This is a genomic window from Amycolatopsis bartoniae (genome assembly GCF_014191255.1).
In the GTDB taxonomy this organism is placed as follows: Bacteria; Actinomycetota; Actinomycetes; order Mycobacteriales; family Pseudonocardiaceae; genus Amycolatopsis_E; species Amycolatopsis_E bartoniae.
On sequence record NZ_JACHWH010000013.1, the window covers coordinates 1 to 115,343 of the forward strand.

Below are 115,343 nucleotides of genomic sequence, written 5' to 3' on the forward strand. Positions count from 1 at the left end.
AACATCCACGTTCCGTTCGTGGTCGGCGCGGTCGCGGTCGTCCTGGGCATCGTCGCGCTCTCCACCGGGCACCGTCAGCTCAGTGCCGCGGACGGGCAGATGGCCGCGGGGGACGAGAGCGTCGAGCCCACCGAAGAGGAGATCGCGGGCGAGGTGGCCGACGAATTCGGCGGCGCCCCGGGCGCGATCGACGACGAGTTGCACCACGAGCACGCCCGGCACCGGACGCACCCGGCGTCCTGACGCGGGCTCTCCGGCCACGGCGTCGTCCGGCGGGCAGAACCGGCCGGACGGCGCCGTTTCCATGCGGGGGCAGACCGGGCTCAGCCCAGGAAGGGCAGATCGCGGTCGGCCGTTGCCAGGCGCTGCCGTAGCTCGTGCTTGCGCATCTTGCCGGTGGGGGTGCGGGGCAGCTCGTCGGTGAAACGGATGTCGCGGGGGACCTTGTAACCCGCCAGCTTCGTGCGGGCGAATGCCATGAGCTCGGCACCGGACGGCGGTCCTGCGGGATCCTCGGGCTGCACGACGGCGACGACGCGTTCGCCCATCTCGTCGTCGGGCAGGCCCAGGACGGCGACGTCCGCGACCGCCGGGTGCGTGAGGAGGACGTCTTCGATCTCGCGGGGATAGATGTTGACGCCGCCCGAGATGATCAGGTGGGTTCGCCGGTCGCTCAGGAAGAGGTAGCCGTCCTCGTCGAGGTAGCCGGCGTCGCCGACGGTGGCGGCGCCGCGCGCGTCGCGGATGGCAGCGGTCTTGCCGGGGTCGCCGTGGTAGGAGAACTCGCGTGCCCCGGCGAACCAGACCGTGCCGACCTCGCCGGCAGGCAGCTCGCGACCGTCGTCGTCGGTGATGAACGGCCGTCCCAACAGCGGTCTGCCGACGGAGCCCGGTTTGCGCAGCCACTCCTCGGAGGTGATGGAGGTGGCGCCGATGGCCTCCGTGCTGGAGTAGTACTCGAACAGGATCGGCCCCCACCACTCGATCATCGCGCGCTTCACCTCGACCGGGCAAGGCGCGGCGGCGTGCACGGCATGGCGAAGGCTCGACAGGTCGTACTTCTCGCGGACCTCGGCGGGGAGCTTCAGCAGGCGGGCGAACATGGTCGGCACCCATTGGCTGTGGGTGACGCGATGCCGCTCGATCGCCGCGAGCGCGAGCTCCGCGTCGAAGCGTTCGAGAACCACCACGGTGCCGCCGCTGCGGTGCGCGCTCAGGGACCAGCCGAGCGGGGCGGCGTGGTACAGCGGCGCGGGGGACAGGTAGACGTCGCCGGCGGTGAAGCCGAGCAGCTCGCGCAGCCAGCGGCCCGCGGTCTCGGGGTACGTGCCGATCGGGCCGCCGGGCAGGGGACGCTGGATGCCCTTGGGACGGCCCGTGGTTCCCGAGGAGTAGAGCATGAAGTCGCCTTCGGACTGGTCCGGGATGGGGCCGTCCGGTTGCGATGACGCTGCGGACTCGTAGTTCTCCCAGCCCTGGCTGGGGTTTCCGAGCATGAGCCGGCCTGCGGGCGCGGGCGCGGGATCGGCCAGCGCGGTGGTGGCCAGGTCCGCGAGCGTGTCGCTCGCGATGACGAGCTGAGCGCCGCTGTCACGGACGATGTACGTCGCTTCGTCCGGCGTCAGGTGCGTATTGACGCCGACGTAGTACAGCCCGGCGCGCTGGGCGCCCCACGCCAGCTCCAGGAACTCGGCGCGGTTCTCGACGAGGATCGCCACGCGGTCGCCCTGTGTCAGGCCGCGTTCCCGGAACAGGTGCGCGGCCTGGTTGGAACGGGCTTCCAGCTCGGCGTAGGTGACGACCGTGCCGGACGGCTCGGCGATGATGGCCGCCTGCGCCGGATCGGCGCCGGCGAACGGGGTCCCGGGCGTCACTGCTCGTGCCGTCATGCCGCCACGGTATCCCTATTCTTCGACGCGGATTGCCAGCGCGGGACACAAAGCCGCGGCCTCGCGGACCTCGCCGACGCGCTCGGCCGGCGGGTTTTCCTGCAGCAGCACGACGGTTCCGTCTTCGTCGTTCTGATCGAACACACCTGCCGCGGCCAGTACACACTGGCCCGAGCCGACGCACGCGTCCTGGTCGACGGTCACCTTCACTGGCTGCCTCCTCCGTGCGGAATAATAGGACACTATATACCTGGCGGCAAGAAGACGTTGCCGGACAAGGAGGTCGATGCCCGTGAACGGGACTGAGGCCGCGCGGCTGTCGCTGCGCGGAACGGTCGGAGCGACGATGATCGCGCACGGGGTCAAGCACGCGCGCTCGCTCAAGGGGACCGCCGGCTGGTTCTCGTCGATCGGGTTCCGGAAGCCGGAGCTCCAGGCGGCCGCAAGCGCCGCGGGCGCGATCGGCGCGGGCACTGCGCTGATCGCGGGCGCGGTGACGCCACTCGCCGGCGCGGCTGTCGTGGGGACGATGGCCGTCGCTGCGCGGTCCGTCCACGTCCGCAACGGGTTCTTCGTCACCAGCGAGGGCTACGAGTACGTGCTCGACCTCGCGGCGGCGTCGGTCGCGCTCGGCGCGCTGGTCCCGGGTGTTTCAGCGTCGATCGTGGCCTCGGACGGTTCCCGCGGTGGGCCGGGATTCGTGGTGCGCTGATCACGGCCGGGCTCGGACTCGGCGCGGCCGCGGCCCAGCTCGGCGCCTTCTGGCGTGATCCGGGCAGATCCGAGCGACCAGTCCGTCACTTGCTCAGCGCTTGTACGGTGCGCGACGGGCTGGGCCGGCCGAGCTCGCCGGCGAGCCAGTTGCTCGTCTCCACGAGCTTGCCGAGGTCCACTCCGGTGTGAATGCCGAGACCGTCGAGCTGCCACAACAGATCCTCGGTGGCGAGGTTGCCGGTCGCGGACCCGGCGAAGGGACAACCGCCCAGGCCACCGGCGGAGGCGTCGACCGTGGTGATGCCGTGGCGTAGCGCGATGAGCGTGTTCGCGAGTGCCTGGCCGTAGGTGTCGTGGAAGTGCACGGCCAGCTGGTCGGTGCGGATCTCGTGGTGGCGCAGCGCGTCCAGCAGCGCGACGACCCGGCCGGGGGTGGCGACGCCGATGGTGTCGCCGAGGCTCAATTCGGTACAGCCCAGTTCCAGCAGCCGGGCGGCCACCGGCACGACCTGCTCCGGTGCGACCTCGCCCTCCCACGGGTCGCCCCAGCACATCGACACGTAACCACGCACGGCCAGGCCCGCCTCGCGCGCCCGCGCCACGACGGGGGCGAACATCTCCAGCGACTCACCGACAGTGCGGTTCAGGTTCGCCTTGGCGAAGCTCTCGGTGGCCGAGGCGAAGACGGCGATCTCGGTGACGCCGAGGTCGAGCGCCCGTTCCAGGCCGCGCAGGTTCGGAACCAGTACGGGATACCGCACCCCGTCCCGGCGATCCAGGCGGCGCAGCACCTCCTCGGCGTCGGCGAGCTGCGGAACCCACTTCGGGTGCACCGTGCTCGTGGCCTCGATGATCGTGTGCCCCGCGTCGGCGAGCCGCTCGATCAGCTCGACCTTCACCGCCGTGGGGATCGATGTCTTCTCGTTCTGCAAGCCGTCGCGCGGACCGACCTCGCAAATCGTGACATGACTGGGGAGTTCCGCTAACGGAGTCGCGCCGTAGAAGTCCACGTTTTCATTATGAGACTGCTACTGTGTGCGGGACAGTCATGTGACCGAAGTCATCGCCGAATTCTCGAAGCGCTGGAGACAATACGATGTCCTCTCGACGTGGAATCGGAAAAGGATGGAAACGGCATGGCTCAGCTGGCTGGCAGGACGCTGCTCATCTCCGGCGGCAGTCGCGGAATCGGTGAGGCCATCGCCGTGCGCGCGGCCCGTGACGGCGCGAATGTCGCCCTCATCGCCAAGACCGCCGAACCGCATCCGGTGCTGCCGGGCACGATCTATACGGCGGCGGAGGCGATCGAAGCAGCGGGCGGGACGGCGCTCCCCATCGTCGGCGACATCCGCGACGACGCCACGGTCGCGGCCGCCGTCGAACAGACGGCGAAACGCTTCGGGGGCATCGACATCGTCGTCAACAACGCCAGCGCGATCGACCTGACGCCGACCGAGTCGGTGTCGATGAAGAAGTACGACCTGATGCAGGACATCAACGCCCGCGGCAGCTTCCTGCTGACGAAGCAGGCGATCCCGTACCTGAAGGAGTCGTCGCACGGCCGCGTGCTGACGCTTTCCCCGCCGATCCGGCTGGAGCCCGAGTGGTTCGCCGAGGGCCATCTCGCCTACACGATCGCGAAGTACTCGATGAGCCTCACGACCGTGGGCCTGGCCGTCGAGTTGAAGCCGTACGGCGTCGGGGTCAATTCGCTGTGGCCGCGGACGATGATCGCGACCGCCGCCGTGCGCAATGTCGTCGGTGCGGAATTGGTCGAGCGCAGCCGGAAGCCGGAGATCATGGCCGACGCGGCGTACGCCGTTCTCACCAAACCGGCCGACGTGACCGGCAATTTCTTCGTTGACCAGGACGTGCTCGCCGCGGAAGGCGTCACCGATTTCTCGAAATACCGGATCTCGGGCGCGGAAAACGAGCTCGAAGCCGATCTGTGGATGGATCCGATGAAGTGACCGGACGCCGGCCGGGGCGGCACGACCCGGCCGGCCGCCGCCGTGTGACGCCTCACGTCACAGGGAGTCGGCGATGGTCCGGAGGATCTTCGCCGTCCCGGCCGGGTCGGTGCACATCACCTGGTGGGGTGCGCCCTCGATGTCGATGACGGTCACCGGCCAGGGCAGGTTCGCGATCATCTGGTTCTGGGCCTGCGGTGCGAGTCCACGGTCTTCGCCGAGACGGACGTACCAGATGGGAACCTGGGGCAACCGCGCGGTGCGCATCGGCGCCCGGAGCGGTACGGAGGGCTCGGGAACGGACCGGTCGAGGACGGCCTTCCCGGTCTGCCCGTCTCCATTGAACAGTGCTTGTGTCATTCCTTCGCGGTTGTCGGGCCAGAACCCGCCGTCCGCGGCGAACAGTGTCTCCGCGTGCTGCCCGGCCAGCGACTCGGCCATGCTCTGCCCGTCCGCGGGGACGATCGAGGAGATGTAGACCAGCGCGGCGACCCGGTCGGGATGGGTCACGGCGAAGTCGGTGGCCGTGATCCCGCCGAGCGAGTGCGACACGATGATCGCGCGCTCGACCCCGGCCGCGTCGAGGGCGCCGCGCAGGTCGGCGACCCACTGGTCCAGTGTGATGGAGCCGAAGTTGGCGGGGTCGCCGTCACGGCCGGCGAGGTCGACGGTGACGGCGGGGCGGTCGAGTTCGGCTCGCAGGTCGTCCCAGACGAAGGCTGCCTGGCAGCCACCGTGGACCAGTGCGAAGGGCGGATGCGTCATTGCTTCTCCCATGTTGCGGTGGAACGTGGTTTCGCCGTCTCAGACCACCTCGATCAGCACGGCTCCCGCCTGGCCGCCGCCGGCGCACATCGCCGCGACCGCCAGCCCGCCACCGGCGCCGTGCAGCTGGTGCGCCAGCGTCGTGAGCATGCGCGCACCGGACGCGGCGACCGGATGCCCGAGACTGCACCCGCTGCCCCGGGTGTTGACCAGCTCGTCGTCGATGCCGAGCTCACGGCAGGCCACGATCGGCACCACCGCGAACGCCTCGTTGATCTCCCACAACGCGATGTCCGACACCGTGCGCCCGGTGCGCTCCAGCAGTTTGCGCACGGCGAGCGGCGTCCCGAGGCCGGTGCGGGCGGGGTCGATGCCGATGGACGCCCAGCCGCGGATGTAGGCGAGCGGCCGCAAATCGTGTTCCCGCAGCACGTTCTCGTTCACGATCGTCAACGCCGCCGCCGCGTCGTTGACCCCGCTGGAGTTGCCCGCGGTGATCGAGAACCCGGCGATCTCCGGGTGCAGCGGTTTGAGTGACGCGAGCTTTTCGAGCGTGGTGGTGCGGCGGGGGTGCTCGTCGGTGTCGAAGTGCACCTGGTGCCCGTCCTTGCGGACGTCGAGCGGCACGATCTCGTCCTTGAACGCGCCCGCGTCGATCGCCGCGATGGCGTGCTGGTGGCTGCGCAGCGCCCATTCGTCCTGTTCCTCGCGGCTGACGCCCGCCAGGTGCGCGGTGTTCCACCCGACGGTGATGGACATGTCGCGGTTCGGCGCCTCCGGTGAATCCGGGTGCGACGGCGAGAGCCAGTCCTCGGCGTATTCGTCCGTGCCCGGGATCCGCCAGCGCATCCCCGGCGCGGTCGAGCTGGACTGGACTCCGCCCGCGACGACGGCGTCGTCCATGCCGGCCAGCACGGACCCGGCCCCGATCGACACGGCCGCGAGCCCGCCGGCGCAGTGCCGGTTCACGGCCTGGCCGGCCGCCCCGGTGAGCCCGAGCGAAACGGCGGTGTGCCGGGCGATGTCGCCGCCACCGTAGCCGGACTCCGCGAGCACGACGTCGTCGATCTTTTCGGCGGGCAGGCCACTTCTGTGCACGGCCTCGGACACGGCCGCCTGGGCCAGGTCGTAGGCGCTGGTATCGGTGAGCGTGCCCTTGCGGGCGGTCCCGATGGGCGTCCGCACGGCGCTGACGATCACGGCTTCCGGCATGGGTTTCCCCTTCCTCGTTCGCTAAGTAGGATACTATTTATCGACGTTCTTATCCAGGGAGGCAACGTTGTCGGACGAGGTTCTCGTCGAACGCCGTGGCGCGGTCCAGCTGATCACGATCAACCGGCCGCACGCGAAGAACGCGCTCGACGCGGCGGTGGGCAAAGGGGTCGCGGCGGCTATCGACGAGCTGGACGCCACGGACGAACTGTTCGTCGGGGTACTCACCGGCACGGGAGGCAACTTCTCGTCGGGAATGGACCTGAAAGCCTTCCTGCGTGGGGAAAAACCGTCGATCGAGGGCCGCGGGCTGTGCGGGATCACGCAGACGCCCCCACGCAAGCCGCTGATCGGTGCGGTCGAGGGGTGGGCGCTGGCGGGCGGGTTCGAGCTGCTGCTCGCGTGCGACCTCGTCGTCGCGGCACGCACGGCGCGTTTCGGCGTGCCCGAGGTGAAGCGTTCACTCGTGGCCGGTGCGGGCGCGGCGGTGCACCTGTCGCGCCGGCTGCCGCTGGCGATCGCGCTCGAACTGCTGCTGACCGGCGAGCCGATCGGAGCCGAGCGTGCCGCCGAGATCGGACTGGTCAACCGGCTCACCGACGAGGGGGGCGCGCTGGACGGCGCACTCGAACTCGCCGGAACGATCGCGGCGAACGGTCCACTGGCCGTGGCCGCCACCAAGCAGATCGCCCGGTCCAGCGGTGACTGGACGCTCGAACAGGCGTGGCAACGACAGTCGGAGATCATCGCGCCGGTGTTCGCCTCCGAGGACGCGAAGGAGGGCGCGACCGCGTTCGCCGAGAAGCGTGCTCCGGTCTGGAAGAACCGCTGACACGCCGGTCTGCCGCCCCTTCGCGGAGGGGCGGCAGCCGGGGACTACTTGGGTCCGAAGCGCTGCGCCCCGTCGAGCCGGATGACCTCGCCGTTGAGGTAGTCGTTCTCCACGATGCTCGCGACCAGGTGGGCGTACTCCGCGGGCCGCCCCATCCGCTTGGGGAACGGCACGGCCTTGCCCCATTTCTCCTGGGCCTCCTGCTCGTCCATCCTGAACGCCGGGGTGAAGAACGTGCCGGGTGCGATGGTCATCACCCGGATCCCCAGCGGCGAGAGGTCGCGCGCGGCGACCAGCCCGATGCCCACCACGCCACTCTTGGCGGCGGCGTAGTCGATCTGCCCGATCTGGCCTTCGAAGGCCGCGATGCTCGCGGTGTTCACGACCACGCCCCGCGTGCCGGACTCGTTCGGCTCGCCGGTACCCATGCGTGCCGCGGCGAGCCGGAGCACGTTGAACGTGCCCGCCAGGTACACCTCGAGTGTCCGTTTGAAACCGGCGAAGTCGGCCGGCTTGCCCTCGCGGTTCACGACCCGCTGCCGTGAGCTGGGCGCGCCGTGCGCGTTCACGGCGATCCGCAGTGGGCCCAGTTCCGACGCGGCGTCGACCGCGGCCTGGACGCTGTCCTCGTCGGTCACATCCGTCACGGCGACCGCCACCGACGGCCCCAGCTCGTCGGCCAGTGCCTTCGCCTTCTGCTCGGCCAGGTCGGCGATCACCACCCTGGCGCCCGCGCCCGCGAGCCTGCGCACCGTGGCCTCACCCAGGCCGCCGGCGCCACCCGTGACGATCGCGGCGCTTCCTGCGATCTCCATGTGTTCTCCTCCAACAGCTTTCACCGGACCGTGCGGTCACGGCACTCACCGGCGTTCGACCGGAATCCTTTTGACGGTCGCGTAGGCTTCGTCGTTCACCCGCCACGCTTCGGCGAGCGCCCGGTTTGGTCAGCTCGTTGACCAGGCCCACCTCGTGCGCCCGCACCGCGTTGATCGGGTCGCCGGTGAGGGCGGCGAAGATCGCGTGCCGGATCTTGGGCAGCCCGAAGGACGCATCCCTCGCCGCCACGACGAGATCGCACGCGAGCGCCAGTTCCATGCCACCGCCGACCGCATGCCCCTCGATGGCGGTGAGGAGCGGCTTCTTTCGCTGCCGCCGCGTGACGCTGCCGAAGCCGTGTTCGTCGGACACCGGCCGGCGCGCACCCAGATCGGCCCCGGCACAGAAGGTTCCGCCCGCGCCGGTCAGCACTCCCGTGAGGAGGCCGGTCGAGGTCATCGTCAGTCCTGATCCGGCGGCGTGAGCTGGATCGTGGCCGCGAAGTCCTTGAGGTCGGCCAATGCCGTCCGCGAGCTGCGCCACGGGGCGACGACCACGCGGTCGACCCCGGCGGCGCCCCACGCGGCGAGATGGTCCTCGGTGGACACTTCGCCGCCCACGGTGATGTGGAAAGGCTCTTCCGAACGGCCCGCGGTGGCGCGCATCAACCGGAGCGTCTCGATCCGTCCCGCGGCGCTCGCGGGGGTGTGGCCACCGCGTCCCATCCAGCCGTCACCCAGCCGTGCCGCGCGCAGCAAGGCGGCAGACGACTCGCCGCCCACCAGAACGGGCGGGCCGCCGAGCTGGACCGGTTTCGGCTCGAAGCCCACTGCCGGAAAACGCCAGAACCGGCCCTCGTGCCGGACGGTTTCCTCGCGCCACAGCCTGCGGCAGACCTCGATCGCCTCGTCGAGGCGCGCACCCCGGTCCACGGCGGAGATCCCGGCCGCGTCCCACTCCGCGGTGAGCCAGCCCGCGCCGACGCCCAGCAGTGCGCGGCCGTCGCTGACCTGGTCGAGGGTGGCCAGCGCCCGCGCGGAGGCGAACGGGTGCCGCAGGCCCAGCAGGAACACGTAGGTGCCGAGGCGGACGTGCCGGGTGAGGCCCGCGAGGTAGTGGCAGTAGCCGACCGCGTCGTACAGCGGCGTGTCCGGCTTCATCCGCCAGGATTCCCCGCCGAGCCCCTCGGCCTGCCCGGCCGGGGCGACGAGGTGGTCGGACAGCAGGACCGCGCCGAACCCCAGCTCGTCGGCGAGGCACGCGGCGTCCCGCCAGACCCCGGGGTTCAGCCGGCCGAGCGTGATGGCCAGTTCGGGTTTCACAGGCACGGGTTGAGACCTCCGGCGACGGTGAGGACCTGGCCGGAGATGTTGCGGGCGTCCGGCCCCAGCAGGAACCGCACGGCCCCGGCGATGTCCTCGGGCGAGTTCGGGCGGCCCAGCGGGTTGCGAGTCGCCCACTCGGCCGCGGTGGGGAAGCCGGGCAGGTCCGCGGCGAAGGTGACCGTGCCGCCGGGCGCGATGACGTTCGCGGTGACGTCGTACGGGCCGACCTGGGTCGCGACCGAGCGGATGAAGGAGACGAGTGCCGCCTTCGCCGCCGCGTAGTGCGCGTGATCGGGCGATCCGGCCCAGCTGGTCGAGCCGATCGCGACGATCCGGCCACGTCGCCGCGCCATCATGTCGGGCAGCACCGCCTGCACGCAGTGGAAGATCGAGTCCGCGTTGACGGCCATGGTGCGTGCCCACTCGGCGGGCGTGATCGACCAGACGGGGTTCTTCACCGGGCCCTTGATGCCGCCCGCCACGTGGACCAGGCCGGCGACCGCTGCCCACTGTTCGTGGGCGGCCGCGGTCAACGCCTGCGCGCCCTCCACGGTGCTGATGTCGGCGGTCACGGTGGCGACCCGGGCGCCCGCCTCCCGCGCGTCCTTCGCGACAGGCAGGAGCGAGCCCTCGCGGCGGTCGTTGAGCACCAGGTCGTAGCCCTCGGCGGCGAGCGTGGCGGCAACGGCGCTGCCCATCAGGCCGCCCGCTCCCGTGATCACCACGCAGGGTCGTGCATCCATCTCGGATCTCCTATCGGCCGAGCAGGGCGAGGATCGCCTGCCGGTCGGCCTTCATCGCGGCGGTGCGCGGCAACGCGTCCACCACGGCCACCTGGGCCGGGACCTTGAACGGCTCCAGCCGCTCGCGCACCCAGCCGCGCAGGTCCTCGCCCGTGACCTTGTCCTTCGTGGACAGTTCGACGGCCGCGACGGGAACCTGGCCGAGGCGCGGGTCGTCCGCGGGCACCACGGCCGCGTCCCGCACGTCCGGATGCGTGCGCAGCGCGGCGGCGACCTCGTCGGGGTCGATCTTGAAGCCGCCGCGGTTGATGGCCCCGTCCACGCGGCCCTCGATCCACAGGAATCCGTCGTCGTCCACGCGCGCGAGATCGCTGGTGCGGACCCAGCCCTTGTCCTCGCGGCCGGCGGAGCGCACCTCCAGCACGCCCTGCTCGCCGTTCGGCACGGCCTCCCCGGTCTCCGGCGAGACGACCCGGACCTCGACCCCGGGGTGCACGCGACCGACCGCGCCGCGTTTGTCCGCCCCGTGTGCCTTGTGGTCCTTCAAGGTCCAGCTGGCGATGCCCTGGAACTCCGTGGCGCCGTAGGCGCGCAGCACCGGTACCCCGAACCGCGCCTCGAACTGTTCGGCGACCTCCGCCGGCAACGGCGCCGAGCCGGCGCGTACCGCCTTCAGCGAAGAAAGCCAGTCGGCCGGGACGTCCGAGTCGAGCAGCATCTTGACCGCGGCCGGGGGCAGCCCCGTGGTGACGACCTGGTTTTCGCGGACAGCCTTCGCCCACGGCACGGGTTCGAACCTGGGGAGGACGACGAGCCGCCTGCCCTGCGCGAGCGTGGTGCACACCGTCTGCAACGCGCTGGTGTGTGCCAGCGACAACATCTGGATGGTCACGCCGGACCGCAACGCGGCCCGCACGGGAGCACCGTCCTTGCTGTGGTGGCGTTCCACGGCATCGATCGACGCGGACAGTGCGGGGTAGCTCAGCTCGATCCGCTTCGGCGGCCCCGTCGTGCCGCTGGACTTCAGGCTCACCGCGACATCGCCGGTCAGCACGGCGAACCCGGGAGCCGGGCGGCGCCGCACCCCCAGCCGAGCGGCGCCGCCGCGGCTGACCGCGATGCCGACGAGCCCCGAGGACTCGATGGACTCACGCACTCCGGGGCGCAGCAGGTCTGTCTCGGTGGCGAGGACGGCTGCCGGGCGCTTCTCGGCGATCTCCTCGGCGAGCGCCTTGTCCGGCTGCAGGTCGTGGAGCGTGAACACGACCCGGTGCTCGGCCAGCAACGCCACGAAGACCTCGATGACCTCCGGACTGTTGCGGCAGATCACCCCGATCGCGGCCTCGGGCGGGATCTCGGCGAGCAGGTCGTGCAGGGTCCCGCGCAGCCGCGCGATGTCGCCCCAGGTGTCCCAGACCCCGTCGGCGCCCACTGCCGGGGTGTCGGCGCCGAGGGTGAGCAGTTCGCCGAACCGCTGTGTGATGTCCATGTTCACCGGAGGCCCTTCGTGGCGTCGAGTGCCGTGTCGATCAGCTGGGGGACGATCCACTCGAACTCGGCCTGGTGGGCGTTCCCGCCGTCCCCGCGCACGTGTTTGGCGTAGCCGCCTTCCAGGACGACGGCGAGCTTGAACAGCGCCAATGCCTGGTAGTAGCCGAGGTTCGCGACGTCCTCGCCGGAGGCGCGCGCGTAGCGTTCGACCACCTCGTCGCGCGTGGGCATGCCCGCACGCTGGGTGACCCACGAGCGGCCGGGCGGGACCGCTGCCGGTTGCTCGCCCGCGTGCGCCCACAGCCCGACGAACCAGCCAAGGTCCAGCATCGGGTCGCCGATCGTCGCCTGCTCCCAGTCGACCACCGCGGTCACCCCGCCGTTCTCGGCCAGCACGTTGGCGAAGGTGAAGTCACCGTGCATCAGCCCGGTCCGGTAGCGCGCCGGGCGGTGCTCTTCGAGCCAGCGGGCCAGCTCGTCCACGCCCGGCAGCGGCCGGATCCGGTACTGCTCCAGCTGACTGGTCCACCGGCCGACCTGGCGCTCCAGAAACCCGTCCGGGCGGCCGAAACCGCCGAGCCCGGCGGCTTCCCAGTCCACCGCGCCGATCGCGGCGAGCGTGTCGACCGTGCGAAGCGCCAGCTCACGCACCTCGGCCTCGGGCAGGGCGGGGGAGTCCCAGCGCAGGTTGAAGCCCGGCACGAGCTCCATGATCAGGAACGGCCCGCCCAGCGGGGACGACTCGTCACCGTGCAGCAGCGGCCGGGGGTGGGGGACCGCTGTGCCGGCGAGAGCGCGCAGCAGCCGCCACTCGCGTCCGACGTCGTGCGCGCTCTTGGACACCTTGCGCCGCGGCGGAATGCGCAGCACGAGCGGGCCGCGGTCGGTGTCGAGGCGGTACATGCGGTTGGACGCGCCGACGGAAATGGGGGTGATGGCCGTCAGCTCCACCGGCCCGTCCGGGTGTCCGGAAAGGACGGTTGCCAGATTGGCGGGATCGGTGGCGGGGTCGACCCGTTCGTCAACGCTCACCGAAATCCCAGCCCTCTCCGTTCTCGTACGAACGCAGGATGCGGGTGGCGACGCGCTGGACGTGCACTTCGTCCGGGCCGTCGACGACGCGGCCGAAGCGCGCCTCGCGGTACATCGCCTCCAGTGGCAGCAGGTTCGACATGCCCTCGGCGCCCCAGACCTGCATCGCGCGGTCGATCACGTTGTGCACGGTCTGTGCACAATGGACCTTCACCGAGCTGAGCTCGACCCGCGCCTGGTCTCCGGAGTCCAGCTTCGCCGCCGCGTCGAGCACGAGGAGCCTGCTGGCCTTGAGCTCCTGGTAGGAGTCGAAGACGAACTTCTGCACGAGCTGCTTGCGCGCCAGTGGTTCGCCCTTGAGCGTGCGGCTGTTGGCGCGCTCGCAGAGGTAGTCGAACGCGCGCTGCGCCGAGCCGAGCCAGCGCATGCAGTGGAAGATCCGGCCGGGGCCGAGGCGCTGCTGCGCGAGCTTGAACCCGTCACCGCGGCCGCCGATGATGTTCGCGGCGGGCACGCGCGCGTTGTCGAACTCGATCTCGAAGTGGCCGGACATCACGCCGCGCATGCCCATCACCTCGATGTCGCGCACGAGGTCGTAGCCGGGCGTGTCCCGCTCGACGAGGATCATGCTGAACGCCTCGTGCGCCGGGGCGTCGGGCTCGGTGCGGGCCATCACGATCGTCGCGGCGGAGCGGTCGGCGGCGCTGATGAACCACTTGCGCCCGGTGAGCACCCACTCGTCGTTCTCAAGGCGGGCGGTGGTGGTGAACTGGGTCGGGTCGGAGCTGGAGACGCCGGGTTCGGTCATCGCGAACGCGAGCCGCAGATCTCCCGCCACCGAAGGAAGAACCCACCGTTCGCGCTGCTCGTCGGTGGCCACCGGGTCGAGCATCAGCACGGTCTGCAGCGTCGTGGTGCCGAAGACCTGCGTCGCGGGCTCGGAGCGGCCGATGACCTCGTTGACGTACGCGTAGTCCAGCATGGACAGTCCGCCACCGCCGAGATGCCGGGGGTGGCCGAGCGCCCACAGCCCGTCGGACTTGGCCTTCTCCTCGAGCTCGCGCAGGACGTCGCGGCCCTGCTCGCCGCCGCCGAGCAGCGTCTGCTCGGCCGGGTACACGTGCGTTTCCAGGAAGTCGAGCACGCGCCGGCGTATCGGGCGCACCGATTCCGGGACTTCGAAGCTCATCGTCGATCCTTTCGCAGCCGGAGAGCCCGGTCAGACCTGCCACCGCGGAGGACGCCGCTCCGCGAACGCCCTCGGGCCCTCCTGGGCGTCGGGATGGTGGTCGGCGTGCGCGCGCAACAGGACGAAGCCGCGGCGCAGCGCCTCGTGGTGGGGGAGTGACAGCGACTCCAGAACCGCCTGCCTGCTGATCGCGATCGCCTCGGGGCTGCCCTCGGCGACCATCGCGGCCAGCTCGGCCGCGCGCTTGCGCAGGTCCGCCGCGGGGACGACCTCGGTGACCAGCCCGATCGCCTCGGCGCGCTCGGCCGTGATCCGCTCGCCCTTGCCGACCAGCACCATGCGCATGAGATGACCCAGCGGCACCGTGCGGGACAGCCCGATCGGCTCCAGCGCCGACACCTGGCCGACGTTGACGTGCGGGTCGAGGAACGTCGCCGAGTCCGCGGCGATCGCGAAGTCGCAGTCACTGACGAAATGCAGCCCCGCGCCCGCGCACACGCCGTTGACAGCGCAGATCGTCGGTTTGCGGATGCCGGCCTGGACCGGGGTGAAGTTGTTCTCGCGGTCGTAGTCGCTCGTGCGGTTGCGCGAGGTGTCGGCGACGGTCGAGACGTCGGCGCCCGAGCAGAACGCGCGGTCGCCGGCACCGGTCACCACGGCGACGCGCAGCTGCGGGTCCGCGTCGTAGGCGAGCCAGACCTGGTGCAGTTCCTGTTGCATGAGCGGCGAGAGCGCGTTCAACCGGTCGGGCCGGTTCAGCTCGACCGTCGCGACCGGACCGTCCACGGTGACGTCAAGGGTCTCCCACGGCCCCGTCACCGGGTGTTCGCCGGTCGTCATCACGCCTCGATCCGGCGCGGCTTGAACGAGGACCGCGGGAACGTGCCCGCCTCGACCGTCGACGCCGAGACTGGCACCCCGAGAACGCCGCTGACCGTGCTCTCGATCGTCTTCGCGTCCCGCTCGGATTCCACGCGCAGTTGCAGCGTGTCCGTTTCGCCGGGAGTCACCCGGAACTCCGGCGCGCCGAGCTCCTCCAGCGCCAGCTGCACGTCGATCGGCAGGATCTGCTTGCCGGCCACCACGGCCGCGTCCGCGCCGCGGCCCCAGAACGTGTAGCGCGGACCGGTCTCCCCGCAGGGGCACGGCTCCGTGCTGACGCTGACGATGTCTTCGAGGTCGTAGCGCAGCGCGAAGGCATCGAGTCCGAACGCCGACACGACAAGGTGCCCACGCTCGCCCGGCGCGACCTCGCGGCCGGTTTCCGGGTCGCACACCTGCACCACGTGGTGGCTCGGCGACACGTGCAGCCCGGTGTGGAACCGGCAGTCGCTGCTGGTGAAGCCGGGCAGCTCCGACGCGCCGCTGAGGTTGTGCAGCCGGACGCCGTACGCGTTCTCGATCCGCTTGCGCGGCACCTCGAACTGGCAGGAGGCCTCGCTCAGCAGCAGGATCGCGCCGTCCATGATCTCGGCCAGGTCGTAGCCCAGGTTCACCGCGACGCGGTCGTAGGTCTGCAGCTGCGAGCCGGTCAGCATGTACCCGGTGGGCTTGAGCAGCCGCCACAGCTCGATGTGGTCGGCGGCCACGTCGTCGGTGAACGGTGGGCCCGCGGGGATCTCGGTGATGTCCAGGTCGTAGTAGTCCCGTCCGCCCAGCACGGCCGACGGGTACAGGCCCGCGGGCCAGCTGTGCGCGAACCGGCCACCGGGGCGCAGTCCGATGCGCCACAGGTAGCGCAGCCGGGTCGCGAGCATCTCGTCGAGATCGTGCTTGGTGAAGAACGTGTAGAACGGCTTGCCGGTGGTGCCGGTGGACCGGCCGAGCCGGATCGCGTCCTCGAGCCCGACCGTGCGGTGCGTGCCCCACGGCGGGTTCGCCGCCTCGTCGGCGCGGAAGTCGTTCTTCGTCACGCGCGGGATGTCGTCGAGCGAAGGCACCTTTCCGGCACTCAGACCGGCCGACTCGTAACGCTGCTTGTAGAACTCGATCGGCTGCTGCCAGACCCGCTCCCACTCACGCGCGAGCCCTTCTTCGGCCAGCTTGGCCAGCTGCGGTTCGGGCACCGTCTGCGCGGCCTCGTCCCACAGTTCGCGCTCGGTCGTCGCCGTCGACGTCATGAATTTCCTTCCGTTTCGTGCTTCAGGCACCGCGTTGGATGTCCCGCCAGGGCAGCTTGTTGTCGGAGAACGGATCCTTGGGCAGGCCCAGTGTTCGTTCCGCGAGGTTGTTGCGGTGCACTTCGGAGGTCCCGCCCCCGATCGTGTCACCGCGGCTGCGCAGGTAGCCGAACACGATCCGCTCGGCCTCCGCGTCGCCGGGCTCCTGCGCCAGCCCCCGCTCGCCCAGCAGCCGCAGGAATGCCTGCTGCAGCCGCTGGTTGTGCTCCGAGGACATGATCTTGATGAGGCCGGGGTCGGTCGCCCGCCCGCCGAGAGCGCGGTTCCGCTTGTTCGTCACGCGGAGCACGGTGTTCTCGACGACCAGCTGCGCCACGGTGTCCGCGACGAGCGGGTCGTCGATCGGCCGGCGCCCGTCCTGCTCGCGGCAGGCCAGCTCCAGCAGTCGTTCGACCGACGAGCCGCTCGTGCGCTCGCGGACCCCGGAGCCGGCGCCCGACAGCATGCGGCGTTCGTGCGCGAGGACGGTGCGCGCGACCGGCCAGCCCTGACCGGGCTCGCCGATCCGGTTCTCGTCGGAGACCAGCGCCGCGTCGAGGAAGACCTCGTTGAACTCGGCCTCGCCATTGATCTTCCGCAGCGGCCGGACGAGCACGCCCTCCTGGTCCATCGGCAGCGCGAACGCCGTGATGCCCTGGTGTTTGGGGACGTCCGGATCGGTGCGCGCGAGGAGGATGCCCATCTGCGCCTCGTGGGCGAAGCTGCTCCAGATCTTCTGCCCGGTCACCCGCCAGCCGTTGGCCACGGGAACGGCGCGCGTGGACAGTCCCGCGAGGTCGGAACCGGCGCCGGGCTCGCTGAACAGCTGGCACCACGTGTCGGTGTTGTCGGCGATGCGAGGCAGCAGCCTGCGGCACTGCTCCGGGGTGCCCCACTCCATCAGCGTCGGCGCGGCGAGCGCGATCCCGACGACGTTAAGGACGGTGAGCCGGCAGGCGGCCAGTTCGGCCTGCACGACGCGCGCGAGCGTGTCGCCCACACCGAGGCCGCCGTACTCCACCGGCCAGGAAGGCACGACGAGTCCGGAGCGCCCGAGTACCGGATACCACTCCCGGTACTGCTCGGGCGTCCGGATCTCGTGCAGCCGGTTGAGGTCGCCGTCTCGTGCGGCCCGGAGCCATTCGCCGGGGACGTGCCGCTCGACCCAGTCCCGGACGGCGTCGAGCAACCGCGCTTCGTCACCGTCTTGTGCGGCGGCCGTCAGTTCGGGATCGGGCGGCACGGCGTCGGGGCTCGGATCTGGTTCGTGCATCACATCGCCCATTATTAGGATCCTAATTAGGTGCTGTCAACGACGCGTGGTCAGCCCAACACGGCGGACACGTCGATCGCCTGACCGCCGAACTGCGGGTTGTACGCGCCGTCGCGGTACTCCCACGAGTAGTTCGAGGTGGCGAACACCCGCGGGTAGGAACCGCCGCGCTGCTTGGTGAAGTCGAACTTCTGCGGGAAGCCCTCGACGCTCACGTCGGAGGCGGACTGCATCGCCTTCAGCAGGCTGGCGGCGTCGTAGGCGTTCGCCTTCGCCGCGACCTGCTTGACCACCTGGACACCGGACCACGCGAGCAGGGACTGGTCGCTCTTCGTCCCGTTCGGGCTGTACTTCGCCATGTCGGCGAGGAAGGCCGGCGTGATCTTCTCGTCCGGGATCGGAACGCTGCCCGAGACATGGACCCCGTTGGCCGCCGCACCGAGGGACTTCGCGAGCGCGTCGGGGAAGGCGGCCACGGGGGTGTAGACCGGCATGTCCGGCCTGCTGCTCTGCCGCAGCGCGCCGACCACCTTGGCGACCGCCGCGGGCTGCTCCGCCACGAGCAGGCAGTCGGCGCCGGACGAGGCGGCCTGCGACACCGGCGCCGAGAAGTCGGTCGACGTGCCCACCTGCTTGATCACCTGCTGCACGGGCGCGCCCCCGGCGGCGGCACCCGCTGTCATCGCCTTCGTGGTCTCCTCGGTGGCGGCCGCGGTGTCACGCAGCAGCACCGTGGACTTGCAGCCGGACTTGCCCGCGATCATCCCGGCGCCGCCGTAGTCGAGCGGGTTGCCGCCGGAGATGGGGAAGGAGATCTTGCTGGTGAAGTCCGGCTGGGTCAACGGAGTGCCGCCGATGGCCGGAATGTTCGCCGCTTCGAGGAGCGGGACGTACGACGCGGCGTAGAGCGAGACCGGGTTGATGACAGCGGTGTAACCCTCCTGCGCCGCCTTGCGGCCGCAGGTGCCCGCCACGTTCGGGTCACCCTGATCGTTGCAGGTGTCGACCTGGATCTTGTGGCCGTTGACGCCACCGGTGGCGTTGATGGACTGCGCCGCGGCCTGCGCGCCGTCCGCGATCTCGGGGAAGGAGAAGGCGGTGGCCTGCAGCTGGCTGATGACGAGCAGCTTGATGGTCCCGTCCCCGGAACCACCACCCGAGCCACTGGAACCGGGTCCGTTGTTGCTGCACGCGACCGTCCCGAACAGCACGGCCGCACCCACGAGCGCGGCCGATCGGCGAAGCTTCATGTTCACTCCCTTGGGAACTGAAGAGATGGGGATCGCCCGCGCAGACGCGGGCCGGGAAAGATGGGCTATACGGTATCCCAGAAGCGAGCAGGAGCAAGAGTTTCCTGCCGCCGGTGCTCGGTCTTGAGGTCGGATAGGTGCCGTATTAGGATCCTATAGACCAGGACAGTGATGTCCCGGGTGGATGCACGACGCAGATCGGAGCACGCTGACGTGTCGAGCCCAATCGTGGCCGGGGAATGGGACTACGTGGTCGTCGGGGCCGGTTCGGCGGGCTGCGTGCTCGCCGAGCGGCTGTCGGAGTCGCCGGGGAACCGCGTGCTGGTGCTCGAGGCAGGCGGACGTGACCTGAACCCGATGGTGCATCTGCCCGTCGGCCTCTACCGGTTGCCGCGTTCGGTGGACTGGAACTACTTCGGCGAGCCCGACGAGTCGCTCGACGGGCGGGTCGACCGGTGGTTGGCCGGGAAGATCGTCGGCGGCGGCAGTTCCGTCAACGGCATGGTCTGGGTGCGCGGCGATCCGGCCGACTTCGACGAGTGGGCGCGGCTCGGTGCCACCGGCTGGGACTATTCGTCGGTGCTGCCGTACTTCCGGCGGTCGGAGACGTATGCCGGCGGCGGCGACGCCTACCGGGGCGACCGGGGGCCGCAGCACGTCGCGCAGGTCGCCGTCGAGCATCGGCTCAATGACGCGTTCCTGACCGCGGCGACGCAAGCGGGTTTGCCGTTCAACACCGACTACAACGGCGCCGCGCAGCACGGTGCCTCCCGGACGCAGCTGTCGCAGCGCCGCGGGCTGCGAGCGAGCACCGCGCGCGGCTATCTGGCGCAGGCGTGGCGGCGGTCCAACTGCACGGTGCGGACGCACGCCACCGTGACCCGCGTGCTGTTCGAGGGCACGCGCGCCGTCGGGGTCGAGGTGCTGCAAAAGGGACGCCGGGTCGAGGTGCGCGCGGCGCGTGAGGTGATCCTCAGCGCGGGGGCGATCGCGTCGCCGAAGCTGCTGATGCTGTCGGGCGTCGGCCCGGCCGCCCGGTTGCGGGCGCACGGGATCGACGTCGTGGCCGACGTGCCGGGTGTGGGGGAGAACCTCAGCGAGCACGCCTGCCTGCCGATCACGTTCGACGTCAACATCCCCAGTCTCGTACAGGAAGCCACGCCCTGGGGTTTCGTCCGGCACGGCGCGCGGTTCGTCGCCACCGGCCGTGGCGCGGCCACGGCTTCCGCGGCGCAGGCGCTCGTGTTCGGCACCTACGACGGGCGCCCGGGCCGCACCGATGTGGAGATCATGTTCGCCCCGTTCAGCATGGCCAAGCCCTCGGCGGGCGCGAAGGGACACGACATGCACGCGATGAAGCTCGCTGGCACCCCGATGGCCCGCGCGCTTGTGTGTCCCGTCCACCCGCACGGACGCGGCCGGATCTCCTTGCGCTCGGCGAGTTTCTCGGACCCGCCGGTGATCTCGCGTCCGCTCCTGGGTGACGCGCGGGACGCGAAGCAGCTGGTCGAAGCGGTGCGGTTCGCGCGGGAAATCGTCGACGCACCGGCATTCCGCAAGCATGTGAACGTGGAGGTGCTACCGGGGCCGGACGCGAAGTCCGATGAAGACATCCTCGCCGTGGCGCGGCGAACCGTGTACGGCGGGCAGCACGCGTCGGGCACGTGCCGGATGGGCAGCGACGACGAAGCGGTGGTCTCCCCCGAGTTGGCGGTGCGCGGGGTGAGTGGCCTGCGAGTCGCGGACGCTTCGGTGATGCCGAGCCTCACGAGCGGCAACACGAACGCGCCCGTGATCATGATCGGCGAGCGCGCGGCGGACTTCGCGTTGAATGCGAGCGTGGGGGCGTGAGCGAGGAACTGGTTCGCTACCAGCGAGAAGGGCAGACGGGGCTGCTGGTCCTCGACGCACCGCACCGCAACGCGCTGACGCCGGAGTTCGCCGACGCCGTGGTGCGGCAGCTGCGATGCGCCGAGGCGGATCCGGACTTGACGGCCGTGGTGCTGATTTCCGCCGGGCCCGCCTTCTGCAGTGGCGCGGACCTCGGGATGCTCAAGTCGGTGGGCGCGGACCCGCTGGCGGAGGACAACTTCGACGGGATCGGCCGGATCTACGGCATGTTCGAGCGCCTGCGTGACGCACGCCTGCCGACGATAGCGGCGATCAACGGAGGGGTCGCGGGCGCCGGGCTGAACCTGGCGCTGGCATGTGACCTGCGCATCGCCGCCGATGACGTGCGGCTGATCGGTTTCGGCCGGGCCGGGGTGCATCCGGGTGGCGGCCACCTCGCGATGGTGACCCGGAAGCTGGTGCCCGCCACCGATGCGGCGCTGGCGTTGTTCGGCCAGGAGATCCGGGCGGACCGCGCCGTGTCGAGCGGGTTCGCGTGGGACGTCGTGGCCGCGGAGGAGCTGCGGAAGCGGGCGCTGGAGATCGCCGGGGCGGCCGGTACCGATGGCGCGCTGGCGCGCATGCTGGTGCGGACGTACCGCGCCGTGGAGGAGACGCAGCCGAACCCGCGCGCCGCGGTGCTGATGGAGCGCGCGGCGCAGGTGTGGAGCATGCAACGCCGCGTGCGGTGACGATCGGGGCAGTCGAGGTACGGACGGAGGAAGGGCCGGCAACCGCGACGCGGTTGCCGGCCCTTCCTCCGTCACATCACGCCGCTGCCGGATCGTTGATCGTGTGGTACTCGAGGAACTCGTCGATGCCTTCGGCACCGAACTCCCGGCCAATGCCGCTGCCCTTGACCCCGCCGAAGGGCGCCGCCGGGTTGTTCACGTAGCCGTTGATGGTGAACGTGCCGGACTCCACCCGCGCCGCGACGTACTCGGCACGGGCGCGGTCCGGCGTGAACACCGCCCCGTGCAGCCCGTACTTCGAGTCGTTCGCGATGGCGATCGCGTCGTCGTCCGTGCCGTCGTAGGGGAGCACCGACAGGACCGGGCCGAAGATCTCCTCCTGTGCGATCCGCATGTCGTTGCGCACGTCCGCGAACACCGTCGGCTCGACGAAATAGCCCTTCGGCAGGTGCGCGGGACGGCCGCCGCCGTGCACGAGCCGCGCTCCCTCGGACTTCCCGATCCCGATGTAAGCCTCGACCCGGTTCCGCTGGGCGGCCGTCGCGAGCGGGCCGATCTGGGTGGCCTGGTCCAGCGGGTCGCCGACGACCATGTTCTTCGCCGCCTGCGCCATCGCCTCCACGACCTCGTCGTACCGCGACCGGTGCACCACGAGCCGCGTCAGCGCCGTGCACGCCTGGCCCGTGTTGTAGAACGATCCGGCCACCAGCGCGGGCACGAGCGTCTCGATGTCGACGTCGTCGAGTGCGATCGCGGCCGACTTCCCGCCCAGCTCCAGGCTGACCCGCTTCAGCTGCTCACCGCACACCGCGGCGATCTTGCGGCCCGAGTCGGTGCTGCCGGTGAAGCTGACCTTGTTGACGCCCGGGTGCGCCACGAGGTGCGCGCCCGCCTCCCGCCCGGCGGGAACCACGCTCAGCACGCCCTCGGGGAGATCCGCCTCGGCGGCGGCCTCCGCGAGCACGTAGCCGCTGAGCGGGGTGTTGTCCGCAGGCTTGGCGATGACGGAACACCCGGCCAGCAGCGCGGGCGCGACCTTGACCGCGGACAGGAAGAACGGCCCGTTCCACGGGGAGATCGCCGCGGCGACCCCGACCCCTTCCCGCCGCACCAGCGCCGGCCCGGCAGGCCCGGTCCGGCGCTCCTCGAACACGATCCGGTCCAGTGCGTCCACAAAGGACCGGATGAGGCCGATGGCACCCCGCTGGCTTCGGGCGGACAGCGCCATCGGCTGCCCCATTTCGAGCGTCACGCGACGGGCGATGTCGTCCGCGCGGGAGTCGAGAACTTCGGCGAGCCGCAGCACTTTCCTGCCGCGTTCGGCGGGGTAGAGGTCGCGCCAGGTGCGGCGATCCCAGGCCGCCCGCGCCGAGCTGACCGCCGCGTCGATGTCGGCCTCGGTCGCCTCCGGGATGACGGCGACCGCTTCCTCGGTGGCCGGCGAGATGATCTCGACCGTGCCGTCGCCCGCCGGCGCGACCCAGTGCCCGCCGATGAAGAACTCGTCGTACTCGTATTCGTACACGTCAGCGCTCGGGGTGCACTTCGTAGATCGAGCCGTCCGGCTCGTGGTACTCGCCCGTCGCGTAGCTCTTGCGCAGGCTGCCGATGTACATCTTGTCGCCGACGAACGTGAAGCTGGTCGAACCGCCCTGCAGGCCCTCCGCGAAGACCTCGGTGTTGCCGTCGAGGTCCGTCGCCAGGATCTTGGCGTCGTAGGGCAGCGCCTCGTCCTGGATCTTGGTGGTGTGCATGGCGTTGGTGGTGCCCTCGTCCGCGGAGAACAGGTAGCCGCCGTACCTGCCGAAGCTCTCCGGCGCGATCGCGGTGTTCGTGCCGTAGGTGACACCCTCGATGGGCGTCGGGTCGAACTCGCCGGCCCGCGTGAGGCGGAAGTACTCCAGCTGGAACCGCTTCGCCGCGCGCTCGGTGTAGCTGGTGCCGCGCGGGCCGGCCACGATGAGCTCGCCGGCGTGCTTGCCCCAGTGCGGGGGAGCGTAGAACACCAGCAGCGGCATGATGGTCTGTTCGAGCGTCGGCGGGCCGAGGGTGATGAACGGTTCCACGTCCCCGTCGGCCGAGATCCGGTACACGGTGCAGTTCATCATCGACTGCGCGAAGAAGTAGCCCTCGTGCTCGCTGCCCTTCTCGCCGAAGCAGCCGGGCATCATCGCGCCCGGGATGCCGTCACCGATGGTGCCGGTGTGGGGCAGCTTCGCGAAGACCTCGACCTGCGTGCTGCCCGGTGCCAGCCGGTAGAGGAAGTGCTGGTGGTGCGCACCCGCGCGGCCGGGCTTGCTCTGTCCGGCGATGAACACGTGCCCGCCCCACTTGCCGAAGTGGTCGGGGGCGAGCTTCGGGCGCAGGAACGAGCCCGCGCCACCCTCGCCGGGGGCGATGATGGTGCGCAGCGTGTCGTCGTGCCGCAGCTCGTAGAGCGCGCCGTGCCCGGCGTCCGGGTCCCAGCCCGGCTCCCGCTGCCCGCCGATGTCGCTGACGATCAGGCCGTCCTCGGTGGGCCAGCACAGCTGCGGGTCGTACAGCGGGCCGCCGGCCGGGATGACCTCGCGGGCGGTGTAGCCCTCGGGCACGGTCATCCGGAACTCGCACTGTGCTCGCAGCCACGAGTAGTCCTGGCCGTCGCGGGTGTCGGTGGTCAAACTACTTACCTCCCATTGTCAGTGGCACCGCAGGTGCAGGTGCGCGGGTGAAGTGAACGGCGACGGTCGAACTCCGCGAAGACGCCGGGCCTCGCCAAGGGGTTCGAGGCGTCGTTCCGTGTCTCCATGGATGGCCTTCCGACGGCTTCCGAGGAAGAACTGACAAGTAGGATACTATAAATGCGCAGCCAGAACCAGGAAACCGACCGGGGGTGCGGCAGGGGTCTTGCCGCGGCGCACTTGATGAGTTAAACAGGGTCCTATAAGTCCTCACTCAACGATGCGAGCCGTCCGCGGCTGGAGGCAGGAGGATCATGTCCGAGCTCCCGAAGATCATCTCCGTTGACGACCACGTGGTGGAGCCGCCGACGCTGTGGCAGGAACGGCTGCCCGCGAAACACCGCGCCGAGGGTCCCCACGTCGAGCGCCGCAAAGGGCAGGTCGCGGTCGAGAACGGCAAGACGGTGTTCCGGGAAGGAGCCGACGGTCCGCACAGCGGCTGGTCCGATGTCTGGGTGTACCAGGACATGGCGTGGCCGCTGCACGCCGGCTACGCCCAATACGGCGTCGCCAAGGAGTCGCGCGAACCGGTGGTCTACGACGAGATCCACCCCGGCTGCTGGAACCAGGACGCGCGGCTGGCCGCGATGGACTCGAACCACAACGAAGCCTCGCTGTGCTTCCCGACCGTGCCGCGTTTCTGCGGGCAGACGTTCCTCGAACGTGAGGACAAGGAGCTCGCGCTGCTGTGCGTGCGGGCCTACAACGACTGGACGATCGACGAGTGGTGCGGCGGCGCGGGCAAGGGCCGGCTCATCCCGGTCACGCTGATCCCGTTGTGGGACGTCCAGCTCGCGGCCGAGGAGGTCCGCCGCTGCGCGGACAAGGGCGCGCACGCGATCGCGTTCTCCGAGGCGCCGCACGCGCTCGGGCTGCCCAGTGTCCACTCGGACTACTGGGAGCCGTTGTGGCAGGCGTGCAACGAGACCGAGACGACGGTCAACATGCACATCGGCTCGTCCTCGCGGATGCCCTCGACCTCGGCGGACGCGCCGCAGATGGTCGGCGTCACGCTCAACACCCAGAACTCGATCCACGCCGTGACGGACTGGATCTGGTCGGGGGTGTTCGTGCGGCACCCGAAGCTGAAGATCGCGCTGAGCGAGGGCCAGGTCGGGTGGATGCCGTTCTACTACGAGCGGATGGACAGCATCTGGAAGCGCGCGCACCTCTACGACGCCACGCTCAAGGAGCGCATGCCGGAGCCCCCGAGCAGCTACGGCCGCGGACACGTGTACGGCTGCATCTTCGATGATGTGACCGGCCTGCGGCAGCGTGAGTACATCGGGATGAACCAGATCATGCTCGAGATCGATTTCCCGCACTCCGACAGCACTTACCCGCACACGCGGAAGGTGGTCGAGGACCTCTGCCACGAGGCGGGCCTGACCGACGACGAGGCCCGGCTGCTCGTCCGCGGCAGCGCGATCGAGTGCTTCGGCTTGGAGCGGTTCGGGATCGCCTCCTGACGGACCGATCCCCGCCGCGTCAATGTTCTGCATGCCCGGCTTGGCCGCGGAGGACGTGCTGACCGGCATCAACAGCCGTCCGAGTCCAGGCACTCGGACCAGCACACCTTGCCAGGGAGTCGATGATGACCACTAACACGCTCACAGCGCAGCTACCCGGACTGCGGGACAGAGACACCTTCTTCGCCGGGGGCCGGTGGGTGGAAGCCCACGGCGACACGATCTTCCCGGTCGTGAACCCGGCGACGGAGGAAGAGGTCGCGCGGGTGCGCGAGGTGTCGGGGGCGGACGTCGACTTCGCCGTCGGCACGGCCCGCAGCGCCTTCGACGAGGGCCCGTGGCCCACGTGGAGCGGCGAGCGCCGGGCCGAGGCGATCGACGCGCTGGCCGACGGCCTCGAGCGGAGGCTGCCGGAGATCTCCGCGCTGGCGACGATCGAGGTCGGGGTGCCGTCCGCGTTCGGCAACGGCCAGGGCCGGGCAGTCGCGTTGCTGCGGTACTACGCCGGGCAGGCGCGCTCGTTCCCGTTCCGCACCGACCGGGTGCGGCCGGACGGCGGGACGACCCGGGTGCTGCGTGAGCCCGCTGGTGTGGTGGCGGCGATCGCGCCCTGGAACGGGCCGTTGTCCGTCGCCGCGCTGAAGCTCGGCCCGGCGCTCGCCAGCGGGTGCACGGCCGCGCTGAAGCTCGGCCCGGCGCTCGCCAGCGGGTGCACGGCCGTGCTGAAGCCGGCTCCCGAGACCCCGTTGACCACGTACGTGCTGGCCGAGGTCGTCCAGGAGCTCGTCGAGGCGGGGACCCTGCCCGAGGGTGTGGTGAGCGTGCTCGCCGCCGGTCGTGAGATCGGTGCGACCCTGGTGGCGCACCCCGGCGTCGACAAGATCACCTTCACCGGGAGCACGGCGGCCGGGAAGCGTGTCATGGCCATCGGCGCGGAGCGCATCGCCCGGGTGACCCTGGAGCTCGGCGGTAAGTCCGCGGCCATCATCGCGGACGACGCTCCGCTGGCGGATGTGCTGCCCAGCCTGGTTCCCGGTGGTTGCGGAAACACCGGCCAGATGTGTTTCGCCCTGACCCGGGTCCTGGTTTCCGAGGCCCGGCACGACGAGTTCGTCGACGCGATGGGCGCCGCGCTGTCCGCGCTGAAGGTCGGCGACCCCACCGACCCGGCGACCACCATCGGCCCGCTCGCGTTGGAGCGGCAGCGGGACCGGGTCGAAAGCTACCTCGCGCTCGCGCGCGAGGAGGGCGCCACGGTCGCGGTCGGCGGCGGGCGGCCGGCGGGCCTGCCCAAGGGGTTCTACTTCGAGCCGACGCTCCTCACGAACGTCCGCAGCGACATGCGGATCGCGCAGGAGGAGATCTTCGGCCCGGTGATCAGCGTGCTGACCTACCGGGATCTCGACGACGCCGTCGCGATCGCCAACGACTCCATCTACGGCCTCTCGGGCTCGGTGTACACCGCCGATGTCGAGCGTGGGTACGAGATCGCGAGGCGGGTCCGGACCGGCACGATTTCGGTCAACGGAGCCGTATTCGACACCACGGTGCCGTTCGGCGGGTACAAGCAGTCGGGCACCGGCCGCGAGGGCGGCCCCGAGGGCATGGAGCCGTTCCTGGAGTATAAATCGGTGCACATGCCGGCTTGACGGGTGAAGGGCCCCGGGGTCTCGGCCCCGGGGCCCTTTCGTCAGCGTCCGGCCAGCGCCAGTGCGCCCTCGAAAGCGTCCACGCCGAACGGCATGATCGAGACCACCGGCAGCGTGACCCCGGCTTCGCGGTACTGCCGCAGCCCTTCGCGGCACTGCTCGGGTGTTCCGTGTACGACCAGCCCGTCGACCAGCTCGTCGGGCACCGCCGCGGCGGCCTCGTCGCGACGGCCGTCGTGCCACGCCCGCCAGACCGGTTCGAGCTGGTCCGCATGACCGAGCCAGCGCTGGAACTCCGCATAGCCCGGCACGCTGAGGTAGCGCGCTATCAACGGTTTCACGGACGTGCGAACCAGTTCGGCGTCCGGGTTGGGACACACCATGATCCGGTCCACGACCGTCCCGGAGCCACCGGCGTCACGGTAGGTCTGGACCACCTGCCGGACATCGGCGGGGGACACCCAGTTGGTCATCACCCCGTCCGCGTGCCGGGCCGCGAGGCGGATCATGCCCTCGCGCAGTGCGGCCAGCACGACCGGCGGCGCCGCGGCGGGCTTGCGACCCAGCCTGATGCCCCGCACTTGCAGGGTTTCGCCGTCCAGGTCGGTGCGCTCGCCGGCCAGCGCGGACCGCAGCACCCGCAGGACGTCACGCGCCCGCTGGTACGGCTTCACGTACGGCACCGAGTTCCAGCGCTCCACGAACACCGCGGACGAGACACCGACGCCGATGGTGGCGCGGCCGGGCGCCGCCTCCGCCAGTGCGGCGGCGGTCTGCGCGAGCAGCCCCGGGCCGCGCGTGAACACCGACGCCACACCCGTGCCGACGTTGAGCCGGGGCTCCCAGGCGGCGGCGAGGACGAGGGGGGTGAACGCGTCGGTGCCGGCGCTCTCGATGCTCCACACGTCGGTGTAGCCGGCGTCGGCCAGAGCGCGGTAGAGGCCGCGGTGGGCTTCGAGCGGGGCGTCGAACGGCACCGTCACGCCGAGACGCTGAGCGGGCGAGGAAAGTTCGGACTCCATTGACACGCGGGTATAGTATCCTAATTAGGGCTCCGAGGTCGAGGCACGGTGAGGCGGGGAATGAATCCCTACGTCGAGACAGACGAACAGAAGCTCCTTCGCAGCACGGTTCACGAGGCGTTGGCCGACGCGAATCCGATAGCCGAGGCACGCGCGCACGCGGACGACGCGGACGGGTTCGACCGCGCCTGCTGGCGCGCGCTCGCCGCCGACATGGAGCTGGCGGGCCTGCTCGTGCCCGCGGCGCACGGCGGGGTGGACGCGAGCATGCGCGAGGTCGGCATCGTGCTCGAGGAGATGGGCCGGTTCGTCTACCCCGGCCCGTTCCTCGCCGCCGCGGTGCTCGCCCCGCTGGTGCTGCGCGCGGCCGACCAGGACGTCGCGAAGCACCTCGAAGCCGTTGCCGCGGGGGAGATCTACACCGTCACGGGACTCCACCGCGGTGCCGAACCACGGTTGTGGCCGGACACCGTCACGGCGGAGCAGACCGCGGACGGCTGGGTCCTCGACGGGCGGGCCACCGGCGTACTGCACGGCGAAGCCGCGAGTGTGCTGCTGGTGGTCGCCCGCGCGGAGGCGGGGCTGGGAGTCTGGGCCGTGAACGCCGAGACCACCGGGCACCGCGCCCGGCGGCTGGGCACGCTCGACCTCACGCGCCGGCAGTCGGAGCACGCCTTCGAGCGCGCGACCGCGGAACTGGTCCTCAGCCCTGGTACCGGTACCGGAGCGCTGTCCGAGGCGGCCGTGCTCGCGGCGGTCGCCCTGAGCGCCGAGCAGGTGGGATCGAGCAAGCAGCTGCTGGAGAACACGTTGGAGCACCTGCGTTCCCGGTACCAGTTCGGCCGGCCCATCGGCTCATTCCAAGCGCTGAAACACCGGTGTGCCGACATGGCTGTCGCACTGGAGGGCGCGATCGCCGTCTCCGCCGAAGCCATCGACGCGGCGGTGTCCACTATGGACGGCGAGTCCGACGTGGAGCTGGTCCGCGCGGCCGCGGTCGCCGGAGCGCATTGCTCTCAGGCGTTCCTCGGCATCGCGTCGTCCGCGTTGCAGCTGCACGGCGGCACCGGGATGGCGTGGGAGCACGACTCGCACCTGTACTTCCGGCGCGCCACGGCTTCCGAGGCGCTGTTCGGGACCCCGCAGGACCATCGCCGGTCCCTGCTCGCCGCCGTGACGGCCGCCCGGTGACGAGCGGGCCGCTGAGCGCCGTGCGGGTGCTCGAGTTCGCGGGCAAGGGCCCGGTGCCGTTCGCGGCGATGGTGCTGGCGGGTCTCGGCGCGGACGTGCTGCGGATCGACCGGCTGCCCCGGCCCCGCCGGCACGCCGACTACCGCCCCGAGACCGACCTGCTGCAGCTCGGGCGCCCGTCGGTGGCGCTGGACCTGCGCTCCGCCGACGGGCTCGCACTCGCGAAAGACCTGCTGCGGCGGGCGGACGTCCTGGTGGAGGGTTACCGGCCCGGGGTGATGGAACGCCTCGGGCTCGGGCCCGCCGAGGTCGCCGGCCTGAATCCCGGGCTCGTGTACGGGCGCGCCACCGGCTGGGGCCAGAGCGGCCCGCTGGCGGCCGCCGCCGGGCACGACATCAACTACCTCGCGCTGTCCGGCGTGCTGCACCTGCTCGGCCGCGCGGGGGAGCCGCCGACGCCCCCGGCGAACCTGCTGGCCGACTTCGGTGGCGGGGGGATGCTGCTCGCGATGGGCGTGCTCGCGGGGCTGGCCGGCCGCTCGGCGTCCGGCCGCGGCACGGTGGTCGACGCGGCCATGCTCGACGGCGCGACGCAGCTGGCGACGCTGCTGTTCGGGCTGCGCGCGGGCGGGATGTGGTCGGACGAGCGCGGCACCAACCTGCTCGACACGGGCGCGCCGTACTACGACGTCTACCGCACCGCGGACGACGGGTGGATCGCTGTGGGCGCCGTCGAGCCGGTGTTCTTCGAGCGCCTCGTCACGACACTGGGGCTGCGGGACGACCCGGCCTGCGCGTCGCCCGCCGACCGCGCGACGTGGCCCGCGATGCGTGCGCGGTTCACCGAGGTCTTCGGGATGCGGACGCGCGACGAGTGGGTGAAAGTCTTCGCGGGTGTGGACGCCTGCGTGACCCCGGTGCTGACCCCGGAGGAAGCGGCGGCGCATCCGCACAACCAGGCGCGGGGACTGTACCGGGAGAACGCCGGAGTCCTGCATCCCGCCGTGGCCCCCCGGTTCGCGCACCTGGGCGAGGACACCGCCGAAGCCGAAGTGTCCGCGGTGTCCGCAGTGGACATTCTGGCGGCCTTGCGTGCCTGGGGTGTGCCGGATTCCAGGCTTGACGAGCTTCAGGCGTCGGGCTCCGTGGAACCCGGCGCCTGAAGCCTTCTCGTCAGTCGTGCGGCCGGTACGGCGGCAGCTGCACCGGGCCGCTCTTGCGCGACGGCAGCAGGATCGTCGCCGAGCCACGGATGTTCTCCTGCCCGCGCTGGTTCGTGCCGGTCAGCGACAGCTCCACCAGCGGGCCGAGGACGTCGTCGACGCGGTGCTCGGTGATCGCCGCCGTGATCCACGTCGTGTCCCCGACGTAGTTGAACCTCCGGAACTCGCCGCGCACCCGGTACACCCAGCCGTCGTCGCCCGCGAAGTTCGTGCAGTAGTGCACCAGCCACATCCAGCGGACGGGGCCGATGTCGTATGACGCCGGCACCCCGATGCTGCGCGCCGTGTCGTCCTCCCAGTGGATCCGCATGATCGCGTCCCACGAGCCGAAGTCGTTGCGGCTGTAGAAACCACGCAGCCGCTTGCGGTTCTCCCGCGCCATGCGCAGCGGCGGGCAGCCGTAGCCGTACCAGCCCGCACCCATGAAGAAGTTGATGAGATCGGTGACCGTGAACGGGCCCTTCACCATCTTCGGCAACGCCTCGTCCGGGCGCACGTCCTCGTGGAACAGCGTGTCGCTGCCACGGATGAACTCGTTGTCGTACGCGGCGTCGATCTCCTCGATCTGCTCGTCGGTGTAGTGCGCCCGCTCGTCCTTGGCGTACTTGTGCTCCTTCGTCACCGGCTTGCGCTCGGCGTGCACGTACCACGGCCGCCGCACCGCGTACGTGTCCCCGGCCTCGTCCCACCAACGGTGCTCGTTGGTGACGATGACCGAGCGGCCCGCGAACTCCGAGACCTTGTCCTCTACCCGCGCCACCGTGCCCGACTTCGACAACGTGACCCCGGGCGTCACCGGCTTGTAGAACCAGCCCTCGTGCCCGGCGTTGAACAGGTGCACGCCCCGCAGTGCGCGCCGCGTCTCCGCCAGCTCCTCCGGCACCTCGGGGGAGCGGTCGACACCCATCGTCCATTCGAAACCCGGGGGTGCCACCAGCCCGCCCCAGCGGGACTTGGCGGCGTGGGCCGGATCGGAGTAGAGCGGGTTGATGTCGCCGTAGCCGTGGGCGAACTGCCGGATGCTGTCAGCGGTGGCCTCGCTGTTCCACGGCCACGTCACGTATCCGGTGCGCAGCGTCGGGTTCGGGTACCCGATACGCCGGCGCATCATCTCCACGGACTCGTCGGTGATCTTCCCGTGGATGAGGCTGTCTGTCACTGGCACTCCGTTCTACAGTCCGGTGAGGTCGAGCGCCGTCACCGAATGGCTGCCCTTCGCGACGCTCACGTCGGGCACGAGCAGTGCGGGTTCGCCGTCGAGGAACGGCGGGTAGCACACGTTCACGTCCGCCGGGTTCGCGACCGTTTCCGCGCCCTCGAACGTCAGGATCTCATGCCCGGTGGCGGAGATGACGTGGATCTGGCCCAGCGTCGGGCTCGTCGCGATGACCGTGCCGCGCCGGGTGACGCCGATCCCGTCGAGCACCCGGAGCTCGCCGCCGAGCTGGTTGTGCAGCGGCGCCGGAAGCCGGCCCGCGGCGAAGTCCTCGTCCAGGATGCGGAAGACGGCACCGCCTTCGGGATCCTTGGCGTAGCAGCTGACGACGTGGATCGTACCGTCTGCTTTGGACGAAGCGACGCCGTTGATCCAGTTCTCCGGCAGCTCGACCCGCTGTACGGCGTCGGCCGCGCCCGGCCTGCCGTTCGCGAGGTCGTCGAGACTGCTGTTCGGGATCCTGTACACCGCCGGCGGTGTCGGGAACGGCAGCGCGCCCTTCGGGTTCCCGTTGGGAATGTCCGAAACGTAGAGGTTCCCGTCCGGGTCGAATGCGAGCCCGTTGGGCTGGTTGACCGGATTGAACTTCTCCGCCAGCGCCGACCCCGCCCACAGCGGAATCGGGGGCAGCTTCTCGCCGGTCGACGGGTCGTAGGTCAGCGCCTGCTGGCGCACCTGCGCCGGGTCGGTGACGAGCGTGGCGCCGTCCGCCGTGACCGGCTCCCCGCCCGAAGCGGCGAACACCGTGCCGGCTGGGAAGATCTCCGTGGCCACCGGCAGCACGTCGAGGCCCAGGTTCGCGGTGCACCCGGTGACCAGGTGCAGCTCGTCGAGGTGCAGACCCTTCTCGTCCAGACGCAGCCTGCTGGCGAACGCCTCGCCCTGGCGGTAGACCCCGCCGCGGCCGTCCCGGTACGCCGGCAGGCCGAACGTGATGGCGGCGTTGGAGACGACGACCGTTTCGCCGTCCGGGAGCAGGTCCGCGCTCTCCGGGTTGGTCAGTCCGGCGACCCTGCCGAGGACCGCGACTTCACGGTGCTGCATGACTTTCCTTTCAGCCGGTTACCCGCCGACCATACCCCCGCGGCCATGTACAGGATACTATTAGTGGACGAGGTATTCGCCGGATCGTGTCCGAGGAAGGGGCGTCACCAGTGCCAGCTGACGAAATCCGCCGCAATTCAGGGTGTCCCGTGAACCTGCCCGCGGAGCTCGTCCGCGACTACGACCACGTGTCGGGGCCGGAGATCATGGACTTCCCGCCCGCCGCCGCCGACAGGATGCGCGACGCCGGGCCCGCCTTCTGGAGCACGGCGCACGGTGGTTTCTGGGTCGTCACCCGGTTCGAGGACGCACGTGCCGCCTTCCAGGACCCCGAGCTCTTTCCGCAGTGGGGCCGGGGGATGCCGGAGAACCCGTTCAGCCGCACGTACATCCCGCTGAACCTGAACCCGCCGGAGCACCACGCGTACCGCAAGGCGCTGGTCCCGCTGCTGTCGCCGCGCCGGGTGCGCGCGCTCGAAGAAGTCGTACGCGAGACCGCGCGCCGCCAGCTCGCGAAGATCGGCCCGAAGGGTGAATGCGAGTTCGTCGAGGATTTCGCCATGACGTTGCCCGCGGCCATGTTCTGCGGCCTGCTCGGGCTCCCGCTCGACGAGTTTTCGGTCTTCGCCGACATGGCCTTCGACCTGATCTACGCGCCCGCGAAGGTCGGGCGCGAGGAGGGCATGGAGGCGGCGAAGGCGCACCGCGCCCGCGCCAACAAGAAGATCGAAGACTTCATGCGCGACCTGCTGGCCCGCCGCAAGGAGGAGCCCGGCGACGACATGATCAGCTTCCTGCTCGGGCAGCAGGTCCACGACCGGCCACTGACCGACGAGGAGGTGTTCAACATCTCGACGCTGATGTTCTTCGCGGGCACCGACTCCACGGGCTCGGCTATCGCCTACTCGTTCGCGTTCCTCGCTCAGCACCCGGAGCACCGGCAGCAGCTCCTCGACGACCCGTCGATCGCGCCGCGGGCGGCCGACGAACTGTTGCGCTACCACGGTTTCCACCACATCACCCGCCAGGTCTCCCGCGACACCGAGTTCGCCGGCGTGCCCATGCGCAAGGGTGACGTGGTGCTCCTGCCCACCGGCGGCGCGAACCGCGACCCGGAGCAGTTCGAGGACCCGAACACGGTCGACTTCTCGCGCAAGGCTTCGCACCATCTGACGTTCGGTGCGGGCCCGCACCGGTGTGTCGGCGCGCCGCTCGCGACGCTGGAGCTGAAGGTCGCGCTGGAGGAGGTGCACAAGGTGATCACCGACTACCGCATCGGTGACGCGGGGATCGAGTACGTCAGCGGGCAGAGCAAGACGATCCCGCAGCGGCTGCCGATGGTCTACACCCCGGTGAGCAGCTCCGTGGACGCGGCTCGGTGACCCAGCTGCTCGCGGGCGTCCGCGTCGTCGAGGTCGCGGTGCTGCTCAACGGTTCCACCGCCTCCATGCACCTCGCCGACCTCGGCGCGGACGTGATCAAGGTGGAGAGCCCGGCGCCCGGGGACTACCTGCGGTTCGGGCACACCGGACATCTGCACGCGCAGGTGAACAAGGGCAAGCGCAGCGTAGTGCTCGACCTCAAGAGCGAGGCGGGCCGCGAGGCGCTCGGCCGGCTGGTGAGCACGGCGGACGTCTTCGTCACCAATGTGCTCGGCCCGTCGCTGGCGAGCCTCGGCATCACCTACGAACAGCTGCGCGCCCACCGCGAAGACCTGGTGTACTGCCAGGTCACGGGGTTCGGCGGCACCGGCCCGTACGCGCCGGTCCCCGCGCACGGGCAGATGATGGACGCGGTCGCGGGGACGATACCCACCGAGACCGGCCCCGACGGGCTGGCCCGGATGGCGCGTCCGCCGGCCGTGCGCAGCGGGAGCCTGTCGGTGGCCGGCGAGGCCACCTCGATGTCGGCGGTGTTCGCGGCGTTCCACATCTGCGCCGCGCTGGCGCATCGCGCGCGGACGGGGCGCGGGTGCGTCATCGACGTGTCCGCCGCGGACGCGGCGTTCGCGAGCGCGTGGACCTCCGTCGTGTCGCGGCTGAACCTGCCCGAGGAACGGCAGTGGTGGCTGCGTCCGGATGCCGGCGAGCACGGCGCGCGGTACCAGGTGTACCTGGCGGCCGACGGGCGTTATCTCATGTTCTGCCCGGAGGAGCGCAAGTTCTGGGAGCGGTTCTGCCTGTTGGCCGACCGCCCGGACCTGCTGGAGCGCACCAGCGGGTACGAGCTGCGCGCGGAGATCCAGCGGATCATCGGCGCGCGCGGCAGCGCGGAGTGGATGAAGCTCGCCATCGAGCACCGGCTGCCGCTGGCCCCGGTGAACGACGGGGTGGCGGAGGTCGCCGCCGACCCGCAGGTCCGCTCCCGCGGCGTTCTGCAGACGTTTCCCGGCCCGGACGGCCGCGACTACACCGGGGTGCGCCAGCCCGCGCTGATCGACGGGCAGGCGTGCGAGCCGCCTTCGCCCGCACCGGCGCTGGGCGAGCACACCCGGGAAGTGCTCGCGGAGCTCGGCTACGACGAGGCCCGGCAAAGCGTTTTCGCGATGCGCGCCGAGCCGGCCGACGGGTACATCATCGCCGACGCCCAGGGCGCCGACGAGGGTTCGGGATCCTGATCTGCGAGCGGAGGTTTGCCCGATGGAACAAAGGAGTCCGGTTCCCGGCGGCGATGAGCCGGCGAACCGGCGGCCGGCGCGGAACGTGAATTACAATCGCCGGATGCCAAGCCGAAACGCCGCGACCGTGACCACCCGAGAATCGGGTCCCGACGACTCCAAGAAGCTCGCCGAACGCGTCGCGGCGGCGATCGAGCACAAGATCGCCGACATGGGCTGGCCGGTGGGCCAGTGGATCGGCTCCGAACCGGAGCTGCTGGCCGAGTTCGGAGTCAGCCGGGTCGTCTTCCGCCAGGCCGTGAGCCTGCTGGAGCACCACTCGATCGCGGAGATGCGGCGCGGCCCGCTCGGCGGTCTCACGGTGACGGCGCCCGACGGAGTGTCGGTCGTGCGTAGCGCGGCGCTCAACCTTCGCTACAACGACGCGACGCCGCAGGACGTGTTCGAGGCGCGTGTCGCGCTCGAACTGAAGTGCGTCGAGCTGGCGGCCGAGCGCATCGACGAGGACGGCATCGCGAAGCTGCGGGCGTCGCTGGCGAGCGAGGCCGAACACCAGCGCAGCGACAAGCCCTTGGGCAGCCATGACATCCACCGCACCATCGCGGAGCTGACCGGCAACCCGGCCATGCGGCTGTTCATCGACGTCCTCACCCAGCTGTCGGTGTCCGACCGGCCGGAGAACCTGAACCAGCAGCAGCAGCGAGGCCGTACCGTGGTGCACGCGCACGAGCGCATCGTGGACGCGATCATTTCCGGAGACGTCGCGGTGGCCCGGCACCGGATGCTCGCCCACCTGAGGGCCATCGCGAAGTTCATCGACGCCGGCGAAAAAGCCCATGCGAAGAAGAAGGCCGCGGTGGCCGGACCGAAACGGGCGCCGCGCGCGAAGGCGAAGTAGCCGCAGAGATCCGAGCACCGCGGGTTCTCTGCTGTACGAAGGTTTTCAGCCCGCGGCCAGCATCTCCGCCGCGGACAGCTCGCGGTGCCAGGCCGCGCTGCCGAGCAGTGCCTCGTCCAGCTGTGCGCGCTTGAACACCAGATGGCACACGTGCTCCCACGTGTACCCGATGCCGCCGTGCACCTGGATCGCGTCCCCGGCGACGCTGAGGTAGCCCTCCAGTGTGTACGCGGTGGTGAGCGCGGCGGTGCGCGGATCCTGCTCGCCGACGGCCGTCGCGGCGTGCTCCGCTGCCGCCGACATCGCCTCGACGAGCACGAACATGTCGGCCAGCTTGTGCTTGACCGCCTGGAAGGAGCCGATCGGACGGCCGAACTGGACACGCTGCTTCGCGTACTCGACAGCCGTTTCGTGGATCATCCGCGCACCGCCCGCGGCATCGGCGGCCAATGCGGCCCCCGCACGCCGGTACAGCTCCTCGATGGTCGCCGCCGCTTCGGCCCCCTCGGCCAGGATCGCGTCCGCGCCGACGGTCACGCCGTCCAGGCCGATCCTGCTCAGGCGGCGCGTGCGGTCGTGGACGAGCGTGGCTTCGCGCCGCAGCGAGCCGGGGCCGGCCACCACCAGCAGCGGGCCGTCCGGCCCGTCCGCGGCGACGACGACCACGTCGGCGAACTCCGTGTCGAGCACGTAACCGGCCGATCCCGACAGTTCGAAACCTTGACTGGACCGCGCGGCCCGGACACCGGGTGCGCCCGCGCGGCCGTCCTCACCGGTCAGCGCCACCGTGCCGATCCGGCCTGCGGCGAGCTGCGGCAACCAGCGCGTGGACAGCGGATGACCGGCGTGCGCGGCGAAGGCCGAGGCCGCGAGCACCGCGCTCGACAGGAAGGGCACCGCCGCGAGCGCGGCCCCGAGCTCCTCGCCGACCGCCCGGACCGCGGCCGGCCCGGCGTCGAGCCCGCCGTGCTCCTCGGGTACCACGAGCGCCGCCACCCCGACGTCGGTGGCCAGCGTGTGCCACAGTTCGAGGTCGGCGCCGGGCCCGTTCTCGGTGACGCGGCGGACGGACTCGATGCCGCCACGTCGTTCGAGGACGCTCCGCACGCTGGCGCGCAGATCCGCGAGGTCCTGGTCGGTAGGTGTGGTCACCGTGGCTCCTTCGGCAGGCCGAGCACGCGCTCGCCGATGATGTTCCGCTGGATTTCGCTGGTCCCGGCCGAGATGGTCCAGGTCCACGACCTGATGTGGTCGAGCATCCAGTCACCGGAGGTGTACGACAGGTCGTTCTTGCGCCGCGGGTCGAGCTGCGCGGACAGGCCTTGGCTGCGGACGCCGAACGCGGTGAGCTGCTGCAGCAGCTGACTGAAGAAGAGCTTGAGGATGGACCCGCGCGCGCCGGGGTCGCGTCCCTCGGCCACGGCACCGAGCACGCGGTCGTTGAGCGCGCCGAAGGCCTCGATCGCGCCGGCGAGCTCGGCCAGCCGCTGCCGGAAGGCGGAGTCCTCGGCCAGCGGCCGCCCGTCGGGGGCCGGTGTCGTCTTCGACTCGCGGACGAGCTGGGCGAGCAGCTCGGTGAGGCCGGCGTGCACTTCGATCATCTGCGCGTAGCGCTCGGTGGTGAGCGTGGTCTGCGCGATGCGCCAGCCGTTGTTCTCCTCGCCGACGAGCATGCTGGCGGGGATCCGGACGTCGTTGAGGAAGACCTCGGCGAACTCGTGCGCACCGGTGGCCTGCCGGATCGGCCGGACGGTGATGCCGGGGCTGCGCATGTCCATGATGAACAGCGAGATGCCCTTGTGCTTGGGCGCGTCCGGATCCGTGCGGGCGAGCAGCAGGCACCAGCGTGCGTGCAAACCCATGCTGGACCAGATCTTCTGGCCGTTGACGACGTAGTAGTCGCCTTCACGCCGGGCCTTCGTACGCAGCGAGGCGAGGTCGGAACCCGCCTCGGGCTCGGAAAACCCTTGGCACCACACGTCTCCTTCGAGGATACCGGCCAGCAGTCGTTGCTGCTCCGGCGTCCCGTGCTGCATCAGCGTCGCCGCCGCGTGCCCCAGGGAGATCGCGAGATACCGCGGGCGGGGCGCGCCGGCGCGGCTCAGCTCCTGCTGGATGATCAACTGCTCGGCGACCCCCGCGCCTTCGCCGCCGAAGCGGGCAGGCCAGTGCGGCACGAGCAGGCCGCCCGAGTGCAGTTTCCTCGCCCAGTCGCGGTAGAAGGCCAGCACCTGCGACTCGTCGGCGTACGGGAGCTTCTCCGCCCAGCCGGACGGGGTGTGCTCCGCCAGCCAGGAACGCACCCGTTCACGGTAGGCGGCCACGCTCTCGCTCATGTCCCGCTTCCTCGACCCACGCTGGCCTCCGTTCGTGCTGGCCGTTCCCGGCACCGACTGTATAGTATCCTAATCAGTGTCCCGCGGGAACGGAGTGCGATGTCCGCCAAGACCAGGGTCCTGATCACGGGGTGTGCCACGGGGATCGGCCGGGCCGCGGCGATCGAGCTGACGAGGCGCGGGTACGAGGTCGTGGCCACGGCCCGGAATCCGGCGGTGCTGGCCGATCTCGCGGTCGCGGAGCGGCATCGGCTGGACGTCACGAGTGACGAGCAGGTCGCGGATCTCGTCAACCGCACCGCACCTGTCGACGTGCTGATCAACAACGCCGGGGTCGGTGTGCACGGTCCCTTGGAGGCGATCCCGCTCACCGAGATCGAGCGCGTGTTCGCCACCAACCTGTTCGGTGCGCTGCGGGTGACCAAGGCACTGCTGCCGGGGTTCCGCGAGCGCGGTGGTGCCACGATCGTCAACATCAGCTCGCCCGCCGGGCGTGCCACCCGTCCGCTGACGGGCACGTACGGCGGGTCGAAGGCCGCGCTCGAGCTGATGTCCGAGTCGCTGTCGTTCGAGTTGGAGCCGACCGGGGCGCGGGTGATCCTGGTGGAGCCCGGCGCGGTTTCCAGCGCGTTCGGGGCGAGCCGCGGCCGGTACACGCTGGACGTCGAGCCGTACCGGACCATCGTGGCCCAGTGGGCGGGCGTGCTCGCGAATTCACGGCGGAACTCGGCCAGTACGCCCGAAGAGGTGGCCGCCGTCGTGGCCGACGTGCTGGAGACGGAAAAACGGCCGTTCAGCAGGCATCCCGTCGGCGCGGAGGCGGCCGCGCTGCTGCGGCAGCGCGCGGAGTGCGACGACGACGCCTATCGCGAGCGGGTGTGGGGGAAGCTTCGCGGCGGGTCTTGACACCCGCCGCAAGTAGGATCCTAATAGTGCAATCCCGGGTGCGAACGCATCCGCTGGGTGAGTGGGGAATGGCGGACCATGGTTGCTTCGCAGATCTTGTCGCTGGGTGACGTCGCACGGGAACACCGGCGCAGCAGGCCGGAACTCCCGGCGGTCGTCGACGGTGACGTCCGGCTGAGCTATCGCGAGCTGGATACGCGGGCCAACCGCGTCGCCTCGGCGCTGCGGGCCCGCGGCGTGGAGCGGGGCTCACGGGTCGTGTGGTTCGGGCAGAACTCCTTCAAGCTCCTCGAACTGATCGTGGCGGCGTCGAAGGCGGGCGCGGTCGTCGTTCCGCTCAACTGGCGGGAGCATCCGGCGTCGCTCGCCGGTGCGCTGGCCGACGCGGACCCGCGGATGGTGTTCTGGCAGGACGAGGAGATCGGCGAGACGGTCGGGAAGGTCCGTGCCTCCGCCGCGGAAGGCGCGACGTGGATCCAGGCGGACGCCGCGGAGTACGACGAGTTCGTCGCCTCCGGGACCGACACCGACGACGAAGAGCCAGTGCGCCACGACGAGCCCGTCCTCGGTATCTACACCGCGACGAAGGACAACGGGCTCACCGCCGCGCTGCTGAGCCACCTCGGGATCTTCGTGGAGTCGCTCGCGGTCGGGCGCGCCAACGAGATCTCGGACGCCACGGTGTTCCTCAACTCCGGCCCGATGTTCCACATGGGCACCCTCGTCTCGACCCTCGCGACCTTCCACCACGGCGGGACCAACGTGTTCCTCCGGCGCGTGGAGCCGCTCGCGTTGTGCGAGCTGATCGAGCAGGAACGCTGCGACCGTGCTTTTCTCACCCCGCCGACCGTCGCGGCCATGCGTGAAATCGTGGCGGAGAGGCAGTTCGACCTCAGCAGCCTGTGGCCGGGCCTCGAACCCGGGCAATGGCACAGTGTCACGCCGAGTCTCAACCCCACCACGGGGCGCAGCGGTTCCTACGGCCAGTCCGAGATCGCGGGCCTGGGTACGTTCGCCGGGCTCGGCCGCGCGCCCGGCTCGCCGTTCGGCCGTCCACTCCCGACGGTGCAGGTGCGCATCCTCGATCCCGAGGGCCGCGAATGTGAGCCCGGTCAGGTGGGGGAGCTGGTCTTCCGCGGCCCGACCGTCACCGTCGGCTTCCTGGGCCGCCCGGACCTCGACGAGAAGCGGTTTCGTAACGGCTGGCTGCACAGCGGCGACCTCGGCCTGCGCGAGATCGACGGCTCGATCCGCTTCGTCGCCCCGATGGGACGGCTGATCAAGTCGGCGTCGGAGAACATCCACCCCGCGGACGTCGAACGCTGCCTGGCCGGACACCCCGCGGTGAAAGAGGTTTGCGTCATCGGTGTCCCGGACACGCACTGGGGCCAGGTCGTGAAGGCGCTCGTCGTCCCCGTGGACGGGGCCACGCCGACGCTGGAGGAGCTGGCCGGTTTCGCGCGGGAACGCATCGCCTCGTTCAAGAAGCCCCGCCTGCTCCAGATCGTCGACGCGATCCCGCGCGGGCCCGGCGGGCAGGTCGACCGCGCCGCGGCCGATGAGCTCGGCGGCGGGGGCGGCTATCCCGGTGAGCACTCCGGGAGCGCGGGCCACGTCGCGGTGCGCCAGTAGAAACCCTTTGTCCCACGAGCAGGAGCACGCCAATGAAGACGAATGCTGCCGTATTGTGGAAGATCGGTGACAAGTGGTCCGTCGAGGAGGTCGACGTCGCCCCGCCGGGGCCGGGTGAGCTCACCCTCCAGGTGCACGCGGCGGGCCTGTGCCACAGCGACGACCACAACGTCACCGGTGACATGGCCGCGCCGATGCCCGTCGTCGGCGGGCACGAAGGCACCGGAGAGGTCGTCGAGGTCGGCCCTGGGGTCGACCGGTACAAGCCGGGTGACCGGGTGCTCACCTTCCCGATGCCCGCTTGCGGTCGCTGCCGGTTCTGCTCGCAGGGCCGCAGCTGGCTGTGCGACCTGAGCGCGCGCACGATGTCCGCGACGTCCAGGGGCGACCGGTACCCGTTCAGCAAGAACGGCCAGGGGATCGGCGCCTTCACCCAGCTCGGGGTGTTCAGCGAGTACACCACCGTCAGCGAGGCGCAGGTGTTCCCGTTGCCCGACGACATCGCCTACGAACCGGCGGCGCTCGTCGGCTGCGGGGTGAGCACCGGGTACGGCGCCGCGGTCCGCGCGGGCGGCGTCCGGCCCGGCGACACGGTGGTGGTCATCGGTGCCGGCGGTGTCGGCATGGCGGCGGTGCAGGGCGCGGTGGTCGCGGGCGCGTCGTCCGTGCTGGCCGTCGACCCGGTCATGTTCAAACGCGCCGAGGCCGTGCGGTTCGGCGCCACCCACACCTCGGCGGGCCTCGCCGAGGCGGCCGAGACGCTGCGGGAGCTGACGTGGGGCCGGATGGCCGACGTGGCCATCGTGACCGTGGGCGTGATGCACGGCGAGTGGCTCGACGAGATGGCCGGCCTGATCTCGAAGGGCGGCAAGATCGTCATGACCTCGGTCACGCCCGTCGCGGAGACCACCTCCTCCTTCTCCCTCACCCCGTTCGCGATGTCCGGCAAATCGCTGATCGGCAACCTGGCCGGGTTCACCAACCCGCTCGCCGACTTCGAGGAGCTGTGGCGGCTGCACCGCGCGGGCCGGTTCGAGCTGGCCGGGATGGTCACGAACACCTACCGGCTCGACCAGATCAACGAGGGTTACGCGGACATGCACGCGGGCAACAACGTGCGTGGCGTGGTCGTGTTCGGCTGAGGGGCAGGTCGTGACCACTCTCCTGCAGTTCGTGATCCTCGGCCTGTGCACCGGTGCCCTGTACGCGCTCTCCGCGCTGGGCATGGTGATCGTGTACCGGGGTTCCCAGGTGATCAATTTCGCGCACGCCGCCATCGGGGTCGCGGGTGCCTATGGTTTCTACGAGCTCCACGACGTGCGGCACCTGCCGTTCTTCGCCGCGTTCGTGCCCGCGATCCTGCTCTGCGCGGTTCTGGGTGTGCTCGTGCAGTTCGGCATCATGCGGCCCCTGCAGAACAGCTCACCGCTGGTGCAGATCCTCGGCACGCTCGGCGTGCTCGCGGTGATCCAGGGCGCGCTCGCGTTGCGGTACAAGCAGCAGACCATCGCGGTGACCTCCTCGTTGCCGCGTGACCCGGTGACGTTGGGCGGCATCAGCGTGGGCGCGGACCGCCTGCTGATCCTGCTCGTCGTGGTGGTCGTCGCCGTCCTGCTCGCGTGGCTCTACGCGAGGACACCGTTCGGGCGGGCGACCTCCGCGGTGGCCGAGGACCGCACCAGCGCCGCGTACCTCGGGTACTCGCCCAACGCGATCGCCGGGGCCAACTGGGCCGTCGGCTCGATGCTCGCCGGCACGGCCGCGATCCTGCTCGCGCCCATCACCGGCCTGCAGACGAATCAGCTCACGCTGCTGCTTGTGCCCGCGCTCGCCGCCGCGGTCGTGGGCCGGCTGCGGTCCTTCCCGATCACGGTGGGCGCGGGGCTGCTGATCGGCGCGGTGCAGGCGGTGCTGGGCCGTTACGCCAACGCCGTCGACTGGGGTTCGGCCGTCCCGTTCGTGCTCGTGCTCGTCGTGCTGCTGTTGCGCGGCAGCCGGATCCCCGGGCGCGGGCACGTCGAGCTGCGGCTGCCGGCGGTCGGCACCGGGCGGATCAGGCCGGTCACGGTGATCGTGCTGGCCGTGCTCGCGATCGTGGTGCTGCAGGTGCTGCCGGTCGGCTGGGTCGACGGCGCCATCACCACGGTCGCGACCGGCGTGATGATCCTGTCCGTCGTGGTGGTGACCGGATACGGCGGGCAGGTGTCGCTGGCCCAGGTCGTGCTCGGCGGTATCGGCGCCTGGGTCGCGGGACGCCTGGTGGCGGCCATGGGACTCGGGTTCGGCCCGGCGCTGGTGCTCGGAGTGCTCGCGGCGCTTCCCGTCGGGATCATCGTCGGCCTCCCGGCGCTGAGAACGCGTGGCGCCAACCTGGCGGTGATCACGCTCGCGTTCGGGGTCGCCGTTGAGGCGCTGCTGTTCAACTCGGCGCCGCTCACCGGTGGGGACGTCGGCACGCAGGTCGGGTTCATCTCGCTGTTCGGGATCAAGCTCGACACGATCTTCAACCCGCGCAACTACGCCACGTTCTGCGTGGTGGCCTTCGCGGTGTGCGGGCTCGCGGTCGCGAACCTCCGGCGAGGCAAGGCCGGACGACGGCTGCTCGCGGTACGCGCCAACGAACGCGCGGCCGCGGCGGCGGGCGTCAACACCACGGCGGCGAAGCTCTATGCCTTCTCGGTCGGCGCGATGATCGCCTCCCTGGGCGGAATCCTGCTGGCGTTCCGCGACTCGTCGATCGTCTACTACAACATCCAGGCCTTCCACTCGGTCGACGTGCTCGGCTACGCCGTCTTCGGTGGTGTCGGCTACGTGGCCGGCCCGCTCGTCGGCGGGATCCTGCAGCCGGGCGGGTTCGGCACCAACATCGGGAACCTGTTCTCCCCGGCGGTGCAGGACTATCTGCCGATCATCGGCGGGGCGCTGCTCATCCTGACGCTGCTGACGCAGCAGAACGGCGTCGTCCACCTGGAGGCCCGTCGTTGGGGCCGCTGGCTCGACGCGGCCGGCTCCTGGCTGCGCCGGCGCCGCACGCGCCCGGTCGTGCTGCCCGACGAAGACCCGTCCGTCCCGCGAGTACAGCCGAAAACCCTTCGCACGGAGGAGCTTTCGGTGACGTTCGGCAGCACGACCGTCCTCAACGGACTTTCCATGGAAGTCGCACCCGGGCAGGTCGTCGGGCTGATCGGGCCGAACGGCGCCGGCAAGACCACGGCCATCGACGCGATCACCGGGTTCGTCCAGCCGTCCGCGGGGCGGGTCCTGCTCGGCGAAGACGACCTGACCCGGCAGCCGCCGCGGCGCCGCGCGGAGGCCGGGCTGGCGCGGTCCTTCCAGCAGCTGGAGCTGTTCGAGGACATGACGTTGTTCGAGAACCTGCTGGTGGTCAGCGAAAGCCGGTCCTGGTCGTCCTACGTCAAGGATCTCTTCTGGCCGGGCACGCCGAAGCTGAGCCCGGCGGCCGCGGCGGCGGTGCGGATGTTCGGGCTGTCCGAGGATCTGCACCGCAAACCGACCGAGCTGTCCTACGGCCGCCGCCGGCTGGCCGCCATCGCACGGGCCATCGCGGCGGAACCGTCGGTGATCCTGCTCGACGAGCCCGCCGCGGGGCTGAGCCAGCACGAGAGCGCGGAGCTCGAGCACCTGCTGCGCTATCTCGCCGACGAGCGCGGCATGGGCGTGCTGCTGATCGAGCACGACGTGGACCTGGTGATGGCCAGCTGCGACACGGTCACCGCGATCGTGTTCGGCACCGAGATCGTCTCCGGCACGCCCGAAGAGGTGCGACGCGACGCCACCCTCATCGAGGCCTACCTCGGCCGGCCCGTCGGCGTCGACGTCGAAATGGAGGACCGATGAGCGCGCTGCTCGAGGCCAGAAGCCTGTCGGCCGGGTACCACGGGACCGCCGTGGTACACGAGCTGGACCTCCGGGTGGAGCCCGGCGAGGTGGTACTTCTGCTGGGCGCCAACGGCGCGGGCAAGACCACGACCATGCACACCCTGGCGGGCGGCCTGCCGTCGCTGGGCGGCGAAATCCTGATCGAGGGCGAACCGGTGCGCGGCCCGGCGCACCGGCGGTGCCGCAAGCAGGTCGGGTTCGTCACCGAGGAACGGATGATCTTCGGCTCGATGTCGGTCGAGGACAACCTGAAGCTCGGCCGCGGTGGTCTCGGGCCGGCACTGGAGCTGATGCCGGAGCTCGAGAAGTTCCTGCGCCGCAAGGCCGGGCTCCTGTCCGGCGGTGAGCAGCAGATGCTGGCGCTGGGCCGTGCGCTGGCGGCGGGCCCACGGGTGCTGCTGGCCGACGAGTTGTCCTTCGGCCTGGCGCCGCTGATCGTGCAGCGTCTGCTCGAGGTCGTCCGCAAGGCGGCCGACGACGGTCTCGGTGCGCTGCTGGTGGAGCAGCACGTCCGGCAGGCCATGACGATCGCCGACCGGATCTACGTCCTGCGCCGCGGCCGCGTGATCCTGCAGGGCACGGCGGACGAGATGCGGGGAAGGCTCTCGGAGATCGAGGACAGCTACCTGTCCGGCGCCGCCGCCTGACCGTGCCCGGCCGGTGTCACTTCCGGCCGGGCACCGTCACGTCAGCTCGTCAGTTGCTCTTCGCGCTCGTGCTGTCGCGTGTGGACGAACCCGCGGTAACCGTTCGCGGCGACGTCCGCGCAGACCTGGCCGTAGACGTTGAGGCCGCCGACGTAGGGCATGAAGATTCTCGGCTTGCCCGGGATGTTGGCGCCCATGTACCACGAGGCGGCCTGCGGGTAGAGCGTGCTGTGCGCGACCTCGTTGACGTGCCCGACCCACTGGTCCTCGGCAGCCCGGTCGGGCTCGGTCGCGGCGATCCCGTCCGCGCGCAGCTTCGCCACGTACCCCGCGATCCACTCGACGTGCTGCTCGATCGCACACACCATGTTGGACAGTACCGAGGGGCTGCCCGGACCGGTGACGATGAACAGGTTCGGAAAGCCCGCACTCGCGATGCCGAGGTACGTGCGCGGCCCGTCCCGCCACTTGTCACGCAGTTTCAGTCCGTCCTTGCCCCGGATGTCGATCCGGTTGAGCGGGCCGGTCATGGCGTCGTAGCCGGTGGCGAAGACGATCACGTCCACCACCGTGTGGTCCCCGCCCACGGTCACGCCGTCGCGGGTGATCCGCTCGATCGGCCGGTCCTTCACGCTCACCAGCGTCACGTTGTCCCTGTTGAACGTGGCATAGTAGTCGGTGTCGACGCAGATCCGTTTGGTGCCGATGGGATAGTCGGTCGGTTCGAGCAGCGCCGCCACTTCGGGGTCCTCGACGATTTCGTGGATGCGTTCCCGGACGAACTCGGCGGCGATGTCGTTGGCCGTCCGGTCGGTGAGGCAGTCCGCGAAGGTCCCCATGTACCCGGGACCGCCCTTCGCCCAGCGTTCCTCGAGCGCGCGCCGCTGCTGTTCGGTGGTGAGGTCGGCGGCCTTGCCGGCGGGCGGGGCCTGCAGCGAGCCACCGGCGGTCTGCCGCTGCTGCGCCCGGATCTCGGGGTACCGCGCCTTGACATCGGCGATCTCCTCCTCGCTGAGGGGCCGGTTGCGGGCGGGGAGCGAGAAGTTCGGCGTCCGCTGGAACACCGTGAGGTGCGCTGCCTGTTTGGCGATCTCGGGGATGGCCTGGATGCCGGACGAGCCGGTGCCGATGACGGCGACCCGCTTGCCGGTGAAGTCCACGCCTTCGTGCGGCCAGTGGCCGGTGTGGTAGACCTCGCCGGCGAACTCCTCCAGGCCGGGGAACTCCGGCACCTGTGCCGCTGAGAGGCAGCCGACGGCGCTGACGACCCAGCGGGCGGAGACGGTTTCACCGTCGTCGAGCCCGACCTCCCAGCGGGAGCCGGCCTCCTGCCACGTCGCGGAAACGACCCGGGTGCGGAACCGGATGTCGCGGCGCAGGTCGTGGCGCTGCGCGACGTACTGGGCGTAGGCGAGGATTTCCGGCTGTGTCGCGAACCGTTCGCTCCACGTCCACGACTGGTCGAGCTCGGGGTCGAACGAGTAGGAGTAGTAGATGCTCTCGGCGTCGCAGCGCGCGCCGGGGTAGCGGTTCCAGTACCAGGTGCCGCCGACGTCGTCCCCGGTCTCGTACACCACGACGGACAGCCCGAGGTCGTCCCGTAGCTTCTTGAGCGCGTACAGACCCGCGAACCCCGCGCCGATGACGACGGCGTCGTAAGTGTTGCTCATTCAGTCACCTCCGCGATCCCGTCGACAGCGAAGTCCATTCCGTCCTTCGCGCCGGGCAGGATGTTGACCACCGAAAAGAACCCGTGCATCTGCCCCTCGAAAAGCTTGCTGCGCACCGGAACCCCTGCCGCCACCAGCGGGCTGGCGTCGGTCTCGCCGCGCCGCTCGACCGGGATGTAGTGGTCCCATAACCAGATCATGGTTTCCCGGGTGAGCATCGTCTGGTTCTCCGGCGCGAGGTACGACGCGGTGTCGAAGTTCGCGTCGGTCACCGGGTAGGCGAGCAGCTGCAGCGCGATCCGCGGCCCGGACCGGGCCTTCGCGCGCTGAGCCAGGACGGCGGCGAGGTTGCCGCCCGCGCTGTCGCCCGCGAGGATCAGCGGAACTTCCGCCCCCGCGAGCTTTTCACGGTTCTGGTCGGCCCACGCGGTGGCAAGCCACGCGTCCTCGACCGCGGTGGGGTAAGGATTCTCGGGCGCCTTGCGGTAGTCCACCAACACCACCGTGCACCCGGTGCGGGCCGCCAGCTGCCGGCCGAGCGTGTCGAACCCGTCGATGTTCCCGGTGACCCAGCCGCCGTCATGGAAGTACACGATGACCCCCTTCGCGGTTGCTCCGGGCTTGAGGATCCTGATCCGGAACTTGCCGCCGTCGCCCTCCAGGTACTCGTCCGCCACGGTGTGCATCTGTGGACCGGGGCCGATGAGTTCGGTGAGCCTTTCGCCCCGTTGTCGTGCTCCGGGCGGTTCCATCTCGTGGAGCGGTTTTCCGCCCGCCTCCGCCATCTGCTGCAGGAACACGGTTGTCGCGTGATCCAGGGCCATGACTGGGTTCCTTCCGGTCGACCGCGGACCTCGTCGTCGCGGTTACCCAAAGGTTGCGGTGTGCCCGGGAGCGAGGTCACTGGTCAAATGGCGCGTTCCGGTAGCCAAATGGACTGTGCGGCGGGAGCAGCTGGTGGGTCTCCCGCAGCCGCCGCAGGGTGAGGGCCATGAACAGGCGGGTGCGGCCGTAGCTGTCCGAGAGGCTGAACCCGAGTCCCCGTTCGGCCTGCGCCACCCGGTGCGCGACCGAGTTGTGATGGGCGCGCAGAGTACGGGCCGCTTGCCGGATCGAGCCGGCGGACACGACGACGTCGAGCGTCTCCAGCATCGGGAGGCCGCCGGACTGCAGGACCGCGTCCAGCGCATGGAGATCGGAGATCCGGGCCAGGTGGTCCGGAGTCAGCGCTTCGGCGAGCACCTCGTAGCCGTGCACCATCTCCGTCCGCACCACCGCGCCCTCCTCCGCGCGGTAAGGGCCACTGTCGTGGGTGCTGGGCTGGCTGAACCGGAACGCGGCTTCAGCCTCCCGGCAGGCACGCGGGGCGTCGGCGGTGGGGTGGACGCCGCTGATGCCCGCCTGGACGCCACGCGGTACGTCGATACGGTCGATGTCGTCGAGCCCCTGGCACAGCAGCAGAAGCGTGCGTGGCTTTTCCCAGCAGGTCGTGCGCGCGCCCTGGGCTTCGAGTCCCTCGGTGAAGGCGCGCAACGCTTCTTTCGGCCCTGCGGCGACGACCACCCGGACACGCGTGGAGGGACCGAGGGCGAGATGGCGGAGCGCGGCGTCGCGCACCATCGGGCGCACGTCCGGGTCGACGAGCAAGGCAACCGCGGTGGAGCTGGTGAGGCGGGGGCCGAACGGGCGTTCGGCGTCGAGTCGCAGCCGTACGGTGAGCGCGAGCCGGTCGAGGATCGCGTGGTCCTCGTCGGTGAGGTCACGTCCGATCGCGACGAGCACGTTGTGCCGGTCGAGGACGAGCGCGGTTTCTTGGGGCCAGGTCGTACTCAGCCGGTCCCCGGTGGCCACCGTCACGGTGGCCCCGGCGTCCGCCGGCCGCACTCCGATGGTGCGGCCGGTCCAGCGGGCGGTCTCGCGCACGATCGTTCCCACATCGGCGTGGGAGGTCAGCAGGTCGTCGAAGAACCGGATGACCCGATCGGGGTAGGACGGCGCGGCGTCGCGATCGGCCATCGGAAGATCCTAGCGAAAGTCTCCGCGTGCACGCCGTGCGCGCCGTGCCGGACCGATGGGGTCCGGGTCGGAACCGCCAGGCGACCACCGAGAGTAATAGGATCCTGTAAGAGATCCTTACGAGAAGGGAGTCCGGCGATGAAGGCGTACCGCCTGTATGGCGACCACGACGGCCGGCTGGTGGACGTGCCGGTTCCGTCACCGAAGGCCGGTGAGGTGCTGGTCAAGGTCGCCGCCACCGGGGTGTGCGGTTCGGACGTGCACAGCCTGGAGAACGCGGGACGTTACGGGTATCCGCTGCCGCACACCCTCGGTCACGAGACGACCGGCTGGGTCGAGACGCTGGGAGACGGGGTGTCCGGATTCGAGCCGGGGCAGCCGGTTGCGCTGTACTCGTTGCTGTCGTGCGGGAAGTGCGGCAATTGTGCGCGCGGCTACGCGAACTTGTGCCGGACGGGATTCGCGGCTCCGCTGGGCGGCGCTGTGGACGGGGGCATGGCGGAGTACGTCGTGGCACCCGCCGCAACCTCGTGCCGTTGGGCGATCTCGACCCGGTGGTCGCGGCCCCGCTCACCGACGCGGGAAAGACGAGTCACAACGCCGTAAGCGTGGCCAAGGACCGGCTGGGTGAGGGGTCGGTCTGCGTGGTCGTGGGTATCGGCGGCATCGGGCACGTCGCGCTGCAGGTTCTTCGCGCCATCACCCGGGCGCGTGTCATCGCGGTGGACACGGACCCGGACCGGCTCGGCTACGCTCGCGAGCTCGGCGCAGGGGAGACGGTGCAGTCGGGTCCGGGCGCCCGTGAGCGGATCGCCGAGCTGTGCGACGGGATGGGAGCGGACGTGGTGTTCGACTTCGTCGGTCTGTCCCAGACGGTGGAGCTGGCGTGCGGAGTCGTCGCGGCCGGCGGCAAGATCGTCATGGTCGGACTGGGAGATGGCGTGGTGCCGGTCAAACTGGGCGGCGTGCTACCGCAGCAGGTCGAGGTGGTGGTGCCGCTCGCGGGCGGGAAACCGAACCTGGAAGCCGTGCTCGAACTCGCGCGCAAGGGCGAGGTCACGGCGAAGGTCACCACGTTCCCGCTCGCGGAAGTGGCCGACGTGGTGCGCCGGGTCCACGAGGGGAAGGTGCTCGGCCGCGCTGTACTGGTTCCCTGACCGGGCTGGCGTCCCACAAAAATAGGATACTGTAAACGTCGTGGTGCGTGAAACGGCGAATTCGGTGGTGAGCAAGCGGATTCTGCTGACCGGCTGCGGATCCGGGATGGGACGGCCGCGGCGGTGGAGTTCATCGGCCGGGGACACGAAGTCATCGTGGGACCGTCGCGGCCGACCTCGCCCGGGTTCGCGAAGCCGTCGGGCCCGTCGATGTGCTGGTGAGCAACGCCGGTATCGGCCTGCTGCGCCCGGTCGAGCCGGCCGACGCCGATTCCGTCCGGCGCGCCTTCGAGGTCAATGTCCTGGCGCACTGACGATGAGCCAGGCGTTCCTGCCCGCCATACGGGAGCGGGGGAGCGGGCGCATCCTCGCGGTCTCCTCGGTCGCGGGGCGACGGGTGGGACCGACGACCGGGATCTATGCCGCGATCAAGCACGCGCTCGAGGCGGTACTGGAAGCACTCCGCTACGAGGTGCGCCTGTTCGGTGTGGACGTGGTCGTCGTGGAACCGGGCCGGGTCGACACCGAGTCCGGCAAACACCGGCTCGCGGGTTCCGTCCCCGTCGGGAAGCCCTACGAGGACCTCGTACGGCGAGCGGGGCGCTCCACCGGGGACGCGACCGCCCAGCCGGTGACCGAGGTCGCGGCCGTGATAGCGGACGCCGTCGACGCCGATACCCCACCGTTCCGGTGGGCCACCTCCGCCGAAGCGTCCGCGATGATCGATCAGCGGCGCACGCTGTCCGACGAGAAGTACGAGGAGCTGGTGATGCGGGGCCTGCGCACGACGGAGGAGGCGACCGCGTGACGCACTTTCGCCGCCTGTTCGAGCCGTTCCACGACGACCTTGTCATCCCCGCACTCCGGGAGCGGGCCCAGGTCGTCCAGGCCGAGGGGGCACGCTGCTTCGCCCGGCTCGCGCACGGCGGCGGATCACAGCACTGGCCGGTGATGGCGCCTCCGCTCGGGCCGTCGAACGTTCCCGACCCCTACGACGGGCACGTTCCGCACCAGCTCACCGACGAGCAGATCGAGGGGCTCATCGTCGCCTTCGCCCACGGACAAGGGGGAGGCAGCGTCGAGAACCGTGCCCGGTTCCTGCGCGAGATCCTCGCCGCGGCGCGCGAGCTGGTGGGCGATGAGTCCGTGAGGACGGCGGGAACATCGACGACCGCACGGACCGCGGCCGCCGCCTCGGCGTTGTAGGCGGGCTGGCGGTACCGGGGACTGACGTACGCACCGTTGAACCCGTCCGCGAGACCCGAGTAACTGCCACCGCTGACGCTGATGTAGGCCTCCTGGGAGGCCACCAGCCCGGCCACTTCCACGGCATCCTCGACGCTCAGCCCGCGCCCGTGATGAGGCGCTCGGGTCCTCGTACGCCGAGGACGAGTGGCGGGAGCGGCTGGCGACGCCGTTCGTGACCGCCCACCGTCTGTCCGATGTGGTCGCCGTCGTCGGCGCCGGATGATCTCCGAGAGCAACGGAACGGCCCTGCGCGACCTCGTTCCTTCCGATCACCCTAACAAGGCTCGAACGACTCCATGATGTGCGAAACCCGCTCCTCGATTCGCTGTCGCGAGCCAGGGTTGGTGAACACGTAGAAGCTGTTGTTCTGGATCGCGTGAAAGACCTTTTCTGCGACCACGTCAGGAGAGAGGTGCGTCGTGGGAGTCCCGATCGCCCGAGCGCCCCAGTCCGCCTGATCGCCGTCGGCGCCTGTCTGGGCCTGCTGGCTGGCCACGATGTTCGTCTCGACCGGGCCCGGACAGACCATTGTCACACTGATGGAGGACTGCCGAGCGGCGAGCTGCAGCCGCAAGGCCTCCGTCAGCGCCACAACGGCATGCTTGCTCGCGTTGTACTGCGGAACGACAGGGCTGACTGTGAAGCCTCCCATCGACGCGGTGTTCACGATGTGCGCCCTGCGGCCTGCGGCGAGCAAACGGGGTACGAATGCGCGAATCCCGTGCACAACGCCGAGGAAATTGACCGACAGGACTCGCGTCCACTCCGCGAGGGGAATCTCCCAGAGCGGATCGCCCATCGGGCCGAGAGTTCCTGCGTTGTTGCACACGACATCGACCTGACCGAACTCCGACCAGACAAAGTCGGCGAGCGAGACGACGGCGTCTTCGTCAGCCACATTGGTCACCTTGATCGTGCAACGATCCGCCCCGATCAGGTCCTGGGTCTCGCGAAGACCCTTCTCCTGGATGTCCGCGATCACGACATGCATGCCCGCCGTGGCGAACCGCTTGGCAAGACTGCGGCCGATACCACTGCCGGCACCGGTTATCACCGCGACCTTGAAGTCTGAATCGGCATACATCGTTGTTCTCCTCTGCTTCGCGGAACCGGAGTTCGTTGCGGCAAGGCGCCGCGATCGCCGTGGGGCGCGCGGCTGCAGCTCTCTTCCGTTGCTCATAATGAGGATAGCGTGATCGGTGTTCGCGATTTGATCCGGAACTCTTTCTGTTTCACTTCCCAACAATACGTCGGCGCGATCCGGACCTCGCAGTCATTCGACAGAGCAAGCAGCAACGAAATGCCTTTACCTTGTGACCCGCAGCCTCGATCCCGCCGGGACCGGGGCAGTACTGGTCGAGAACGCCGAAACACCGTTCGCAGTGCGGGCCCAGCCACGCCATCGGTCGGAACACGTGGACCTTCGAGCCGGTCTTACCGCGAGCGACCGGGCTGGGCCCGGTCATGGCCCCCAGCCTTGGTCCACTCGGCGAGCCGGCGGTGCGCGATGCTACCGTTGGTTGATCATGCCGATGCTCCTGCGAGATCCACGGGAGACTTGGTCTGAAGGCGTGATCGGTATCAGCTGATCTCGATCTCGGCCCCTGCCTGGCGGGCCCGTACGTTCGCTGGTGGCGACGATCGCCTTCCTGTCGATCTTCATGATCGCGCTGTGTGCCAATCCGTTGTGCGACGTGATCCGTGCCCCAGCCGCCGGGTCAGCAGTACTTTGTGGACACGAGCAGACCTCCACGATCGGATGATGTGGTTTCGTTCGTCGAAGCCGTCAGACGCCGATGCGCTGAGCCAGCGCTTCGCGGTGGGCGAAGGCGTCGCCGAGGAAGACCTCGGACGAGCGGGCGCGCTTGTAGTACAGGTGCGCCGGCACCTCCCAGGTGAAGCCCATGCCGCCGTGGAACTGGATGTTCTGGTGGGCGGCGGTGACGAACGCTTCGCTGCAGTACGCCTTGGCCAGCGACGCGGCGACGGGCAGTTCGTCGTTGTCCTGCGCCGCGGCGTCGAGCGCGTAGTACGCTGCCGACCTGGCCGATTCGACCTCGATCAGGACGTCGGCGGCCATGTGCTTGAGCGCCTGGAACGCGCCGATCACCTGTCCGAACTGGACCCGGGTCTTCAGGTACTCGACTGACATGTCCAGCGCGGCTTGCGCACCGCCGGTCTGCTCGGCCGCCAGTGCGACCGCGGCGAAGTCCAGCACTCGCCGGAGCACGGGGCCGCCACCGCCCTCGGCTCCGATCAGCCGCGCGGGCGTGGTGTCGAACTCGACGACGGCGAGCTTTCGCGTTTCGTCGAGCGTGATCGACGGCCGCCTGCTCACCCCGGCGGCCGCCGGGTCGACGGCGAACAACGAGATGCCGCTGGCGGTGCGGGCGGGCACGATGATGAGGTTGGCGGTGAGGCCGTCGAGCACGAAGTGCTTGGCGCCGCTGAGTGTCCAGCCGTCGGGGGTGTGGGTGGCCGGCACCGTGATGCCACTTTCGTCCCAGCGTCCGTCCTCTTCGGTCAGTGCGACGGTGGCGATCAGGCTGCCGTCGGCGATCGCGGGCAGGTACTGCTGCTTCGCTTCCTCGTCGCCTGACTCGAGCAGGGTGGTCGCCGCGAGCACGACGGTGGAGAAGAACGGCGCGCACAGCAGGGCCCGGCCCATCTCCTCGAGCACGATGCCGAGCTCTGTCCAGCCGGCCCCTTGGCCGCCGTACTGCTCGGGGATCGCCAGGCCCTGCAAGCCGACCTCGCGGGCCATCTGTGTCCACACGGCCGGGTCGTAGCCCTCGTCGGTGGCCATCAGGCGACGCACTTCGGATTCGGGCGACTTGTCGCGCAAGTAGTCCCGGACGAGCTCACGCAGTTGCTGCTGGTCTTCGGTGAACGATCCGAACACGGTGGTCCTCCTATTTTCCGTCCGGGCGGGCGGTGCCGCCCTTGCGCACGTCGCGGAACGGCACGCCCCGGTCGGGTTCGTACCCCTTGGGCAGGCCGAGGATGCGCTCGCTGATGATGTTGCGCTGGATCTGGTCGGTGCCGCCGCCGATGGAGTTGATGAACGACCACATCATCTGGTGGTCGACCTCGTAGGCGGCCTTGTCGGCGGGGTCGTACAGCATTCCGCGCGCGCCGATGAGCCGGAACTTCAGCGCCCACGATTCGTGCAGGATGCGCGACTTCGCCAGCTTGCCCAGCGAAGCCAGCGAGGATCCGCCGCCGGCTTCGATCTCCTTCTTCGCCCGGACCGCGTTCCAGTCGTTCACCAGCCGCCACGAGTGGATGCGCATGATGTCCTGCCGGACCGCTTCGTCGCCGAGCTTCCCGGCGGCGCGGGCCGCTTCGATCAGGTCCTCGGACGCGGTGAAGATCGGCGCCCGGCCGTCTTCCGCGCGCCCGCGAGCGCCGAGGTCGAAGCCCATCGTGCGGCGTTCTTCCTTCAGCGCGGTCTGCAGGACGCGCCAGCCGTCGTCCAGTTTGCCGATGAGGGTGCCGGCGGGGATGCGGACGTCGGTGAGGAAGACCTCGTTGAAGTCCGATTCGCCGGTCATCTGCTTGATGGGGCGTACCTCGATGCCGGGGAGGTCCATCGGGATGATGAAGAAGCTGATCCCGGCGTGCTTGGGCACGTCCCAGTTCGTCCGGGCGAGCAGCAGCGCGAACTGGGCCTCGTGGCCGCCGGTGGTCCAGATCTTCTGCCCGTTGACGACGAACTCGTCGCCGTCACGCTCGGCGCGGGTCTGCAACCCGGCCAGATCCGAGCCGTTGCCCGGCTCGCTGTAGAGCAGGCATCCGCGGGTCAGCTCGCCGGACAGCAATTTCGGCAGAATGTCGCGTTTGAGCTCGGCCGAGCCGAATTCGACGATCGTGTTGCCGGCGAGCGCGGTGAAGCCGCGGGTCTCGACCGCCGCCCCCGGTGCCCCGACGGCGGCGAACTCCGCGGCCACCGTCTTCGCGTCCGCGCGGGACAGCCCGCGCCCGAACGCGTCCCGCGGCCAGCTCGGGGCGGCCCAGCCGGCTTCGACCACACGGCGCCGCCAGTCGGCGTCATCGGTGCCGTGCCAGTTGTCGGCCAGCCAGGCACGCACCTCTTCGGCGAGCCCGCCGGCTGTCCGCTCCTGTTCGGTGGTCATAGCGTGGTCCTCTCGATCGCGGTGAAGTACGGAATGGTTTCGTCGCCGGCTTCGGCGAATGCGACCTGGACGCGCAGTCCGAGGAGGTCGGCGTCCGGGTCGACGCCGTCGAGGGCCGTCCACCACCACGGGCCTTCGTCGAGCTCGACGATGCCGACGGGGTGCCGGCTGGTGGTGCCGTCGGCCTGGCGCCGGTGCACGACCGACCAGCTGACGACGGTGCCGGTACCGGCGGCGGGCACGTGCTGGTAGCGATCGGGATCGATGGTGGCGTCGAACTGCGGCGCGAGTAGCGCGCCCGTCTGTGTGTCGCGCACGAGCAGGAACTGTTCCCGCGCGGTCCCGTCGAGGAAAGCCGCGGTCGCCGCGTCGCGGCGCACCGGAATTCCGAGCATGGTCTCCCCCTCAGTCGTCGGTGCCGAGGATCAGCGTCGAGTGGTAGTCGAGAACCCCGCCATTGCCCGAGACGAGCACGCGATCGTGCCGCTCGACCTGGCGGTCACCACCTTGGCCGCGGGCTTGGACGACGCCTTCGTGCACTGGCGTCATGCCCCACATGTAGAAGGCGCTCAGCTCGCCGCCGCCGGTGTTGACCTTCAGCTTGCCGCCGGGGCCGAGCATCCCCGGTTCGGACAGCGCCGGGCCGCCTTCGCCCTTGGGCACGAAGCCGTAGTCCTCCAACGTGAGCAGGGCGGTGAAGGTGTAGCAGTCGTAGACCTCGACGACGTCGATCTCGTCGAGCGTGACTCCGGCCATCTTGAGTGCCCGCGGGCCGGCCGAGGCGGCTCCGCTGACGAGGCCGAAGTCGTCGTTGCGGAGCCCGGCGTTCCCCGGGTGTGCCTGCGCCCAGCCCAGTACCCGCACCGGAGGCTGCCGCAGTGCGCGAGCGCGGTCGAGCGAGGTGACGATGACGGCGACCCCGCCGTTGCTGACGAGGCAGCAGTCGTACAGGTGGAACGGTTCCGCGATGTAGCGGCTGGCGTGGTACTCCTCCAGCGTCAGCGGGGTTCCGTAGAACTGCGCGATCGGGTTGAGCTGCGCCCACTCCCGCTGCGCCACCGCGATGTGCCCGAAGTGGTCCTGCGTCGTGCCGTACTTCTTCATGTGGCGGCGGGCCGCCAGCGCGTACATGGTGTTGGCCGAGGAGATCCCGTTCGCGGCCGTGATCCCGCGCCAGCCCGTGGGCACCGACCTGGCCGCGTAGGACTCCGACACCCGGGTCTTGTCCTTGAGCGGGTCGTCGGCCCACACGACGGCGATGGTGTCGGCCATGCCGGACTGTACGGCCATCGACGCGTACTGGATCATCTGCGCGGCCGTCGAACCGTAGCCCTGCATGTAGGTCAGCAGCTTGAGATCGGTGAGGCCGAGGTCACCTTGCAGGTGGATCCCCATCGAATCGGTGACGCCACCGGACATGAGCAGCCCGTCGACGTCGGTCAGCTCCAGCCCCGCGTCGTGGACGGCGAGGCGGACCGCCTCGGCGGCGAACTGTGGCGCGGTCCGGCCGTAGACCTTGCCTTGGGCGGTGATGCCCAGACCGGCGATCGCCGGCTCCCTGAACGACATGGTGGTCCCTCTACTTTCCCTGCCACCGCGGCGCGCGTTTTTCGGCGAAGGCCCGCATGCCCTCCTGGGCGTCGGCGCTGGTGATGACGTTCTTGCCTTCGGCTTGCGAGCGCTCCCAGTCCGGCTGCTCGGCCACGACGGCGCCGTCGGTGATGCCGCGGGCGATGCGCTTGCTCGCCTGCACCGCCACCGGGGCGTTGGCCATGATCCGGCCGGCCAGCTCGAAGGCCGCGTCCAGCAGCTGCCCGGCCGGCACCACCCGGTTGACCAAGCCCAGCTCCAAGGCTCGTCGCGCGGAGATCGGCTCACCGGTCAGGATCGCTTCCATCGCGACCTTGGCCGGGATCTGCCGGCCCAGGCGGAACGCCCCGCCGGCGCCGGCGTAGATGCCGCGCTTCACCTCGGGAAGGCCGAAGGACGCGGTGTCCACGGCGACCGCGAGGTCGCTGGCCAGCACGATCTCCGTGCCACCGCCGAGGGCGAAACCGTTGACGGCGGCGATGACCGGCTTGGAGATCGCGTGCCGCACGAACCCGGCGAAGCCCCATCGTTCGACGCGAGGATCGTCGAGGTGGATGCCGGCCGCGGCTTCCTTGAGGTCCTGCCCCGCGCAGAAAGACTTCTCGCCAGCGCCGGTGACGATCACGACCCACACGTCGGTCTGGTCTTCCGCGTAGTCCAGTGCTTCGCCGATCCCGAGGGCGACCTGCGTGTTGACGGCGTTGCGGGCGTCCGGGCGGTTGATCGTCACGAGCAGGACGTGCCCGTGCAGCTCGACCCGGACGGCGTCGCCGCCGGCGGTCGGCACGGCGGTCGCCGTCACGGGATCGGTCATGGCTTCCTCACTTCGTTGTGCTTCACGCGCTCTGCCATCCACGTTCGCACCATTCGGGCAGCGCGTAAACGATCAGCCCGCTCACGACCACGTGAGCCGTTGGGAAACGCACCGGTGTCGTGATCTGTGATGTACAGCAACACAGCTGCCGCGCCAACATCGGTTGCAGGACAGCTCATCCCGACCATTCAGATGTCCTCATGGGACACCGGGTGTCCGCATCGCGTCCACCGACAAGGAGGTTGGTCTTGACCGACAACACCCCCAGCTACGACCCGCCGCTGCTCGGGGTCCAGGTGGTCGATCTCGTGTCCGGTCCCATGCAGGCCGTCGGCCGGCACCTCCTGGACCTCGGCGCCTCCGTGCACCGAGTGCGGCTGAGCGGCGTGACCAGCGACGCCGGCTTCGGACCCGTCGTCGACGGTGTGGCGCTCGGCAGCGTGCTCGCCACCCGCGGCGCCACGGAGTCGGCGCTCACTCCGGACTCGCAGAGCTGGCAGGACCTGCTCGCGGGCGCCGACCTGCTCATCGAGAACACGGCGCCGGGAAGTGCGGCGGAAAGCAGGCTCGACGTCGAGGCGATCCGCCGGGCGCACCCGTCCCTGGTGATCCTGTCGATCAGCGACTTCGGCCGTGGCAACGCGTTCAGCACCTGGCAGGCCACCTCACCGGTCTTCCACGCACTGACCAGCGAACTGTCGCGCTCCGGCCTGCCCGGCCGGCCGCCGCTCATCCCGCCCGCCGAGCTGCCTTACGACGTCGCGGCGGCTCAGGCCGTGTTCCAGCTGCTGAGCCTCTACCTCGACCGGCTGCGCACCGGAGCCGGAAACCGGATCGACTTCTCCGTCCTCGACGGCGCGATGCAGACGCTCGATCCCGCCTACGGCATGGCCGGCAGCGCCGCGGCCGGCGTCCCGCCCAGCCAGGCGCCCCGCGGCCGGACCGACGAGCGGTACAGGTACCCCATCATCCCGTGCAAAGACGGGTTCGCCCGCATCTGCATACTGGCCAAGCGCCAGTGGCGCGGCATGTTCGAATGGCTGGGCAGGCCCGAGGAATTCGCCGACGCGAAGTACGACAACCTCATGGTCCGGTTCAGTTCGCCGACGCTGCTGCCCGCGATCGCCCGCCTCTTCGCCGACAAGACCCGTGCCGAACTCGAACAGCAAGGCCAGGAACACGGCGTTCCCACCGCCGCCGTCCTGACGCTGGACGAAGCGCTGCAAACCGAACAGATCAAGGCACGGGCGTTCCTGCGCGACGTCGAACTCGCCCCGGGCGTCACCAGGCCGGTCCCAGCCGGTGTCGTCGAGATCGACGGCGCCCGTGCGTGGGCCGACAACGTCCCCGCCGCCCCTGCACCGAGCCGCACGGTGGAGCGCACCGGCGGTCGCCCCAGCGGCCTTCCGCTCTCGGGACTGCGGATCCTCGACCTCGGGGTCATCGTGGTCGGCGGCGACACCGGCCGCCTCTTCGGCGATCTCGGCGCCGATGTCATCAAGGTCGAGAACTCCGCCTTTCCGGACGGCGCCCGCGCCGCGCAAGGCGCGACCGGAATGGCGGCCGGCTTCGCCTCCGGGCACCGCAACAAGCGCAGTATCGGAATCAACCTGCGCGATCCCGAAGGCCACCGGCTCGTGCGCGAGCTCGCCCGGTCCGCCGACATCGTCCTGACGAACTTCAAGCCGGGAGTGATCAACTCTCTCGGCCTCGACTACGCCTCGCTCCAGGACGTCAACCCCGGCCTCGTCGTCGTCGACAGCTCGGCGTTCGGCCCGACCGGCCCCTGGGCCAGGCGTCTCGGCTACGGCCCGCTCGTCCGGGCCGCCGCCGGCTGCACCGACCAGTGGGTCTACCCGGGCGAACCGGGCAGCTTCAGTGATGCCGTCACCGTCTACCCGGACCACGTCTGCGCCCGGGTCGGCGCCTTCGCCGCGCTCGCCCTGCTCATCCGGCGCCGGCGGACCGGACGCGGTGGCTCGGTCAGCGTCGCTCAGTCCGAGGTGATGCTCAGCCACTTCGCCACGAAGATCGCCGCCGGTGCACGCGCGGACCGGCCCGAGCACGACGCGCCATGGGGCCTGTTCCCCGCCGCGGGCGACGACGAATGGGTGGCGGTGACCATCCGTGGCAACGCGGACTGGAACGCACTGTGTTCGGTGATCGACCGGCCCGACCTGTCGGCCGACCCGTCGCTCGCCGACGCCGCCGGCCGGGACGCCCAACGTGACCGCGTCGACGGAGCGGTCGCGGCGTGGACCGCGCTGCACTCTCCTGCCGATGCGATGGCCGCCCTGCAGGCCGCCGGCGTCCCGGCCGGCGCGATGCTGCGTGGAATCGACCTGCCTGAGTGGGACTACTACCGCGCACGCCGGTCCTTCCGCGACGAGCCCCACCCGCTCAGCCCGGAGCCCTATGTGCTGGAAAACGTGCAGATCCACGCCGACGGAATCACCGATCCGCCACTGCGGCCCGCGCCCCTGCTCGGTGAGCAGACCTACGAGATCGCCCGGGAACTGCTGGACCTCGACACCACCCAGGTCGACGATTTCGTACGGCGGGGAGTGCTCGAAGCCAACACCGCGCGGGTCGAGCCGGCGTCGGGCGGCGTCACGGCCGACGCGGGCTGAACCGGCCTATGATCGGTGACAGTGAGTCACCGAGGACACGTGGGACGGCCAGATGGAGATCGACTTCACCCGCCTGAAGTACTTCCTGGCGGTCGCGGACGAACTGCACTTCAAGCGCGCCGCCGAGCGGCTGCACATCACGCCACCGCCGCTGAGCAAGCAGATCAAGCTGCTCGAACGCGAGCTCGGCGGCGCGCTGTTCGAACGCGACTACCACGAGGTCCGCCTGACGCCCCTCGGCGAAGCACTGGTCGAACCGGTCCGGCGGATCCTCGAACAGGTAGCCGAACTGAAGGTCACCGCCGACACCGTCATCAAGCAGGTCGCACCGCTGCGCGTCGGCGCCACCGCTTACGCCCCGTCGGACCTGGTCAACGCGTTCGAAGACGCCGTGGCGGGCCTGACTTCGACTCCGACCGTCTTCAGCATCCCCGGTTCCGCGGCCGAGGTGGCCGCCCACCTCGTCGCGGGGCACCTCGACCTGGGCTTGATCCACCTGCCGCCGACCGACGAACGCATCGACTACCGCGTCATCGCCAGGTACCGCAGCGGCATCGCGGTGCGCAGCGACGACCCGCTGGCCGAAAAGGACCTCATCGTCCTCGACGACCTGCGCGACCGGGAGGTCGCCGTCGACTTCGCCGGCGCCAACCCGTTCATCCTGGCCCAGCTGACCCGCCGGCTCACCGCCCGCGGGATCACCAAGCTCGTCCAAGCCAGCCCGACCGGAAGGGGCAGCGAGATCGAGGTCGCCGCGCAGGTCCGTTCGCGCCACCTGGTCGTGCTGATCAGCTACGCGCCGACTTCCTTCCTCGGCCGGGTGTTCTCGCCGCCGGAGTTCACGCTCATCCCGATCGACGAAGACAGCTGGGAGCCCGGCGAGCTGGCCATCGCGTGGGCACGCGAGCGACGCAGGCAGCACGTCGCTCTCGAGCCGGCCATCGAGGAGCTGGCGGCGGCCTTCCACACACCGTGACCGGCCACCTTTCCCGGGCGGCGGCGTAGCCGTTTCAGTTCGAAAATCCGCCGCCGTTCGCCGCGCCGGTGATGCGGCGGAGGCGAGCTACCTGGAAGGCGTGGAGTCGGGTGCTCAGCCTCGCGGTTCAGACCGGCTGGCGGCCCGCTTGTTCGGACCGGCACTCGAAGCCCTCGTAGTTCTTCTGCGCCACCTCGTCGATCTCCGTCTGGTAGAGGGCGTTGCCGCCGAGGTAGGGCATGAAGACTCGCGGTTTGCCGGGGATGTTCGCGCCCATGTACCACGAGTCCGTTTGCGGCCAGAGGGTCTCGTTGGCCGTGTCGGTGCAGTGCTGGGTCCAGCGAGCCTGGGCCTCCAGGTCGGCCTCGATGCGGTCGACGTGCTGCTCCTGGAGATGTTCGAGCAGTGTGGTCAGCCAGTTGACGTGCTGCTCGATGGAGTTGATGACGTTGCTGAGGACCGAGGGGCTGCCCGGGCCGGTCAGCATGAACAGGTTGGGGAAACCATGTGCGGCGATCCCGAGGTACGTCTGGGGTCCAGACGCCCATGCGTCTTGCAGCTTGCGTCCCTCGACGCCTTCGATGTTGAGGCCGAAGAGCGGACCGGTCATCGCGTCGAAGCCGGTCGCGAAGACGATGACGTCCGCCTCGATCAGCTTGCCGCTGGCCGACACGACGCCTTCCGGGGTGATGCGGTCGATGGGATCGGCGCGGATGTCCTCCAGGGTCACGTTGGGCCGGTTGAACGTCTCGTAGTACCCCGTGTCGACGATCTGGCGCTTGGTGCCGATGGGGTAGCGCGGCATGAGCTTCTCGGCCGTCTCCGGGTCCTTGACGATGGACCGGATCTTGCGCCGGACGAACTCCGCCGCTTCCTCGTTGGCCGCCGGATCGGTCATCGTGTCGAGGTAACCGAAGGGGAAGGCGCCGGCGGCGCTCTGCCAGAGCTGCTCGAAGAAGGCTTCGCGCTCCTCGGGGCTGTCGTCGAAGGTCTTCTTGGTGCCGAAGATCTCCCACAGCCGGCGGGTCTTCGCGGTGTCGCCGAGCTGCGCCGTCATCTGCTGCATGCGCTCGAGCGAGGCGTCGACGACCTCGGGGGTGAGTGGTACGTTCCAGGCCGGGATGGTGAACTGCGGGGTTCGCTGCAGGACCGTGAGGTGAGCGGCGGTCTGCGCGATCACCGGTGCGGCCTGCACCCCGGAGGACCCCGTCCCGATCTGGACGACCCGCTTGCCGCTGAAGTCGACCTCGCGCTCCCGCGGCCACCGGCCGGTGTGGAACCAGTCGCCGCGGAAGGTGTTCAGGCCGGGGATGTCGGGGACCTGCGAGTCGGACAGGCAGCCCACCGCGGAGATCAGGAAGCGGGCGCGGACCCGGTGGCCCCGGTCGGTCTCGACGACCCACTGCCGGGCCGGCTCGTCCCAGGCCGCGCGGGTGACCGCCGTGTCGAACCGGATGTCGCGGCGCAGGTCGTAGCGCTCGGCGACGTGGCGGGCGTAGTCGAGGATGGCGGGCTGGCGGGAGAACCGCTCGGGCCAGCGGTACTGGTAGTCGCTCCGCAGCTCCGGGTCGAAGGCGTAGTTGTAGACGAGGCTCTCGGCGTCGCACCGGGCGCCGGGGTAGGTGTTCCAGTACCACGTCCCGCCGACGTCGGACCCCCGCTCGAAGACCACGGTGGACAGACCGAGCTGGCGCACTCGGTGGAGCATGTACATGCCGGCGAACCCGGCTCCGACGACGATCGTGTCGTACTCGTCGGCGATCGCGCCGGTGTCCGGCGTCGAGGTCTCAGCGGAGGCCATGTCGAGTTCTCCCCCTCATTCCGCGGTGTGCCGCAGGACGAACTGCCCGATCCGGTCGACGCCCTGCTGGGCCTCGGGGTAGAGCGGGAAGAGCTGGTAGCAGTGGAACAGCCCCGGTTCGGGCTGGTACTCGACGACGCCACCGGCCGCCTTGACCTTGTCGACCAGGCGCTCGGCGTCGGAGAGCAGGACTTCGGCGGTGCCGACCTGGACCAGCAGCGGCGGCAGTCCCGACAGGTCGGCATTGAGCGGGCTGATGAGTGGATCGGCCGGGTCGTGGTCGCCGGTGTAGAGGCCGGCCCACAGTCGCAGGGTGTCCACGTCGAGGATCGGCTCCTCGTCCACCTTGCTGGTGATCGTCTTCCCGGACAGGGTCAGGTCGGTCCACGGCGACAGGGCGACCCCGGCCGCCGGCAGGGGCACGCCGCGGTCGCGCAGGGCCACCAGCGTGGCGACCGTGAGGCCGCCACCGGCCGAGTCGCCGGCGATGGTGATCCGGGCCGGGACGAATCCCTCGTCGAGGAGGAACCGGTACGCGCCGACCGCGTCGTCCACGGCGGCCGGGTGGGGAGCCTCCGGCGCCATGCGGTAGTCGAGCACCACGACCCGGGCCTTCGCCGCGCGGGCGATCCGGGCGGCCAGCTCGCGGTGGGACAGGACGCTGCCCACCACGTAGCCACCACCGTGCAGGTACAGCACCGCACGGTCGGGCTCGGACTCAGGCACCTCCACCCACAGCGCAGGCACTCCGGCCACGGTCACCGACTCGGTTTTCGCATCCGCGGGCAGAGGGGCCATCGAGGAGATCATCTGACCGGACTGCTCGCGCTGTTCCTGGTAGCTCAGCCCGGCTGTGTCGGCAGGCGGCTGGGTGCGGAACTGCTCGATGACGGCGAGCGCCTCGGGACTGGGCATCTGTACTCCTCCACGTTGAGGGTGCCGATCGCAAGCGGGGTTCCCCGGCAAGTCAAGAATTGTCAGAGCGTCAGTGTGCTGACGGAGTGTCTAAATATGACGCTAAGACGTGTCGAGGGGCGCGTCAAGGCCCTGTTCGGTCCGGATCCGAGCCTCGGCAAGCGGGCGAAACGTCGGATACCGCGACGTCGGCGGTCGCAGTCGCGTGACCGGCCGCCCTTGTTGTTGCCGGTGCACGACGGTTGGGTCGGTTACGCGAGGCGGCCGGCCGCGATGTGCCGGCTTGCCTTTTGGTCGTGAGGACCCACTGTCACCGGGCGGCGTCGCCGGCGAGGACCGCGTGCCAGTGTTCGGCGAGCTTCCTGATCGCCCGCTCCCGGTCGACTTCGAGGCCGCGGATGATCCAGAGGTACAGGAAGCGCTGGAGCTCGGCGACGAACAAGATGAGTTCGAGTTCGAGGTCGTCGTCCCACTTGAGCACGGAGCCGACCACCTCGAGCCGCTGCCAGCGCGCGATGGTGCTTTTGACGGTCTGGACGACATCCTCGCGGAACTCGGGTTCGACGGCCTCCGCCTGGTGCATCGTGCCCAACAGCTGCTTGTGCTGTTCGTAGAGTTCGACGTAAGCGCTCAGCCAGCTCTCAAGGGCATCGAAGGTCGCCTGGTCGAGCTCCTCGAACCGCTTCCACAGCTCCTCGAGGCCATCGTCGAACTCCCGCAGGCAGTCGCGGAGGATCTTCGCTTTTCCCGTGTAGTAGAGGTAGAACGTCGCTCTGCTGGTGCCGGCTCCGGCGCTGATGTCGTCGACGGTCACGTCCGCGTAGTGCTTCGACGCGAAGACCTCGGTGGCGGCGGCGACGAGACGGCTGCGGGTGAGCTCGCGCTTGGCGTCGCGCAGCGACGGCTGACCCGGCGTGTTCGTCGGCCGACTCGGCGTGCTCATGCGTACGTGCTCCTCCGCGGCCCTGCGTCGATGACTGCACCCCACAGTCTGTCAGGTGGCCTGCGTGGACGAGCGGGCGTGGCAATCCCGTCACCGGTCGCGGCGAGGTCGCGGGTGCCGCGCGTGCGCCATGACCGCGCAGGGCAACGGCGCCTGCGCCGCGGTGTACGCGGTGAAGGCGGTCCGCGGAATGCTCTGGCGCGCGCGTTCTGCGGGCCCGCACCGGTCGGTTAGGGACGGCTCGCGGGTGGTGGCGGCGTGATGTGGAGGAGCGCGTTGCTGGCGCGCTGGCCAGATCGGGAACAAGCACACCTATTGCCGGGTGAGTGCCGCACCGATGTTGTGATGTGTCCCGTGTTCACTGAATGAGGGTGGCATGAAGATCTCCGAGGCCGTAGCCGAAGTGGCGTTCGACCCAGGTGAGTGTGCCGCAGCCAGTGGGTGGAGATGCCCTGGTTGGCGCGGCGGTGGCCGACGGTCGGCGGGGTTCGGCCACGCGGCGCGCCGGGCCGGGCGATCCGCAGCAGCCGTGCTCCGTATTCCGGTGTCGGGATGAGTTCGAAGACGTGACAGGACGGAAGATGTCGCACGGCCTGTCGATCGGTTCGAGCGCGTGCTCGGGAGCCGCGACGTCGATGTGGACCAGCGGGAAGGGGTGTCACAACCCGCGGTTCGGTGATCGGTTCGTCGTGTACCGGGCTGGGAGGGCTCGACCTCGGAGTCGCCGCTGTCTCGGCGGCGGCTCGCCTGGTACTCCGAGGTGGATCCCGGAGGTGCCGTCGAGCCGGTCGAGGTGCTCACCGCCGGGCGCCCTGCCAGGACGTGGGCCGGAGGCCGACGTATCCTCCTCCGGGTGTGCGCAGCGCCGCGTTCGGGCATTCCTGACCGCTCCGAAATGGACGAGGTCCGGCTGGTCGAGTTCTTCGACGAGCTGATCGAGCGCGGCGCCGGGCCGGCGGAGATCCTGGAGGCTGCGGCCGGGTTCGCCGGCTGCACGATCGGTTTGCGCACCACCGACGGCGTCTTCGACCACGTGTGCGAGGCGGATGAACGGGGTGGCCGGCACCGCCTGTCCCGGGAGCTCAGCACCGGGGACGAGGTGTGGCTGGCGCGACCGGGAGGGACGACCCCGCTGGACGAGCTACTGCTCAGGCGGCTGTCGGTCGCGTGTGCCGTGGCCTTGCGTCACCTGCGGTCATGTTTGCCGAAGGTCGCTGACCCCGCGCTGGTCGAACTCGTCGTGGGGGACACCGCGGGAGAGCCGGAACGGGCCCGTGCTCTCGCCCTGCTGGGCTACTCGGCCGTGACGCCGTTGCGGGTGGTGGCGATCGTGGGCGAGGCCGACGACGTGCGGCAGGTGATCCGGGACCTGGGGGACGTGCACGCCACCACGCTCGGATCGGTCCACGTGGTGGTGACGGCCCAGGAGATCCCCGAGGACCTCGCCGTCCCGGTGGGCACGCGGATTTCCATCGGGCCCCGGCTGCCCGGCATGCGCGCACCGCGTTCGTGGCGGGCGGCCAGGACCTGTTTGCGCTTCGCCGTACCCAGTACCCATCGGTCCCCGCCGTACTCGAAGGAAGAAGCCGCTGTCGTCGACGCGACGAGCGTGGGCTGTTTCGCCCTGCTGGCGGAGCACCTGACGGCCGATGCCATCGCCGAGACCACGGAGGTCGAGGTACTGGACCGGCTGGCCGCCGAGCCCGGCGGGCCCGAGATGCTGCGCACCCTGGAGGCCGTGGCGGCGACCGAGTCGCTGCGCCGCGCCGCCGCCTCGCTCCACATGCACCACAATTCGGTGGGTGCGCGCGTCGCGCGGGCGGAGCAATTGCTCGGCTTCGAGATCACGCAGCCGTACGGGCGCGTGCGCATGATGTTCGCGCTGATCCTGAGGCGCCTGCGCGACTCGGATCACCCGTGACGCTCGCCGAATGGCGGGAATCGGCGGGAAACCTCGCGCCAGGTGACCGGTGACTGCGGTCACAAACGTACCCATCCTGGAACGAGCGCTGGTCAGCGGTGGCGATCGCCGTGGCGCTCCGCAGGAATGAGGACGACAGGCATGGCGCTGGACGAGGCGACGACGATGTTCCTTGCTCAGATGGCCGGAAGCGGCAGGAAACCGATCCACGAAATGGAACCCGGCGAAGCGCGTGAGTCGGGGCCGATGATGATCCAGCTCTACGGGCCCGGACCCGACATGGCACGGGTCGTGAACGAGCGGCTGAACACCACCGACGGCAACGACTTCGCGGTGCGCGTGCTCGTTCCTTCCGCGGCCCCGGCCGGTCTCGTCGTCTACTACCACGGCGGCGGCTGGGTACTCGGCGACATCGACCAGTTCGACACACTTGGGCGGCAGCTCGCCGCGCGGACGGGCTGCGCCGTGGTGCTGGTGGACTATCGCAAGGCCCCGGAACACCCGTATCCGGCCGCCGTGGAAGACGCGTGGCAGGCGCTGAACTGGGCGCACGAGCAGATGACCGGCATCGCCGGCGCGACCGTGCCGCTGATCGTCGCCGGTGACTCGGCGGGCGGCAACCTCGCGGCGGTCATGGCGCACCGGGCGCGGGACCGCTCGGGCCCGGACCTGGCCCTCCAGGTGCTGGTCTACCCCGTCACCGCGGCCGACTTCGACACGGCCTCGTATCTCGCGCCCGAGAACCAGCTGATGCTCAGCCGCGACAGCATGATCTGGTTCTGGAACCATTACGCGGCGCCCGGGCGTCGCGGTGAGACAGAGGCGAGCCCGTTGCGGGCACCCGATTTCACCGGCTTGCCGCCCGCCGTGGTGCTCGTGGCGGAGCATGATCCGTTGCGGGACGAGGGGGAGGCCTACGCCGCCGCGCTCGAAGCGGCCGGTGTCCCGGTGCGCAAGCGCCTGTTCGACGCGCAGATGCACGGCTTCTTCTCGATGGTGAACGTCTTGCCGGGGAGCGCCGCCGCGATGGACTACGTGGCGGGCGAAATCACCGCGGTGACCGGTGCCGGGGTGATGCGCTGATGGACACCACCACGACCGACTACGACGTGTGCGTCATCGGCGCCGGTTTCGCCGGGATGTACATGCTGAAGAAGCTGCGAGAACTCGGGCTCCGCACACACGTGTTCGAGCGGGGCGACGACGTGGGGGGAACCTGGTACTGGAACCGGTACCCCGGTGCCCGCTGCGACGTCGAAAGCCTGTTCTACTGCTATTCCTTCGACGACGAGCTGCAGCAGGAGTGGACCTGGTCCGAGCGTTACCCGGCGCAGCCGGAAATCCTCGCCTACTGCAGGCACGTCGCCGATCGGTACGACCTGCGCCGCGACATCTCGTTCGGCACGCCCGTCGAGTCGGTCGTCTACGACGAGGTGGCCGGGCTCTGGAACCTTCGCACCGGCGCGGGGCAGCGGGTACGCGCCCGCTGGGTGATCACCGCTGTGGGATGCCTGTCGGCTTCGCAAGTGCCGCGGTTCCCGGGACTGGACGACTTCCGCGGCCAGTGGTTCCACACGGGACAGTGGCCGCACGAGCCGGTCGACTTCGTCGGACAGCGTGTCGCGGTGATCGGTACCGGTTCCTCGGGCATCCAGGCGATCCCGGCGATCGCGCGGACGGCGCGGCAGCTCACCGTCTTTCAGCGCACGCCCAACTTCAGCGTCCCCGCGCACAACGGTCCGCTCGACCCCGGCACACAGGAGCGGGTGAAGGCGGAGTACGCGAAACTGCGGGCCGAGGCGCGGGTCTCGCCCGGCGGCACGATCGCCCACCCCACCGGGAAGAAGGCCCTCGACCTCGGTGAGGACGAGCGTCGTGCGGAGCTGGACCGCCGCTGGGCGGACGGTGGCTCCGCGTTCCTGTCGGCGTTCGCGGACACGATGGTGGACGAGGCGGCGAACCGGATCTCCGCCGACTACGTTCGCGACCAGATCCGGCGGATCGTGAAGGACCCGGCCACGGCGGAGCTGCTGTGTCCGCGGGACCATCCGATCGGCAGCAAGCGGATCTGCGTCGACACGGGGTACTACGAGACGTACAACCGCGACAACGTCCGGCTGGTCGACGTCCGGGCGAACCCTATCGAGCGGATCACCGAACACGGGGTGCGCGTCGGAGGTGTCGATCACGAGGTGGACGCCATCGTGTTCGCCACCGGGTACGACGCGATGACCGGGCCGCTGACCCGGTTGAACATCCGTGGCGTGGGCGGGCAGTCTCTCGCGGACTCCTGGTCCGAAGGCCCCCGGACGTACCTCGGGCTCGCGGTGCCGGGATTTCCCAACCTCTTCACGATCACGGGACCGGGCAGTCCCTCGGTGCTCAGCAACATGGTCGTTTCGATCGAGCAGCACGTCGAGTGGATCGCCGGCCACCTCGACCACCTGCGGCGCAACGACCTTCGCCGATCGGAGGCCGACCCGGAGGCCGCCAGGCAGTGGACGGAGCACGTCGACGAGGTGGCCAGGCACACCCTGTACCCGCAGGCCGCCTCGTGGTACATGGGCGCCAACGTGCCCGGCAAGCCACGTGTCTTCATGCCTTATGTCGGCGGTGTCGGGGCTTATCGCGAGATCTGCGATGGGGTAGCGGCCGAGGGGTACAAGGGGTTCCAGCTGTCCCGCTGAACAACGCACGGCGAACCCGGCGGAGTCCGCTCCGCCGGGTTCGCCGCATCACCGGCAGGGTGATCCGGTCACGAGTTCGTCCCCGGATCCGGTGAGCCCGGCCGGTTCGGCCAGCGGGTTCTCGCGGCCACCGGCCAGCTGCCGGGCGATCTCGGCGGCCGGTCGGAGGACGGCGCAACGGGCTGTCCCGGGTTCTCCGGGCGTCGTGCCAGGCGCTGCCGCCGAGCCGGCGGGCAATTTTGCCGGTGCGGATGCCGGCGGCGCGAACTCCGGGTGAGCACCATCGTGGTGATCCCGGTGCGCCCGGTCGACGACGTGCGGTGGGGGAATGCCGAGTGCGGTGGCGATCGGGGAGACGCGGTGGAAGAAGGCGACGTCGAGCCACCTCGGCGCCGAAGGCGCCACCGGGCCTGACCGGGGACACGGCGCGGCCCGCCCGGGTCAGGAGCGGCCTGCGGCCGAAACCTCCTCGCGGCGGGCGAGGGCGATGATCGAAGCGAGGGTCGGCAGCCAGCGGCGCCGGGCGTCGGGCGGCACCACCCAGCGGCTCCGCGCGCGGAGCACGCCGGACGCGGGAACCGGGACCCAGGCCGGACAGCCCAGGACTTCCACCCCGGACAGCATTCCCTCCCAGCCGGGCACGTAGCCGTTGGCGTCGGCCAGGAAAACCCAGCTCGGCGCGGAGTCGAGCTCCAGCACCGGTCCGGTTTCCCCGAATCCGCGGAGCACGGCCGCCAGTGGCGGACCGAGCCGGGCCGGCACCGCGGCTCCCACGATGCCGCCGCCCAGCCGCAGCCAGACCTGGTCTCCGCGTGGTTCCACGTGCCGGCCCAGGCGTGCCCGGTAGTCCGCAATGGACCAGGACGGCGCCCCGGCGGAGGCAGTGTTCGGCCGCCGCCGGGGCGCCGTCCGGTCGTCTTTCATGGCACCCGCCTTCCCGGGTCAGGATGTCCGGCGCGGCGTGAACACCAGGGGCAGCACTCTCGGCTGGACCTTGCTCTGGCCGCCGACGTACTCGATGTCCCGGCCTTCGGGCAGCCGGTAGTCCGGGATAGTCGCGTTGAACTCCTCCAGCGCCACCTTCAGCTGCAGCCGGGCCAGCGGGGCCCCGAGGCAGCGGTGGACGCCCGTGCCGAACGTGAGGTTGCTGCCGGCGTCGCGGTCGAAGTCGACCTCGCCCGGGTTCGGGAAGGCCTCCGGGTCGTGGTTGGCCCCGCCGGTGTGCACCAGGATCCGGTCGCCGGTCTTCAGCTGTACGCCCGCGATCTCGACGTCGTGCGCGACGTCCCGGACGTTGTGGTGGAAGCCGTGGACGCGGATCAGTTCCTCGGCGGCGGTGGGGATCGACGACGGATCGTCGATCAGGCGCTGCCGGTGGCCGGGGTGCTTGGCGAGGAACGCCATCGAGTAGGCGATCATCGAACCGGTGGAGTCGGTCCCGGCGAAGAACAGCAGCGAGGCGATGCTCAGGATCTCGTCGTCGGTGAGCGGGCGGCCCTCCATCTCGGCCTCGACGAGGAAGCTGATGATGTCGTCACCGGTCTGCTCGCGCCGCTGCGCGATCACCTCCGTGATGATGCTTTCGATCTTCTCGACGACCTTCCGGCGGAACTCCAGCCCGGCCTCGCGGCCCTGCGTGCGCCGGATGTGCTCGGCACCGAAGACCAGGTCGTTGGACAGCTTGTTGAACCCGGGGAAGTTCTCCTTCGGCAGGCCCAGCAGCACGCAGTAGGTCGCCGCGGGCAGCGGGAGGGCGAAGTCGCTCATGAACTCGCACTCACCCTGCGGCGCGATCTCGGCCAGCCGCTCGTGGGCGGTCTCCCGGATGATCGGCTCCAGGGCCTTCAGCCGCCTTGGCGAGAACATGGTCATCAGCACCTTGCGGTACTTGTGGTGGTCGGGCGGGTTCAGCCGGAGCGGGATGTGGGTGCGGCCCGTCCAGTTGGGGGTGATCGTGCCCCACTGCGGGAAGGACTCGTAGTCCTGCATGGCCTGCTTGATGTCGGCGTAGCGCGTGAACACCCAGAAGCCGCCCCCGAAGGGCGTGTAGAAGACGCGCTTGTCCCGGAACGCGTCCAGCGCCGCCGGGGGGAACGCCATGACCTCGGGCCCGTTCTGCGGATCGTAGTCCACGACAAGGCCGGGTGGGACGTGCGCGGGAATGGACGTGGTCTCGGACGTCGCCTGCGAAGTCGTCACTGGTGTTGCTCCCTTTCTCGGCTGTGAGTCCGCCGGACGCTGCGTTGGCGGTGCGCAGCGGCAGCACCAGTGCAGCAAGAATAAGGATACTGATACAAGAGCCGAAATTCCAGTGTTGCCCCACGGGTCATCACGCTGAGAGGGAGCCCTCTTCCCCTCCGGTAGCTATAAAGGATACTCTTTAGGAGCGAGTATTCGACATTGCGAGGTTGCCTGTGACAACGACGAAGTCCGAGTCCTTCGGCCGGATCACCGACGAGGCCATCGAGAGGTTCCGGAGCAAGCTCGACGTGCCCTACGGGCGGCCGAAGCCCCCGCACAACCTGGAGGCGCACGCCGACACCATCAGGCACTTCGCCTGGGCCTACGGCGACGACAACCCCTTGTACAACGACCCGTCCTACGGCGATGCCACGCGGTGGGGCGGCATGATCGCGCCCCCGCTCTACCTGCTCACCATGGGCGAGGACGAGGTGGGACCGCTACCCGCCGACGTGCGAGCGCGCTCCAAGGGCGCGCTGGCCGGTGTCCACCTCTTCAACTCCGGCACGGAGATCCAGTTCTACCGGCCGATCCGGCCCGGCGACCGGATCGCCGAGACGGTCCGCCTGGTCGACGTCCAGGAGAAGGTGTCACGGTTCGGTGGCGGCAAGAGCGTCATCAGCTACAACGAGCACACCTACCAGAACCGGGAGACCCGCGAGGTCTACGCGGTCCGGCTGAGCTGGTACGTCCACACCGAGCGCGAGTCCTCGCGCAAGGCCAACCGGGAAGGCACGATCCAGCCGCCGTCCTACGACGCCGAGCAGATCGAGGAGATCACGGCGAAGGTGCTGGCGGAGAAGCCCCGCGGCGCCGATCCCCGGTGGTGGGAGGACGTCGCCGTGGGCGATGTCGTCGGTCCGCTGCACAAGGGGCCGCTGACGCTCAGCGACGTCGTCTGCTTCCACATCGGCCTCGGCACGGGCGGCGACTACGGCTGGGGCCCCCTGCGCCTGGCGGCCAAGCGCCGCCAGGAGATGCCGGGCTTCTACACGCGCAATGCCTATGGTGCCTGGGACGTGGTGCAGCGGGTCCACTGGGACGAGGAGTGGGCCCGCTCCATCGGTGCCCAGCGGCCCTACGACTACGGTCAGACCCGGCAGATGTGGCTGGCCCACCTGCTGACCGACTGGATGGGGGACGACGGCTGGCTGTCGAGCCTGCGGCTGGAGCTGCGCCGGTTCAACTACATCGGTGATCTCTCCACCGTCCAGGGGACGGTCGTCGAGAAGCCGCGGCCCGGCGTAGTGCGGATCGCGCTGTCGATCGTCAACCAGGACGAGGTAGAGACCACCAAGGGGGAGGCCACGGTGTTCCTGCCGACACGCGAGCAGCCCCAGCCGGAACTGCCCGTACCGCCGGCGGTGCCCGAGAGCGTCGCGCGTGCCCAGCGCGAGCGTGGCCGCGCGGCTGACCGCAAGCGTCCGTGACCTCGGCCCCGCCGCCCGTCCAGCTGGGCATCACGCTGGGCCGGCTGAACCCGGCGGCCTGGGAAGGGGCGGCCGTCCTCGCCGACCGGCTCGGCTTCGAGTCGGTCTGGATGTCGGACCACCTCGCGATCCCGTACCGGCTCGACGGACAGCTGGCGGGTGCCCGGGCGGAGGACAAGCTCGCCCCGGGAACTCCGCTCTTCGACCCGCCGAGCTACCTGTCCTTCCTCGCCGGCCGGACCAGCCGGGTCAAGCTGGGGACGCTCGTCTACCTGCTCGGGCTTCGGCACCCGTTCGTGAGCGCGCGCGGATTCGCCACCCTCGACACGGTGTCGCGCGGCCGTGCGCTCGCCGGTGTCGGCGCGGGATGGCTGCGCAGCGAATTCGAGGTCGCGGGCATCGATCCCGCCGCCCGCGGCCGCCTGCTCGACGAGGCGATCGGCGTGGTCCGCCGGTTGTGGACCGACGAGGCCGTCGCGTCCGACGGTCCCTTCTTCCCCTTCGAGGCGGTGGGCTTCGAGCCCAAGCCGGCGCGGCCGATACCGATCCTCGTCGGCGGCGAGTCGCGCCGAGCGCTCGCGCGTGCCGCCGAGCACGGGGACGGCTGGCTGGGGATGAGCCACGATCCGGCGTCGGCCAAATCCCGGGTCGAGGAACTCCGGGAGTTGCGAGCGCGTGGCCGGCGGGCCGGCGAGCCGTTCACGATCACGGTGCTTGCCCGGGATCCCGGCCCCGGGGATCTGGACGCCTACGCCCTGGCCGGGGTCGACCGGGTGATCGTGGCGCCCTGGCGCTCGTCGCGGACCGCCGAGGAGGATCTGCGGGCCTACGCCGCGCACGTGGCTCTCGGTGCCTGATGCGGCCAAGATTCAACTAGGGATACTCTTCAGCGGATATTTCGCGGACCGGAGGTGACGCCGTGGAAACGCCCGAATGGTTCCGGGACGCGCTCGCGACCCCGTGCTCGACGTACGAGGTGGAATCCGGCGGTGTCCGCATCGCGGTGCGCGCCTGGGGGCCCGAGGATGCGGCCGGGGTCGTCCTCGTCCATGGCGGGGCGGCGCATTCGCGGTGGTGGGACCACATCGCGCCGATGCTGGGTGTGGAGTACCGCATCATCGCGGTCGACCTGTCCGGGCACGGTGACAGCGGCCGGCGCCCCGCCTACGAACTCTCGTGCTGGGCGCGTGAGGTCGTGGACGCGGTGGAGGCCGCGCGGATGGCGCCACGTCCGGTCGTCGTCGGCCACAGCATGGGTGGCTGGGTCGCGCTGACGGTCGGCGCCGAGCACGACGGGGCGGTCGGCGGAGTCGTCGTGATCGATTCGCCGGTGCGCGAGCGCAGCCCCGAGGAGGTCGCGGCGGCGAGCAGACGGGCCTTCGGTCCGCTGCGGACCTATGCGGACCGGGAGCACGCGCTGGCCCGGTTCCACACCGTGCCGGAGCAGGAGGGCAACCTGCCCTTCGTGATGCGGCACGTCGCGGCCCACTCGCTCCGGGACACCGGCGAGGGCTGGACCTGGAAGTTCGATCCCGCGATCTTCGCCCAGCCGCGCCCCCGCCCGGAGATGCTGGGCAAGGTCGCGTCTCGGGTCGCGCTGCTGCGCGCCGAGCGTGGCCTGGTCACGCCCGCGATCGGGGCCCAGATGTACGAGCTGCTCGGGCGCGCGGCCCCGGTGATCGAGCTGCCGCTCGCCGGTCACCACCCGATGCTCGACCAGCCCCTCTCGCTGATCACGGCGATCCGCACGTTGCTCGCCGACTGGGAGCACTCGGCGCCCCGTCCCCGGTGCTTCTGACCCGCACGGGGGGCCGGGGTCACGGCTGGTGAGGATCTGGTGGTGTCCCTTGCCACCGAGTGGCAAATAGAGGACACTCATTCCGGAAACAGAGTGGTTTCACGGGAGGAGCAACGGTGCTGGCGATGACGAAGAGTCGCGACGCCTGCCGGCGGTGGCCCCGAACGGAAGTGCCGCGATGATCCGGTTCATCGCGTGGCGGCTGGCCGGGATGGTGCCGATCATCCTGCTCGTCACGCTCGTGTCGTTCCTGCTGCTCGAGCTGGTCCCCGGCGACCCGGCCCGGGTCATCGCCGGTGATTTCGCGACGCCGGACCAGATCGAGGCCACCAGGGTCGCGCTCGGGCTGGACCGCAACGTGGTCGTGCGGTACTTCGCTTACCTCGGCGACATAGTGACCGGCTCGTTCGGGAACTCCGTCGTGCTCCAGCCCGGCCGTGGTGCGATGGAGCTGATCCTGCAGGCGCTGCCGGTGACGCTCTCGCTCACGGTCGTCGCGCTGGTGATCGCGGTGGTCATCGCCGTGCCGCTGGGCGTGGCCGCCGCTCTGCGCCGCGGCACCTGGGTGGACCACGTGCTGACCGGGCTCACCTCGCTGTCGCTGGCGCTGCCGCCCTTCGTCATCGGGCCGCTGCTCGTGACGATCCTGGCCGTCGCGTACAAGTTGTTCCCCGCGGTCGGCTACCAGCCCCTGTCCCAGGGATTCACCGTGTGGCTGAGCTACCTGTTCCTGCCGGCGCTGGCGATCGCCGTCAACCCGATCGCCGAGATCGCCCGGCAGATCCGCGGATCGCTCATCGACGTGCTGGACCAGAGCTACATCCGCACCGCGAACGCCAAGGGGCTCAGCACGACCCGGGTCATCGGCAAGCACGCGATCAAGAACGCGGCCATCCCGGCGGTGACCGTGCTCGGCCTGCAGGTCACCCGCGTCATCGGCGGCACCGTCGTGGTCGAGATCGTCTTCGCGATGCCAGGGATCGGCGCGCTCGCGGTGAACTCCGTGCTCGCCAGCGATTTCCCCGTGGTGCAGGCGCTCGTGCTGTTCAGCGCCCTCGCCGTGCTCGCCACCAACCTCCTGGTCGACCTGACCTACGGGTACTTCGACCCGCGGCTACGAAAGGGCTGACCGCGATGACCGCCACGATCGACCCGGCGCGGGCCACGGAGGCCCCGCCGCCCCGCAGGCGCCGGCGGTTCCGCACCGCCCGGATGCTGCTCTCCGAACGCCGTACCCGGGTGGTGCTGGTGCTGCTCGTCGTGCTGGTACTGGCCGCGGTCCTCGGGCCGCTGCTGACCCCGTACGGGGAGAATCAGCAGGATCTGATGAACCGGCTCCAGACGCCCGGCGGAGGTCATCTGCTGGGAACCGACAGCCTGGGCCGCGACATCCTGACGTTGCTGTTCGCGGGCACCCGGCTGAGTCTGCTCGCCGGGTTGCTCGCGGTGGGCACCGCCGTCGTGCTGGGAGTGCCGGCCGGATTGCTCGCCGGCTACCGGGGCGGCGCGTTCGGCGCGATCAGCAACACGGTCTCGGACACGTTGCTCAGCCTGCCTCCGCTGATCCTCGCCCTGGCCATCGTGGGCGCCTACGGCGGCGGTGTCGTCCCGGCGATGCTGGCGGTCGGCGTCACGCTGGCGCCGCGGTTCTACCGCGTCACCCGCGGTGTCGCCGCTTCGGTGTCCAAGGACAGCTTCGTCGAGGCCGCGCGGTCCATCGGGTGCACCACGCCGCGGATCCTCGGCCGGCACGTCTTCGCCAACGCGGTGGCGCCGATCCTGGTCCAGGTGACGTTCTCGATCGGCCTGGCGATCATCGCGGAGGCCAGCCTGAGCTTCCTGGGACTGGGTGCCCAGCCCCCCGCGGTCAGCCTCGGCACGATGGCGCGGGACGCCTTCACCCACATCCGGGAGCTCGCGTTCCCGATCTTCCCGCCGTGCATCGTCATCGCGGTGATCGTGTTCCTGTTCTCGTCCCTCGGCGACGGTCTGCGGGACGCCATCGTCTCGGGAGGCCGGCGGTCATGACCGTGATCCAGGAGCCGGCCGCCGGCACCACGACGGCGCTGCTGGCCGTCCGCGACCTCTCGGTCGGCGTCCGCAGGGGGCGCACCCTGGTCCCGATCCTCGACTCCGTCAGCTTCACCGTGCGCGCCGGCGAGATGGTCGGCCTGGTCGGCGAGTCCGGCTCGGGCAAGACCGTGAGCTCGCTGGCCGCGATGGGCCTCCTGCCGCGTTCCCTCGAAGTGTCGGGCGGGGCCATCGAGTTCGAGGGGCGGGACCTGCTGGCGATGGATCGCAAGCAGATCCGGGGACTGCGGGGCGCCGAGCTTTCGATGATCTTCCAGGACGCCCTGCGCTGCCTCAACCCCGCCTTCACGATCGGCGACCAGATCGCCGAACCGCTGCGGGTGCACCGCGGCATGAGCCGGTCACAGGCACACGCCCGCGCCGTCGAGTTGCTCGAACTCGTCGAGATCCCGCGGGCGCGCGAGCGCGCGAGCGCGTACCCCCACCAGCTCAGCGGCGGGATGTGCCAGCGCGTGATGATCGCCATCGCGCTCGCGTGCTCACCGAAGCTGCTGATCGCCGACGAGCCCACCACCGCGCTGGACGTCACCGTTCAGAAGCAGGTGCTCAGGCTGCTGGACCGGATCCAGCGGGAGATGAACCTCGGCGTCCTGTTCATCACCCACGACCTCGGTGTCGTCACCGAGATCTGCCACCGCACCGCGGTGATGTACGCGGGGCAGATCGTCGAGGAGGGTCCCACCGAGGAGCTCTTCCGCCGGCCGCGCCACCCCTACACGCACGGGTTGATCTCCTCGATCCCGCGGAGGGGTGAGGAGGCCCGCAGGTTCGGCTCGATCCCCGGCACGGTCCCCAGGGCCGGGCATTGGCCCACCGGGTGCCATTTCTCCAGCCGGTGCCCGCATGCCCAGGAGGGCCGTTGCGACACGGCCCCGGTCCCGCTGGACGTGGCCGGACCCGCGGGGCCCGACGATCCCGTTCCCCACCGGGTCCGCTGTGTCCGGGCCGGGGAGCTCAGCCTGGAGGGAGTCGCATGAGTGAGACCGTGCTGACCGCCACCGACCTCACGAAGACCTACACGAGCGGCCGGTTCGGACGGCGGCAGACCGTGCACGCCGTGCGCGGGGTCGACTTCACGGTCGGCAAGGGGGAGACCGTCGCAGTCGTCGGGGAGTCCGGTGCGGGCAAGTCGACTGTCGGCCGGCTCGTCCTCCGGCTGATCGAGCCGGACGGGGGCACCGTCGTGTTCGAGGACATCGACGTGCGCGGGCTGTCCCGGCGGGACCTGCGCCGGGTGCGCCCGCGGATGCAGATGGTCTTCCAGGATCCGTTCTCCTCGCTCGACCCGACGATGACGATCGCCGATTCCATTGTGGAACCCTTGCTCGTGCACGGCGGCACCACCGCGGCGCAGCGCCAGGCCCGGGCGGCGGAACTCCTCGTCCGGGTCGGCCTGGACCCCGAGTTCGGCGAGCGCCTCCCGCGCGAGCTCTCCGGCGGACAGCTCCAGCGGGTGGCCATCGCCCGCGCGATCTCCACGAACCCGTCACTGATCGTGTGTGACGAGCCGGTCGCCGCGCTCGACCTGTCCATCCGGGGCCAGATCCTCAACCTGCTCGTCGGCCTGCAGGCGGAGACGGGCGTGTCCTACCTGTTCATCTCGCACGATCTGTCGGTGGTCGAGCACTTCGCCCACCGGGTGGCGGTCATGTACGCCGGTCAGGTCGTCGAGAGCGGCCCGACGCACGAGGTGTTCGACTCGCCCCGGCACCCGTACACCCAGGCGCTGCTCGCGGCGGTGCCGCGTCCGGACTTCGGACCACGGGACGGCGAGGCCGACAGCCTGGTCAAGGGCGAGCGGCTCCAGGAGGCGCAGATCGGGAGCGGCTGCGCCTACCGCAACCGCTGTCCGGTGGCGATGGCCGTGTGCGAGACGTCCAATCCGGCTCTCGCCACGGGTGACCACCGGGTGGCTTGCCATTTCGCCAGTGAGGAGGCGCCGGGTCCGGGACACGGCGTTCTCCCGCCATCGGACCAGCGGAGGGCCGGATGACCGGGGCAATCGAGGAGTATTCGTGCGACCTGCTGGTCGCCGGGGCGGGGATCGCGGGCCTGACCGCCGCCGGAGCCGCCGCCGCCAAGGGTATGCGCGTCGTCGTGGTGGAGAAGGCCGACCACGTCGGCGGCTCCGCGGTGCTGTCCGGCGGCTTCGTGTGGCGGCCCGAGTCCTACGAGGTCCTGCGTGCCGGCAACCCGGACGGGGATCCGGAACTGGGCCGGGTGCTGGTCGACGGCCATGCCGACGCCATCGCCTGGATCGCCTCGCTCGGTGTCGAGATGTCCGAGGAACGGCGGTCGTCCAACATGGGCGGGATCGGGCACCTGGTCGACATCCTCGGCTACGTCAACGCCGCCCGCCGGCTCGTGGAGAAGGTGGGCGGGGCCGTGCTGCTCGAAGCGGAGGTCGAGCGGCTGGTGATCGAGGACGGCGCGGTCACCGGAGGGGTCGTCGTCGACCGGGACGGCCGGACTCGCGTCCGTGCGCCGTGGACGGTGCTCGCCACGGGCGGTTTCCAGGGTGATCCCGAACTGCGCCGGCAGTTCATCGGAGAGCAGGCGGCGCAGATGCTGGTGCGCTCCAACCCGTGCAGTGACGGCGCCGGGTTGCGGCTGGGCCGGTCGGCGGGCGGTGCGCTCTCCGCGGGCATGTCGGGTTTCTACGGGCACGTCATGGCCTACCCGTTGTCGAAACCGTTGGTGCCGGGCGATTTCCTGCGGCTGGCGCAGTCCTTCTACAGCGTGTGGGGGATCATGCTGGGACCCGACGGCCGGCGGTTCACCGACGAGTCGCTCGGCCACTACCGCAATTCCCAGGCGCTCGTGCGGTTACCGGGTGCCCGGGCGGTGATCGTGGCGGACGAGGTGACGCGCCGGACCAACGCCACCACGACGCCGCTCAAGGGCGTCGAGGCGACCGACCTGCCGCGCGAGGCGGAGCGGGAGGGCGCCCACGTCGTCTACGCGGACACGATCGGCGAGCTGGCCGGGAAGATCGCGGCGTGGGGGTACGACGCCGCGGGCGTCGTCCGGTCGGTGGCGGAGTTCAACGCCGGGCTGGCCGGCGATCCGGAGGCGCTCACCCCGGCCCGGCGGACGAACCGGCGCCCCATCGCCGAACCCCCGTTCTTCGCGAGCGAATGTCAGCCGGCGATCACCTTCACCCACGGCGGCGTGCGCATCGACACCGAAGCACGGGTACTCGGCGAGAACGGAGAGCCGGTCCCGGGTCTGCTCGCGGCCGGCGCCGACGGCGCCGGCGTCTACGACGGGGGCTACGCCGGCGGCCTGTCCCTCGGTGCCGTGTTCGGGCTCAGGGCGGCGGCGACCGCCGCCTCGTCGCCCGGCTGACCGGCAGTGCGTCCACGGCGAAGGGCTCGGAGCCGCCCGGCTCCGAGCCCTTCGCCGTCCGGGGTCAGCTCTCCTGGGTGAGCCAGGGGTCGCGCGGCATGCCCAGTACCCGTTCGGCGATGACGTTGTGCTGGATCTCGCTGGTCCCGCCGGCGATCGTCGACGCCCGCGAGCGCAGGTAGCCGAACACCCACTTGCCGCGGTCGGGGGCGAGGGCGGAGCCGCGGTCGAGCAGGCCGGCCGCTCCCGAGAGGTCCATCGCGAGCTCGTGGAGCTGCTTCTCCTGCTCCTGCCCGAACGCCTTCATGATCGCGCCTTCCGGCCCGGGCTCGCCCGAGGACTGGACGCTGGCGATGTTGCGCAGGCCGTGCAACCGGATGAGCTCGCTGGCGATCCACTTGCGCGCCAGCGCGCTGCGCACCTCGGGACGGTCGGCGGGGCGCCTGCCGAGCGGGCCGGTGCGGCGGGCGAGGTCGACGACCTTGTCCAGGGTCCGGCGGAACCCGATCTGCGAGGCCAGGAACTGCGTGTAGCGCTCGTGGTTGAGGGTGGTGCGGGTGACGCCCCAGCCACCGTGCAACGGCCCCACGACGTGGGTGAGGGGGATCCGCACGGAGTCGAGGAAGACGTCGTTGATGTCGTGCTCGCGGCAGATCCGCTCGATCGGCCGCACGGTCACCCCGGGCGCGTCCATCGGGATGAGGACGAACGACAGGCCCTCGTGCTTGGGCGCGTCCGGGTCGGTGCGCACGAGCGCGAACATCCACTGCGCGTAGTGGCCCCCGGTGTTCCACGTCTTCTGGCCTTCGATGACCATTTCGTCGCCCTCGATGCGGCCCCGGGTGCGCAGCCCGGCCAGGTCGGAACCGGCGCCGGGCTCGGAGAAGCCTTCGCACCAGATCTCCTCGCCGACGAGCATCGGCCGCAGGAAGCGCTCTCGCTGCCAGTCGGTGCCGTGCCGGATGATCGTCGGCCCGCACAGGTTGAGGCCGATGTGCCCGAGCGGGCGCGGCACGCCGCGCCGGGCGAGCTCGGCGTGGTAGGCGATCTGCTGGTCCATGGTCGCGCCACGGCCGCCGAACTCGGCGGGCCAGTGGATCGCGATCCAGCGGTCCTCCGCCATGCGGCGTTGGAGGTCGCGGATGAACTCGCGGCGGGGCTCCGCGCCCTTCGGCATCCGGAACGCGGGGGTGCCCCAGCCCTCGGGGAGGTTGGCGTCGAGCCATGCGGACAGCTCCGCGCGGAACTCGCCGGTGCTCTGGGCGGATGTGCTGGTCACCTCGGTCATCGGGTCGCTCCTCCGGGGATGGGCTCGTCGAGCAGCGCCGCCGCGATCACGTCGAGGTGTTCGGCCGTGTCGCCGTACAGGAGCTGTCCGGATTTGGCGCGGCGCAGATAGAGGTGGATGTCGTGCTCGAAGGTGCAGCCGATGCCGCCGTGGATCTGCAGCGCGTCGGCCGCGACCTGGGTGGCGCTTTCCGACGCGACGGCCTTCGCCATCGCCACGTAGAGTCCGGCATCTTCACCGCCGGAGAGCTGCCAGGCGGCCCCGTAGCAGGCCGACCGCGCGTTCTCGACCAGGACGAGCATGTCGGCCAGCTTGTGCTTGATGGCCTGGAAGGCGCCGATGGGGTGACCGAACTGCCGGCGGGTCAGGGCGTACTCGGCGGCGATCCGCAGCGCTCGTTCCGCGACCCCCGTGGACTCGGCGGCCACGAGCAGGGTGGCCAGTGCGCTCGCCGCGGAGATCGCTTCGTCCGCGTCGTGCACCAGCACCGGGACGGCGGGAGTGCGGGAGAAGCCGACCTGCGCCAGGCCCGCGGTCGGGTCGATCGCGGGCAACGGCGTCGTGGTGACCCCTGGTGCGTCGAGTTCGACCGCGAGCACGGCCGGGGTGCCGTTCGTCGTGTGCGCGACGACCAGCAGGGTCTGCGCCCAGGCGCCGCCGGGAACGATCGCGACCTCCCCGTCGACCGTCCAGCCCTCGTCCCCGGCGGCCGCCTTCACGTCGACCCCGCCGCCGGTGGCGGCCGGAAGGGCTGCCACGGTGATCCGGCCTTCGATGACCTGCTCCAGCAGATGGGCCGCGGCGGGTTCGGTACCGCGGGACAGCAGCGAGGTGGCCGCGGCGACGCCGGTGAACGGGACGGGCGCGACGGCCCGGCCGAGTTCCTCCGCGACCAGCATCTGCTCGATCGCGGTGGAGGTCAGCTCGTACTGGGGGAGGTCGAGGCCGAGTGCGCCGAGGCCGACGTCGTTCAGTGCCGCCCACAGCGCTCGCGCCTGCGCCGGTGCCTCCTCCGTGAAGGCGCTGCGCGGTGCGGCCCGTGCCGCGAGCAGGCGACGCACGCTCTGCTGCAGCCCGACCTGCTCCGCGGTGAGTTGGAATTCCATCTTCCCTCCACATAGAGGATACTAAATAGGTGAGATGCCGACTATCGTAGAGCCAAGTACCGGGTAAAGGCGAGAGGATGACGGAGATGAACACGGCCGGAGTGGCACAAAATGATACTCTTTTCGCCGTGACGGAGGGAGTGGCGGAGCGGCCCGTAGCCGTGGTGACCGCGGCGGGCGGGCCGATGGGGGCGGCGATCGCGCGGCGCCTCGCAGCCACCCACGCGCTGGTCCTCAACGACCGGTCGGCCGACCGGCTCGCCACCACGGCGGAGGCGTTGTGCGCCGACGGCGCCACCGTCGTCACCGTCGCCGGCGACGTGTCGGAGCGGGCCACCGCGGTCGCTCTCCGCGAGAACGCCGTTGCCCGGTGGGGCAGGCTCGACGCTCTGGTGAACGTGGCCGGCGGGGTCAAGGGCCCGTTGAACCAGCCCATCCTGGACATCACCGACGACCAGTGGTCCCGCACCCTCGACATCAACCTGACGTCGGCGTTCCGGTGCCTGCAGGAGGCCGCGCGCGTCATGGTGGGCGCCGGTGGCGGCCGGATCGTCAACATCGGCTCCACGTCATGGGCGGGCTCGCCCGACCGCGCCCATTACGCGGCGGCGAAGGCCGGACTGGTGGCGCTGACCCGGTCGGCGGCCACGCAACTGGGGCCGCACGGGATCACGGTGAACGTGATCGTGCTCGGCGCCACGACGACGACCGTGGTGGACCGGCCGGACGGGACCTGGGTGCAGGACTGGGCGGCGCACAACCCCCTCGGGCGGCCCAACACGGTGGACGACGTCGCCGACGCGGTGGAGTTCCTGCTCGGGGCGGGCAGCCGGAACATCAGCGGCCAGGCGCTCACCGTGGCCGGCGGCCTCAACCCGTCGTTGTGACCGCGGCACACCTGGGATCCTCGGATAGGAGTACACAATGGACTTGATCGGCCCTTGGGAGACCCTCGACGTCGAGGCCGGCAAGGGAGGTGTCGTCGTCGTCCGGCTGAACCGCCCGGAGCGCATGAACGCCATCTCGCCGGTCATGCTGGAGGAGCTGGCCCGGTTCTGGCCCGCCTTCGACGCCGACCCGGACGCGCGGGTCGCGGTGGTCACCGGGGCGGGGGAGCGGGCATTCTGCTCCGGGGCCGACGTGGGCACGGTCGCTGACCGCTCCCGGGCGCGGACCGGGATCTTCGAGCGGGAGAACCGCTTCACACCGCTGCAGAACAAGGTCCGCAAGCCGTCGATCTGCGCGGTCAACGGTGTGTGCGCGGGCGGTGGGCTGCACTTCGTCGCGGACACCGACTTCACGATCGCCGCCGATTCCGCCACGTTCCTGGACCCCCACGTGTCGGTGGGCCAGGTCAGCGCGATCGAAACGATCGTGCTCTCGCGCCGCGTCCCGCACCAGGCCGTGATGCGGATGATGCTGCTCGGGCGGGCGGAGCGGATCGACGCCCGGCGCGCCCTCGAGATGGGCCTGGTGACGGAGGTCGTCCCGGCCGCACAGCTCCAGGAGCGCGCGCTGGAGCTGGCGCGGGCGATCGCGGCGGGGTCGCCCGCGGCGATCGCGGCGAGCCGGCAGGTGGTGTGGGACGCGCTGGATCGTCCGCTGCACGACGCGCTACGGATCGCCTGGCCGGTCCTGCGGGCCCACGGCGATCATCACCCGGACGCCCAGGAGGGGCCGAAGGCCTTCTTCGAGAAGCGGCCGCCGGAGTGGGCCTGATCGGGGCGCGGCGCCCGGCGGCGACTGTCCTCGGTGGACGGTGAGCTACCGGGCGCCCTTGCGGGCCACGAATGCCCGGGCCCCCTCCCGGAACTCGGGGCTCGCTTTGACCGCGGCGTAGGCCTCCTGCGTGAGCGCCCAGGCGTCGTCCTCCGCCAGGCCCGCCGACTCGTCGATGACCCGTTTGCTCTGGCGGACCGACTCCGGGGCGTTGGCCGCGATCCGTTCGGCGATCGCCACCGCGGTCTCCAGTGCCTTGCCGGGTCCCGTCAGCTCGTTCACCAGCCCCAGCTGGTGGGCCCGCTCCGCGTCGATCGGCTCGCCGGTCAGCGCCAGCTGCATCGCGACCTTCCGGCCGAGCACGGAGGCGCTGCGGTAGAGCCCGCCCTCCGCGGCGAGCACCGCGCGGCGCACCTCGGGCAGACCGAACCGGGCGTCCCGGGCCGCCACCACGATGTCGCACGCCAGGACCAGTTCCATTCCGCCGCCCAGCGCGTTGCCTTCCGCCGCGGCGATGAGGGGTTTGGTCCGGCGGCGCCGCGTGAGGCCGGCGAAGCCGTTGTCGTCCACCACCCGTTCACCGGCCAGGCGTGCCCGGAGATCCGCTCCCGAGCAGAACGTGCCACCGGCGCCGGTCAGTACTCCGGCGCGGAGTTCGGGCGCGGACTCCAGGCGCTCGACCGCGGCGCGCACGCCCACCAGGACCGCGTGGTCGACCGCGTTGTGGACATGGGGACGGTCGATCGTGATGACCAGAACCGGGCCGATGGCGCGCGTTGTCGTCGGTGACACAAACTAAGTATACTCATTTTTTCGCTGTCGAAGCCAAGGAGGTCCAGCTCATGCGGAGTCGTCGCGTGCTCATCACCGGATGTTCGAGCGGGGTGGGGCGCGCGAGCGCGATCCACCTCGCGGCCCGCGGCCACGAGGTGATCGCCACCGCGCTCAAGATCGAGTCGATCGCCGACCTCGACGTCGCGCTCGCCCTCGAACTCGACGTCACGGACCCGGACTCGGTCGCCGCCGCCGCAGAGAAGGCCGGCCCGGTCGACGTCCTCGTCAACAACGCCGGACGGGGCCTGCGCGCGCCGGTCGAGCTCGTGGGCGACGAGGCGCTCCGCACCCTGTGGGAGACCAACGTGCTCGGCCCCGTGCGGACGGTGCGGGCGTTCCTCCCCGCGATGCGGGAGCGGGGCGCGGGGCGCATCGTCAACGTCTCGTCGGTGGCCGGGCGGCGCGCCATGCCGCTGACGGGGCACTACGCGGCGAGCAAGCACGCGCTGGAGGCGCTGAGCGAGTCGTTGCGGTTCGAGGTGCGCGATTTCGGGATCGACGTCGTACTGGTGGAACCCGGCGCGGTGAAGTCCGATTTCAGCGCGAAGCGGCTGGCCGCCGACATCGCTCCCGGGCCCTACGCCGAGGTGGCCGCGCGGGCCACGGCCCAGGCCGCGGCCAACGCTCCCGCGCAGACCTCCGAGGAGGTCGCCGAGGTCGTGGCGCGCGCGGTCGAGGCGGAGCGCGTCCCGCTGCGGATGCCGACGTCGGAGGCGGTCGCCGGGATGATCCGCGAACGGACCGGGCGGACGGACGACGACTTCGAGGAGTGGGTCACCCGCGGGTGACCCGGGGGCCGGCCCGGCCGGATACCGGACCGGCCCACCCGGTCAGCTCCCGGCGGGTTCGACGACGAAGATCGAACCGTCCGGCTCGTGGTACTCGCCGGTGGAGTAACTCTTCCGCGAGGAGGCGGCGACCAGGCGGTTCCCGGCGAACACCAGCGTCGTGCTGCCGCCCTGGATGCCGTCGACGAACACGTGCTCACTGCCGTCCGGCGCGATGCGGAGGATGCGCGCATCGTAGGGCAGCGGCTTGGCGTTGAGCTCGTTGATCGACGCGTGCAGCAGGTTGGTCGACCCTTCGTCGACGGTGAACATGTGCCCGGCGTACGGGCCGAACCCCTCGGGGGCGATCGGCCCCGCACGCCACTGCATGCCGGTGACCGGGTGCACCGAGCGGTCGCTGTCGTCGATCCGCCAGTACTGGAGGTCGGTCTTGGCTTCGCCGTGTTCGAGGTAGGTCGTCGCGCGCGTCGCGATGATCACCTCGCCCGCGACGTCCCGCCACTGCGAGTGGTCGGGCGCGACGAAGGTCAGGAACGGCATCATGGGCCGCTCCACCAACGGCGGGGCCATCACCAGGTACGGCTCGGCGTTGCCGTCGGGGTCGATGCGGTACACGACGCAGTTGACCAGCGACTGGCAGAACAGGTAGCCCTCGTGCGGGCTCCCCTTCGGGCCGAAGGTCCCGGTCATTCCCGCGCCGGGAACGCCGCCGCCGACCGGTCCGTGGTGTGGCAGGTCCGCGAACGCGTGCGGGATCCCGTCGGCGGGGTCCATGCGATAGAGCCGGTGTCCCTTGTGTGCCCCGACGCGCCCGGACTCGGCCTGGGCGATGAAGAACAGGTGCCCGCCCCAGCCGCCGAACCACGGCGGCGCCTGCTCCGGCCGCAGCGGCGCGGTCACGCCGTGCATCCCGGGGGGCGAGATCGTCTCGAGACGGTCGTCGGCGGTGAACCGGTAGATGGCACCGTGGCCGGCGGTCGGGTCGAACCCGCGTTCGGGCTGTCCGCCGATGTCGCTCAGGACGACCGCGCCGTCCTCGGTGGCGAAGCGCAGCTGGGGGTCGTACAGCCATTCCCCGACCCCGATGGCCTCGCGGACGCGGTAGCGCTCGTCGTGGACCTCGGCGCGGAACTCGCAGTCGGCACGCAGCTGGGAAAAGTCCTCGGTGACCGATGTGGTGCTCAACGTGTGCCCTTCCTTTCGCCTGGTGGCCGGTCAGCTCGCGACCCGGCGCGGCTTGAACGTCGAGCGCGGGAGGCTGCCCACGGGCACCGACTCGGCCTTCACCGGTACTCCGAGGTCCTCGCGGAGGATCCCTTCGACCCGTCGCGCCGACTGCTCGTCCTCGGTCTCCACCTTGAGCCGGACTTCGCCGCCCTGCCCGGGGCGCAACTGGAACTCGGGCGAGCCGTGGGGGAACAGCGCCAGCTGGATGTCGATCGGCAGCACCATTTTCCCGTCGACCTCGGCGCGGTCCGCGCCGCGGCCGAGGAACGTGTACCGCTGGCCGGTTTCACCGCACGGGCAGGGCTCGTCGGTGGCGGCGACGATGTCCTCCACGTCGTAGCGGAGGTAGAACGCGTCGAGGTCGTAGGAGTTGATCACCAGGTGGCCGCGCTCGCCCGTCGGTACCTCCTTGCCGGTCACCGGGTCGACGACCTGGATCCAGTGATGCCCCATCGGGACGTGCATCCCGGTGTGGAAGCGGCAGTCGTTGATCGAGTAGCCCGGGATCTCCGAGGCTCCGGTGATGTTGTGCAGCCGGACGCCGTAGGTCTGTTCGAACTGCCGTCGCGGCTCTTCGAACTGGTAGAGCGCCTCGACGATCAGCAGCGACGCCTCGTTGAACAGCTTGCGCAGGTCCAGCCCGTGCTCCGCGGCGGCGTTTTCGTAGATCTGCACCTGGGAGCCGGTCAGCATGAAACCGGTCGGCGAGAGCAGCTGCCACAGATCGAGATGCATCTCGATGTCCTTGTCGGTGCTGGGCAGGCCGCAGGGGATCTCCATGATCCCGAGCTTGAGGAAGTCGCGTCCGGCCAGCACACCCGTGGAGTAGAGCCCGGTCGGCCAGCTGTGCGCGAACCTCCCGCCGGGGCGCATGCCGACGCGCCACAGGTACTGGAGCCGCACGTCGATGGCGACGGCCATGTCCCGTTCGGTCCACAGCACCAGCCACGGCTTGCCGGTGGTTCCGGTGGACGTCCCGACGCGCCGGGCCTGTTCCAGCTGCACCGACCGGTGCGTGCCGAACGGCGGGTTGGCCTGCACGTCCGCCCGCAGGTCGTTCTTGGTGGTGCGGGGGATTTCGTCCAGGGGTGGCAGTTGGCCCGGTTCCAGACCGGCCTCGCGGTAGCGGTTGCTGTAGTAGGGATTGCTCCAGACCCGGTCCCATTCACCCTGCAGTCCGGCGAACGCGCGCCGGCGGTTCTCTTCTGGAGCCAGCGTCTGCGCCTCGGCGTCGTACAGCTCGCGGTCCCCGTTCGGTTCGGTCACCCGTGGTCCTCCTCGACTGTGGCTTGACCCGTTGTTCATTTTGAGGATACTAATTAGCGGTCGGGATTGAAAGCAATGCTCATCGGGAGGAGTGCGGTAATGGGGCCGTTCGGAGACGCGTCGACGATCACACTGGGAGACGTGCTCCGGGAACACCGCCGCAGTCGAGGAGGGCTGACGGCGGCGGTCGATCACGCCGTGCGCCTGTCCTATGCGGAGTTCGACCACCGTGTCAACAAGCTCGCCAACGCCCTCGCCGCGCACGGTGCCGGCCAGGGCGAGCGTGTCCTGTGGCTGGGACAGAACTCGTTCCGGCTGCTGGAGCTGCTCGGCGCCTGCGCCAAGCTGGGCGCCGCGGTGATCCCGGTCAACTGGCGGCAGTCCGCCGACGAGCTCGCTTTCGTCATCGACGACGTCGCCGCGCGGGTGGTCGTCTGGCAGGACGCGGAGATCGGCGCGACCGTCCAGGCGGCCCGGGAGCAGGCCGCGAGTGCGGACAGCTCGCTGTGGGTGCGCCACGACGCCACCGGACCGGGCAGCTACGAAGAGCTCCTGGAGTCCGGGGACGCGGCCGACCCGGAGGTCGACGTGGATCCCGCGAGCCCCGTGCTCGGCATCTACACCGCGGCGTTCGAGGGACGCCCGCACGCCGCGATGCTCTCGCACTGGTCCGCGCTGATCGAGGGCCTGGTCGTCGGGCGCATCGCGGAACTGAGCGATGCCACGGTGTTCCTCAACTCGGGACCCATGTTCCACCTGGGCACGCTCATGACCACGCTGGCGACGCTCGTGCACGGCGGGACGAACGTCGTCGTCGCCCGGGTCGACCCCGAGGAGATGTGCGCGGTCATCGAAGCCGAACGGTGCAACCGGGCCTTCGTCATGGCGCCCACCCTCGAGGCCATCCGCGAGATCAACGCCGGCGGCCGCTTCGACCTCACCAGCCTCTGGCCCGACCCGGACCCCGCCACCTGGACGATGTGCACGCCCAGCGCCAACCCGGCCACCGGGCGAGCAGGCGGCTACGGGCAGTCCGAGGTGTCCGGCCTCATCACCAGCTACGGGCTCGGCCGCAAGACCGACTCCATCTACGGCAGGCCCGCGCCGTTGAGCCAGGTGCGCATCGTGGACGACACCGGCGCGGACGTGCCCGACGGGGAGACCGGCGAGATCATCTGCCGCGGCCCGGTCGTCATGACCGGTTACCTGCACCGCGACGAACTCAACGCGCAGCGCAGGCGCGATGGCTGGCACTACACCGGGGACCTGGGCAAGCGCGCCCCGGACGGGTCGATCCAGTTCGTCGGGCCAAAGCTGCGGATGATCAAGTCCGCCTCGGAGAACATCTACCCGTTCGAGGTCGAACGCTGCCTCACCGCGCATCCCGGTGTCGCCGCGGCGTGCGTCATCGGCGTGCCGGACGAGCGCTGGACCCAGTCGGTCAAGGCCGTGGTCGTGCGAGCCGAGGGCAGCACCGTCACCGCCGAGGAGCTCGTCGAGCACTGCCGGTCGTCGATCGCCTCGTACAAGAAGCCCCGGGAGGTCGTGTTCGTCGGCTCGTTGCCGAAACAGGCCAACGGGCAGGTGGACCGCGACCGCGTCGACGCCGAGCACGGGGGCGGTGGCTATCCGGGACAGGTGTCCAGTGGCAGGCGGGACGTGCCACTGCGCGCCGGCGCCCGGTGAACCGCATCAACGAGAGGAGCGAGGCGTGTCGGAGCTGACCGAGGTCGAGGTACTGGGCAGGATCGACGGGTTCACCAACCCGGAGAGCGCGGAGATGCTGCCCGACGGGGAAACGATCGTCGTCTCGAACGCGGCGATCACACTCGTGCCGTCCTTCCGCGGCGGCAAGGGACTGACCTACCGGCAGGGCGAGTCCTACGTCAGCACGGTCCGGTTCACCGGCGACGGTCTGGAACCGGTCGCCGAACGGCTGATCGAGGGACTGACCGGAACCCTCGGCACGGACGTGCTGCGGCAGGGGACCGCCACCTATCCCGCCGGCACCGTGTTCGCCGCCTCCGGCGGCAAGCCGATCACGGCGGACGGTGAGACAGTCCTGCCCGACGGACCGGACGTCCGGCCGCAGGTACTGGCCTACAACCCGCTGACGGGGGAGAAACTCCCGCCGCTGCCGCTGTGGCAGGGCTCGGTCGTCGCCGGCGCGTTCAACGCGTTCGAGCAGCCGAACGGCCTCGCCGTGGGCCTCAACGGCGACGTCTACGTGTCCGACATCCCCAACACCAACCCCGCCGGCGCGCTGCCGCCACCGGTGGACGCCGCGGTCTACCGCATCCCGCACTCCTCGCTCGACGCGATCGCCGCCGGCGACCCGGCCGCGGCGGGCACGATCCAGCGGGTGGTCATGATGCCGGGCTGGGTCAACGGCGTGACCGTGGCGCCTGCCGACGGTTCGGTGTGGGCGGTGAGCTGCGAGGCGCAGTGCCCGGTCGGCGGCGGTGCGTACCAGCTGCTGCCCGAGAACTTCGTCTCCGGTGAGCAGCCCGCACCCCGCTTCCGCGATCTCGGTGGTCCGCCCGGCGGCTTCCTCGACGGCATTTCGGTGACCCGGCGCGGCGCGGTCGTCGTCAGCAACCCCGCCCTCGCCGAGATCTACGTGCTGCGCCCGGACGGCACCCGGACCCAGCTGGAGTTCGAGGGCGCGGACGGGATCGGCAGCCCCGCCGACATCAACGTCTGCTACCCCAAGGCGCTCGACGGCGAGCCCGCGCTGCTCGTGCCCGACGTCAGTGCCCGCGGCGGCACCCACACCCTGACCCTGCTCGATCTGAGCGGGTACTGAGAGATCCGGAGACCTTCGCGTGTTCACCATCCCCGAGAGCGTCCGGCCGATCCGGGACCGGGTGTCCCGGTTCATCGACGACCACCTGATCCCCGTCGAGCTGGAGCTCGGCCACGGCGGCCCGCCCGCCCGGACCCTGCTGAAGGAGATCGAGGAGAAGGCCAAGGCCGAGGGCCTCTACGCCATCGGCCACCCCGCGCACCTCGGCGGCGGCGGCCTGTCCATGCTGGACTACGCCTACGTCAACGAGGTGATCGGCCGGTGCGAACCGGCCCAGCAGGCGCTGGGCACGGTCTCGCTCCAGACCGTCGTCATGCTCGACCCCGTGGCGACCGAGGAGCAGCGCGAGCGCTGGGTGCGGCCGGCCACCATGGGTGAACTGCGGATCGCCTTCGCGGTCACCGAGCCGGGGGTGGCGAGCGCGGACCCGACGGGGCTGCGGACCACGGCGCGGCTCGAGGGCGACGAGTGGGTGCTCAACGGGCGCAAGTGGTTCATCAGTGCCGCCGACCGGGCCGCGGTGACCATCGTGATGGCCAAGACCGATCCGGACGCGCCGCCGCACCGGCAGTTCAGCATGATCCTCGTGCCCACCGGCACCCCCGGGTACACGGTGGGCGAGGAGCTGCAGGTGATGGGCCTGCGCTCGGTGTTGTCCGGGCACTACGAGGTCGAACTGGACAACGTCCGGGTCCCGAAGGAGAACCTCATCGGCGGGCGCGGCGACGGCTTCGTGCTGGCGCAGCAGCGCCTCGGCCCGGGTCGCATCTACCACTGCATGCGCTGGCTGGGCGTCGCGCAGCGGGCGTTCGACTACCTGTGCGCACGCGCGAACGAGCGCCTGCTCGGCGGAGCGCCGCTCGGGGACAAACAGTTCGTGCAGGAGTGGATCTTCGACTCCTACCACCAGATCGCCGCCAACCGCTACCTGGTGCTCGACGCGGCCGCCAAGGTCGATCGCGGTGAGCAGGCCCGCGTCGAACTGTCCGCCATCAAGGTGTCCTGCGCGAAGATGGTCAACGAGGTCCTGGACCGGGCGATGCAGGTCCACGGCGCCGAGGGGCTGACCGACCGGCTGCCGCTGGAACTGATGTTCCGCGAGGCGCGCTACGGACGGATCGTCGACGGGCCGGACGAGGCGCACAAGCAGCGCGTCGCCCGCACGATCCTGCGTTCGTACCGCGAGGGCGACGGCTGGGACTTCGGCGCGCGGGGTGAATGACGTGGTGTCGGTGCGGCGCGCGATCGGCCTGACCATTCCCATCGCGGGTGGTGGTCTCGCCGGCCTGCCGGACGTCGTCGCGACCGCGGCGGAGGCGGGGATCACCGAGGTCTGGTCCTCGGAGTCCAACGGCGCGGACGCCTTCACGCCGCTCGCCGTCGCCGCCACGGCCGGCCGGCGGGTGCGGCTGGGCACCGGGGTCGCGGGATATCTGACCCGCGGTCCCGCGCTGCTCGCGCAGTCCGCCGCGGCGCTGGCCGAGCTCGCACCCGGCCGGACCGCGATCGGGATCGGATCCTCGTCGTATCCGATGGTGCAGGGGTGGAACGGAATCCCGTTCGACCGGCGCGTGGCGCGGGCTCGCGACACCGTGACGTTCCTGCGGCAGGCCTTCGCGGGCGGCACCGTGCGGGGCCCGTTCGAGACCATCACCACCCGCGGCTTCCGGCTGGCCCGGGTCCCCGGAGAACCGCCACCCGTGCTGGTGGCGGCGCTCGGGCCGCGCATGGTCGAGCTGGGCCTCGAACACGCCGACGGCGTCGTGGTCAACTGGCTGTCACCATCCGATGTGGATGGTCTGCTCGGCGGACGGCGGGACCGCGAGGTCGTGTGCCGCATCATGGTCTGCCCGGCCACCGACCCGCAGCGGTTGCGGGACGGCCTGCGACCGCTGTTCGCCGGATACCTGAGCGTGCCGACGTACGCGGCCTTCCAGCGCCGGCTCGGCCGGGGCGAGCTGCTCGAACCGATGTGGCGCGCCTGGGCGGCCGGCGACCGTGCGGAAGCGGCGCGGTGCGTGCCCGACGAGGTGATCGACGACCTCGTCGTGCACGGCGAGGTCGCGGCCTGCCGGGACCGGCTGCGGTCCTATCTGGACGCCGGGGTGACCTCGGCAGTACTGGCGATCGTCGGGCCCGATGGTGGTCCGGCGGCGCCGCCGTGGCCGGAGCTCCGGGAGATGGTGGCCGGCCTGGCCGCGCCGGCGCGCGAGAACGTGGGGAGCAGCAGGTGAGTGGTCACACCACCGTCGGATCCGGGCAGCGCGAGGTCGGCCGGGACGAACTTCCCGTCCCGGCGCTGGAGGGGCACCTGTCGAAGGTGCTCGGCCGGCCGTTCCGGGTGGACGCCGCCACGCGGCTGACCGCCGGCGCCTCCAACAAGATGTACGTCCTGCGGGACACCGGCGGCGAGGAGGTCATCCTGCGCGTCCCGCCGCGGGTGAAGACGTCGAAGTCCGCACACGACATCGGGCGCGAATACCGCGTGCTGCGTGCGCTGGACGGCACCGGTGTCCCCCATCCGGCCGTCTACGACCTGTGCACGGACACCAGCCTGCTCGGCGTGCCGTTCCTGGTCGTGCAACGGGTGCGCGGGTTCCACCTGGAGCTGCCGCTGGACCCGCCCTACCCGCTGGACCCCGCCACCCTGCACACGCTGGTCATGTCCTATGTGGACACGCTCGCCGCGATCGGCGAGGTCGACTGGCGGGCCGCCGGGCTGGCGGACTTCGGCAGGCCGGACGGTTTCCTGTCCCGCCAGGTCGACCGGTGGCTGTCCCAGCTGGAGGGTTACCGCAACCGGCCACTGCCGCATCTGGAGCTGGTCACGTCGTGGTTGCGCGCCAACCAGCCGGCGGACCAGGCACCCGGCCTGTTGCACGGGGACTACCAGTTCCTCAACGTGCTGTTCGCACCCGAGCCGGGCGGCGGGGTGGCCGCGGTGGTCGACTGGGAACAGGCCACCATCGGCGACCCCCTCATCGACCTCGGCTGGGTGCTCGGGCTCTGGGCCGAGGCGGGGGAGCGCTCCGCGGTGTCCGGGGACGCCCCGTGGATCACCCAGGAGCCGGGCATGCCGGCCAGAGCCGAGATCCTCGACCGGTACGCGCGCACCTCCAGCCGTGATCTCGGCGCCGTCGGCTACTACCAGGTGCTGGCCCTGTTCAAGCTCGCCTGCATCCTCGAAGGCTCGTACGCCAAGGCTCTGCGGTCCGAAAGCGACATCACCCGCCACCTGGAGTTCGGGGAGATGGTGCCCAGGTTGCTCGCCGACGCCGCCGCCATCGCGCGGGGCGAACGCCGCTAGCCGCCTCGACGGCATCTCACACACGTAGCAGCAGAGGAGTGGTGGCCGACGATGGCTATCGACGTGAACAAGGCGGTCGGCGCGAGCGCCGGCAGCGCGAAGACCACGTGGTCGGAGCGCGACGTGGTGCTCTATCAGCTCGGTCTGGGCGCGGGCGCGGACCCGTTGTCCGAACGCGAGCTGGCGTATGTGCTCGAAGACCGGTTGCGGGTTCTGCCCAGCTACGCGGTGATTCCCGGCTCCGAGGGGGTTCGCGGGCTGACGGACGTGCCGGGCCTGGAGTTCGACCACACGAAGATGCTGCACGGCGAGCACGAGATCGAGCTGTTCGAGCCGTTGCCCACGGCCACGACGGTGTCCACCGAGGGCCGGGTCGCCGCGATCTACGACAAGGGCAGCGCCGCGCTGACCGTCCTGGAGGCCACGTCCACCGCGGAGGACGGCCGGCCGCTGTTCGTCAACCGGTTCTCGTTGTTCATGCGCGGAGCCGGTGGTTTCGGCGGGCCCAAGAGCCCGCCCGCCGAGGGCGGGCCGTTGCCGCGGCGGGCGCCGGACGTGGTGGTGCCGGTGCCGACCCTGCCGCAGCAGGCGTTGCTGTACCGGCTCAACGGGGACGTCAACCCCGTGCACAGTGATCCGCTGGTCGCGGCGAAGGCGGGCTTCGACCGGCCCATCCTGCACGGCCTGTGCACCTTCGGGATCGTCTGCAAGGCCGCGGTCGACGGGGTACTGGGCGGCGACACCGCACGGGTGCGCCGCTTCCGGGCCCGGTTCGCCGGGGTCGTCTTCCCCGGCGAGACGATCACCGTCCGCTGCTGGCGAGAGGGGACGGTCGTGCGGGTTCTCGCCCGGGTCGACGACCGCGACGCCGACGCACTGACCAACGGCATCCTCGAGGTGACCGGGGAGGAGACGGCATGACCGCGAAAGCACCGGGCGAGGACGCCGAGCTCGCGGCCTACCGGGCCCGCGTGCGGGCGTGGCTGGCCGAGCACACGCCCGAGGACTGGGCGGAGAAGCTGCCCTACGCCGACGAGACCGAGGTGCTCGAGTTCTACCGGACCTGGGCTCGCGAACTGCACTCCGCCGGCCTGCTCGTGCCGCAGTGGCCGGAGCGGTTCGGCGGTTCCGGGGCCGGGCTCGCCCAGCAGGTGGTCCTGCAGCAGGAGATGAGCCGGGCCGGGGCGCCGCGCCCGCGGTACCTCGCGATCTCGCTCGGGCACGCCGCGGCGACCCTGATGGAGCACGGCAGCCCGGAACAGCAGAAGCTCCTGGACGGCATCCTCGAAGGCGATGTGTGGTGCCAGGGGTTCTCCGAGCCGGGTGCGGGATCCGACCTGGCCTCGCTGCGCACCCGCGCGGTGCGCGAAGGCGACTACTACGTCGTGAACGGACAGAAGATCTGGTCGAGCATGGGCCTCTACGCCCGCTGGGGCCTCCTGCTCGCCCGGACCGACCCGGACGCGCCGAAGCACCGGGGGATCAGCCTGTTCATCCTCGACATGCGGGCACCCGGCGTCGAGGTCCGCCCGATCCGGCAGGCCACCGGCGCGCACGAGTTCGCCGAGGTGTTCCTCACCGACGTGCGGATCCCGGCCTCGATGCTGGTCGGCAAGGAGAACGAGGGCTGGCGGCTGGCCCAGACCACCTTGGCCACCGAGCGCTACGCGCAGATGGTCGAGCTGCACGCCGGGCTCGAGGAACTGCTCGCCCTGCTGGTCCGGCAGGCGCGCACGCTGCGCGCCGCCGACGGCGGGCCGCTGGTGGAGGACCCGGAGTTCCGGCAGCGCCTCGCCGCCTTCGCCGGTGAGGTCGAGGTGCTGGGCCTGATCAACGACCGGGTGCTCGGCGACATCAGCGCGGGCCGCGACCCCGGCGCGCGGGGGTCGATCCTCAAGCTCTACTTCAGCCGGCTGCTCCAGCGGCTCACGGCGTTCGGAGTGCGCAGCAACGGTCTGGCGGCACACGTCGACCCGCGGCGCAAGAACGACCTCAGCTACACCTCCGGCGACTGGATGCTCGACCACATCCGCTCGTGGACGTGGACGATCGCCGCCGGCAGCAACGAGATCCAGCGCAACATCATCGGCGAGCGCGTGCTCGGCCTGCCCCGGGAGCCACGATGACCACCACCCGTGAGGAACTGTCCGACCTGCGCGCGAGCCTGCGCGCGATGCTGGAACGGCGCTGCGCGTCGGAACGGGTCCGGGAGGTCGCCGAGTCGGCCCCCGGGGTCGACCTCGATCTGTGGGCACTGCTGGCGCGGGACATGGGGGTCCCGGCGATGACGGTGCCCGAGGAGTCCGGCGGTATCGGTGCGGGACCCGAGGCCGTCGCGGTCGTGGCCGAGGAACTGGGCAGGGCGCTCGCGCCGGTCCCGTTCTTCTCCAGCGCCGTGCTCGCGACCACCGCCTTCACCCGGGCGGGCGGTCCCCGGGCCGCCGAGTGGCTGCCCAGGCTCGCGGAGGGGGCCATCGGCACGGTCGCCGTGACGGGCGCCGACGGTGTTCCCGGCGTCGACCGGCTGGACGTGCGGGCGACGGTGTCGGGTGAGCGGATCGTGCTCGACGGCACGGCCGGTTTCGTTCCCGATGCGGAGGTCGCGGAGGTGCTCGTGGTCGCCGCGCGGAGCGAGCACGGGCCGGTCGTCGCGGCCGTCGAGCCGGGCGCTGTCGTGGTGGAGCCGGTGGTGGTGCACGATCGGACGCGCCGGCTGAGCACCGTGCGGCTGACCGAGGTCTCCGTGCCCCGCGCGGATGTGCTGGCCGAGGGTGACTCCGCGGTGGCGTTGCTGGCGGCGGTGTACCGGCACGGCGCGGCAGCGCTGGCCGCCGACGCGGCAGGCGGCGCGCGCCGGCTGCACGAGATGGCGGTCCAGTACGCCAAGGACCGGGTGCAGTTCGACCGTCCCATCGGCTCGTTCCAGGCCGTGAAGCACAAGCTCGCGGACATGTACGTGCTCGTCGAGGGTGCCGCCGCCGCGGCCGGGGGCGCGGCGGAAGCGGCCGCCGGGGACGACGAGCGCGCGCTGGCGCTCACCGCGTCGTTCGCGGTCGAGGCCTACACCGAGGTCGCCGGGGACGCGATCCAGGTGCACGGTGGCATCGGCTACACGTGGGAGCACGACTGTCACCTGTTCTTCAAACGTGCTCAGCTGGACGAGGCACTGTTCGGCAGTGCCGCCTGGCTGCGGGCCAGGGCGGCGGAAGCGCTGACGGCGGTCTGAATCCGGGACGGCGAAAGGGAGGGCGGCCGGTTCGGTCGCCCTCCCTTTCGTTTCTCGTTCAGTGGCTTCGCAGGCGGCGCTGCATGCTCCACACCTGGGGAGCCCGCTCGAGCAGGACCGCGGCCCGTGGGGTGGGACGGGTCTCGCCGACCGCGCGGTAGGTCCGGGTCACCGCCCTGGTGAGCTCTCCGTCGGTGCCGGCAGCGGCGGCGAGCGCCAGGGCGGCCGGCAGCAGCTCGTCGCGGGGGACGACCTGCCAGGCGAAACCCGCGGCCAGAGCTTGTTCGGCGCGCATCTCCTGGTTGAACAACGCGATCGCCGCGCCCGCTCCGGTGTGCAGGTGCCGGGCGAGCATCGCGAGGTGGCCGCCGCCGGGGTGCACGCCGGCGCGGCCGAACCCGATCAGTCTCAGGTCGTCGGACACGATGCGCAGGTCACAGGCGAGCGGCAGGTTCAGCCCGGCCCCCACCAGGGTGCCGTTGACGGCGGCCAGGGTCGGGATCCTGGCCTCGCGCAGCCGCTCGAAGAGCCCGTAGATCCGGCCGATACCGGCGAAGTTCTCGTCCGCGAGAGGGTCGGCGCCCACGCGCGTGAGCATGTCGAGGTCGGCGCCACTGCAGAAACTGGGCCCTGCCGAGGCCAGCACGAGGGAGGTCACCTCGGGGTCGGCCTCGGCCTGCTCCAGGCCGCCGACGATCGCGTCGGCGAACTCGGGGGTGAGGGCGTTGCGGTGGGGCGCGTCCAGCAGGACGAGCCCGCTGGTCCCCTCGCGGCGGTATTCGACTCCGGTGTCGGTCATGGTCCCGCCTCTCTCACTCACCGAGCCAGTCGTCGAGCACCGCGGCGGTGTCGGCGCCGACCTCGGAGCACGGCCGGGCACTCTGCCCCGGCCGCGTGCCGCTGTCCATCCAGCGGATCGGGGACAGGACGTTGGGCACGGTGCCCCGCCAGTTCCGCTCGATCAAGCCACGGGCCTCGGTGTGCGCGGCTCCCGCCAGGTCGTCCGGTGTCTGGACGATGCCGCCGGGCACGTCCCAGTCGATGAAGCGCTGCAGCCACTCGTCGGCCGTCGCCGACCGGAAGATCTTGTCGAGCTCGTCCCGCAGCGTCAGGTCCCCGTAGTCCACGGCGTTCCCCCCGGCGGCCGACCAGCGTTCCAGCAGGTCCTCGCGGCCGAGTCCGCGGCAGAACTGCTCGAAGAACTTCTGCTCGATCGCGCACAGGACGACGTCCCGGTCGTCCGACGAGCGGTAGATCGCGTACAGGGACCATTCGCCCATCTCGTTGGGCCGCGGCGCGTTGCGGGCGGCGCGGTAGGCGATCGCGGCGCGGCTCATCTCGGCCGCGGCATCCCAGCAGGAGATGTCGATCCAGGCGCCGCGCCCGGTCGTCCGCGCGGCGAACAGGGCGGCGATGGTGGCGGTGGCGGCCGCGTTGGCGCCGCCCTCGCCGCTGATGCTGGAGACCGGTCCGCCGTCGGCGAAATGGGTGCGGTCCGGGTCGCGCCGTACGATGGCCGTCCCGGCGAGGGCGTCCATGCTGTAGCCGTGCGAGGGCAGCGTCGCCAGTGGGCCGGTCTGGCCGAAGCCCGAGATCGAGCAGATGACGAGTTCGGGACGGCGGCGGCGCATCTCCGCGAAGTCGACGCCCATCTCCAGGAACCGTCCGGGCTGGGACACCTCGACGATCGCGTCGGCCTTGTCGGCCAGGCGGAAGAAGGTCTCGCGGTCTTCGGTGCGGCGGAGGTCGAGGGCGACGCTGCGCTTGCCCCGGTTGAGGGTCAGGTGGTGGAAGGACTGGTCGCCGTCCATCGGGGGGATGCGGCGCAGGTAGTCGCCGCTGCCCGGCATCTCGACCTTCACGACCTCGGCGCCGAGGTCCGCGAGCACGCGGGTGGCGAGGTCGCCGGGGATCAGCTTGGCCAGGTCCAGCACGCGTACGCCGGCAAGGGGGAGATAGGCGCGGGAATCGTCGTCAACCACGAGATGAGTATACTATAAATCGCATCGTGCGTGTCGAGAGAGGAGGTCGCCGTGGACGTGTCCGCCCGGATCGGCGAAGTGATGGCCCTGGATCCCGCGGTCCCCGTCGTGCAGTACGAAGGACGGTGGAGCACGTGGGGCGAGGTGCGCGCCATCGCCCAGGCGCTCGAGGAACGCCTCGCCGGCGTGCCGCGGTCCACGCCGATCGCGCTGATCACCCGCAACCGGCCCGGCGTCGTCGCCGCGATCCTGGGTCTGCTGGCCGCACGGCGGCACTGCCTCACGATCAACGGCATGCACCCGGACACCGCTGTGCTGGACGAGCTGGACCACCTGCGGCCGGCGACAGTGATCGCCTGTGCGGAGGACTGGGAGCGCGCGGGCCTCACCGAGCGCGTCGCCCAGATCGGCGCCACCGGACTGCGGATCGGCGACGATCTGTCCGGTGTGGACGAAGTCGTGGCCCGTCCGGCGGGCTCGCCGCCGCCCGCGGCAGGCGAACCCGGCGTGGCGATCAGCCTGCAGACGAGCGGCACCACCGGTCCGCCCAAGCGCATCGCGATGACCTACGCCAATATCGACGCCTCGGTCACCGGCGTGCTCAAGCACTACGGTTCGCCCGATCAAGAGCCGCCGGCCGCGTTGCGCCCGGGGGTGGCGGTCCAGATGCTCCCGCTGGGCCACACCAGCGCTCTGCTCGCGCTGTGCGTGATGGCCGTCGAGGGCAGGCGGATGGTGCTGCTGGACCGTTTCGAGCCCTGGGCGTGGGCGACCGCCGTGCGCGACCACAAGATCGCGGTGTCGGGGATGCCGCCCGCGGCCATCCGGATGGTGCTCGACGCCAAGATCCCGGCGGACTGGCTCACCTCCCTGCGTGCGGTGCGGGCCGGTACCGCCCCGCTGGACCAGGCGCTCGCCGACGAGTTCACCCGCACCTACGACATCCCGGTCATCCAGGCCTACGGGGCCACCGAATTCCAGGGCGTGGCCAGCTGGACGCTGCGCGACTACAAGAAATTCGGTTCCGCCAAGCGGGGCAGCGTCGGGCGGGCGCACCCGGGCGTGGACCTGCGCGTCGTGTCGCCCGAGGACGGCACGCCCCTGCCCGTCGACACCACCGGCGTGCTGGAGGTGCGCTCGAAGCAGAGCGCCGGTGCCCGCACCGACGACTGGATCCGGACCAGCGACCTCGCCCGCATCGACGCGGACGGCTTCCTGTTCATCGAGGGGCGCACCGACGACGTCATCAACCGCGGCGGTTTCAAGGTCGACGCGTCCGAGGTCGCGGGCGTGCTCACCGCCCACCCCGGGGTCGGGTCGGCCGTCGTGGTCGGGGCGCCGGACCGCCGCCTCGGCGCCGTACCGGTCGCCCTGGTCACGCCGTCGGGCGAGGCCGAACTCCCGTCCGAGGACGAACTGCGCGACTGGGTCCGCACCCGGCTGGAGGCCTACAAGGTCCCGGTGCGCGTGACCGCGGTGCCCGAGTTGCCGCGCAACGCCACCATGAAGGTCGGGGTGCGCGAAGTCCTGGAGCTCGTCGGCTGGGGAGGCGAGCGGGAGTGACGCCGACGGAAACCGGCCCGCGCCAAGCCTTCCTCTCGACGTGGGCGGCGGAGCGGCCGGACCGGCCGGCCGTCGTCATGACCGGGACCGGCGAGACCCTGACCTACCGGCAGCTGGACGAGCGGTCCAACCGCTTCGCCCATGCGCTGCGTGCCGCGGGCGCCACCCGCGGCACGCACATCGCCTACTTGCTGGAGAACTCGCCCCGCGTCTTCGAAGTGGTCTGGGGCGCGTATCGCGCCGGCTGTTACTACACGCCCGTCAACACGCGCTTCACCGCCGACGAGGTCGCGTATGTCGTCCGGGACTCGGGTGCCGTGGTGCTGGTCGCCTCGGCGCGGTTCCGCGACGTCGCGGAAAAGGTCGCCGAGCGTGTGCCGGGGCTGCGGCTGTGCCTGGCCACCGGCGGCGTCATCGGCGGGTACGAGTCGTACGACGAGGTGCTGCGCCGGTTTCCGGCCACCCCGGTGGCCGACGAGTCACCCGGCTGCCGGATGCTCTACTCCTCGGGCACCACCGGACAGCCCAAGGGCGTCAAACGGCCACTGCCGTCCGGTTCGCTCGACGCCACCGACCCGTGGCTGACCACCCAGGCGCGGCTCTACGGATGGACCGGTGACACCCGCTATCTGTGTCCCGCGCCGCTCTACCACGGCGCCGGCCTGTGGTGGACGACCGCGATGCACCGGCTCGGCGCCACGGCGTACGTGATGGAAAAGTTCGATGCGACAGCGTTCCTGGAGACCGTCCAGCGGCACCGGATCACCTGCACGCAGCTCGTACCGACGATGTTCGTGCGGCTCCTGCGCCTGCCGGAGGAGGTTCGCGCCGCCTTCGACGTGTCCAGCCTGACCTCCGCGATTCACGCGGCCGCGCCCTGCCCCGTCGAGGTGAAGCAGGCGATGATCGACTGGTGGGGACCGATCGTGTACGAGTACTTCGCCGCCACCGAGGGCAACGGGAGCACGTCCATCACGACCGGGGAATGGCTGCGCCACAAGGGTTCGGTCGGGAAAGCCGTCGTGGGGATCCCGCACATCGTGGGCCCGGACGGAACCGAGCTACCCCCCGGCGAGGTCGGGCTGGTCTATTTCGAGTCCACCACCGGTGAGGTGTTCGAGTACCACAACGACCCGGACAAGACCCGGGCTTCCCGGCTGGACACCTGGTCGACCACGGGAGACATGGGATACCTCGACGCCGGGGGTTACCTGTACCTCACCGACCGAAGCTCGCACATGATCATCTCGGGCGGGGTCAACATCTACCCGCAGGAGGCGGAGAACGTTCTCGCCACCCACGACGCGGTGGACGACGTCGCCGTGATCGGCGTACCCGACCCGGAGTTCGGCGAGCAGGTCAAGGCCGTTGTGGTGCCCCGGCCCGGGGTGGCGGCCGGGCCGGAGCTGGAGGTCGCGCTCGTGGCCTGGTGCCGGGACCGGCTGGCCCACTACAAATGCCCGAAGTCGGTCGACTTCGTCGACGCGCTTCCCCGCGGGGACAACGGCAAACTCTACAAACTCCAGCTTCGCAAGGCCTACTGGGAGGGCCGCTCCTCCGTGATCCGCTGAGCACTGGCCCCTCGTAGTCCTGTGCTGCATCGCCAGTCGTCCTCGGGCGGACCCCGAGGACGACTGGGCACCGGTTGCCGGGCGGCGCCGGGGCTCCGCGTCTCTTGACAGAGTCCTGGATCACAGTGAAGAGTATCCTTAATTAGTCGTAACCCCGAGGAGCGGCAATGGAGCAGCAGCGGGACGACAGCGGCCTCGGTCCGGTCGGCACCGACCCGGACCGTTTGAAGGTGCTCGACATCGGGACATTGGTCGGCGGTCCGTTCGCCGCGGCGATCCTCGGTGACCTCGGCGCCGAGGTGATCAAGGTCGAGCCCCCGGGCCGGGGTGATTTCATCCGTTCGATCGGGCACGGCAAGCCCGGCAACTCCTGGCACTGGCAGGTGCACGGGCGCAACAAGCGTTCGATCACGCTCGACCTGCGGCGCCCGGAGGGGCAGGCGGTGCTGCGCCGGCTGGTCGGCTGGGCGGACGTCCTGGTCGAGAACATGCGCCCGGGCACCATGTCGGGCTGGGGGCTCGGCTACCCGGACCTGTCCGCGATCAACCCCCGTCTGGTGTACCTCAGCGTGTCCGGGTGGGGTCAGAGCGGGCCCTACTCCGAACAGCCCTCCTACGAGTTCGCGGCCGCGGCATTCGCCGGGCTGACCTACGTCACCGGCTTCCCGGACCGTCCGCCGGTGCTCCCTGGTGTCGCGATCATGGACCACACCTCGGCGATGTTCGGCGTCATCGGCGTGCTGGAAGCGATCCGCCGTCGTGAGGCCGCCGGCCCGCACGGCCGCGGGGCACACATCGACGTCGCCCTCTACGAGCCGGCGATCCGCATGGCCAACGAGCTCATCGCCTCCTACAGCGTCACCGGGCGGCCGCACGAGCGCGAGGGCAGCATCCCGTCGGGCAGCGCGGATCCGCACATCTCCTACGGATACGTGTACGAGACCGCCGACCGACGCTACATCGCCTGTTTCTCGTCCACCCGAGCGCAGTTCGAGCGCCTGGTGACGCTGATCGGACGGCCCGATTTCGCGACCGACTCCCGGCTCGCGACCGAGAAACAGCGGCTCTACACGGGTTTCCCGATCGTGGACGAGGTGCTGCGTGCGTGGATCCGGGAGCGGAAGCTGGACGAGGTGCTGGCGGCGCTGCGGAAGGCCGAGGTGGCGTGCGCGGCGGTCAACGGGCCGGCGGAGATCATCGCCGACGAGCACGTCGTCGCCCGCGGCAACCTCGTCGAGCTCGACGACGGCGAGGGCGGGAAGACGGTGGTGCAGGCCCCCATCCCGCGGTTCGACGGCGAGGTGCCGCCGGTGCGGTGGCCGGCGCAGAAGCTCGGCGCCTCCAACGACGCCGTCTACCGCGGCCTGCTCGGCATGTCCGACGCGGAGATCGAGACCCTGCGTGATGCGGGAGTGATCTGAGGCGCGGCCGATTGCCGCACCACGTGTCCATGAGGAGTGCGCACCGCTCACGCCGTCGATGAGGGCGCGGCGCGCTCCCTCATGCCCACCGGTCGCCTCCACGGGCGAGTCAGGAGGACGAGGAATGAGAGCCTACCGTCCGCGGCGGCACGGCGGACGACCTGACGAGCCACCTCGTGCGCGCCTCGGAGCCCCCTGCTCTCGACGACCACGAGGTGCTGTCCCTCCAGGTCGCGGTGCTGTTCGGAGGCGTGGGCACCACGGCCGAGGCGATCGCCAGCTCGCTGCTCCGCCTGCAGCACGATGCCGCCCTCCGCGCTCGTCTCGCCGAGGGATCGCCTCGGCGCGGATGGTGGCCCGGGACACCGGGCCCGGCGGCCAGCGGCCGCACGGAGGACAGCGGATCCTGCTGCTGCTGGGTTCGGCGAACCGGGATGCCCAGCGGTTCGAGCAGCCCGGCACCGTCCTGCCCGACCGGGAGCGGCGACGGCACGGGGCAAGTGGCTTGCCCGGCTCGAACCCACCACGACGTCGCGCGCCTCCGTCCGGCGGTTCCCGGACTACCGGATCGACGAGACCGCGGCGGTTCCCTGTGCCGTGCAGTCGATCCACGCCGGGTGGCTCGGCATGCCCGCCGTTGTCGAAGCGAGTTGACCAGCCCGGACAGTACGCGGTGCTGCGGCGTCTCCGACGCGCGTCAGCGCCTGGACAAGGGAGTCGAGGGTATGAGCAAACAATGGCTACTGGTCGCCGGACTGTGTTTCGCGACCGTGGTGTGCGACGGATACGACCTGGCGGTCTATGGCGCGACCGTGCCCAGCCTGCTCGATTACAAGCCGTGGGGCATGGACGCGGCGACGGCGGGCGCCATCGGTAGTGGCGCGGTCGCCGGGATGTTGATCGGGGCGCTGCTGGCCGGGGTGGTCACCGACCTGATCGGGCGGCGGCGGATGCTGCTGTTCAGCGCGTCGTTGTTCTCGGTGTGCATGGGTCTGTGCGCGATCGCGCCGGGGCCGGCCGTGTTCGGTGTGTGCCGCGCGTTGTGCGGTCTCGGGCTCGGCGGCGTGATGCCGATCGCGGTCGCGCTCACCATCGAGTTCGCTCCGCACACCAGGCGCAACTTCGCGGTGGCGGTGATGAACACCGGCTACGGCGTCGGCATGATCCTGGGCGCGGTGGTGTCGATCGCGCTGGTGCAGTCGGCCGGGTTCCGGGTGATCTACGCGATCGGCGTCATTCCGCTGGTCGTGCTGGCACCCGTGGCGTGGCGCTGGCTGCCCGAGTCGCCGGCCTACCTGGCGGCGAAGGGCCGGACGGAGGAAGCCGGTGCGATCGCGCGGCGGTTCGGCATACCCGTGCCGCAGGCGCCCGAGGCGGCCCGGCGAGCGCGTTTGTCGGCTCTGTTGCGCCGCCCGCAGTTGCGGCCACTGGTGGTGTTCGCCATGGCGGGCTTGCTGGCGCAGATCCTTGCCTACGGGCTCAACACCTGGCTGCCCGAGATCATGCGGCATGCCGGCTACCCCCTCGGGTCCGCGTTGGCCATGTTGCTGACCATGTCGGCGGGAGCGGTCGTCGGCGACCTGGTACTGGGCAGGCTGGCCGACCGCTTCGGCGGCCAGCGTGTCCTGGTCGTCGGTTTCGGCATCGCGGTGTTGTCGTTGCTGCTGCTTTCGGTCGATCCCCCGGTCTGGTTGCTCTACGCCGGTCTGGTGCTGGCGGGGATCGGAACCCAGGGCACCATCAGCCTGCTCAACAGCCACTCGGCCACCCGGTTCGACCCCAGCGTCCGTGGTTCCGCGCTCGGCGCGATGATGGGGGTGGCCAAGGTCGGCGGTGTGGTGGCACCCCTGATCGGCGGCTGGATCGTCGGTGCCGGCCTGGACATGGCTTGGAGCTTCTACGTCTTCGTGCTCCCCGCGGCGGTCGGTGTCGTCGTCGTGATGCTCGACCGGGCGCGGCAGCGGGTCCCGGCCAGGGTTCTCGCACCGCAACCGGTGGAGAAGAACTGAGGTCCGGACGGCGCCACCGCTCCGCACAGCGTGATCAGCCGGTGCGGAGCGGTGGCTCGTTCCGGGTGACCGCCGACCCGTGACAGAGCCTCGGACCGGCCGTTACCGGGCGCTGGTCAGCACGTGATCGGCGGCCTTCTCACCGATCATGATCGTCGCGGCGTTGGTGTTGCCGCTGGGCAGCGTGGGCATGACCGAGGCATCCGCGACCCGCAGCCCGTCGACGCCGGTGACCTTGAGCCCGGGGTCGACGACAGCCTCGGGGCCGGACCCCATTCGGCAGGTTCCGGCGGCGTGCTGCCCGCCGTAGCTGGTCCGCTTGATCACCTCGGCGAGCTCCTCGTCGCTCTGCGCAGAAGGGCCGGGGGAGACCTCCGCGCGGAGGTACTTGCGGAACGCCGGCGCCGCCGTGACCCTCCGCATGAAGCGGAAGACCTCGACCATCGCCTGCAGGTCGCGCGGATCGCCGTACATCGGGCGGTCGATGCGGGGCGGTGCCAGGGGATCGGCGGACCGCAACGTGATGCTGCCGCGGCCGTGCGGGTGCACCGGGCAGAGCAGGGCGCGACCCACCGCGTTCTTCGCCAGCTGCATGGCGTGGACGTCGTGCCCGTCGCCCTTCTTCCGTTTGGCCTTGCCGTGCTCGAAGCCGAACGGCGCGAACATGACCTCGAAGTCGGTGCGGGTGCTCTCCGGGGAGAAGGTGCCGAACAGCATCGCCTGGGCCGCCGTGGCGGTCGCGCCGCCCTGCCCGCGCAGCACGAAGTCCAGCCCGTGCCGGACGAACCCCCACGCGTGCAGTTCCTGGTTGAGGCTGGGGACGTTGACCTCGAACGACATCGGCGCGCAGGCGTGCTCCTGGAGGTTGCGGCCCACGCCGGGCACGTCCGCGAGCACCGGGACGCCGTGCTCGCGCAGGTGGTCCGCCGGCCCGATCCCGGAGAGCATCAGCAGGCGCGGGCTGGCGATCGCGCCGGCGCTGAGCACGACCTCGCCGGCGCAACGGACCTGCGTCACGGTGTTCCCGCGGCGGACTTCCACGCCCGCCGCGCGTCCGCCTTCGACGAGCACGCGCAGCACCTGCGCGTGCGTCCAGACCGTGCAGTTGCGGCGCCGCCGGGCGCGGGCGAGGTGGCCCCGCGCGGTGCTCCACCGGAGGCCGCGCCGCTGGGACACCTGTGTCCGCGCCGCGCCGATCTGGCGTTCGCCGTTGTAGTCCGGGTTGAACGGCAGACCTGCCTGGGTCGCGGCCATCAGGAAGGCGTCGTTGAGCGGGTGCCGCACGCCGACCGGCGCCACGTGCTGCGGACCGGTGCCGCCGCGGAAGCGGTCACTGCCACCGCGGTAGGTCTCGGCTCGCCGGAAGTAGGGCAGCACGTCGGCGTATCCCCACCCCGTGGCGCCGAGTTTCTCCCACTCGTCGAAATCCGCCGGGTCACCGCGGACCCAGATCATCCCGTTGACGGAGCTGCTGCCGCCGAGCACCTTGCCCGCGGCCCACTTGTCGGTACGGCCGCCGAGCGAGGCGTCGGGCTCGGCGCTGTAGTTCCAGTCCAGACCGCGGGGCATGCGGTAGAGGCCGACCGGCAGCTGCACCATCGGGTGCAGGTCGGACCCGCCCGCCTCCAGCACCAGTACCCGGTTGCCCGGTGACTCCGACAACCGGTCCGCGAGTACGCAGCCCGCCGAACCGGCACCGACGACGATGTAATCCCATTCCTGGTGGACTGTCACGATTTCTCCGATCGCGATGCGGGGAGCGGCTCAGGAGGAGGCGCGCGGGTCGTTGATCGTCCGGTACTCGAGGAACTCCCCGAGCCCTTCCGGTCCGAACTCGCGGCCGAGTCCGCTGGCCTTGAGCCCGCCGAAGGGCGCGGCGGTGTTGGTCAGGTAGCCGTTGATCGTGAAGGTGCCGCTCTCGACACGCCGGGCGACCGCGAGCGCGCGCTCCGGGTCGGCGGTGAACACCGCGCCGTGCAGGCCGTAGTCCGAGTCGTTGGCGATGGCGACGGCCGCTTCGTCGCCACCGTCGAACGGGATCACCGACAGGACGGGCCCGAAGATCTCCTCCTGCGCGACGCGCATGGAGTTGTCCACGCCGGTGAAGACGGTCGGCTCGACGTACCACCCGCGGGGCAGGTCGGCCGGCCGTCCGCCGCCGCACGCGACCGTGGCGCCTTCGGCGCGCCCGGCCTCGATGTAGCTCTCCACCCGCGCGCGCTGCGTGGCCGAGGCCATCGGGCCGATCTGGGTCTTCGGATCGGCCGGATCGCCGACGACGAGCCCCTTGACCCCGTCGATGAGCGCGTCCACCACCTCGTCATGGCGGGACCTGTGCACGACCAGCCGGGTCAGCGCGTTGCACGCCTGACCGCTGTTGTAGAACGACCCGGCGAGCAGTGCCGGCACCAGCACGTCCACCTCGACGTCGTCGAGGGCGAGTGCCGCAGACTTGCCCCCGAGCTCGAGGCTCACCCGCTTGAGGTGCTCGCCGCAGGTGGCGGCGATCCGGCGGCCCGCGGCCGTGCTGCCCGTGAACGTCACCTTGTCGATCCCCGGGTGGGCGACGAGGTGCTGCCCGGCGTCGCGGTCGGCGGGCAGGATGCTCACGACCCCGTCGGGAATGCCGGCCCGCTGGAGCAGCTCGCCGAGCACGAACCCGGTCAGCGGGGTCTCCACGGCCGGTTTGGCCACGACCGAACACCCGGTCAGCAGCGCCGGGACGACCTTGACCAGGGACAGGAACAGCGGCCCGTTCCACGGCGAGATCGCGGCCACCACACCGACCGGCTCCCGCAGGATCCACGCCGGCCCGCGCGGACCCGGCCTGCGCTCTTCGAGCGTCAGCTTCTCGTAGGCGTCGGCGAACGAGCGGACGAGGCCGATGGCCCCGGCCTGGCTGCCCTTCGACATCGTGATCGGGGAGCCCATTTCGCTCGTGACGCGCTGGGCCAGGTCGTCGGCGTGCTCCGCGAGCAGGTCGGCCAGCCGGCGGACCGCCGAGATCCGCTCGTCCGGTGGGGCGTCGCGCCACGCCCGCCGCCGCCACGACTCCCGCGCGGCGTCGACGGCTCGGTCCACGTCGGCGGCGGTGACGCGGGGGATCCGCGCGACGACCTCCTCGGTCGTGGGGGAGACGACCTCGACCTTCTCGGGGCTCGCGGGTTCGGTCCAGCGGCCGCCGATCAGGATCCGGTCGTAGTCATATCCAGGCACTGCGCTTCCTCGATTCTTCGCCGGTCTGCCCGGCCGGGAGACGGTTCGGCCGGGGCTCAGACGTCCCACTCGACGGGGATCGTCGACGGGTTGCGGAAGGTGGAGCCCTCGATGGTCAGCGGGCCGCGGCCGGCCGGGAGACGCACTCCCGGGAGCCGGTCCAGCACCGCGTTCATCGCGAGCGTGATCTCCGTCCGGGCCACGTGCATGCCGATGCAGAGGTGGGCGCCGAAGCCGAAGGCGAGGTGGCCGCGAGGCTTGCGGCGGATGTCGAAGCGGTGTGGGTCCTCGTAGCGCGCCGGATCCCGGTTCGCGGCGGCGATGCACAGGTTGATGCCCGAGCCCGCCGGGATGTGCACGCCGTCGATTTCGACGTCGGCCTTGGTGAGGCGGTAGTTGAACTGGGTGGGAGACTCCCAGCGCAGAGCCTCTTCGACCGCCTGGGGCAGCAGGGTGCGGTTGTGACGCAGCAGGTCGAGCTGCTCCGGGTCGTTGAGCAGGCCGACCAGGAGCGAGCCGAGACCACGGGTGGTCGTTTCCCCGCCCGCCACGAGCAGCACGCGCAGGAACGCCAGGATCTCGTCGTCGGTGAGCGGGTGCTCGCCGTCGACCCGGGCGTCGATCAGCACGTCGACGGTGGTGTTCCCGGGTTCGCGCCGGCGCCGGTCGATCACCTCGCCGAACAGTCCGGCCAGACGTCGCGAGGCGGCGCCGGCGATGTCGGGGCGGGTCTTGACGAGCTGGAGCCCCACGGCGAGCCGGGTGAACTCCCCGAGCAGCCCGGTGTCGAGGCCGATGATCTCGTGCACGACCCGGATGGGCAGCCAGAGTGCGAACTCCCGCATCAGGTCCGCTGAACCACGTTGGGCGAACTGGGCGAAGACCTCCTGGACCACCGGGTCGACGATCTCGTCCCGCCAGCGGGTGAACTGCTTCTTGGTGAAGGCCTCGGTCAGCAGCCGGCGCAGCCGGGTGTGCTCGGGCGGGTCGAACGTGATGAGGCTGTTCCCCTGGACGCGCCCGACGGTTTCCTGCAGCACGGTCGAGCTGAAGATCTCCGGGTGGCGGTAGGCCTGCGCGCAGGCGTCGTGGCTGAGGAAGGTGAAGACCTTCCTGTCGCTGTCGCCCGCCGCGTTCGCCATCGAGTACGGCAGCTGGAATACGTCGGTGAGCACGTCACCCCGGTAGACCGAGCCCTGCCCGCGTAGTTCGTCATAGATCGGGTGCGGGTCGTGGAGCGAGTCGTCGGACGTCTTCAGCGCCTTCTCGTACTCCGCGTCGAGGTCGTGGTCGCGGTACGTGGCCCACGGGGCGGGGCCCGGCGCGGCGGTTGCTGCGGACACTTCACTCTCCCTTGAGTGACGTCGGTCGAAGCACCTTACAAAAGTATCCTCTTTTTCACCAGGACTGTGCTTGGCGCAGGACGTGACGAACGCGCCCCGGCTCGCGATGGAGGCCGTGCGCAGCCGCCGTCCCGGCGCCACAGGGAGGGATCACCGTGCGCGTCGGTAACCGTTGTGCGCGGGCAGATGGTGGCCGGCCGGACGCCGTGGTCACGGACCACGGCGTCCGGCGGTAGCCCGCACCTGTCACACGCTCACGCCGCGACCTTCATCAGCGTGCGGACGTCGGCCGGGTTGAGGACGTCACTCATCGGCATCTTGTCGGTTCCGACGACGTCGGCGGCGGCGATGTAGGTGTTGGGCACCCCGCAGATGACGACGTGCACCGGCTGCGCGACGAGGTCGCGGGAGACCGCCTCGAGCGCCTCCGTCCGTTGTGGACTTCCCAGCGGTGGCTGCCCGGCGGCCGCGAGCAGGCCGGCCAGCTGCGGCGAAGCCCCTCCGGGCGCGTCCGGGCCGGCGTAGTTGAGCTGGAGCTGCAGTAGCGGGTCCACCTCGGCGTTGACCTGCTGCAGCAGCGCGGCGAAGTGGCCGGACCGGAACTCCGGCCTGGCCGAGCGGCCGTCGATGGAGTTGATCCGCATCGTCACGCCGATCTCGGCGAGCTGCGGCTGCAGCGCTGCCGCGAGCGTGGCGGCCGCGGTCCCGTTGGCCACCACGGTGGGCAGGACGAGCCCCGGTGCCCGTGCCGCGATGGTCGCCCGGGCCTGCGCGACGTCGGGGCCGCCCGCCGGTGCGTTGTCGAGGTGGCCGGGGCCGGCGGCGAGCGGCTGGACGGACGGCGGGCACATCCCGCCCAGCAAGGAGTTGTTCAGCAGGTTCCGGTCGATGGCCGCGCTCAGTGCCTGGCGGACCTGCGGGTCGTCGAGCGGCTTGACGCGGGTGTCGAGGTTCAGGGCGAACACCGACCGGGTCGGCACCTGGGTGACCCGGTAGGCGGGGTCGCTCTGGAACTGCTTGATCTCCGCGGCGGCGTCGAGGTTGACGAAGGCCCAGTCGATCTCACCCGACCGCAGGGCGTTGAGCCGGGTCGACGTCGTCGGAATCGCGACGACGTCGAAACCGGCGGCCCGCGGGCCGCGGTCCCAGTAGCCGTCGTAGCGGGTGAAGGACACGCGGTCCTGGCCTGCCCGGTCGAGCCGGTACGGACCGGAGCCGACGGGCTCGGTGCCCAGCCGGCCGAACGCCGACGGCGCCGCGATCGAGAGCGCGACACTGGTGAGCTCGGCGGGCAGCGCGGGGTCGGGGGCGGCGAGGTCGAGGACCACCGCGGTGCCCTCGGCGCGGACCGCGGTCACGCCCGCGAGGCGAGACGAGGCGACCGCCTTGCCGCTGGTGCGTGCTCGTTCCAGGTTCGCCACCACCGCCGCGGCGTCGATCGGCGAACCGTCCTGGAAGGTCGCGCCCGGGCGGATGTCCAGGCGGACCGAGCGGCCGTCAGCGGAGACGGTGTAGCCCGTCGCGAGCTGGGGGACGATCTCGCCGTTCGCGCCGACCGTCAGCAGACGGTCGTAGAGCAGCGAGAAGTACATGTTGTCCGCGACCTCGTTCACGGTGGCGATCGGGTCCCATTGGCTGGCCGGCACGCTCATGGCGACGGTGACGCGCGCGGCCGGGTCGCCGTCGCGTGCCGTCCCGGTGCCGCTCTCGGTAGCGGGCACGCAGGCGGCGAGCACCGCGACCAGCAGGCCGGCGAGTGCGGCCCGCGCGAGCCCGGAATACCGGGCGGACGTCGTTGTCACGAAATCGGTCCTCCTTTACTGACGCCCCTCATGGCGCTAATTTAGGGTACTCATCTTGGAGTCCAGGAGGAAGCCCGATGCCACCAGAGGACACTGGAGTCCCGGCGCAGCTCGACGGCCTGCGTGTGCTGGACCTGTCGAACTACACGCCCGGTCCGTTCGCGACGCAGATCCTGGCCGATCTCGGCGCGACGGTGCTCAAGGTGGAGCGGCCTCCGCATGGCGATCTGGAACGGCTGTCGGTGCCGGAGTACTTCCGGGCCTACAACCGGGGCAAGCACTCGATCGCACTCGACCTGCGCGACCCCGGCGACCGCGCCGAGCTGCACAAACTCGCCGCGGAGGCAGACGTGGTCGTGGAAGGGTTCCGGCCCGGCGTCGCCGAGCGGATCGGCGCCGGGTTCGCGGAACTGGGCCGGCTGAACCCCCGGCTGGTCTACGTCTCGCTCCCCGGTGTTCCGGCCGCGTCCCCGTTCGCGCACGACCGGGCCCACGACTCGGAGTTCCAGTCGCGCGTCGGAGCGCTGGCGGTGCTGGCGGGCGAGGGCGGGCCCACCTACGACGTGCCCTACCCGGTGTCGGACTACGCGGCCGGGATGTACGCCACGATCGGCATCCTCGCGGCGCTCGCCCGGCCGGCGGGAGCGCCCGTCCGGATCGAAGCCCCGTGCTTTTCCGCGGCGCTGGCGTGGATGTACCCCATGCTGTGCCGGCTCGTGCACCCGGTCGGCACGCCGTCGCGAGGACGGATGCCGGGGGTCGGCGTCTTCGTCACCTCCGACGGCCGCCACCTCACGATGTCGACCATCGAGGACCGGGGCTGGGTGGAACTGTGCCGCGCGATCGGGCGCCCCGACGTGGCCGACGATCCCGGGTTGGCCACGCTGGCCCAGCGCAAGGAGCGGTTCGGCGAGCTCGACGACATGTTGCGGTCCGCGATCGCGGCGCGTCCGCTGGCCCACTGGGAGACCGTGCTCCGGGACCACGAGGTGTCGGTCGGGCCGGTGCGGACGCCGCACGAGGCGCTAGAGGACGAACTGGTCCGGTCGCTGGGGATGCTGCACGAAGGCGAGGAACCCGGATCCGCGCCGGCGCTCGGGTTGCCGCTGAACGGTCTGCGGTCCGTGGTCCACCGCCACGTGCCCGCCATCGACGAAGACGGCGACGCCGTGCGGGCGGACGGCTGGACGGCGCTCGGCCGCGGATAGCCGGGACCCTTCACGGCATGTAGGAACCGCCGTTGACGTGCACGGTGCTCCCGGTCGTGTAGGCGGCTGACGGGAGGCACAGCGTGGCCACGGCGACCGCGATTTCCCCGACCCGGCCGAACCGCGGCACGACCGACCCCAGCCGGCGCGTCTGCGCGGCCTGGTCCTCGGGATCGGGCCACTTGGCCTCGACCGCGGGTGTGGCGGTCAGGCCCGGGGCGACGCAGTTGACGGTCACCCCGCGCTGCCCGACCTCGGCGGCGACGGACCGGGTGAACCCGGTGATGCCCGCCTTGGCCGCCGCGTACGGCGTCAGTCCCGGCCCGGGGTCCCAGGCCGCCGAGGAGGTGATGTTGACGATCCGGCCCCAGCCCGCCGCGAGCATCGACGGCAGTACCGCGCGGGTCACGTGCATCGTGCCGTAGAGGTGGGTCCGCACGACGAGGTCCCAGTCCGCGTCGGTGAGGCCGGTGACCGGGCCGCGGGGGCCCGGCACGCCGGCGGCGTTGACGGCGATGTCGAGGCGGCCGTACCGGT

At 70.7% G+C, this 115,343-nt stretch carries 98 protein-coding genes and 2 pseudogenes (1 of these 100 running past the window's edge); 51 read left to right on the plus strand and 49 right to left on the minus strand.

Translation table 11 applies throughout. From position 1 onward, the window contains the following. A pseudogene (locus tag FHX82_RS33315) lies at positions 1–243 on the plus strand (hypothetical protein); the annotation flags it as partial. Between the two features lie 80 nt (positions 244–323). Here FHX82_RS33315 and FHX82_RS33320 read toward each other — a convergent pair. Next, positions 324–1,889, minus strand: a complete 1,566-nt coding sequence (locus tag FHX82_RS33320; RefSeq protein WP_145936334.1) for an acyl-CoA synthetase — start codon at positions 1,887–1,889, stop codon at positions 324–326. A gap of 15 nt (positions 1,890–1,904) precedes the next feature. Next, positions 1,905–2,099 (minus strand): ferredoxin, encoded by a 195-nt coding sequence (locus FHX82_RS37475; RefSeq protein WP_145936333.1) that lies wholly within the window; start codon positions 2,097–2,099, stop codon positions 1,905–1,907. A gap of 82 nt (positions 2,100–2,181) precedes the next feature. On the opposite strand from FHX82_RS37475, the gene FHX82_RS37480 reads away from it, so the two are divergent. Further along, on the plus strand, positions 2,182–2,601 hold the full coding sequence (locus tag FHX82_RS37480) for a DoxX family protein (protein WP_229880277.1): 420 nt from the start codon (positions 2,182–2,184) through the stop codon (positions 2,599–2,601). Positions 2,602–2,686: 85 nt separating this feature from the next. Here FHX82_RS37480 and FHX82_RS33335 read toward each other — a convergent pair whose 3' ends face one another. Then, on the minus strand, positions 2,687–3,613 hold the full coding sequence (locus FHX82_RS33335) for a hydroxymethylglutaryl-CoA lyase (protein WP_145936332.1): 927 nt from the start codon (positions 3,611–3,613) through the stop codon (positions 2,687–2,689). Positions 3,614–3,739: 126 nt separating this feature from the next. Between FHX82_RS33335 and FHX82_RS33340 the strand changes: the two genes are divergently transcribed. Continuing rightward, positions 3,740–4,573, plus strand: coding sequence for an SDR family oxidoreductase (locus FHX82_RS33340; protein ID WP_145936373.1), 834 nt, complete (start codon positions 3,740–3,742; stop codon positions 4,571–4,573). A gap of 57 nt (positions 4,574–4,630) precedes the next feature. Here FHX82_RS33340 and FHX82_RS33345 read toward each other — a convergent pair whose 3' ends face one another. Together FHX82_RS33345 and FHX82_RS33350 are read right to left on the minus strand one after the other, a co-directional pair. Continuing rightward, positions 4,631–5,338, minus strand: a complete 708-nt coding sequence (locus tag FHX82_RS33345) for an alpha/beta fold hydrolase (RefSeq protein WP_183176990.1) — start codon at positions 5,336–5,338, stop codon at positions 4,631–4,633. Between the two features lie 39 nt (positions 5,339–5,377). Further along, entirely contained in the window at positions 5,378–6,550 is a 1,173-nt protein-coding gene (locus tag FHX82_RS33350) for a thiolase family protein (protein ID WP_145936330.1), read from the minus strand. A gap of 67 nt (positions 6,551–6,617) precedes the next feature. Here FHX82_RS33350 and FHX82_RS33355 point away from each other — a divergent pair, with 67 nt between their 5' ends. Beyond that, positions 6,618–7,382, plus strand: a complete 765-nt coding sequence (locus FHX82_RS33355; protein WP_145936329.1) for a crotonase/enoyl-CoA hydratase family protein — start codon at positions 6,618–6,620, stop codon at positions 7,380–7,382. A gap of 44 nt (positions 7,383–7,426) precedes the next feature. Here FHX82_RS33355 and FHX82_RS33360 read toward each other — a convergent pair whose 3' ends face one another. Genes FHX82_RS33360 through FHX82_RS33410 form a run of 11 tightly spaced genes read right to left on the minus strand, consistent with a single transcriptional unit; the run spans position 7,427 to position 18,660 of the window. Continuing rightward, a complete protein-coding gene (locus FHX82_RS33360) occupies positions 7,427–8,197 on the minus strand; it encodes an SDR family NAD(P)-dependent oxidoreductase (protein ID WP_145936328.1) in 771 nt (256 codons plus the stop codon). Further along, on the minus strand, positions 8,142–8,657 hold the full coding sequence (locus FHX82_RS33365; RefSeq protein ID WP_145936327.1) for an enoyl-CoA hydratase-related protein: 516 nt from the start codon (positions 8,655–8,657) through the stop codon (positions 8,142–8,144). Before FHX82_RS33365 ends, FHX82_RS33360 begins: the two co-directional genes overlap by 56 nt. A gap of 2 nt (positions 8,658–8,659) precedes the next feature. Beyond that, positions 8,660–9,526, minus strand: coding sequence for a TIGR03619 family F420-dependent LLM class oxidoreductase (locus FHX82_RS33370; RefSeq protein ID WP_221216891.1), 867 nt, complete (start codon positions 9,524–9,526; stop codon positions 8,660–8,662). Beyond that, the gene (locus FHX82_RS33375; RefSeq protein WP_145936326.1) at positions 9,517–10,266 is read right to left on the minus strand and encodes an SDR family NAD(P)-dependent oxidoreductase; all 750 of its coding nucleotides are present in this window, start codon (positions 10,264–10,266) and stop codon (positions 9,517–9,519) included. The genes FHX82_RS33370 and FHX82_RS33375 overlap by 10 nt, the downstream gene beginning before the upstream one ends. Positions 10,267–10,276: 10 nt before the next feature. Then, positions 10,277–11,755 (minus strand): class I adenylate-forming enzyme family protein, encoded by a 1,479-nt coding sequence (locus tag FHX82_RS33380; protein ID WP_145936325.1) that lies wholly within the window; start codon positions 11,753–11,755, stop codon positions 10,277–10,279. Between the two features lie 2 nt (positions 11,756–11,757). Beyond that, positions 11,758–12,789 carry a phosphotransferase family protein gene (locus FHX82_RS33385; protein ID WP_145936324.1) on the minus strand — a complete coding sequence of 344 codons (1,032 nt, stop codon included), beginning with the start codon at positions 12,787–12,789 and terminating at the stop codon, positions 11,758–11,760. Beyond that, positions 12,779–13,978, minus strand: a complete 1,200-nt coding sequence (locus tag FHX82_RS33390) for an acyl-CoA dehydrogenase family protein (RefSeq protein ID WP_145936323.1) — start codon at positions 13,976–13,978, stop codon at positions 12,779–12,781. Before FHX82_RS33390 ends, FHX82_RS33385 begins: the two co-directional genes overlap by 11 nt. Positions 13,979–14,008: 30 nt before the next feature. Continuing rightward, a complete protein-coding gene (locus tag FHX82_RS33395; protein ID WP_145936322.1) occupies positions 14,009–14,818 on the minus strand; it encodes an enoyl-CoA hydratase/isomerase family protein in 810 nt (269 codons plus the stop codon). Then, the gene (locus FHX82_RS33400; RefSeq protein ID WP_145936321.1) at positions 14,818–16,098 is read right to left on the minus strand and encodes a phenylacetate--CoA ligase family protein; all 1,281 of its coding nucleotides are present in this window, start codon (positions 16,096–16,098) and stop codon (positions 14,818–14,820) included. Before FHX82_RS33400 ends, FHX82_RS33395 begins: the two co-directional genes overlap by 1 nt. Before the next feature lie 22 nt (positions 16,099–16,120). Further along, entirely contained in the window at positions 16,121–17,422 is a 1,302-nt protein-coding gene (locus FHX82_RS33405) for an acyl-CoA dehydrogenase family protein (RefSeq protein ID WP_221216892.1), read from the minus strand. A gap of 38 nt (positions 17,423–17,460) precedes the next feature. Continuing rightward, entirely contained in the window at positions 17,461–18,660 is a 1,200-nt protein-coding gene (locus tag FHX82_RS33410; protein ID WP_145936320.1) for an ABC transporter substrate-binding protein, read from the minus strand. Positions 18,661–18,873: 213 nt separating this feature from the next. Here FHX82_RS33410 and FHX82_RS33415 point away from each other — a divergent pair, with 213 nt between their 5' ends. Together FHX82_RS33415 and FHX82_RS33420 are read left to right on the plus strand one after the other, a co-directional pair. After that, a complete protein-coding gene (locus FHX82_RS33415) occupies positions 18,874–20,511 on the plus strand; it encodes a GMC family oxidoreductase (protein WP_221216893.1) in 1,638 nt (545 codons plus the stop codon). Next, the gene (locus tag FHX82_RS33420) at positions 20,508–21,242 is read left to right on the plus strand and encodes an enoyl-CoA hydratase/isomerase family protein (protein ID WP_145936318.1); all 735 of its coding nucleotides are present in this window, start codon (positions 20,508–20,510) and stop codon (positions 21,240–21,242) included. Before FHX82_RS33415 ends, FHX82_RS33420 begins: the two co-directional genes overlap by 4 nt. A gap of 76 nt (positions 21,243–21,318) precedes the next feature. On the opposite strand, the gene FHX82_RS33425 is transcribed toward FHX82_RS33420, so the two are convergent. Together FHX82_RS33425 and FHX82_RS33430 are read right to left on the minus strand one after the other, a co-directional pair. Further along, entirely contained in the window at positions 21,319–22,767 is a 1,449-nt protein-coding gene (locus FHX82_RS33425; protein ID WP_145936434.1) for an aldehyde dehydrogenase, read from the minus strand. A 1-nt stretch (position 22,768) separates the two neighbouring features. Beyond that, complete coding sequence (locus tag FHX82_RS33430; protein ID WP_145936433.1) at positions 22,769–23,902, minus strand: hypothetical protein; 1,134 nt, start codon at positions 23,900–23,902, stop codon at positions 22,769–22,771. 314 nt (positions 23,903–24,216) lie between these two features. On the opposite strand from FHX82_RS33430, the gene FHX82_RS33435 reads away from it, so the two are divergent. Beyond that, the gene (locus FHX82_RS33435) at positions 24,217–25,431 is read left to right on the plus strand and encodes an amidohydrolase family protein (RefSeq protein WP_145936432.1); all 1,215 of its coding nucleotides are present in this window, start codon (positions 24,217–24,219) and stop codon (positions 25,429–25,431) included. A gap of 125 nt (positions 25,432–25,556) precedes the next feature. Beyond that, a complete protein-coding gene (locus tag FHX82_RS33440) occupies positions 25,557–27,080 on the plus strand; it encodes an aldehyde dehydrogenase (RefSeq protein WP_145936431.1) in 1,524 nt (507 codons plus the stop codon). A gap of 41 nt (positions 27,081–27,121) precedes the next feature. Here the strand turns inward: FHX82_RS33440 and FHX82_RS33445 are convergent, their stop codons facing one another. Continuing rightward, positions 27,122–28,102, minus strand: coding sequence for an LLM class F420-dependent oxidoreductase (locus FHX82_RS33445; RefSeq protein WP_145936430.1), 981 nt, complete (start codon positions 28,100–28,102; stop codon positions 27,122–27,124). A 60-nt stretch (positions 28,103–28,162) separates the two neighbouring features. Between FHX82_RS33445 and FHX82_RS33450 the strand changes: the two genes are divergently transcribed. After that, positions 28,163–29,293 (plus strand): acyl-CoA dehydrogenase family protein, encoded by a 1,131-nt coding sequence (locus FHX82_RS33450; protein WP_145936429.1) that lies wholly within the window; start codon positions 28,163–28,165, stop codon positions 29,291–29,293. Then, positions 29,290–30,456, plus strand: coding sequence for a CaiB/BaiF CoA transferase family protein (locus tag FHX82_RS33455; protein WP_145936428.1), 1,167 nt, complete (start codon positions 29,290–29,292; stop codon positions 30,454–30,456). Before FHX82_RS33450 ends, FHX82_RS33455 begins: the two co-directional genes overlap by 4 nt. A 10-nt stretch (positions 30,457–30,466) precedes the next feature. Here the strand turns inward: FHX82_RS33455 and FHX82_RS33460 are convergent, their stop codons facing one another. Next, positions 30,467–31,675, minus strand: coding sequence for an FAS1-like dehydratase domain-containing protein (locus tag FHX82_RS33460; protein ID WP_221216894.1), 1,209 nt, complete (start codon positions 31,673–31,675; stop codon positions 30,467–30,469). A gap of 12 nt (positions 31,676–31,687) precedes the next feature. Beyond that, positions 31,688–32,776: an SMP-30/gluconolactonase/LRE family protein gene (locus FHX82_RS33465; protein WP_145936427.1), complete on the minus strand. Its 1,089-nt coding sequence runs from the start codon at positions 32,774–32,776 to the stop codon at positions 31,688–31,690. Between the two features lie 149 nt (positions 32,777–32,925). Between FHX82_RS33465 and FHX82_RS33470 the strand changes: the two genes are divergently transcribed. The 3 genes from FHX82_RS33470 (at position 32,926) to FHX82_RS33480 (ending at position 36,291) form a co-directional block, all read left to right on the plus strand. Further along, complete coding sequence (locus FHX82_RS33470) at positions 32,926–34,158, plus strand: cytochrome P450 (protein WP_145936426.1); 1,233 nt, start codon at positions 32,926–32,928, stop codon at positions 34,156–34,158. Continuing rightward, on the plus strand, positions 34,155–35,393 hold the full coding sequence (locus tag FHX82_RS33475; RefSeq protein WP_145936425.1) for a CaiB/BaiF CoA transferase family protein: 1,239 nt from the start codon (positions 34,155–34,157) through the stop codon (positions 35,391–35,393). Before FHX82_RS33470 ends, FHX82_RS33475 begins: the two co-directional genes overlap by 4 nt. A gap of 103 nt (positions 35,394–35,496) precedes the next feature. Then, positions 35,497–36,291, plus strand: coding sequence for a FadR/GntR family transcriptional regulator (locus FHX82_RS33480; protein ID WP_183176991.1), 795 nt, complete (start codon positions 35,497–35,499; stop codon positions 36,289–36,291). A 45-nt stretch (positions 36,292–36,336) separates the two neighbouring features. Here the strand turns inward: FHX82_RS33480 and FHX82_RS33485 are convergent, their stop codons facing one another. Beyond that, on the minus strand, positions 36,337–37,443 hold the full coding sequence (locus tag FHX82_RS33485; protein ID WP_145936423.1) for an acyl-CoA dehydrogenase family protein: 1,107 nt from the start codon (positions 37,441–37,443) through the stop codon (positions 36,337–36,339). After that, complete coding sequence (locus FHX82_RS33490; RefSeq protein WP_145936422.1) at positions 37,440–38,627, minus strand: acyl-CoA dehydrogenase family protein; 1,188 nt, start codon at positions 38,625–38,627, stop codon at positions 37,440–37,442. The genes FHX82_RS33485 and FHX82_RS33490 overlap by 4 nt, the downstream gene beginning before the upstream one ends. Positions 38,628–38,726: 99 nt before the next feature. On the opposite strand from FHX82_RS33490, the gene FHX82_RS33495 reads away from it, so the two are divergent. The 5 genes from FHX82_RS33495 to FHX82_RS33515 all read left to right on the plus strand — a co-directional run bounded on the left by FHX82_RS33495 (position 38,727) and on the right by FHX82_RS33515 (position 45,712). Further along, positions 38,727–39,533, plus strand: coding sequence for an SDR family oxidoreductase (locus FHX82_RS33495; protein ID WP_145936421.1), 807 nt, complete (start codon positions 38,727–38,729; stop codon positions 39,531–39,533). 78 nt (positions 39,534–39,611) lie between these two features. Next, positions 39,612–41,165 carry an AMP-binding protein gene (locus tag FHX82_RS33500; RefSeq protein ID WP_145936420.1) on the plus strand — a complete coding sequence of 518 codons (1,554 nt, stop codon included), beginning with the start codon at positions 39,612–39,614 and terminating at the stop codon, positions 41,163–41,165. 32 nt (positions 41,166–41,197) lie between these two features. Beyond that, a complete protein-coding gene (locus tag FHX82_RS33505; protein ID WP_145936419.1) occupies positions 41,198–42,307 on the plus strand; it encodes an NDMA-dependent alcohol dehydrogenase in 1,110 nt (369 codons plus the stop codon). A 10-nt stretch (positions 42,308–42,317) separates the two neighbouring features. Next, the gene (locus FHX82_RS33510) at positions 42,318–45,023 is read left to right on the plus strand and encodes an ABC transporter permease subunit (RefSeq protein ID WP_145936418.1); all 2,706 of its coding nucleotides are present in this window, start codon (positions 42,318–42,320) and stop codon (positions 45,021–45,023) included. Continuing rightward, positions 45,020–45,712: an ABC transporter ATP-binding protein gene (locus FHX82_RS33515; protein WP_145936417.1), complete on the plus strand. Its 693-nt coding sequence runs from the start codon at positions 45,020–45,022 to the stop codon at positions 45,710–45,712. The genes FHX82_RS33510 and FHX82_RS33515 overlap by 4 nt, the downstream gene beginning before the upstream one ends. Positions 45,713–45,753: 41 nt before the next feature. Here FHX82_RS33515 and FHX82_RS33520 read toward each other — a convergent pair whose 3' ends face one another. The 3 genes from FHX82_RS33520 to FHX82_RS33530 all read right to left on the minus strand — a co-directional run bounded on the left by FHX82_RS33520 (position 45,754) and on the right by FHX82_RS33530 (position 49,398). Next, positions 45,754–47,382 carry a flavin-containing monooxygenase gene (locus FHX82_RS33520; RefSeq protein ID WP_145936416.1) on the minus strand — a complete coding sequence of 543 codons (1,629 nt, stop codon included), beginning with the start codon at positions 47,380–47,382 and terminating at the stop codon, positions 45,754–45,756. Continuing rightward, a complete protein-coding gene (locus FHX82_RS33525) occupies positions 47,379–48,206 on the minus strand; it encodes an alpha/beta hydrolase (RefSeq protein ID WP_145936415.1) in 828 nt (275 codons plus the stop codon). The genes FHX82_RS33520 and FHX82_RS33525 overlap by 4 nt, the downstream gene beginning before the upstream one ends. 76 nt (positions 48,207–48,282) lie before the next feature. Continuing rightward, complete coding sequence (locus FHX82_RS33530; protein ID WP_145936414.1) at positions 48,283–49,398, minus strand: helix-turn-helix domain-containing protein; 1,116 nt, start codon at positions 49,396–49,398, stop codon at positions 48,283–48,285. 138 nt (positions 49,399–49,536) lie between these two features. Here FHX82_RS33530 and FHX82_RS33535 point away from each other — a divergent pair, with 138 nt between their 5' ends. From FHX82_RS33535 to FHX82_RS33550, 4 genes and pseudogenes are all read left to right on the plus strand, one after another. After that, positions 49,537–50,004, plus strand: a complete 468-nt coding sequence (locus tag FHX82_RS33535; RefSeq protein WP_183176992.1) for an alcohol dehydrogenase catalytic domain-containing protein — start codon at positions 49,537–49,539, stop codon at positions 50,002–50,004. Next, positions 49,935–50,555, plus strand: coding sequence for a zinc-binding dehydrogenase (locus FHX82_RS33540; RefSeq protein WP_183176993.1), 621 nt, complete (start codon positions 49,935–49,937; stop codon positions 50,553–50,555). The genes FHX82_RS33535 and FHX82_RS33540 overlap by 70 nt, the downstream gene beginning before the upstream one ends. A 218-nt stretch (positions 50,556–50,773) precedes the next feature. Continuing rightward, positions 50,774–51,363 (plus strand): annotated as a pseudogene (locus FHX82_RS33545) (SDR family NAD(P)-dependent oxidoreductase). After that, on the plus strand, positions 51,360–51,761 hold the full coding sequence (locus FHX82_RS33550) for a beta/alpha barrel domain-containing protein (protein WP_145936411.1): 402 nt from the start codon (positions 51,360–51,362) through the stop codon (positions 51,759–51,761). Before FHX82_RS33545 ends, FHX82_RS33550 begins: the two are co-directional and overlap by 4 nt. A gap of 316 nt (positions 51,762–52,077) precedes the next feature. On the opposite strand, the gene FHX82_RS33555 is transcribed toward FHX82_RS33550, so the two are convergent. The 6 genes from FHX82_RS33555 to FHX82_RS33580 form a co-directional block, all read right to left on the minus strand. Continuing rightward, complete coding sequence (locus FHX82_RS33555) at positions 52,078–52,887, minus strand: SDR family NAD(P)-dependent oxidoreductase (protein WP_183176995.1); 810 nt, start codon at positions 52,885–52,887, stop codon at positions 52,078–52,080. 702 nt (positions 52,888–53,589) lie between these two features. Continuing rightward, positions 53,590–54,705 (minus strand): acyl-CoA dehydrogenase family protein, encoded by a 1,116-nt coding sequence (locus FHX82_RS33560; RefSeq protein WP_145936409.1) that lies wholly within the window; start codon positions 54,703–54,705, stop codon positions 53,590–53,592. Between the two features lie 10 nt (positions 54,706–54,715). Next, positions 54,716–55,939: an acyl-CoA dehydrogenase family protein gene (locus FHX82_RS33565; protein ID WP_145936408.1), complete on the minus strand. Its 1,224-nt coding sequence runs from the start codon at positions 55,937–55,939 to the stop codon at positions 54,716–54,718. Beyond that, a complete protein-coding gene (locus tag FHX82_RS33570; RefSeq protein ID WP_145936407.1) occupies positions 55,936–56,334 on the minus strand; it encodes a Zn-ribbon domain-containing OB-fold protein in 399 nt (132 codons plus the stop codon). The genes FHX82_RS33565 and FHX82_RS33570 overlap by 4 nt, the downstream gene beginning before the upstream one ends. 10 nt (positions 56,335–56,344) lie before the next feature. Further along, on the minus strand, positions 56,345–57,508 hold the full coding sequence (locus FHX82_RS33575) for a thiolase family protein (protein WP_145936406.1): 1,164 nt from the start codon (positions 57,506–57,508) through the stop codon (positions 56,345–56,347). Positions 57,509–57,518: 10 nt separating this feature from the next. Further along, positions 57,519–58,343, minus strand: a complete 825-nt coding sequence (locus FHX82_RS33580) for a crotonase/enoyl-CoA hydratase family protein (RefSeq protein ID WP_145936405.1) — start codon at positions 58,341–58,343, stop codon at positions 57,519–57,521. Positions 58,344–58,591: 248 nt separating this feature from the next. On the opposite strand from FHX82_RS33580, the gene FHX82_RS33585 reads away from it, so the two are divergent. Then, the gene (locus FHX82_RS33585) at positions 58,592–60,973 is read left to right on the plus strand and encodes a CaiB/BaiF CoA-transferase family protein (RefSeq protein ID WP_221216895.1); all 2,382 of its coding nucleotides are present in this window, start codon (positions 58,592–58,594) and stop codon (positions 60,971–60,973) included. 52 nt (positions 60,974–61,025) lie between these two features. Further along, positions 61,026–61,949, plus strand: coding sequence for a LysR family transcriptional regulator (locus tag FHX82_RS33590; protein ID WP_145936403.1), 924 nt, complete (start codon positions 61,026–61,028; stop codon positions 61,947–61,949). Between the two features lie 127 nt (positions 61,950–62,076). Here FHX82_RS33590 and FHX82_RS33595 read toward each other — a convergent pair whose 3' ends face one another. The 3 genes from FHX82_RS33595 to FHX82_RS33605 form a co-directional block, all read right to left on the minus strand. Further along, the gene (locus FHX82_RS33595) at positions 62,077–63,750 is read right to left on the minus strand and encodes a flavin-containing monooxygenase (RefSeq protein WP_145936402.1); all 1,674 of its coding nucleotides are present in this window, start codon (positions 63,748–63,750) and stop codon (positions 62,077–62,079) included. A 15-nt stretch (positions 63,751–63,765) separates the two neighbouring features. After that, positions 63,766–64,665: an alpha/beta hydrolase gene (locus tag FHX82_RS33600; RefSeq protein WP_145936401.1), complete on the minus strand. Its 900-nt coding sequence runs from the start codon at positions 64,663–64,665 to the stop codon at positions 63,766–63,768. Between the two features lie 310 nt (positions 64,666–64,975). Next, positions 64,976–65,608 carry a TetR/AcrR family transcriptional regulator gene (locus FHX82_RS33605; RefSeq protein ID WP_145936400.1) on the minus strand — a complete coding sequence of 211 codons (633 nt, stop codon included), beginning with the start codon at positions 65,606–65,608 and terminating at the stop codon, positions 64,976–64,978. Positions 65,609–66,461: 853 nt separating this feature from the next. On the opposite strand from FHX82_RS33605, the gene FHX82_RS37915 reads away from it, so the two are divergent. The 3 genes from FHX82_RS37915 to FHX82_RS33620 all read left to right on the plus strand — a co-directional run bounded on the left by FHX82_RS37915 (position 66,462) and on the right by FHX82_RS33620 (position 70,216). Beyond that, positions 66,462–67,529: a helix-turn-helix domain-containing protein gene (locus FHX82_RS37915; protein ID WP_145936399.1), complete on the plus strand. Its 1,068-nt coding sequence runs from the start codon at positions 66,462–66,464 to the stop codon at positions 67,527–67,529. A 141-nt stretch (positions 67,530–67,670) separates the two neighbouring features. Beyond that, complete coding sequence (locus FHX82_RS33615; protein WP_145936398.1) at positions 67,671–68,612, plus strand: alpha/beta hydrolase; 942 nt, start codon at positions 67,671–67,673, stop codon at positions 68,610–68,612. After that, positions 68,612–70,216 (plus strand): flavin-containing monooxygenase, encoded by a 1,605-nt coding sequence (locus FHX82_RS33620; RefSeq protein ID WP_145936397.1) that lies wholly within the window; start codon positions 68,612–68,614, stop codon positions 70,214–70,216. The genes FHX82_RS33615 and FHX82_RS33620 overlap by 1 nt, the downstream gene beginning before the upstream one ends. 441 nt (positions 70,217–70,657) lie before the next feature. Here FHX82_RS33620 and FHX82_RS33625 read toward each other — a convergent pair whose 3' ends face one another. Both FHX82_RS33625 and FHX82_RS33630 read right to left on the minus strand, forming a co-directional pair. Beyond that, complete coding sequence (locus tag FHX82_RS33625; protein WP_145936396.1) at positions 70,658–71,140, minus strand: hypothetical protein; 483 nt, start codon at positions 71,138–71,140, stop codon at positions 70,658–70,660. A gap of 18 nt (positions 71,141–71,158) precedes the next feature. After that, entirely contained in the window at positions 71,159–72,415 is a 1,257-nt protein-coding gene (locus FHX82_RS33630; RefSeq protein ID WP_145936395.1) for a cytochrome P450, read from the minus strand. A gap of 215 nt (positions 72,416–72,630) precedes the next feature. Between FHX82_RS33630 and FHX82_RS33635 the strand changes: the two genes are divergently transcribed. The 8 genes from FHX82_RS33635 to FHX82_RS33670 all read left to right on the plus strand — a co-directional run bounded on the left by FHX82_RS33635 (position 72,631) and on the right by FHX82_RS33670 (position 81,124). Next, positions 72,631–73,887, plus strand: coding sequence for an FAS1-like dehydratase domain-containing protein (locus FHX82_RS33635; protein WP_183176996.1), 1,257 nt, complete (start codon positions 72,631–72,633; stop codon positions 73,885–73,887). Then, on the plus strand, positions 73,884–74,744 hold the full coding sequence (locus FHX82_RS33640) for a TIGR03619 family F420-dependent LLM class oxidoreductase (RefSeq protein WP_145936393.1): 861 nt from the start codon (positions 73,884–73,886) through the stop codon (positions 74,742–74,744). Before FHX82_RS33635 ends, FHX82_RS33640 begins: the two co-directional genes overlap by 4 nt. 62 nt (positions 74,745–74,806) lie before the next feature. Further along, the gene (locus tag FHX82_RS33645; RefSeq protein ID WP_145936392.1) at positions 74,807–75,685 is read left to right on the plus strand and encodes an alpha/beta fold hydrolase; all 879 of its coding nucleotides are present in this window, start codon (positions 74,807–74,809) and stop codon (positions 75,683–75,685) included. A 178-nt stretch (positions 75,686–75,863) separates the two neighbouring features. Beyond that, entirely contained in the window at positions 75,864–76,814 is a 951-nt protein-coding gene (locus tag FHX82_RS33650; protein ID WP_221216896.1) for an ABC transporter permease, read from the plus strand. A gap of 5 nt (positions 76,815–76,819) precedes the next feature. Beyond that, positions 76,820–77,713, plus strand: a complete 894-nt coding sequence (locus tag FHX82_RS33655) for an ABC transporter permease (protein ID WP_145936391.1) — start codon at positions 76,820–76,822, stop codon at positions 77,711–77,713. Then, complete coding sequence (locus FHX82_RS33660; protein WP_145936390.1) at positions 77,710–78,753, plus strand: ABC transporter ATP-binding protein; 1,044 nt, start codon at positions 77,710–77,712, stop codon at positions 78,751–78,753. Before FHX82_RS33655 ends, FHX82_RS33660 begins: the two co-directional genes overlap by 4 nt. Beyond that, complete coding sequence (locus tag FHX82_RS33665; protein WP_145936389.1) at positions 78,750–79,769, plus strand: ABC transporter ATP-binding protein; 1,020 nt, start codon at positions 78,750–78,752, stop codon at positions 79,767–79,769. The genes FHX82_RS33660 and FHX82_RS33665 overlap by 4 nt, the downstream gene beginning before the upstream one ends. Then, entirely contained in the window at positions 79,766–81,124 is a 1,359-nt protein-coding gene (locus FHX82_RS33670) for an FAD-dependent oxidoreductase (RefSeq protein WP_145936388.1), read from the plus strand. The genes FHX82_RS33665 and FHX82_RS33670 overlap by 4 nt, the downstream gene beginning before the upstream one ends. Before the next feature lie 64 nt (positions 81,125–81,188). Here FHX82_RS33670 and FHX82_RS33675 read toward each other — a convergent pair whose 3' ends face one another. Continuing rightward, complete coding sequence (locus FHX82_RS33675; protein WP_145936387.1) at positions 81,189–82,412, minus strand: acyl-CoA dehydrogenase family protein; 1,224 nt, start codon at positions 82,410–82,412, stop codon at positions 81,189–81,191. Continuing rightward, positions 82,409–83,518: an acyl-CoA dehydrogenase family protein gene (locus FHX82_RS33680; RefSeq protein WP_145936386.1), complete on the minus strand. Its 1,110-nt coding sequence runs from the start codon at positions 83,516–83,518 to the stop codon at positions 82,409–82,411. Before FHX82_RS33680 ends, FHX82_RS33675 begins: the two co-directional genes overlap by 4 nt. A 128-nt stretch (positions 83,519–83,646) precedes the next feature. Here FHX82_RS33680 and FHX82_RS33685 point away from each other — a divergent pair, with 128 nt between their 5' ends. Continuing rightward, a complete protein-coding gene (locus tag FHX82_RS33685) occupies positions 83,647–84,405 on the plus strand; it encodes an SDR family NAD(P)-dependent oxidoreductase (protein WP_183176997.1) in 759 nt (252 codons plus the stop codon). Positions 84,406–84,442: 37 nt separating this feature from the next. Continuing rightward, complete coding sequence (locus tag FHX82_RS33690; RefSeq protein ID WP_145936384.1) at positions 84,443–85,237, plus strand: enoyl-CoA hydratase/isomerase family protein; 795 nt, start codon at positions 84,443–84,445, stop codon at positions 85,235–85,237. A 45-nt stretch (positions 85,238–85,282) separates the two neighbouring features. Here FHX82_RS33690 and FHX82_RS33695 read toward each other — a convergent pair whose 3' ends face one another. Continuing rightward, on the minus strand, positions 85,283–86,029 hold the full coding sequence (locus FHX82_RS33695; RefSeq protein WP_145936383.1) for an enoyl-CoA hydratase-related protein: 747 nt from the start codon (positions 86,027–86,029) through the stop codon (positions 85,283–85,285). 50 nt (positions 86,030–86,079) lie between these two features. On the opposite strand from FHX82_RS33695, the gene FHX82_RS33700 reads away from it, so the two are divergent. Continuing rightward, a complete protein-coding gene (locus tag FHX82_RS33700) occupies positions 86,080–86,859 on the plus strand; it encodes an SDR family oxidoreductase (RefSeq protein ID WP_145936382.1) in 780 nt (259 codons plus the stop codon). 42 nt (positions 86,860–86,901) lie between these two features. Here the strand turns inward: FHX82_RS33700 and FHX82_RS33705 are convergent, their stop codons facing one another. Both FHX82_RS33705 and FHX82_RS33710 read right to left on the minus strand, forming a co-directional pair. Continuing rightward, a complete protein-coding gene (locus tag FHX82_RS33705) occupies positions 86,902–88,044 on the minus strand; it encodes a hypothetical protein (protein WP_145936381.1) in 1,143 nt (380 codons plus the stop codon). A 30-nt stretch (positions 88,045–88,074) separates the two neighbouring features. Beyond that, complete coding sequence (locus FHX82_RS33710) at positions 88,075–89,352, minus strand: phenylacetate--CoA ligase family protein (protein WP_145936380.1); 1,278 nt, start codon at positions 89,350–89,352, stop codon at positions 88,075–88,077. 99 nt (positions 89,353–89,451) lie between these two features. Here FHX82_RS33710 and FHX82_RS33715 point away from each other — a divergent pair, with 99 nt between their 5' ends. The 8 genes from FHX82_RS33715 to FHX82_RS33750 are packed head-to-tail and all read left to right on the plus strand — an operon-like array spanning position 89,452 to position 98,691. After that, a complete protein-coding gene (locus FHX82_RS33715; protein WP_145936379.1) occupies positions 89,452–91,038 on the plus strand; it encodes an AMP-binding protein in 1,587 nt (528 codons plus the stop codon). A 25-nt stretch (positions 91,039–91,063) separates the two neighbouring features. After that, entirely contained in the window at positions 91,064–92,158 is a 1,095-nt protein-coding gene (locus tag FHX82_RS33720; RefSeq protein WP_145936378.1) for an SMP-30/gluconolactonase/LRE family protein, read from the plus strand. 19 nt (positions 92,159–92,177) lie between these two features. Beyond that, complete coding sequence (locus FHX82_RS33725) at positions 92,178–93,380, plus strand: acyl-CoA dehydrogenase family protein (RefSeq protein ID WP_183176998.1); 1,203 nt, start codon at positions 92,178–92,180, stop codon at positions 93,378–93,380. Position 93,381: 1 nt separating this feature from the next. Further along, positions 93,382–94,392: an LLM class F420-dependent oxidoreductase gene (locus FHX82_RS33730; RefSeq protein WP_221216897.1), complete on the plus strand. Its 1,011-nt coding sequence runs from the start codon at positions 93,382–93,384 to the stop codon at positions 94,390–94,392. Continuing rightward, complete coding sequence (locus FHX82_RS33735) at positions 94,389–95,465, plus strand: phosphotransferase family protein (RefSeq protein ID WP_145934861.1); 1,077 nt, start codon at positions 94,389–94,391, stop codon at positions 95,463–95,465. The genes FHX82_RS33730 and FHX82_RS33735 overlap by 4 nt, the downstream gene beginning before the upstream one ends. Before the next feature lie 51 nt (positions 95,466–95,516). Continuing rightward, a complete protein-coding gene (locus FHX82_RS33740) occupies positions 95,517–96,386 on the plus strand; it encodes a MaoC/PaaZ C-terminal domain-containing protein (RefSeq protein WP_145934860.1) in 870 nt (289 codons plus the stop codon). Next, positions 96,383–97,591, plus strand: coding sequence for an acyl-CoA dehydrogenase family protein (locus FHX82_RS33745; RefSeq protein ID WP_145934859.1), 1,209 nt, complete (start codon positions 96,383–96,385; stop codon positions 97,589–97,591). Before FHX82_RS33740 ends, FHX82_RS33745 begins: the two co-directional genes overlap by 4 nt. Then, positions 97,588–98,691 carry an acyl-CoA dehydrogenase family protein gene (locus FHX82_RS33750; RefSeq protein ID WP_145934858.1) on the plus strand — a complete coding sequence of 368 codons (1,104 nt, stop codon included), beginning with the start codon at positions 97,588–97,590 and terminating at the stop codon, positions 98,689–98,691. The genes FHX82_RS33745 and FHX82_RS33750 overlap by 4 nt, the downstream gene beginning before the upstream one ends. A 58-nt stretch (positions 98,692–98,749) precedes the next feature. Here the strand turns inward: FHX82_RS33750 and FHX82_RS33755 are convergent, their stop codons facing one another. Together FHX82_RS33755 and FHX82_RS33760 are read right to left on the minus strand one after the other, a co-directional pair. Then, the gene (locus FHX82_RS33755) at positions 98,750–99,490 is read right to left on the minus strand and encodes an enoyl-CoA hydratase-related protein (protein WP_145934857.1); all 741 of its coding nucleotides are present in this window, start codon (positions 99,488–99,490) and stop codon (positions 98,750–98,752) included. 13 nt (positions 99,491–99,503) lie between these two features. After that, the gene (locus FHX82_RS33760; RefSeq protein WP_145934856.1) at positions 99,504–100,673 is read right to left on the minus strand and encodes a CaiB/BaiF CoA transferase family protein; all 1,170 of its coding nucleotides are present in this window, start codon (positions 100,671–100,673) and stop codon (positions 99,504–99,506) included. A gap of 51 nt (positions 100,674–100,724) precedes the next feature. On the opposite strand from FHX82_RS33760, the gene FHX82_RS33765 reads away from it, so the two are divergent. The 4 genes from FHX82_RS33765 (at position 100,725) to FHX82_RS33780 (ending at position 107,237) form a co-directional block, all read left to right on the plus strand. Further along, a complete protein-coding gene (locus FHX82_RS33765) occupies positions 100,725–102,236 on the plus strand; it encodes a class I adenylate-forming enzyme family protein (RefSeq protein WP_145934855.1) in 1,512 nt (503 codons plus the stop codon). Beyond that, the gene (locus FHX82_RS33770; RefSeq protein WP_261377168.1) at positions 102,233–103,807 is read left to right on the plus strand and encodes an acyl-CoA synthetase; all 1,575 of its coding nucleotides are present in this window, start codon (positions 102,233–102,235) and stop codon (positions 103,805–103,807) included. The genes FHX82_RS33765 and FHX82_RS33770 overlap by 4 nt, the downstream gene beginning before the upstream one ends. 167 nt (positions 103,808–103,974) lie before the next feature. Then, the gene (locus tag FHX82_RS33775) at positions 103,975–105,228 is read left to right on the plus strand and encodes a CaiB/BaiF CoA transferase family protein (RefSeq protein ID WP_145934854.1); all 1,254 of its coding nucleotides are present in this window, start codon (positions 103,975–103,977) and stop codon (positions 105,226–105,228) included. 725 nt (positions 105,229–105,953) lie between these two features. After that, complete coding sequence (locus FHX82_RS33780; protein WP_183176999.1) at positions 105,954–107,237, plus strand: MFS transporter; 1,284 nt, start codon at positions 105,954–105,956, stop codon at positions 107,235–107,237. A 102-nt stretch (positions 107,238–107,339) separates the two neighbouring features. Here FHX82_RS33780 and FHX82_RS37920 read toward each other — a convergent pair whose 3' ends face one another. The 4 genes from FHX82_RS37920 to FHX82_RS33800 form a co-directional block, all read right to left on the minus strand. Then, positions 107,340–108,971 carry a GMC family oxidoreductase gene (locus tag FHX82_RS37920; protein ID WP_145934852.1) on the minus strand — a complete coding sequence of 544 codons (1,632 nt, stop codon included), beginning with the start codon at positions 108,969–108,971 and terminating at the stop codon, positions 107,340–107,342. A 30-nt stretch (positions 108,972–109,001) separates the two neighbouring features. Continuing rightward, entirely contained in the window at positions 109,002–110,453 is a 1,452-nt protein-coding gene (locus FHX82_RS33790) for an aldehyde dehydrogenase (RefSeq protein WP_145934851.1), read from the minus strand. Between the two features lie 56 nt (positions 110,454–110,509). Next, positions 110,510–111,796 carry a cytochrome P450 gene (locus FHX82_RS37925; protein WP_145934850.1) on the minus strand — a complete coding sequence of 429 codons (1,287 nt, stop codon included), beginning with the start codon at positions 111,794–111,796 and terminating at the stop codon, positions 110,510–110,512. Positions 111,797–112,050: 254 nt separating this feature from the next. After that, positions 112,051–113,598: an ABC transporter substrate-binding protein gene (locus FHX82_RS33800; RefSeq protein ID WP_145934849.1), complete on the minus strand. Its 1,548-nt coding sequence runs from the start codon at positions 113,596–113,598 to the stop codon at positions 112,051–112,053. Positions 113,599–113,675: 77 nt separating this feature from the next. Here FHX82_RS33800 and FHX82_RS33805 point away from each other — a divergent pair, with 77 nt between their 5' ends. Beyond that, the gene (locus FHX82_RS33805; RefSeq protein ID WP_145934848.1) at positions 113,676–114,806 is read left to right on the plus strand and encodes a CaiB/BaiF CoA transferase family protein; all 1,131 of its coding nucleotides are present in this window, start codon (positions 113,676–113,678) and stop codon (positions 114,804–114,806) included. A gap of 10 nt (positions 114,807–114,816) precedes the next feature. Here FHX82_RS33805 and FHX82_RS33810 read toward each other — a convergent pair whose 3' ends face one another. Next, on the minus strand, positions 114,817–115,343 hold the 3' portion of the coding sequence (locus tag FHX82_RS33810; RefSeq protein WP_183177000.1) for an SDR family NAD(P)-dependent oxidoreductase. 238 nt of this gene lie beyond the right edge of the window; only the last 527 of its 765 coding nucleotides appear in the window; its start codon lies off the right edge, out of view — the gene reads right to left on this strand; its stop codon occupies positions 114,817–114,819.

Bases quoted from the DNA above. Each gene is read 5' to 3' on its own strand.
- FHX82_RS33320 (WP_145936334.1), bottom strand. From the start codon at position 1,889: ATGACGGCACGAGCAGTGACGCCCGGGACCCCGTTCGCCGGCGCCGAT.
- FHX82_RS33340 (WP_145936373.1), top strand. From the start codon at position 3,740: ATGGCTCAGCTGGCTGGCAGGACGCTGCTCATCTCCGGCGGCAGTCGC.
- FHX82_RS33345 (WP_183176990.1), bottom strand. From the start codon at position 5,338: ATGACGCATCCGCCCTTCGCACTGGTCCACGGTGGCTGCCAGGCAGCC.
- FHX82_RS33350 (WP_145936330.1), bottom strand. From the start codon at position 6,550: ATGCCGGAAGCCGTGATCGTCAGCGCCGTGCGGACGCCCATCGGGACC.
- FHX82_RS33360 (WP_145936328.1), bottom strand. From the start codon at position 8,197: ATGGAGATCGCAGGAAGCGCCGCGATCGTCACGGGTGGCGCCGGCGGC.
- FHX82_RS33365 (WP_145936327.1), bottom strand. From the start codon at position 8,657: ATGACCTCGACCGGCCTCCTCACGGGAGTGCTGACCGGCGCGGGCGGA.
- FHX82_RS33375 (WP_145936326.1), bottom strand. From the start codon at position 10,266: ATGGATGCACGACCCTGCGTGGTGATCACGGGAGCGGGCGGCCTGATG.
- FHX82_RS33380 (WP_145936325.1), bottom strand. From the start codon at position 11,755: ATGGACATCACACAGCGGTTCGGCGAACTGCTCACCCTCGGCGCCGAC.
- FHX82_RS33390 (WP_145936323.1), bottom strand. From the start codon at position 13,978: ATGAGCTTCGAAGTCCCGGAATCGGTGCGCCCGATACGCCGGCGCGTG.
- FHX82_RS33395 (WP_145936322.1), bottom strand. From the start codon at position 14,818: ATGACGACCGGCGAACACCCGGTGACGGGGCCGTGGGAGACCCTTGAC.
- FHX82_RS33400 (WP_145936321.1), bottom strand. From the start codon at position 16,098: ATGACGTCGACGGCGACGACCGAGCGCGAACTGTGGGACGAGGCCGCG.
- FHX82_RS33405 (WP_221216892.1), bottom strand. From the start codon at position 17,422: ATGGGCGATGTGATGCACGAACCAGATCCGAGCCCCGACGCCGTGCCG.
- FHX82_RS33410 (WP_145936320.1), bottom strand. From the start codon at position 18,660: ATGAAGCTTCGCCGATCGGCCGCGCTCGTGGGTGCGGCCGTGCTGTTC.
- FHX82_RS33435 (WP_145936432.1), top strand. From the start codon at position 24,217: ATGTCCGAGCTCCCGAAGATCATCTCCGTTGACGACCACGTGGTGGAG.
- FHX82_RS33440 (WP_145936431.1), top strand. From the start codon at position 25,557: ATGACCACTAACACGCTCACAGCGCAGCTACCCGGACTGCGGGACAGA.
- FHX82_RS33445 (WP_145936430.1), bottom strand. From the start codon at position 28,102: ATGGAGTCCGAACTTTCCTCGCCCGCTCAGCGTCTCGGCGTGACGGTG.
- FHX82_RS33450 (WP_145936429.1), top strand. From the start codon at position 28,163: ATGAATCCCTACGTCGAGACAGACGAACAGAAGCTCCTTCGCAGCACG.
- FHX82_RS33465 (WP_145936427.1), bottom strand. From the start codon at position 32,776: ATGCAGCACCGTGAAGTCGCGGTCCTCGGCAGGGTCGCCGGACTGACC.
- FHX82_RS33480 (WP_183176991.1), top strand. From the start codon at position 35,497: ATGCCAAGCCGAAACGCCGCGACCGTGACCACCCGAGAATCGGGTCCC.
- FHX82_RS33490 (WP_145936422.1), bottom strand. From the start codon at position 38,627: ATGAGCGAGAGCGTGGCCGCCTACCGTGAACGGGTGCGTTCCTGGCTG.
- FHX82_RS33495 (WP_145936421.1), top strand. From the start codon at position 38,727: ATGTCCGCCAAGACCAGGGTCCTGATCACGGGGTGTGCCACGGGGATC.
- FHX82_RS33500 (WP_145936420.1), top strand. From the start codon at position 39,612: ATGGTTGCTTCGCAGATCTTGTCGCTGGGTGACGTCGCACGGGAACAC.
- FHX82_RS33505 (WP_145936419.1), top strand. From the start codon at position 41,198: ATGAAGACGAATGCTGCCGTATTGTGGAAGATCGGTGACAAGTGGTCC.
- FHX82_RS33515 (WP_145936417.1), top strand. From the start codon at position 45,020: ATGAGCGCGCTGCTCGAGGCCAGAAGCCTGTCGGCCGGGTACCACGGG.
- FHX82_RS33520 (WP_145936416.1), bottom strand. From the start codon at position 47,382: ATGAGCAACACTTACGACGCCGTCGTCATCGGCGCGGGGTTCGCGGGT.
- FHX82_RS33525 (WP_145936415.1), bottom strand. From the start codon at position 48,206: ATGGCCCTGGATCACGCGACAACCGTGTTCCTGCAGCAGATGGCGGAG.
- FHX82_RS33530 (WP_145936414.1), bottom strand. From the start codon at position 49,398: ATGGCCGATCGCGACGCCGCGCCGTCCTACCCCGATCGGGTCATCCGG.
- FHX82_RS33535 (WP_183176992.1), top strand. From the start codon at position 49,537: ATGAAGGCGTACCGCCTGTATGGCGACCACGACGGCCGGCTGGTGGAC.
- FHX82_RS33555 (WP_183176995.1), bottom strand. From the start codon at position 52,887: ATGTATGCCGATTCAGACTTCAAGGTCGCGGTGATAACCGGTGCCGGC.
- FHX82_RS33565 (WP_145936408.1), bottom strand. From the start codon at position 55,939: ATGACCACCGAACAGGAGCGGACAGCCGGCGGGCTCGCCGAAGAGGTG.
- FHX82_RS33570 (WP_145936407.1), bottom strand. From the start codon at position 56,334: ATGCTCGGAATTCCGGTGCGCCGCGACGCGGCGACCGCGGCTTTCCTC.
- FHX82_RS33575 (WP_145936406.1), bottom strand. From the start codon at position 57,508: ATGTCGTTCAGGGAGCCGGCGATCGCCGGTCTGGGCATCACCGCCCAA.
- FHX82_RS33580 (WP_145936405.1), bottom strand. From the start codon at position 58,343: ATGACCGATCCCGTGACGGCGACCGCCGTGCCGACCGCCGGCGGCGAC.
- FHX82_RS33590 (WP_145936403.1), top strand. From the start codon at position 61,026: ATGGAGATCGACTTCACCCGCCTGAAGTACTTCCTGGCGGTCGCGGAC.
- FHX82_RS33595 (WP_145936402.1), bottom strand. From the start codon at position 63,750: ATGGCCTCCGCTGAGACCTCGACGCCGGACACCGGCGCGATCGCCGAC.
- FHX82_RS33600 (WP_145936401.1), bottom strand. From the start codon at position 64,665: ATGCCCAGTCCCGAGGCGCTCGCCGTCATCGAGCAGTTCCGCACCCAG.
- FHX82_RS33605 (WP_145936400.1), bottom strand. From the start codon at position 65,608: ATGAGCACGCCGAGTCGGCCGACGAACACGCCGGGTCAGCCGTCGCTG.
- FHX82_RS33615 (WP_145936398.1), top strand. From the start codon at position 67,671: ATGGCGCTGGACGAGGCGACGACGATGTTCCTTGCTCAGATGGCCGGA.
- FHX82_RS33620 (WP_145936397.1), top strand. From the start codon at position 68,612: ATGGACACCACCACGACCGACTACGACGTGTGCGTCATCGGCGCCGGT.
- FHX82_RS33625 (WP_145936396.1), bottom strand. From the start codon at position 71,140: ATGAAAGACGACCGGACGGCGCCCCGGCGGCGGCCGAACACTGCCTCC.
- FHX82_RS33650 (WP_221216896.1), top strand. From the start codon at position 75,864: ATGATCCGGTTCATCGCGTGGCGGCTGGCCGGGATGGTGCCGATCATC.
- FHX82_RS33655 (WP_145936391.1), top strand. From the start codon at position 76,820: ATGACCGCCACGATCGACCCGGCGCGGGCCACGGAGGCCCCGCCGCCC.
- FHX82_RS33660 (WP_145936390.1), top strand. From the start codon at position 77,710: ATGACCGTGATCCAGGAGCCGGCCGCCGGCACCACGACGGCGCTGCTG.
- FHX82_RS33665 (WP_145936389.1), top strand. From the start codon at position 78,750: ATGAGTGAGACCGTGCTGACCGCCACCGACCTCACGAAGACCTACACG.
- FHX82_RS33670 (WP_145936388.1), top strand. From the start codon at position 79,766: ATGACCGGGGCAATCGAGGAGTATTCGTGCGACCTGCTGGTCGCCGGG.
- FHX82_RS33675 (WP_145936387.1), bottom strand. From the start codon at position 82,412: ATGACCGAGGTGACCAGCACATCCGCCCAGAGCACCGGCGAGTTCCGC.
- FHX82_RS33680 (WP_145936386.1), bottom strand. From the start codon at position 83,518: ATGGAATTCCAACTCACCGCGGAGCAGGTCGGGCTGCAGCAGAGCGTG.
- FHX82_RS33690 (WP_145936384.1), top strand. From the start codon at position 84,443: ATGGACTTGATCGGCCCTTGGGAGACCCTCGACGTCGAGGCCGGCAAG.
- FHX82_RS33700 (WP_145936382.1), top strand. From the start codon at position 86,080: ATGCGGAGTCGTCGCGTGCTCATCACCGGATGTTCGAGCGGGGTGGGG.
- FHX82_RS33715 (WP_145936379.1), top strand. From the start codon at position 89,452: ATGGGGCCGTTCGGAGACGCGTCGACGATCACACTGGGAGACGTGCTC.
- FHX82_RS33740 (WP_145934860.1), top strand. From the start codon at position 95,517: ATGGCTATCGACGTGAACAAGGCGGTCGGCGCGAGCGCCGGCAGCGCG.
- FHX82_RS33745 (WP_145934859.1), top strand. From the start codon at position 96,383: ATGACCGCGAAAGCACCGGGCGAGGACGCCGAGCTCGCGGCCTACCGG.
- FHX82_RS33750 (WP_145934858.1), top strand. From the start codon at position 97,588: ATGACCACCACCCGTGAGGAACTGTCCGACCTGCGCGCGAGCCTGCGC.
- FHX82_RS33755 (WP_145934857.1), bottom strand. From the start codon at position 99,490: ATGACCGACACCGGAGTCGAATACCGCCGCGAGGGGACCAGCGGGCTC.
- FHX82_RS33775 (WP_145934854.1), top strand. From the start codon at position 103,975: ATGGAGCAGCAGCGGGACGACAGCGGCCTCGGTCCGGTCGGCACCGAC.
- FHX82_RS33780 (WP_183176999.1), top strand. From the start codon at position 105,954: ATGAGCAAACAATGGCTACTGGTCGCCGGACTGTGTTTCGCGACCGTG.
- FHX82_RS33805 (WP_145934848.1), top strand. From the start codon at position 113,676: ATGCCACCAGAGGACACTGGAGTCCCGGCGCAGCTCGACGGCCTGCGT.